This window comes from Parabacteroides sp. AM08-6, assembly GCF_003473295.1.
GTDB lineage: Bacteria > Bacteroidota > Bacteroidia > Bacteroidales > Tannerellaceae > Parabacteroides.
This window is the reverse complement of sequence record NZ_QRMP01000003.1, coordinates 1-115,343: the sequence shown is the minus strand read 5'-3', so window position 1 is coordinate 115,343 and position 115,343 is coordinate 1. Positions and strand designations below refer to the sequence as shown.

Here is a 115,343-nt window from a genome sequence, read left to right as displayed (position 1 = left end):
ATCCTGTCCGCGGAAAGCATAATCGCCTCTACTGCTACGGCTGCTTCTGCCTCCACCCATACCTCCGAACATTTGTTCAAAGAAATCGGAGAATTCACTTCCGTCACCCGAAGAACTCCAGTAAGTACCGCCATTCCCTTGTCCGCCCTGGTATTGACGATATTGTCTCTGCTGGGCCTCAAATTCGTCGGCATGCTTCCAGTTTTCGCCGTACTGGTCGTATTTCTTCCGTTTCTCCGGGTCGCTCAACACTTCGTTCGCTTCATTTATTTCCTGAAACTTCCGGTGGGCGTCCGCATCATTCGGGTTCAAATCAGGATGGTATTTGCGGGCCAGCTTTTTGTATGCTTTTTTTACATCATCCTGCGAAGCTCCTTTGTCCAATCCGAGAATTTTGTAATAATCTATATAAGCCATATTTACTATGTTGTTTAGTCTACTTTGTCTTCTTTTTCTATATTAATATAATAACAATAAATATGCCGGAAGAGTTTCTTGAGGGATTAAATATAATCAATAAAGTTTAGCGTAAGTCAATAAAAAAGCCTCCGGTTTTTAAGAACCGAAGGCTTGAATTTAGTTGCGGAGGCAAGACTCGAACTTACGACCTTTGGGTTATGAGCCCAACGAGCTACCACTGCTCCACTCCGCGATATAGTTGCTCTCTTTTTTAGATTGCGAGTGCAAAGGTAGGACTTATTTTTTGAAAAACAAAATATTTCTCTTATTTTTCTCTATGAAAAGGAATAAGTATGCGGGAATGGTCTATATTTATAGAATAAGGGGGAGTTTCAATAAAATATAGATATGTTTTTGGTAGTTATTATTTTTTCCGGTACTTTTGCGCACAGTTTTAATCAAAATGTGCAATACAATGCCGATGACAGTTTCTAAAACACGTGAGATGTTGGTAGATGTGGCCAGACAATTGTTTGCCCGCATGGGGGTGGATAATACGACAATGAACGATATTGCACAGGCATCTAAGAAAGGGAGACGTACATTATATACGTATTTCAAAAGTAAAAATGAGATTTATCTGGCTGTTGTAGAGTCCGAACTCGATAAGCTGTTCAAGATGCTGCAAGATGTAGCAGCAAAAGATTTGCCGGCCGACGAGAAATTGCTGACTTTTATTTATGCCCGTCTGGATGCTATAAAAGCGTTGGTGTTTCGTAACGGAACCCTGAGAGCTAACTTTTTTCGTGATATATGGCGGGTAGAAAAGGTTCGAAAGAGCTTTGACATTCGTGAGATTGAGTTAATAAAAGGTATATTGGAAGCCGGTGTACAGGAAGGCGTTTTTGCAATGCCTGATACTGATATAACGGCTGTGGTGCTCCATCATGCTTTGAAAGGACTTGAGGTTCCTTATATACGCGGAATTATGGGAGATAATATCAGTCAGCGGATTAAACGGAGAGATAATGTGATGAATTTAATATTCAACGGAATAAAGATTAAGTAATATAAAACTAAGAGATGTTTATTAATGCAACAGGGTTTTATGTGCCTGAAGAACGGGTAGATAACCAACATTTTTTAGAACTGAACGGGTTAACGAGTGAATGGATTGAACAACGTACGGGTATTCGTACCCGCTCGAAGGCAAAGCAAGAGGAAAACATCAATACGATGAGTATTGAAGCCGTTCATAATGCACTTCCTAAATTGCCGTATGATATAACAGAGGTCGATTTGGTTATTTCAGCTTCCTATTCACCGTACGATACGGTTGCGACAGCCGCCCATTTGGTTCAGCATGAATTTGATATCCGGGATGCAAAGGCATTATATCTGTCGTCGGCATGTTCTTCTTTCCTGAATGCACTCGAAGTAGTGGAAGGCTATTTTGCCATGGGAAAAGCAACAAAGGCGTTGATTCTTTCAGCCGATAAGAATTCAGCTTATTATAATGAAACAGATCCGAAAGCCGGCCACCTTTGGGGAGATGCTGCCGCTGCTTTTTTCATTTCGAAAGAGCGCGTAACGGAAAAAGACCCGGAGGTTTTGGAGATATTCACCCAAGGATTGGGCTATTTAGGGAAAGCTCCCGAAGCGGTTCACCTTCGCCCTACCGATGGAGGTATTATGATGCCGGAAGGGCGCGATGTATTTATCCAGGCTTGTACTTATATGCCGAAGAACGTACTTTTCCTGTTGGAGAAGAACGGATATAAGTTGGATGATTTGAGTTACTTTATCGGCCATCAGGCTAATATGCGTATCATGTCCAACATCGCAAAGCAGTTGGGACTGCCGGAAGAAAAGTTCCTGCATAACATAGAGGAACTGGGAAACACCGGCTCGGTAAGTTCCGCCTTGGTGTATGCGCAGAATGATAACACGTTTAAGAAGGGCGACCTGGTTGCCATCACCGTATTCGGAGGTGGATATTCTGCAGGAGCTTGCCTGATAAAATGTTGAAATTAAAAAAGTATTGATATGAAATTATTAGAAGGAAAAGTTGCCATCGTAACAGGTGCAGCACGCGGTATCGGTAAAGCTATCGCTTTGAAGTTTGCTTCGGAAGGTGCCAATGTGGCATTTACTGATTTGGTGATTGACGAAAACGGCTTGGCTACCCAGAAAGAAATTGAAGCTTTGGGTGTAAAAGCAAAAGGGTATGCTTCCAACGCTGCCAACTTTGAAGACACGCACAACGTAGTCGCTGAAATAGTAAAAGATTTCGGTCGTGTGGATATCTTGGTAAACAATGCCGGTATTACGAAAGACGGCTTGATGATGCGTATGAGCGAAGGACAGTGGGATGCCGTTATCGGTGTCAACCTGAAGTCTGCTTTCAACTTTATTCACGCTTGTACTCCGGTGATGATGAAACAGCGTACAGGCAGCATTATCAATATGGCTTCGGTTGTCGGTGTTCACGGTAATGCCGGTCAGAGTAACTACTCCGCCTCCAAAGCCGGTATGATTGGTTTGGCTAAATCCATCGCTCAGGAACTGGGTTCCCGTGGTATTCGCGCCAATGCCATTGCTCCGGGATTTATTATTACGGATATGACTGCCGGTCTGCCGGAAGAGGTAAAAGCCGAATGGGCAAAGAAGATACCTTTGCGTCGTGGCGGTACTCCGGAAGATGTCGCTAATATCGCTACTTTCCTGGCTTCGGATATGTCCTCTTATGTCTCCGGTCAGGTTATTCAGGTTGACGGTGGTATGAACATGTAATTTATATGGAAGTTATCTACGAAGACAATCATCTCATCGCAGTCAATAAAACCTGCCGCGAGATTGTACAAGGAGATAAAACCGGTGATACTCCTCTTTCGGACATGCTGAAGGCGTGGCTGAAAGAGAAGTATTGTAAACCCGGCAATGTGTTTGTCGGTGTTGCACACCGTTTGGACCGCCCCGTCAGCGGGGTTGTCTTGTTTGCCAAAACCAGTAAAGCGCTCGCCCGTCTGAACGAAATGTTCCGTGTCGGCGAAGTAAGAAAGACCTATTGGGCTATCGTAAAGAACGCACCTCCCTCTGAAGAAGGTGAATTAGTGAACTGGTTGGTCCGTAATGAGAAGCAAAATAAGAGTTACGCTTACGATACGGAACGTCCGAATGCCAAGAAAGCCATCCTCCATTATAAAGTAATAGCCCGCTCGGATAATTATACACTGCTGGAAATCGATTTGAAAACCGGGCGCCATCATCAGATACGTTGTCAATTGGCCAATATGGGCTGTCCGATTAAGGGCGACCTTAAATATGGTTTTCCCCGTTCCAACCCGGACGGCGGTATCAGTCTGCATGCCCGCAGTGCTGCTTTTATCCACCCTGTTTCCAAAGAGCAGGTGGAAATCATTGCTTCGGTTCCCGCGGACAACTTGTGGAAAGCGTTGACTACTTCCTTATAAGTTCCTGTTTTTCCTGTAATTCTTTTTGCGCCTTGTAGGCATCCAGTTGTGACTTGGATTTGCTTTGGGTAACGATGTAAACCCCGGAGAATACTAAGGCTATGGAAATACATTTCATTATACCGAATGTATCCAAGCCGACAAGTACGGTGATGGCTGAAGCTACTATCGGTTGTACGTAGTTATACATAGTGGCAACCGTAGGCCGTAGAATGCGCTGTCCTATCGGGACGAGCAAGTAAGCAAAGAATGTACCGCCCAACACGACGACCGCTATGTTCAGGTAAATACTTGTCGGCAGCCGCAGAAAATCGATACTTGCGATGCTTGTATAAGAGAATGGAATGGTACAGATGGCCGAATAGGTAAACATCCATTTCATCAGTGTCACCGGTGAATACCGGCTGATTAGTCCTTTGTAGACCACAACGTAAATGGAAAAACAGCATTGCGCAACCAAGCAAAGAATATCTCCCCATATATTACTTCCGTTCCCGTTTCCGGCTACTGCCTGTTGTCCGCTTAATATCAGGAGCAAGGCCCCGATGGCCCCGACGAAGATCCCCAGTATCTTTTTCCCGGTAACGGGTTCTTTCAGGTAAAAGGCAGCAATAATCATGGTAATTATAGGAGTAGTAGTTGCCACGATAGTCGCGTCTATCGGCGAGGTTAGTGAAACGCCGAATATATAAGAACCCTGATTGAACACTATCCCGAACAAGGCCGCGAAGAATAACTTTACCAAATCCTGATGTGATACATGTTCATCTTTAGTGAACAAGGAAGCAATCCAAAATACGGCGGCAGCTCCAAGCATTCGGAACGTTGTCAGTGAAATAGCATTGACCAGCCCGCTGGATAATACGATTTTGGACGAGGGCGACATACAGCCCCATAGCAGATTGGCTCCCAACATAGCCAAATGTCCCTTATAAGCGTTCGATTTCATGATAACCTTTCTCTTTTACGGCGGACAAAAGTACTATTTTTCCCCCTTATCTATTCTATTTTTCTTCCTTATCTATTATCGATTTTCTCCCTATCTATTAATCGTTCGCCAGCTGGTGAACGAACGTCCGCCAATTGACGAACGATTGTCCGCCAACTGATGAACGACCGTTCGCCAATTGGCGAACGATTAAAGGGTCCCGATGAAAAAGCTAAAAGATACCGATGAACGGACTAAAAGATAGGGACGAATGAGTCAGAAGGTCGGGAGTTTTTCTTTGATAATTCCGTTGCGGAAAGCATACAATAGCTTTTCCAGGTCTTGTATTTGCTTTTGAAGGTCGGCTCCTTTGTCCGTGTCCTTCACCATTTGCCGATGCGAGCTGAGTTCTACGACGATAGTTGTGGAACGAATGTCGCGTCCTTCTTTGATGGCTTGTTCGGAAGAAAGGAATGGTTCGTGCTGGACCAACTGGAAACCACGCGAATGGTAGACCAACGTATAACCTGCAATTCCTGTTTCCGGATGATAGGCTTTGGAGAAACCGCCGTCGATGACCAAAAGCTTACCGTTTGCCTTTATCGGGTTTTCTCCTTGGATGGAGCGGACAGGGACATGGCCGTTGATGATATGGCGGTGCTGGCCGGTCACGCCAAACTCGTTCAGCAATTTTTCGCAAATGGCTTCTTGTTCGCGAAGCGTATAGTAAGCGCCTTTCTCTTCTTTCTGTACCTCTTTGTCGTCGATGAAACAGCGTTCGAAGGTAGCCATCTTGCTCTTGTCGAAAAGAGGGGAGTCCTTGCCTTCCCAGAGATACCAGATATAGTCCATGGCAAAGTCTTTTTCAGGGCAATCGTCCGGCTCGAAGTAGGCTGTGCGTACCAGTTGGTCTACTTTGTCCAACAGGCTTTTCCCTTTAAATGTTTCCCCGTTTATTACAACCTCTTTAAATGTCCCGTCCGCATTCATTGGAACGGATGCATGGAATAAAAGGTTTGAATTGCATACTTGGTACATGCTGCCGTGTGTGAAGAGGCAACGCATGTGTGTTTTCATCTTATCGCTGCATTCGAAAGAATGCTTGATACGGCGCATCAGTTCTTCCTCTTCGATGGAGAGCGCATACGGGTCTTTAGCCTTGAGCGTAGGCCAGTTCTTGTCTTTCAATTCGTAGTCTTTTCCGTTAATGCGAATTGTACCGCGCTTCAGGTCGATATGATGGAGCAATAAGCGGTCGTCCATTCCGAATTCCGGACGGCGGCGGATGATTTCGCCTTCCAGTTTGAACTGAATGATGGTGATGGCTTTGTTCATCCGGGCGATAAGCTGAGTTGTCTTCTCATCGAAGGTTATATCCGAGGCATTCAGGCGGGGAATGAATAATTCGCAAGGGTCGTCGCCGTACACTTCCATCGCAAAGGTGGCGAGCGGCATTAGGTTGATACCGTAACCATCCTCGAGTGTTGCCAGGTTACCGAAGCGCATACACATGCGGATTACGTTGGCGATATTTCCCAGATTGCCGGCTGCTGCTCCCATCCATAAGATGTCGTGGTTGCCCCATTGAATGTCGAAGTTATGGTAGTTGCAGAGCGTATCCATGATGATGTGCGCTCCCGGTCCCCGGTCGAATATGTCGCCGATGATGTGTAACTGGTCGATAGTCAGCCGCTGGATAAGGTTGCACATGGCAATGATAAAGTCATTGGCTCGTCCGGTCGAAATGATGGTATTGATAATCTGGTCTACATAAGCAGACTTGTTCGGTTCGTCCGAAGATTCGTGCAAGAGTTCCTGTATGATATAGGAGAATTCTTTCGGCAAGGCTTTGCGTACTTTCGAACGGGTATATTTGGAGGAAACATTGCGGCAGACGCGGACTAATTGGTTCAGTGTAATCAGATACCAGTCGTCGATGTCTGTTTCCTGTTGTTGTACCAATTCCAGTTTTTGCTCCGGATAATAAATCAAGGTACACAGTTCTTTCTTTTCCTGTTCCCGCAGAGTATTGCTGAAAATCTCGTTCACTTTACGTTTGATGGCGCCGGAAGCATTCTTTAGTACATGATTGAAGGCCTGGTGTTCGCCGTGAATGTCGGACATGAAATGTTCCGTACCTTTCGGCAGGTTCAAGATTGCTTCGAGGTTGATGATTTCCGTACTGGCATCTGCCACAGTCGGGAAACTGCGGGCCAGGAGCGTCAAGTAACGCAGGTCGTTCAGCACGTATTCGGGAGTGATGTCTTTTGTCATATTTATTTTGTTGTAGTCAGTTTATTAAATCGTCTCCATAACAGGATACCCAGTGTCGTCAAACTAACCGGGAAACCGCACCAGACTCCGATGCTGCCCCAGCCCAGTGTGAAGCCACAAAGATAACCGATAGGCAGGGCCAGCCCGAAATGGCACAGGAAGGCCATATAGGCCATGTATTTTACATCGGAAATGCCGCGTAGCGCATTTGCAAAAAGTATTTGCAATCCGTCGCCGAACTGATAGAGTATGACCGACCAGGCGAGGAGGGCAACCAGTTCGACTACCTCTTTTTCCGGAGTAATCAGGTAACCCATTGTTGTCCGGAACGAAAGTATCAACAGAACGACTAAAAGGGCGGCCGCCATAATCAGATGCAACCCGGCGAAAGACGCCCTGCGTACGTTCAGCCAGTCTTTCCATCCTTTAAAGGCGCTTACGCGGATGGTTACGGCAGCTGCTATGCCATAATAAATCATAAAGCCTATAGTGGTGATGACGCCTACTACCTGGTGAGCGGCAAGTGCCGTACTTCCAATCCATCCCATCATAATGACACTGAGACTGAAAGAACCGGTTTCGACGCCCATCTGGAAACCGACCGGAAGACCCAGACGCATCAGATTTCCGAGGTTCAGCATATTGATTGTCCCTTTTTTGAACCCTTCCAGGTAGACACGGTAACGGGAATGACGGAGAAAGAGGAAGCAGAAAATGATGAGAGTCAGGATACGGCTCGATAATGTTGAAATGCCGGCTCCTGTAAGTCCCAGTTCGGGGCAGCCGAATTTACCGTATATCAGCAGATAATTCCCGATAATATTGAATACGTTTGCACTCAGCATCACCCACATAGGTGTCAATGTGTCGGTCGTTCCGTCGCTGAACTGTTTGAACGAATTGAACAGCATGGCGAAGATAACCGAGAAAAGTTGCAGGATATAGTAGGGGATAATGTAAGGCAGTAATTCCTCCGGTTGTTGCAGTATCCGGATATTAAAAAGCAGTATCAGCATGCAGATACTGAGTAGTATGCCTACTATGAAGTTGATAAAAAGACTATTCTTCAGTACTTCCCCTGCGCGTGCATACTCTTTTTGCGCGTATAAACCGCCAATGATGGGAGTCAGCCCGTAGGAAAATCCCATGCCGGCAATGAAGATAAGATTGAAGAAGTTGTTGACGAATGATGCCGCGGCCAGTTCGGGAGTACTGTGATGGCCTACCATGATGTTGTCGGCGAATCCGACAATAATAATGCCCAGTTGCCCCAACATAATCGGGACTCCCAGGCGTATTGTTTCTTTATAATGCTCTTTATAAGCGGAAAGCTGTATCACAAAACTTCAACCGAATTAATAATAATATTTTCCGTCGGACGGTCTTGTTTGTTTGTTTTTGTATCTTGAATGGCATCCACTATATCCAAGCCTTCCACGACTTCTCCGTAAACGGTGTACTGATTATCAAGGAAAGGAACGCCTCCGATTGTTTTATAAGCTTCGCGCAATTCGGCCGGCATTTTTGTTTCATCCTTGCGTTTTTCGGCTTCCAGCTCGGTTTTGCCGATTAATGTATCGCGGAGGATAGCCAGTTCTTCTTTGTTGCCACTCCGGTACAATTCCATGATTTTAGGTTTGTTTTCCGTTTGCAGACGGGCAAAGATGGATTGTTTCAGGCGGCTTTCCAACTGCTTTTCCATCTGGTCCAATTCTGCATCGGTATATTTTTTACCGGTTACGATGTAGAATTGGGAGGCGGAAGAAGCTTTTTCCGGATTTACTTCGTCACCGGTACGAGCGGCGCATAGAGCACCTTTCTTATGGAAATATTTCGGGTACATGAACTCTGCCGGAACCGTATACCCCAAATCGCCGGCTCCCAGCTGTTTATTCATAGGAGCATCTTTGGAAGTGACGTCGCCTCCTTGTATCATAAACTCTTTAATGACGCGGTGGAACAACAAACCGTTATACTGGCCTTCCCGGGCCAATTTGATAAAGTTGTCGCGATGCTGTGGCGTATCGTTGTATAGTTTGAGGGTAATCTGACCGAATGTGGTATCCATTACCACTTTAGTTTCCGCTGTTTCCATGTTTTATTTATTTTTTGACGATTGTCATTGTTTTAATCTTAATGTTTTTGACGGGGCGGTCATCTGCATTAGTTTCCGTGAATTGTATTTTGTCTACTACTTTCATCCCTTTCAGTACTTCTCCGAAAATAGTGTATTTGCCGTCCAAATGTGGCGTACCCCCTTCCAACATATACGCCTGACGTTGCTCAGGAGTGAAAGTTATGTCTTTTTCCTGTTCTTGCTTGTCCAGTTCCATCTCTGTAAAGAACTTGCCGGTTACAATGTAAAATTGAGTGGCCGACGAGGCATGCTCCGGGTTCTCTTCATCTCCGACGCGGGCGGCACAAAGCATTCCCCGTTTGTGGAAATATTTCGGATAAACAATTTCTGCCGGAATGGTATAACCCAAGTCGCCATCACCCAAATGTTGTTCAATCGGAGCATCTTTGGAATTGATATCTCCCGCTTGTACCATGAACTGTTTGATTACGCGGTGGAACAGCAGTCCGTCGTATCGGTGCTCCTTTACATTTTTAATAAAATTATCACGATGCAATGGTGTTTCATTGAATAGTTTTACTTTGATTTTACCGTAATCGGTGTCAATCTGAACTATAGTCTCAACATCCTGCGCTTGCATTTGGAAGGATATCAGGGCCGAAAAGGCTAATACACAGATAGCAAACAGCTTTTTCATCTTCATCTTATTTTTATATTATGGTCACAAAAATAGTGACTTTTAGTCGTTAAAGCAACCATTTAACACAACCTTTTCCGTTGCAATCTGTTCAAGTCTGTAATTCATCTAAACAAAAAGCATATTTATGAAAACATGGTTGAAAAGCGCAGTTCTACTGCTCGGTATGGGAATGGTTTCTGCCCATTCGCAGGCTCAGAAAGTTGTGGTTGAAGATAACGAGCCGAATTCTGTTATGTTCGTTTCTATTGATAAAGCCGGTGATGAGGTTATCCGGATTATGAATGAGACACAAAGTCCGCGTTTCCACGAACCGAAGGCCCCACGCTTTCTGTTGACTGACCGGAAAGGACAATTTGCTCTTGGTATCGGCGGCTATGTAAAGACGACAGCCGAATATGATTTTAATGGTATATCCGACAATGTTGATTTCTATCCGGCCCTTATCCCGCGTGGTGGTCTGGTCAAGAACCAGTTTCAGTTGGATGCGACTACCAGCACGATTTTCTTGAAGTTGGTGGGTCATACAAAATTGTTAGGAGACTTTGTTGTTTATACGGCCGGAAATTTCCGTGGCGGTAGCGGAAAAACATTCGAATTGCGTAATGCGTATGCTTCTTTTCTTGGTTTTACAATCGGTTACGATTACGGTTCGTTTATGGACTTGGGGAATGTTCCTGCTACCATCGACTTTGCCGGTCCGAATGGGTTGTCCATCTATCATGCTACTCAAATTCGTTATGAACGTACATTGGCCCAGGGTTTTAAGGCTGGTATCGGTGTGGAAATGCCTGTCGTGGATGGCTTGACGAATAATAATCTGAGTATAAGCACACAGCGTATGCCTAATTTTCCGGCTTATTTGCAATATAGCTGGAATAAAAACAGTCATGTACGTGTGGCTGGTATTGTCCGCAGTATGACATACGAAGATTTGGTTGCCAATAAAGCCGAGTCTGAAGTGGGATGGGGGGTATTGGCTTCTGCGACCTTTCATGTAGGAAGTTGCTTGCAACTTTACGGACAAGGTGTCTACGGTCGTGGTATCGCCCAGTACATGAATGATATGAGTATGCTGAATGTGGATATTGTCCCGAATCCGGAAAAGGCCGGCAAAATGGAAGTCCTTCCGATGGTAGGTTGGTTCGGTGGCTTGCAATATAACATTTCTCCCAAAGTGTTTATTACCGGAACATACGGACAGTCCCGTTTATATAGTCATAATGGCTATCCGGCAGAAGCTTCGGAGCAGTATCGTTATGGACAGTATTTAGTGACAAACATATTTTGGAATGTGACATCTAATCTTCAGGTCGGAGCCGAATATCTGCGTGGCTGGCGTACTGATTTTGATGGCGACAAACGACATGCGAACCGGTTGAATGCCGCGGTTCAATATAGTTTTTAAAGAGTATAGACACGAAAACGGTTTCTATACAAGAAAATCTTGTACGGAAATCGTTTTTGTAATTAAAAGTTATTTCCTGTATCCCACCACAAGCGTGTCCCGGCATTATCCGGTTTGCCCAAGGCCTGCGTTAATCTGTCGTATAAAGGAGCATCCGTATCGACTATATCGGCCGGGAAATTCAGCCGGCGTATCATTGTTTCGGTATCTATACATCCGTCTTTGCTGTTATTGAAACGGACCGGGAACAGGCGGGGATATCCTGTCCTGCGTTGTTCCGCCCATGCTTCACAGCCCTCGGGGAAGATGGCAAGCCATTTCTGTGTGATGATTTTCTCCAGCTTTATTTCATTCGAAGCCTCTTCTATCCATTTGGGGGATACGAGGCATCGTGCCTTTATATTATTTGCCGGGTCAAAAGCATCTATATAGTCGGCCCCGATACTGTCGGACTCCAGATATTTTTCCGGATAATTGGCTTTCCATTGGTAAAAAGAGGTAGCCACTCCATTCCGGTAACAACTTCCCACATCTTCCGAAGTCCATCCGCGTAAAGCAGCTTCAGCACGTAAAAACCAGATTTCGGCAGCTGTCATCAGAATAGGAGGCGTTGTTTTATTGACATATATTTTAGAATGGGAGGCATATAAAAGGTGTGAGAAACAGGTTCCTTGACGGATACCTTTGTATGTCCCGATTAATCCTTCGGGAGCATCTTTTCCGCAAGGTTCGAAATAGATTTCACGACGTGGGTCTTGGTAACCGTTCAGAATCGATTCCATAGAAGCATTCATATAAACTTCTCCCCAAACCCTGTTGATTTCACCCAAAGGGTTTTGGTAACCGTTACGGGTAGAGACGACAACGATATCGACCGGTTGTTCAAATACACCTTCTTGTTGGTTCAGAGATTTCAGGAATTCTTCTTTCCCTTTTTCCGAAGCTGCTGTTGCGATGCGGATGGCTAAACGCATTCTGAGCGAATTGGCAAATTTAATCCAAGACGAAAGATGCCCGTCCAACATAATATCGAACTTACTTAGGTCCGGCCCCTCGTCTTTGTTCTGGATACATTTTGTCAGGATATGTATAGCCTCTTCCAAGTCGTTGAAAAAGGCAGTGTAAGCTTCTTGCTGGGTGTCCGGTCGGAAGTTCTCGTCTTCATTTCCGAAATGGGTATAGATAATCGGTCCGTACATATCAGAGATACGGTGCATAATTTCCACTTTCAATATTTGGGTAAGAGCATAAACTGATGGATATTGGTCTATGACAGCTTTCTGTAATTTGGCTATTTGAGGCAAGATATAAGCGTAAGTATATCCCCAGTTCGTGCCGTTCCAGCCATCCTGGAGGTTATAATCTGAATTACTGCTTCCTCCATTAAGAGGTTTGTAGTCGTGCATGTAGCCACTGAACATGTCTGCATTCAGATTTTGCATGAGTTGGTAAGGCCAGTTTTTCCCTTTCCCGAAATCATAATTGAAATAGATGCCCTGTTGGATAATGTTGAGTGGGATACCGAGGTTGTTGAAATCTATTTCCATTTCGTCATCGGTAATGCCTGATTTATCCGTGTTGATATCCCTGAATTTGTCGGTACAGGAAATAAAAATAAATATCAATAGGAAATAAATAGATTGTATATTGTATCTGTATTTCATTTTCCACCGTTATTAAAATTCACATTTGATATTAAATCCGAAACTCCGGGTTGTAGGAACTCCGTACACTTCAATACCCTGATTATCGTTGCCGGTCGAAAGGATTAAATCCGGATCGAACGGTGCTTTTTTGTATAGGAAAAAGAGGTTGCGAGCAACGAAAGAACAATTAATCTGGCTGAAAACTTTTGTCGCTGCAATCCATTTGTCCGGTAAACGATATCCTAAAGAACATTCGCGCAGTCGGATATTCGTGGCATCGTACATATAATATTCGGTGACACCGGCGCGGCCGGCTACAACTTTTTTATAGAAACCTTCCACATCCTCTATTTTATGACCTTCCAACATGATATAACCGGCGTCGCGGGCATCGGCAGTCTCTTTTGTGACACCAAACAGGTCCATATCTGCTTGAGTTTGTGAAAGAAGATCTCCTCCGAAACGACAGTCAATCAAAAAGGAGATGTCCATATTCTTATAGCTGAATGTGTTTTGCCAACTTAATGTAAGTTTAGGATTACAGTTTCCTACTTTTATTAAATTCCCTTCTCCTTCCACTTGTGGTAAACCTTTCTTTTCTCCCTCTGTTTCATACAAGATTTTTCCATTGGAATCACGACGGAAAGCTTTGCCATAGATGTCACCGAAAGAACCGCCTTCTTTCAATTTCATCGCATAACTGGATGAGAAACCGCTGGGACCGTAAACAAATACCGGTAATTCTTCGTGTAAACTAATTACTTTATTTTTGTTTGTTGCCAAGTTTAATTCGCTTTTCCAGTTAAAGGTCGTACTAATGAAAGGTTGTCCCGTAAGGTTTACTTCCCATCCTTTATTTTGGATATCGCCGGCATTCACATAACGATACGCATATTTATCTCCGGACTTTGCCGGAAGTTTGAAGAATTGGTTACGTGTGTTAGTCTTATACCAAGTTGCACTGAGACTGAGCTGATTATTGAAAAAACGCCATTCGGTTCCAAGTTCGACAGAAGTAGTCATTTCCGGTTTCATATCTTCGAAAGGAGCAGCATCTGCATATTCTATTTCACCACCTGCTCCGACATGTGAGACAGGATTGGTCACATATAAAGGAATATCATTACCAACCTTACTCCACACTGCCCGTATTTTAGAAAATGAAATCCAAGTGGGAAGGGGCAGCATTTTATTTATAATCCAGGCTGCTCCGACCGAAGGATAGAAGAAACCGGATTTTTCATTGGGGGTATATGCTAATGTACTGGACCAGTCGTTACGGGCAGTCAAATCTGCTATCAGACTTTCCCGATAGTTAATTTGGGCTGTGGCAAACAGGGATTGTAATTGTCGGCGAGCATCAATCTGCTGGTCTATATAAGCTCCTCCATCCATATTGATGTTGGTAATATTAAAGACATTGGCATATTTGAGGGAGGCTATTTTGGAATCATAGCGTAGGGAGTTGACAGTTTTATCGTTAATACTGGCTCCTAGTGCTGCATTGACAGAGAATTGTCCGAATTTCTTTTCGAACATTCCCATGATATCTCCGTAAAACATTGTTTCTTCATAATCCATTTCAATGTAACGTCCGTTTTCTCCGGCAAGAGCAGGTGCTGTAGATGCATAGAATTTTTGGCGTATCTTATCCGACGTATTATCGATACTTCCGCGTGCTTGGATTTTCAGATAGTCTGTGAGTCTGAGGTCAGCGGAAAGTGAGGCCATTGTCCGGTTGCGGACATCTTTACTCTGTATCCGGTTGATAACCCAATACGGATTTTGTTCGAAATCTTCAGTGGCAGAATGCCAGTTTTGCACGTTCAGGTTGCGGGAAGCATCCCAAACTTCAAAATTATTTTTATATTCCGAAATGTCTTTGCCACGCGGAAAGCGATAAAGTCCGACCAGTGCGTTCATATAAAATCCTCCGCTGGGGTTCCGGTTGTTGATAGTCTGACGAGCCAAATTGACATTTGCGTCTAGTTTAAGCCGGTCATTAAACAGGCTACTTGTTTCCCTGAAATTAATGTTGTGCCGGTTCAGTTTGTTATGTTCGATGATACCTGTCCCTGTCGTGTTGGCATACGAGAAGTAGGTTTGATACCGGCTGTTTCCTGTGCTCACAGATAAAGAAGTAATGGAGGTGAGTCCTGTCTTAAAAAAGTCACCGGCATTATCATAGACGGGCATTTCTTGTTTATCGCCCCAACTTTCCACTTGATTGCTTTCACCATATCTGTTTTGGAACTTTGGGAGGCAATATGCTTTATCGAATGTCAGATTTGTAGAAAAGGTGATTTTTCGCATGTCTTTACTTCCTCTTTTAGTGGTGATGAGGATAACTCCATTTGCGGCTTGGCTACCGTATAAAGCTGCTGCTGGAGAACCTTTCAAGATGCTGATATTTTCAACATCTTCGGGATTCAGATTAGAAATACCGTCACCTCCGTCCCGATTTCCGGCATCAGCCGTCCCGCCTATAGCTGTATGGGCTTGTTCGTTGGAGGTATTCAGGATGGGAACACCGTCTATCACATATAGCGGTTGATTGTTTCCAATGACAGAGCGGATACCGCGCATTAGTACTTTTGCGGAACTGCCTGCTCCGGATGAGGTTTTGTTCACTTGCATACCGGCCACTTTTCCGGCCAATGTTAAAATCATATTCGGCTCTTTAATCCGGGTCAATTCCTCACCGTCCACCTGTTTTGCCGAATAGACAAGTGTGGCTTCTTTCTTTTCAAGACCAAGAGCCGTGACGATGATGTCGTCAAGTAATATTTCTGATTCTTCCATTATTATGTGGAAGAAGTTTTGTCCTTGAAGAGCTATTATCTGTGGCTTGAATCCGATAAAAGAGATAGAGAGTGCGCTATTCTCATCCACAGATAAAGAAAAGTTTCCGTTTGCATCAGTGATAACACCGTTGGTAGTGCCTTTTTCAATAACATTTGCTCCGGCTAAAGGATTTTCATTGGTATCTACAATTCTGCCGGAAATCTTTATTTTCGATTGAAATATGCCGGAACCGAAGTTTTTTCCCGGTTCCGGAGTGTTTCCCCCGTATGTCTGTACTGATACAAGCAACAGAAACAATAAGAAAAGTTTTTCGTAGAAAATTTTCATATCGCTTATTGGTTGTATTTGATTTGCATACAAAGATAAACGATTCTTTTATTTTAGCAAATTTTAGTCGAAAATGCTGAGGTTCCACTTGTCCATCCATTTGAGTACCGGAAGTCCGTTCTCGAATTGAATGGGAAGCCATATATAACGGGCATCCGAAGGATGTTTCGGTGTCCAGCGATCGGCCATAAAGATAAATGCATCCTTTTTTCCGGCAACAGGCAATATGTAGGTACTTTGAGAGTGAAATGTCAGATTGGCATCGTCTCCCCGGCAGGGGTTAGGGTGTTGTTTCCAAGGTCCCCAGATAGAAGAGGCTGTAAACATGCGTGCTTCATTCGGGTCCCAACCGGTACACCCAGATGTAATTAGATAATAAATTCCATTTTTTTTGAAAATGGCAGGGGCTTCGTTGTGTCCACCAGGGAAGATGCGGATGTATTTGCCGGTATGACTCTGGTAATCGTCGGATAGTTCGGCTATTTGTAAAGTCAGGTTTTCTTCTGACGAATAAATGTGGTAAGCCTTTTTGTCTTGGTCGACAAATATTGTCATATCGCGTGACATTTGGCCTCCTGCATGGTCGCGTCTGTTAAAGAGTCCTTCCTCTACAGCCTGTCGCCATTCCGGAGTCCACCATTTTTCGAAGTCCTCCGGTTTCACGGTTGATGTACGTTCTGTTTCCGACATATTGTCCGGCCATTTCCCGGCACAGGGACGATACGAGTGGATAAAACGGTAAGGGCCTGTTACCTTATCGCTAACGGCAACACCTACTCGGGCGGCATCATAGCCTTTCCCTTTTAGTTCAAGATGGAACCACATGACGTATTTATTTGTCTTTTCGTTGTACACTACTTTAGGACGTTCCAGTACACAACCTTTTTCTATATCACTTCCGGAGCCATCAGGCATGACTGCAAGGGCGATGCCTTCATTCTTCCAATCAGTCAGATTCTTGGAGGAATAGCAAGTAACACCTTTTAATGCAGCACTTGTTTTTTCGCTTTTATGTTCACCGAACCAGTAATAAGTCCCATTGGAATAGAGTATTCCGCCTCCATGTGCATTCACATGAATACCCTGCTCATCCGGCCAAATGGCACCTGGCTTGATATCCTGTGCTTTTACAGACAGGAATAGGGTACTAAGTAAAAAAGAATAAATTATTGATTTCATACTAATAAATTGGGTTTAATGAAAAAGGGGTATCAAAAGAATTTCTTGCACAAAACTTTTGATACCCCTTTTTATGTGATTAAACGACCGGAATATACAACCGGTTGTTTGATTTCTTAGAATAATTTGTTAGGATATTCACCGGCATCAACTAAAGCCTGAATTTTATCGACAACGCCCTGACGATCGGCAGCATAGGTTACACCGAACCATTTGGAAGTCGTATCCAAAACTTTTACAGAAGCAATTCCTTTTGTAATCAGCTCGTTTACAACCAACGGAATGAAGAATTCACTTTTTGGCTTATCAATATTTTCTTTCAGGAAGTCAATGAAATATTTTTCGGAATGTTCAAAATAATCAGGTGTGAAACCCCACATATTCATGGATACAGGAGTTTTTTCTTCCAAGACTACTTTGTTGCCGTTTTCATCCTTAAATTGGATTTCTCCGTCTATTTTTTCGATGGCAGTACGTTCTACAACACCTGTCAGGTAACCTTCTGCATTTGTTTCGCAAACGCCACGTGCCACGGAACCACTTTCGCTCAACGTATTTCCTACTCGGTAACCAACCATGCAGTAATCATTTTTCTTTCCATCCATTTCAGACAAAGCTTTTCCCAGCACGGCGAAGCTGTCACGGCCATAGAAGTCATCTGCATTGATAACGGCAAACGGTTCTTTGATGACCTTGCTACCCATCATGACGGCATGGTTCGTTCCCCATGGCTTTTCGCGCCCTTCCGGACATTTGAAACCGGCTGGCAAATCATTTAAATCTTGGAAAACAACTTCTACGGGAATATGATTTTCGTATTTGGAAATGATTTTTTCACGGAAATCTTTTTCAAATGATTTACGAATAACAAAAACCAACTTTCCAAAACCTCCGCGGATAGCGTCGAAAATAGAATAATCCATGATTGTCTCTCCATTGGGACCCAGACCGTCCAACTGTTTTAATCCTCCATAACGGCTACCCATTCCGGCAGCTAATACAAATAATGTAGGTTTCATAATTTTATGTTTATATAATAGTGTTTGTGTTTTCGCTGTACAAAAGTAGGAAATTATTGATAATAAGGAATTGAAAAGAGAGAAATTAATTGAACGAGTTCTCTGTCAATGGTAGGAAGTGTCGGTACCGTTTGTGCCGACACTTTTTAGCTCGTTGGGGCTTTTCTGTTTATTTTACTTCCAAAACAACAATTGATTTAGCCGGCAGAGTGACTTTCAACTGTCCTTTTTCGACTTTAGCACCATTAAAAGCAACCGGTTTTACAAATTCCGGTTTTTCAAAAGTGTTGTGGTCATTAATGGAGCCGGAAGTTAAAATGCGACCACTGACAGAAGCTATTTTCTGGTCTTGTAAATCGATGGAAACAGTTTGAGGGTTGTCAACATCTACATTTGCCAGTGAGATATGAATAAGGCCGTTTTTATCTTTGGAAGCTGAAGCACTAAGCATTGGAACTTCCCGATTATCACGTACTTTTGCTTTGTCGCAAATCAAATCCATAGGAAGAAAAGTGGCATCCTGATGAACTTTGTACATTTCGAATACATGATAGGTTGGAGTCAACATCATTTTCGAACCATTTGTTAATATCATGGATTGCAAAACATTGACAATTTGTGCAATATTGGTCATACGGACACGATCTGTATATTTATGGAATACATTCAGGGTAAGGGCGGCAACAAACGCATCACGCATAGTATTTTGCTGGAAAAGGTGTCCATTGATAGTTCCCGGTTCTTCGTCCCACCAAGTACCCCATTCGTCAACCATCAGCCCAATGCGTTTTTGCGGATCGTATTTATCCATAATCTGGATATGTTTTTTCACGACATCTTCTATTTCGAGACATTTTCCCATAGTCCAGTAATAATCGTCTTTATTGAAATCCGTGGCGGAACCTTTGCTTCCGTTCCATCCGGTAACGGTATAATAGTGTAGTGAAATGCCGTTCATACGGCCACCTACATTTTTCATCAGCGTTTCTGTCCAGCTATAATCATAATCACTGGCTCCGCTGGCAATCTTGAAAAGGCGGTTTCCATCATAATTGCGGCAATATGTGGAATAACGGCGGTATAGGTCGGCATAATATTCCGGACGCATACTTCCACCACAACCCCAGCTCTCATTTCCGATACCGATGAATTTTACTTTCCAAGCTTTATCGCGACCGTTTTTACGACGCAGACGGGCCATAGGACTGTCGCCTTCGGAAGTCATATATTCAACCCATTTGGCCATTTCTTCTACGGTACCGCTACCCACATTGGCACTGATATAAGGTTCGCAACCAATCAGTTCGCAAAGATTCAGGAATTCATGGGTGCCGAAGCTATTATCTTCAATAGTTCCTCCCCAGTTATTGTTGACCATTTTAGGGCGGTTTTCACGTGGACCAATACCGTCCATCCAGTGATATTCGTCTGCAAAACAACCTCCCGGCCAGCGAAGATTAGGAACTTGGAGCTGTTTCAGAGCATTCAATACATCGTTTCGATATCCCTGTGTATTGGGTATATCCGAATCCGGACCAACCCAGAGACCACCGTAAATACAGGTCCCAAGATGTTCGGCAAACTGTCCGTAGATATGTTTACTGATTTGTTGTGTTCCTTGTTGCGGGTAGATACGGATATTCGCATCTTTTTGTGCAAACAAAGGTAATGTGGCCGCAGTCAGCAGGCTGATTAATAATGTTTTCATGATGAGTGATTTAAAAAATTATTTATTTATGAATTTTGTACAGTATGGATGTGTGAGGAGGCAATTGAACAGAAATAAGGTCGGAGGTGGTTCCTTTGTCTTTGTTTTGCCACATTTCCGTCAATTTATATTCTCCTTGCAGGTCGAGTTCCTTTAAAGTAGTGGAGACTTCTGTTGGCTTGTCTCCCAGATTGAAAAGAGCCAGATATACATCTTTCGTATTTGCATTTACAGAGGTAATGGCTACTTTACCGTCTTGTTGGAAAAGTTGGCGGACATGGCTTCCGTAGCGGTGCATATCCAACACATTTTTATTTGTTAGTAACGAAAGGGTAAAGTCGTCATTGCTGGGCAAATCTCCTCCGAACATCAAGGGGGAACGGAAGATACAGAACAGGTTCATTAGCGTATATTGTTCCTCTTTTGAAAGACGTGTCATGCGGTCTTCACCCCGTTCTCCCCGAATGGAGATACGTCCGAGTGGAATCATATCGCAATCCGGCCAAGTTCCAGCCATAATATATGGATACCATTTTTGGCAAACTTCAAATAAATGAGTAATATGTGGCCATGTATCCCACACATCATCTACCATTCGCCACATGTTGGCATGTGCACTGACATGTGTAGCTTTTTCTACAGGTGTTTCTCCGGGTGAAGTACTTAATACGATGGGACGGCCGCAGTGGTCGATAGCTTTCCGTATCAGTTCGATTTCCTTTTGATGATAAGGGCGGGAGAGGTCGTCTATTTTGATGAAATCTACGCCCCAAGAGGCATAAAGCTCGAAGATTGAGTTGTAATACTCCTGTGCACCGGGTTTGTCGGCTACTATCGTGTAATTGTCTCGTAACCAGCTACATTGCAATTCGGTAGAGTAAATCTGGTCAGCAGTGATATTTACAGTCCCTTTGACTGGTAGTTTCTTGTCTACGGCTTCTTTAGGAATCCCACGCATAATGTGAATCCCGAATTTAAGCCCTTTATTGTGTATATAATCTGCAAGCTCTTTAAAACCTTTACCATCCTTGGCTGAAGGAAAACGATTTACGGCAGGTTGATAACGCCCGTATTCATCTATAACATAGTGCGGATCGGTTTGGTTGTAACCCCCGGCTTTGTCGTTTTCAACAAACCAGCGGATGTCTACTACTACATATTCCCAACCGTAAACTTTTAGTTTCTCGGCCATATAGTCGGCATTTGCTTTTACTTCAGCTTCCTCTACGGTCGGCCCATAGCAATCCCAACTATTCCATCCCATAGGAGGGGTTTGTGCCCATTCTTTAAATTCGCCAGATTTGAAAGGTTCCGATTTCTGTATCGGTTTCCTTTCTCCACACGCATTGTAAAGCAATATAAATGTGGCAATCAATAAGAGCTGTTTTTTCATGATATATTGACTTTTGATTGTTTTCGTGTCAAAAGTACGTTATATTTTTAAACAATCATTTACTGATAGTTATAAAAAATATGAATTATTGTTCAATTTACTCTTATTGATTGCGCAAAGGTATAAACAGGCCTGTTTTAGTACATGTTTACGACAAAAGTAGTCAACGATTTTGCCGGACTTGTGTAAGTGATAGTTTTCTCTTTTGCACGAATAGCAGGAAGTTTGGCACAATCTTCTGTTTTGCTGGTACGCCAATTATCGATATGTCTTATTTTTTGCTTGAATTTATTCAGATTTATGAGGCGATGATTTGCCTCATTTGTTGTATTTAATACAGCAATGACCAATTCTTTTCCAGAAGGGGAAATAGCTGCAAATGTTTGTTTGTTGCCCGTTTCGATACAGGTATATCCTTGTTTGAAGAAACGGGTGATTTGCATGCGGACATATAGGTTTTTGACAGATTCATATTTTTGCGTTTTAAAATTACCACGCAGTATACACCATACATCGTTGTTTTCCTCCATCAATTGCCAGTCCAACCAAGCTTGAGGGCGCATGATACGCATGTCATCAAACAGTTTTTGTGCCAATAGTAGATTACTATCGAAACCATTACCTTCACTGGGACCGGTTTCCGATTGCCAGAAAGGTTTCTCTGATTTTTGGATAAGTTCACAAACCTCTTTACGTTGAGCGTCTGTACCAGAGTAGGTATGGGTGTTAAGTTGTCCGAGTTTATCCCAAATGTCACCGGCTGCCTGATAAGCTTTTTGGACAATAAGAAATTGTTCGAGATTTGTTTCATCAGAGGCGGAAAGTACTGTTGTTAATCCTGATTGTTTCAGTTTGGGGTACAACATGCGGATAATTTTAATTTGGCTTTCGGGGTCGAAATGGCATCCTTCTTGACTTCCTTGGGCATACCAGTAATTGGAATAAGATTCATTGAAAGGTTCCAGTGTCTTAAAATCAATATCATAAGCCGATTTGTAATGTTTGCATACCTCTAACAAATAGTCGCAAAACATCTCATAATATTCTGGTTTCAGATTATCTTCTTGCGGATTGACATTCCCGGCAGCACAACCACTATAAGTCATCCAATAAGGAGCTGAATTTGAAAAGGCTTCAAAAATTGCGTCCGGGCGCTTTTCTTTAATTTTAAGTAGAATAGTACGTTGTCCTTTATCGGCAGTCCAATCGTATGGGGCAGTAGGAGATGCTTTGAAACCTTCCATTTCGGCACGTTTCCCTTTTCCTTTTACCATATGTCCGTCGGCATGTGAAGGATCATCGCCTCCACCGATATTATAGCGAAAAATGTTCATATTCAATTTGTCGGGAGAAGTAATCAAATCAACAATTTCATCCACTTTCTTTTCATCCCAGTTTCCCACTTGGGCGGCCCACCAGCAAAGGGAACTTCCCCAGCCTTCAATCGTTTGGTAACGTTGCTCCGGATCGATAAGAATAAATTTATCAAATCCATCTAACGGCTCGGATGCTTGGATTTGCAAGAGGCTACCGATGAATAATACGATACCTGGTAAAAAAGATTTTGTTTTCATTGTATATAAATTTAATTGTTAATTTGTATGCTTGAAAGTGCCAATATTCCTGCTTGCCCTTTAGCTTGATAATTATGGTATCAAACATGGAAAGCAAGCAGGTTGTCTATGTTAGAAGTTGAATGGTGTCATTTTTGCATATGCCTTGAAATCCTTAATCATGCCCGGATAGCCCTCTTCGGCACGGGGCAGATAGCGGAAACCGCTGATTACAACATCCTCGCGCAGGTCGATAACCACCTGATGCGGATATTTGGCACGATAAGTAGTGCTCCAATAGGTCGATTCTTGTAAATCGAAAATTTTATCGGCTGTGAAATTACCACCCTGTGTCTCTTCGCTGTCTGCATAAGCTATCTGCCAATGCTGGCGGGAGAGTGGTTTACCGTTTTCGTCTAATAGATAAAATTCGGCAATAGCTGCATTTTCTTTCCCGTTCTGTGCATTCAGTGCTTCAAGGCAGAAATAACGAGCCTTAACAGGTGTGTCGAATTTTACATCCTGCCAACCATTACCTGGTTTCAGAGAACCCTCTATAATCGGTTTTTCATCCTGTAATTTCAGGTTTTCACCTTCTTTTCGGTGTGTCATGGCTGCTTCGGGACGAAGCATATCCAAAATAGGTTTGCTTAGACCGGTGACAGTCGCTTTTTCCGGGCCTTTCAGGTCAAGAACGATAATTTCATTTTTCCCTTTTTTCAACCAACAACCCGGCATGAACAGCGTTTGTTGCGGTCCGATTTCCCAAAAACGGCCCATTGCAATACCATTCACCCAAACCATTCCTTTTCCCCAGGTTTGCATATCGAGGAATACATCTCCCCGTTTTTTCAGATTGAAAGTGGCGCGGTAGTAAGCCGGTCCTTCGATTTTCTTGCCGGGAGCATATTTTTTATCTTTTACAAAAGAATAATCAACCGGTAAATTATACACTTTCCAATCTTTTAATTCCTTGGTAGAAGTTTCGCTGATAAGTTCTACTTTTTCAGTGATACCTTTCCGGTCATGGATTGCTTTGTCGAAATTGACGCGTCCCATGGCTTCAATCAAGATATCCAACTGAGTACCAGCAACCAGAGCGGGCAACTTGAGCGAATATTCTCCACGACGTCGGTCCAGGCGCCCCAACAGTTTACCATTTGCAAATATTTGTGCCCAATCATGTACTTCCGTGATTAGTAGCGTTGTTCCTTCTGTAACAGCCGTAGGCAATGTCGTACGGTACAGGATACTTCCCCAACCTTGGTCGAATTGTTCCATCGGTTTGATATCTTGTGATATTTTCGGTTCCGGCAGGTTCTCAAATAACGGAGCTACTTCTTTTAATTCGAATTCCGGTATTTCAATTACGGGATATGGGGCCGGTATTTCAGCTTGTTTTTCTCCAGGAGCCATGTAATTGGCAAGTAGTTCGCGCAATTTGGCATATTTCGGCGTGGTCCAGCCGGCTTCACTGATAGGTGCGTCATAATCGTAGGAACTGCACATGGCGGAATAAGCCGGGCTGTTTGCTCCTCCCCAATGGCCGAAAGTTGTTCCTCCATGTGTCATATAAAGGGAGAAAGATATATTACGGTCCAACATATCACGGATACCTGCTACCATCGTTTCGGCATCACGTGTTTCATGTTTACGTCCCCAATGGTCGAACCAACCGCTCCAGAATTCACTGCACATCAGCGGTGTATTGGGACGAACCTCTTTCAGTTTTTTGAATTGTTCGTCAATATTGGCCCCTGTTCCGAAATTGACCGTCCAAATCAGGTCTTCGAGTGCATTATTCAAGAAATTGGAGCTCCAGTCACACTGGAAGAGCGGCACATCCGTAAAACCTGCATTTTTCACAATGTCACGGATATTTGCAATATAATCTTTATCAGTAGCATACGACCCATATTCGTTTTCTACTTGAACCATGATGATGTTGCCTCCCCGGTCAATTTGTAAATCTGCCAATTGCTTTCCGATTTCATTCATGAATAATTTAGTACGTTCCAGGAAATAGGAATCGTTAGTACGTAACTTAATGTCATTTTTTTTAAGTAGCCACCAAGGTAGGCCACCCATTTCCCATTCTGAACAAACATAAGGACCTGGGCGTAGCATAATGTACATACCATGTTTCTGTGCCAAACGGCAAAAAGCAGCGATATCATTCTGTCCGGTAAAATTGAATTCTCCCGGTTTTTGTTCGTGGATATTCCAGAAGGCATAAATACAAATCGTATTCATGCCCAGAGCTTTACATAGTTTAATACGATGTTCCCAATATTCGGCCGGAATGCGCGTGTAATGAATTTCGGCGGCTTTGATGACAAATGGTTTTCCATTCAGCAGAAATGTCTTATCGCCGATGGAAAATGTGTTTTTGTTTGCAGGATTGTTGCTGTAACCAACCAGACTAATTGTGAGTAATGTAACCAACAAAAGAGTGGCTTTTAGTAGATGCTTCATGTTATAATTTAAGTTTAAGATATTTTCAGGGACTAAAATTACATAAAAATGTTCATTTGTACACTTGTTTTAGGTATTATATGAAAAAATAGTGCAGTTTCACTCTATTTGTATACCTTATTACGTACCTTTGCATGATATAAATAAACGTTGAACAAGAATGAAAAAGTTAATGGTAATTCCACTTGTCGCGGCCGGTATGGTCACATGGGTGGGCTGTAGTGAGACCCCTGTGAAGGAGGCGGTAAAAGCTGAAGCTATCAATCTGGCAAATCTGGATACAACTGTAGCTCCCGGCACTGATTTCTACCAATATGCCTGCGGAGGATGGATGAAAAATAATCCTTTAAAACCGGAATATTCCCGTTTTGGTACATTCGATCAGTTAAGAGATAACAATCAAGAACAAATTCGTTCTCTGATTGAAGAGTTAAGTGCTGCTCCGCAGGAAAACGGAAGCGTGGCACAAAAGATAGGTTTGCTATATTCAATGGGCTTGGATAGTACGAAATTGAATGCTGATGGCTACGAACCAATCAAGGAACAATTAGCGGAAATTAAAAGACTGGCTACAAAAGATGAAGTCTCAAAAATGGTTGCAACCCTGCATAAAGAGGGGATGGCGCCTTTCTTCTCTTTATACGTGGGAGCGGACGAGAAGAATAGTTCGATGAATATTGTTCAGTTGTATCAGGACGGATTGGGCATGGGTGATCGCGATTATTACCTTTTGGATGATGAAGCTACGCAAAAAATGAGGGATGCCTACAAAGAATATATAACCCGTTTATTCACCCTCGTCGGCAGTTCTCCCGAGCAGGCGGATGCTGCTGTTCAAGCTATTATGAAGATAGAAAAAGGAATTGCAGAAATCTCATTTAGCCGTGAAGATTTGCGGGATTCTCAGAAAAATTATAATAAACTATCCATCGAGGAGTTTAAGGCAGATAATAATCCTTTGAATTGGGATATTTATTTCGAAAGCTTGGGACTAATGGATATTAAATTCTTGGATGCCAAGCAGCTTCCCTTTTATAAAGGTTTGGAAGGTTTATTGAACAACACTTCTTTAGACGAGCAGAAATATTATTTGACTTTCAACCTCTTGAGTGCCGCCGCCCCTTATTTAAGCGATGATTTTGTTGCAGCCGGTTTCGATTTCTACGGAAAGGCTATGTCCGGCCGTCAGGAACAGCAACCGCGTTGGAAACGAGCCTTGTCTACTGTCAACGGTTCTTTGTCTGAAGCGGTAGGCCAGATGTATGTTGCCAAATATTTTCCGGCATCTTCCAAAGAAAAAATGCTGAAGATGGTGGGCGATTTACAAAAAGCGTTGGGGGACCGTATCGCTGGTCTGGAATGGATGAGTGATGCTACGAAAGCCAAAGCACAGGAAAAATTGGCTGCCTTTATCGTTAAAATAGGTTATCCTGACAAATGGCGCGATTATAGCGGGTTGGAAATTAAGAACGACTCCTATTGGGCAAACGTTCGCCGCTCTAATATCTTTGAAGTAAATTATATGCTGGCAGATGTAGATAAACCGGTTGATAAAGCCCGCTGGGGAATGAGTCCGCAGACGGTCAATGCTTATTACAATCCGACTACAAATGAAATTTGTTTCCCGGCAGCAATCTTGCAACCGCCTTTCTTCAATCCGGAAGCCGACGATGCTGTCAACTACGGGGCTATCGGGGTTGTTATCGGTCATGAGATGACACATGGCTTTGATGACCAAGGGCGTAATTATGATAAAGATGGAAACCTGAAAGATTGGTGGACTGCTGAAGATGCCGAACTTTTTACCCGGCGTGCCGACCGTCTGGCTCAGCAATATAGTGATATTATTGTTGTGGACAGCGTTCATGCTAACGGGCGTTTCACATTAGGAGAAAACATAGCCGACCAAGGTGGTCTGATGGTTGCTCACTTGGCTTATCTGAATTCCTTGCAAGGTAAAACTCCTGCTCCTATCCAAGGTTTTACCAACGAACAGCGTTTCTATCTGGGCTATGCGAATTTGTGGGCACAAAATATCCGTCCGGAAGAAATTCTTCGCTTGACGAAAATAGATCCGCACTCGTTGGGGAAATGGCGTGTTAATGCTGCTCTTCGTAATATTGATGCTTTCTATTCTGCATTTGGTATCAAAGCGGGGGAACCGATGTACATGCAATCGGCTGAACGAGTCGTTATCTGGTAAATACTTCATCCGCAGGAAACAAATATTACACGGGCAGGGGACAAAAGTTTCACGGGCAAGAAACTTTTGTCCCCTGTCTGGAAAAATCAGGAATTGATTGATACCTTAATATTGTTTGGTTTTATATCAGATTGTGTCTCGAAGCAGCCAAAGCATATAAAACAAATAAAGGACAACTAAAACGATGCCTTCGGCCCTCGATATTTTTTGTCCGCTTTTTACTAAAGGAAACAGCAGGATGGAAATGCCGAGCATAACCAGTAAGTCTACATAATTTACATTGTTTGCGTGGATGGGATGTACGGTTGCTGTTATCCCTGCAATAGCCAGAATGTTGAATAAATTGGAGCCGACAATATTTCCGATTGCGATTTCCGGATTTTTTTTGATTGCAGCAACGACGGAGGTTGCCAATTCTGGCATGCTGGTTCCGGCGGATACAATTGTCAGGCCGATAATTGCCTCGCTTACTCCTAAGTCTTTTGCTATCGATACGGCATTATCAACCAATAAGCGGGAAGCAATAATTAAAACAACCAGACCTCCCACTATATATAAAGAATCGAAAGCCCAATGTCGCGGTTGTTCCTCCAATTCCAGACTTTCAGCTTCAGTTTTACCGTTTTTACGCGAGAAATACAAGCTAAACAACGTGTAGGCTATAATCCCTGCTACAAAACAGATACCTTCTGTCCGGCCTAGATTTCCATTCCAAAAAAACAGAGTAAACAAGATTGTAGCCAATAGCATTACCGGTATGTCGATTTTCGTTAACTGCCTTTTGGCTTGTATGGGATAGATAATGGCAGAAATACCTAATATAACCCCGATATTGAATATATTTGAACCGATTACATTTCCGATGGCAATATCTCCCTGTCCGCTTAACGTAGCATTCAAGCTGACCACCAATTCTGGGGCACTGGTCCCGAATGCAACGATTGTAAGCCCGATTACCAAAGGGGATATTTTAGCTTTCAATGCCAAAGCCGAACTTCCTTTAACCAACCAGCCAGCTCCGATGTAGAGCGCAACCAGAGATAAAATCAGTAATGTTATATTTGTTAACATCGTATTTTTATTTATAGTTTCTATAATCAAATGTCTTCTTCCTGCCGCCCGGTAATATATTACCATAACCAAGTAAAACAGCAAGTTGTTTTTATAGGCAGAAAAACGTCTTGGAAAACCCCAAGGTCACCTTGGAGTGTGCGGCAGGAAGTTTTTAAGACATCCGGTTTAGGTCATTAGGAAATTCGTATTATGTTAATAATCTGATTCCTGAGTCCTGTGGGCTTCCTGGCGCATTCCTATGATGCGCAATATTACCATTATTACTCCTACAATACCAAATGTAACCATGGCTAAATTTTTGGTTGTGGCATTGTCGAAGTCGGTTGTTCCGATTAATACTAATATGATAAACGACAACATCATGATTGCGTCTACCAAATCTTTATTTATTTTCATGTTGATTCATATTATTGAATTGTGAGTGATTTGTTTTATTTCTCATCAATAGCCGTTTCTTCCGATGAACTCGGATTGCTGAGGCTTTTCATGATGCCATACAGTCCGACACCAAGTGCTCCCATGACGATGACCAGTTTCAGATAATCGTTGGGGATGATGGAACTACAAGCCAGTATACAACCTATAACTGTGAATATAACATAAATATAAATACGGGATTTCGATTTCTTTGTTGACATAATAATTTGATTTTTATAAGTGAATAATAGATTTACGGCATAAAAAATGCCATATAAAATTGGTATGGAAATAATGCTTTCCCATACACATAGACTTTATTCACCAATGAATCAAATAACGATTTTCCGCAAAGCATACACATGGTATCCCATGCGGCAAAGAAGAGTCGAAACGTTAATGGTTTGACATGCTATAACTTCTTCCGAAACCTTGCGTAGCAAGTTCATCTCTTTCAGATGAAAGAATTGGAATACTTTTTCTTCGTTTTTCAGCAGACGTATATTAAATGTATTGCTACCGGACTGTACCGTTCTGCGGGGAGTAAGGCAATTGCTTCCTTTCAGTTCGCTGCTCAATATTTCCAGATGGTATTCGACATCGGCTGCATTTTTTTCTTTCATAACGCTTTCCCGCTGTTGGGATATATTCAGTACATTGTCGCTTTTTTGCCCGTCTTCCGGTAAAAACAGCAACATGCCGAACAGCAGAGTTAATATGAATAGAAAATTTTTCATGTTGCAAAGATATATGATTTCTTATAAAAATAACAAACGTATGACTTTTTTGTTTTTATTTTGTAGCCAAATAACGATAAAAGATATGGAAAACGAGAAATCTCTTGTTTGTGCCTGGATTGAGGCTGCACGTCCGAAAACATTACCCGCTTCTGTCAGTCCGGTATTGTTAGGTAGTGCATTGGCTTTTTATGATGGTGTTTTTATGTTGCTTCCTGCTTTGTTGTGTGGATTGGTTGCTCTTTTTGCACAGATAGCAAGTAATTTTGCCAACGATTATTTTGATTTTAAGAAAGGTGCGGATAAAGAAGACCGCTTGGGGCCGGAACGTGCGGTTGCGCAAGGGTGGATTTCTCCTAAAGCCATGTTGGTCGGGACTTTTATCGCTCTGGGACTGGCTTGTGTATGTGGTATTTTCTTGTTGTTTTTCAGTGTATGGCAACTTCTTTTTGTGGGAATAGCTATCGCTGTTTGTGTACTGGCCTATTCGGCTGGGCCTTTTCCTTTGGCTTATAATGGATTAGGTGATATGTGTGTCTTGCTTTTTTATGGTATTATTCCGGTTTGTTTTACTTATTATATACAGACTTTGACATTTTCTTTGTTGTCTTTTTTACTCTCGGTCGCATTGGGTTTATTATCGGTCAACATCTTGGTTGTCAATAATTACAGAGATTATGCTCAAGATAAAGCAGCTCGTAAACGGACGACAATCGTGTTGTTCGGAAGAAGTTTTGGCCGTGCTTTCTATATAGTGAACAATTTGTTAGCTTTTATTATTGTGTTTCCGCTGTTGGTGGATGCTCCTTGGTGGATACAATTTTGGTTTGCAGCGTTGTTTGCATTGTCTTTTTTTACTTGTAAGGAACTATTTACCCGCGATGGAAAAGAGTTGAATCAGACTTTGGCACATACGGCACGTAATGTTTTTCTATTTGCGCTTGGGCTGTCATTACTGTTTATATATGCCGGAGGCGGATTGTAGGAATATATTCCGGTTCGTAAAATATATGTATGGCTATTTCTTGTTTGGTTGCAACAGATATTTCTTGTTTTTCTTTTTGGCCGTATAGATGCATGTTTTTTGGCAATATTGATTCTGCGTTACAATATCGGAGATAAAAATAGAATATCCCGGAACAATCTCTTTGATGCTTTTTTTGTCGTTTTCCCGGCAGATTACAAACGCATTGTCTTTTGTATATGAATCGCTTGTTTTTAAGAGTTGTATCAAATTATGATATGTGCTCAATGTCGTATCGGCGGGGATAATGACAGCATATTGATACGTAGGTTTCCACATGGAGTCTAAATCCGGATGAATGAGAATTATTTCCTTGTTGGACGAATTCTCTTCTCCAAAAGTGATGGTTGCATTATCAAAGTGACAACTTGAACAACACCAAATAATTGCACATAATAGTACGAAAGTAGCAAGTATACCTCTCTTTTCCATTTTCTTATAATTTTTTGGTAAAGATATAAAAAATACATATTTACCCCATGATATACATAAAAAACTTTCAGAACAGATAAAGATGAAAAAGTTTTAGCTGTAAACTACTCGATTATCAAAATGTCACTATTATGGCGACTAAATTGGATTAGTATGGCGGGTAAAATAAATTACCCGCACATGTAACTCTTTTTAACGTATCAATCCGGTTGCAAAATACTCGAATGGTGAACATTCTGTCAATCGACAGAAGTCGGAAAGCTTGCGGGATATGTGATTGTTTACCATTTCTTATAAAAGAACGGATAGTGAATCTTAAAATAATCTTGTACCTTTGTGACCTAATTTTAAATTCAAAAACACTATTACAATGGGTGGTTTTTTCGGAACTATTTCTAAATCAGCCTGTGCTACCGATTTGTTTTATGGTACAGACTATAATTCTCATTTAGGAACCCGCAGAGGAGGTATGACGACTTTGCACGACGGTGTCTTCAAGCGTTCTATTCACAATCTGGAAAATTCTTATTTCCGGACGCGTTTTGAGAGCGAACTGGATAAGTTTGAAGGAAATTCGGGGATTGGTATTATCAGCGATACGGACCCTCAACCTATCTTCATCAATTCTCATTTAGGTAAATATGCGTTAGTGACAGTGGCAAAGGTGAACAACCTGAAAGAACTGGAAAATGAACTGCTGGAAAATGGCTGTCATTTTTCAGAATTAAGTTCCGGCCAGATTAATCAAACAGAATTGATTGCTCTTCTGATTTCCCAGAAGAATACCTTTGTAGAAGGAATTGAAAATGTATATGAGAAAATAAAAGGCTCTTGCTCGATGTTGGTTCTTACAGAAGAGGGGATTATTGCGGCACGTGATAAGTGGGGAAGAACTCCTCTGTTGATTGGCAAAAAGGAAGGAGCTTTTGCCGCATCCAGCGAACCAAGCAGTTTCCCTAATCTGGGTTTTGAACTCGAATATAACGTAGGACCAGGCGAAATAGTTCTTTTGACTGCTGATAAAATGACACAAATCCGCAAGCCGAACAAACGGATGCAGATTTGTTCCTTCCTTTGGGTGTATTATGGATATCCTGTGTCCGAATACGAAGGTGTGAATGTGGATGCGGTTCGTTATGCAAGTGGTATGGCTATGGCTAAAAAAGATGCGGTAGAGGCTGATTATGTTTCCGGCATTCCGGACTCCGGTATTGGAATGGCATTAGGCTATTCGGAAGGGAAGGGGATTCCTTATCGTCGGGCTATCGTAAAATATACTCCGACTTGGCCACGTAGTTTTACTCCTTCCAATCAGGCTGTGCGCGATTTGGTAGCCAAGATGAAACTGATACCTAACCGTACGTTGTTGCGTGACAAACGGGTGATTTTTTGTGACGATTCCATTGTTCGCGGTACACAGCTTCGCGATAACGTAAATATCCTGTACGGTTATGGCGCAAAGGAAGTGCATATGCGTATCGGTTGTCCTCCCATTTTGTTTTCTTGCCCGTTCTTAGGCTTTTCGGCTTCTAAATCGGATTTGGAACTTATTGCCCGCAGGATTGTTAAGGAATTAGAAGGCGATGATAAAAAAGACCTGGACAAGTATGCGGAAACGGGTTCTGAACAATACAATAAACTTGTGGAATGTATCCGCGAGAAATTGAATATTACAACGCTGAGATTTAATACAGTAGAAGATTTAATTGAATCAATCGGCTTGCCGAAGGAATGTATCTGTACACATTGCTATAACGGGTCAAGCTGTTTTTAAACATTGCAACCTTATGGAGCTGACAGACAGATTTTTGAAGTATGTTACGTTCGATACACAATCGAGTGAAACAACAGGTACGACGCCCAGCACGCCGGGACAGCGCGTTTTTGCTGAGGCTTTGGTGAAGGAACTGGAAGAAATTGGATTGGAAGATATCACATTGGATGATAATTCTTATCTGATGGCTACACTTCCGGCTAATACGGATAAACCGCTTCCGGCTATCGGTTTTATTGCGCATCTGGATACAAGTCCGGATATGTCGGGCAAGGATGTGACACCCCGGATTATCACTTATAAAGGGGGAGACATTGTGTTGTGTGCTGAAGAAAATATTGTCTTGTCGCCCGTAATGTTCCCAGAGCTGAATGATTATAAAGAACAGGATATTATTGTTACGAATGGTAAAACCCTGTTAGGGGCGGATGATAAAGCCGGTGTGGCAGCTATTATTTCAGCTGCAAAATACCTGAAAGAACATCCGGAAATCAAACATGGCAAAATCCGTATTGGTTTTACGCCGGACGAAGAAATAGGGGCAGGTGCCGACTACTTCGATGTGGAAAAATTCGGATGTGAGTTTGCATATACCATTGATGGTGGTCAAGTTGGAGAACTTGAATATGAGAACTTCAATGCTGCCGGGGCAAAAGTGACTTTCAAAGGTTTGAATGTTCATCCGGGATATGCCAAGGACAAAATGTTGAATGCCTCTTTATTGGCTATGGAATTTGCCTCTTGGTTACCGGCTGGGCAACGTCCGGAGCATACAGCCGGATATGAAGGTTTTTATCATTTGACCGGTATGGCTGGAACAGTGGAAGAGGCGACCCTTTCCTATATTATCCGTGACCATAATCGTATGTTGTTTGAGGAAAAGAAAGAGGCACTTCGCAAATTGGTCGAAAAGATGAATGAAATGCATCCGGGCAGTACGGTGCTTGAACTTCGTGACCAATATTATAATATGCGTGAAATCGTGGAGCCGAAGAAATATATTGTGGACTTGGCTTTTAAAGCTATGATGGCTGTCGGCGTTACTCCGTTGGTGAAACCGATACGTGGGGGTACGGATGGTGCACGTCTTTCTTTTATGGGATTACCTTGTCCGAATATTTTTGCCGGAGGCTTGAATTTCCATGGGCGTTATGAGTTTCTGCCGGTTAAATCGTTGGAGAAAAGTATGGAAACAATCATCAAAATAGCAGAGCTGTCAGCTCTAAAAGACTAAATAAATAATAACATGAAAACAACTCCGTTTACTGATGTGCACATTGCACTGGGTGCTAAAATGCATGAATTTGCCGGATATAATATGCCTATTGAATATACCGGTATTATCGACGAACATATGACTGTTGTCAACGGTGTAGGCGTATTTGATGTTTCCCACATGGGTGAATTCTGGGTGAAAGGTCCTAATGCATTGGCTTTTATTCAGAATATAACGTCGAATGATGCTTCTGTCTTGCCTCTTGGTAAAGCTCAATATACCTGTTTCCCGAATGATGAAGGTGGGATTGTGGATGACTTGTTGGTTTACCATTATGAGCCGGAAAAGTATTTGCTGGTTGTGAATGCCGGCAATATAGCGAAGGACTGGGATTGGTGTGTCAGCCATAATACTGTAGGGGCTGAGCTTGAAAATTCTTCCGACCGTACGGCTCAGTTGGCTATTCAGGGACCGAAAGCAACAGAAGTGTTACAACGTCTGACTCCGGTCGATTTATCTTCCATCCCTTATTATTCGTTTGTGACAGGTGAGTTTGCCGGTTGTAAGAATGTTATCATTTCTAATACAGGTTATACCGGAGCCGGTGGCTTTGAATTGTATTTTTACCTGGACGATGCGATGACTATTTGGAATGCTATTTTTGAAGCTGGTAAACCGGAAGGTATTAAACCGATTGGCTTGGGAGCACGCGATACATTGCGTCTGGAAATGGGCTTCTGCCTTTATGGAAATGATTTGGATGATACGACTTCTCCTATTGAGGCTGGTTTAGGCTGGATTACCAAATTTGTGGAAGGCAAACACTTTACAAATCGTGCCGAATTGGAACGTCAGAAGAAAGAAGGCGTAACGCGCAGACTGTGTGCATTCGAATTGGTAGACAAGGGCATTCCCCGTCATGGATACGAGATTGTTGATGCAAACGATACTGTAATCGGTGTGGTGACATCCGGTACTATGTCTCCGGTCTTGAAAAAAGGTATTGGTATGGGATATGTAAAACCTGAATTAGCAAAAGCCGGTACTGAAATCTTCGTAAAGGTACGCAATCGCAACCTGAAGGCTCAGGTAGTGAAAGCTCCATTTCGTAAATAGTTAAGAGAGAATAGGAAGGCAGGCTTTAACCGGATTCAATTTTGGTTAAAGCCTTTTTTATGTATTGTTTTTTTTTAAAGTATTATGGAACGAACAAGAATAACTGATACACAATCGCCTTTATATCCGTGTTTTGAACAATTGTATCATATGAGTTCTCCTATTTTTGAGCAGCGTACGGAACAACAACAGCATTTGGCTTTTGTTTCCCAAAAATATCATCTGAATATCTATACGGAAGGTGAAATCTTTATCGGTTTTATTGCTTATTGGGATTTTGATGATTATTTATATGTGGAGCATTTGGCCATATGCCCGGATTTGCGCGGAAAGGGATATGGAGCTGCTATCTTAAAAGAATCAGAGAAAGAGGGTAAACGGCTTTTATTGGAAATAGACCCTGTGATAGATGATATTTCAGCAAAGCGTCTTCATTTTTACGAGTTAAATGGTTTCAGTCTGAATCCATATCCCCATATTCATCCTCCTTATCGGAAAGGGTTTGATGCTCATCGATTGGTTATATTGACAACGAGAGGTGAGCTTACACAGCAAGAATATGAACGTTTCAATGCAGACCTGAAAGATTGTGTGATGTCTTTTTAGAGGTATGACGGAGAATTCTAAATTTTGTGTGATAAAGTAATCTGATATAACAGATGTTTTGTAAGTTTGTGGCGTAATAATAAAGAGGTGTTATGTTGAACTTTCTGAAAAACTGGACGTTGCCTGTTGCCATGCTGGCCGGTACGTTGGGATATTTTATCTTTGCCAACTTCTCGTTTCTGGAGCCGACAAAACCGTTTATGAATACGCTGGTTGCGTATCTGACCCCTTTTCTGATTTTTTCCCAGTTGTTGTTGACTTTTTGCCGGGTTGAACCGAAGGATTTGATGCCACGTCCTTGGCATGGTTGGCTCTTGTTATTTCAGTTATTGTCGGCTTCTATACTGGCTGCTGTACTGATATGCCTGCATATGGACGGTGCTTATAGGGAGGTTTTTGAAGGGGCAATGGTCTGTCTGATTTGTCCGACAGCGACAGCGGCTGCGGTTATTACCGGAAAGTTGGGAGGAAGTGCTTCCAGTTTGACAACTTATACACTGTTATCGAATATATTGGCTGCTATAGCTGTTCCATTGATGTTCCCTTTAGTGGAACCTCATGCGGATATTACTTTCTTTACTGCTTTTCTTAAAATATTAGGAAAAGTTTTTCCTTTGTTACTTTTCCCTTTTATATTAGCTTGTTTTTTTCGTCAGTTCTTACCGAGCGTTCACCGTTTTCTGTTGGGGTTTCCCAATCTGGCTTTTTATCTTTGGGGAGTGGCATTGGCTATTGTGACGGCGCAGACCGTTAAATCTTTAGCTACCAGTGATGCCGCATTAAGTGTGGAAATATCGCTTGCTTTAGCCGGTCTTATCACATGTGTGCTTCAGTTTTTTCTGGGTAAACATATCGGAAGTGTTTATTTTGACCGTATTAGTGCCGGACAGGCCTTAGGACAGAAAAATACGGTACTTGCCATCTGGATGGCTTATACTTATCTGGACCCTTTATCTTCGGTAGGCCCTGGTTCTTATGTCCTGTGGCAAAATATTTTTAATAGTTGGCAGTTGTGGAAGAAACGAAAGAAAGAAGAATTTAATAATTAAGAAATATATGAAACTAAGCAACGAATGGTTTACTGCGCTTTCAGAGAGTGAAAACGGTCGGTTGATAACAATTTCCGGCCGGGATGAATTGACGGAATTTGTTCAGTCCGGCAAGTTTAAAGAACGGGTAGAGATTACTTGGAAATATGAGGGAGATGATAAGGGAATGCCTACAGAGGCTCAAGCTGAAAAGATGGAAGAAATTCAGGAAATTCTAAGGAAAGCGATGGAAAAAGACAAGCTTTCCATACTGACAGGTGTTTATACCGGAGGGGAAGAGAAAATATGGGTTTATTATACCCGTACGACCCGCGTTTTCGGAGAACGGTTGAACGAAGTGTTGGCCCCTTTTGAACAGTTTCCTCTTACGATTTATACGGAGGTCGATCCGGAGTGGGGAGAATATCTCGATATGTATGAGATGAAAGAGTGGTCTTTGGAGTAAGAATTGGTGTGTGACTGGTCCTAAATAACTGTAACGGTTATTTAGGACTAGTCATTTTGTTATTTTAGGGAATTAAGTATGGATTAATTAAATTAATCCTGTCATGTTTTAAATCTCCTTCATCATCGAAATTGCTGGAAACACGTAAAGTCAATACTTCAATTCCGTTTAAAGGAATTTCGATTTCCAAAGGAGCCGAATTTTGATCTATTTTACCGCTTTCGAAACAGAGTTTTCCATCAGCAAAAAGAGTAACGTTGACCGATGGATGTGGATTTACCAGCTTTAATGTTTCATTGTCTAAAGCCAATGTCGCTTTAAGTGAAGAATATTTTTTATTAAGACGATAAAAAAGAACAGTGTTGGCTGCTAGTCCCAGCCCATATTGATAGCTGTGATTACCGACTTGCAAAGGATTTCCCTGGAATGTCCGGTTGGTTTGAAAAACAGGTTGGGGATTGCCTACGCCACGCTGTGCTTCGAATGGTGTTAAATCACTTAATAATATCGGTTTACTAGCCTTTTCGGACAAATTGTTTTCATCAAGAATCTTTTTGGCTTTTACGGCTAGTTTGATAGTGGTATTGGGCGGAACTGAAAAAGTAATACCTGCTTGTAGAACATGGGCTGTACTTTTTTTCCAAGGTTTGCCATTATAATAGAGTTGATATGTTCCGTTTTTTAAATAGGGAATTGAAATTTGCGCATCTTGTTTGCTAGATGTTGCATTTATGACTGTTATCTCCCGTTCACGACTGATATTTAATGATTTGTTGGCAACAGTCTGGTCGAAAATCTGAACATAAGGATTGCTTGACGGATTTATACCGAATGCCAGATTAGTCAATCCTCTGGCCCAATTATCATAATTTGTTCTAAGGTTCAGGTCTCTTTGATCCTGGGTCCATGCCGATGACCAACTGTCTTTGGGCAACACAAGAGCTTGCATGGACAGATATTTGGAATATGCGGAGCCGGATACATGTTTCATCAATTCTCCCATCGACTCGATGAAGGCTAAATCTTTTTCGTGACATAGATTAGGAGAACAATCATAGTCTACACATCCGCGTGCTCCGACACAAGTAATGGCAAAAAGTGGAGTCTCACCATCTTCATAAAGATGGTCTGTTATACAAAGCGTCATGGCTAATCCCCATGTCAGATCTTTAGCTATATCTAAAAAACGTGTTTCTTTGCTTCGTTCGTATCGTTGAATCATCGCCTTGATTAGCCATCCACTAAAACAATGTAAAGTATTTATATTGGGGTGTAAATAATTCATTTTATTTTCCGGTTCCCAATAGGAGGCCAGCCAGTCGGTCAGTTTATCTGCAATTTCAATATATTTTTTTCTTGTGTTTCGGGATATAAAATCTCTCCGCAAACGACTGCGCAATATCCTAATCCGGCAGTGATGAACCAGTCGTCGCGATGATCATTCAATTTTTCGGAATCAGGATTCCAGCATGGAGGAAAGAAAAAGTTGTCGAGATCCAGCTTAACCTCTATGTCGTGTTTCATTAGTGAAATTGCTCTATCTTTGAGTGTCTTGTCGTTTCCTATGCGTGCCATTAAATAGATGTATTCGGCAGTACCCCAATTCCCTCCTTCCTGGAAAGGAAATGGGTTTTTATAGTCATTGCTGTATCCCCAGCGAGTATATCCCCCGCGACGTTTAACAAAATATCCTTGATTACTGTCGCTCCACATGGGTAAGCGGTCGATGATGTAAAGTCCGAAATTTTTTTCCCAGTTCCGGTTTGTGGCTAAGCCCTCATAACTAAGGAGTGCTGCTGTTTGTATGCCACATTCGGTTGCAAACGGATATGCAGCTTCTTGTCCGTTTGGATAATATTCATGCATTACCCAACCATACCCTGGAACAAATGATTCCGGAGAGGAAAGTCTGACAGGCATTTTTTCTATAGCCCGTGTTGCATTATAATTTCGTTTGTAGCTTTTGAAATCCACCTGCGAATCTACGACATCCGAATAATACTTTTCAAAAACATCGTGTACCCGTCCTCCTAGATTATAATCCCAAATCATTGCATATTCTTTGGGCTCATTCTTACCGATGCGTAGTTGCCAGTAAGTAAAAGATTGTCCGTTATTATCTGTTTTGATTCCACTTTTAAAATAAGTGTCACTTTTTTGTTGTGTTTTACCTTGTGGAACATTTGGTTTTACTTTCGCTTGCCAAACGTAGGCAATGTCATTGTTCCCTATTGTGGAATGTCCGAAGACAAATGGACCGCTTCCATCTATAAAGACCTCTCGTTCTTCTGCGTCGGCAACCATTTCTCCCCGTGTAATCCAGGCTCCATGAGGTTTGGCATGCTCTTTGAACGATCGATATACGCAAGTCGGTTCTTCAATTCCTTCGATTCGGACATTAAGCCGTGGCAATGAATCATCTGCCTTTATTGTATAGAATACTTTAGCTGACGGATAATTTTCAAAGCCTGAGAAACAGATTTTTATTTCTTTGCTGTTATTTTCGATAATCGTTAGCTCCGAGGCTTCTCCACTCCTTGAAAAAAAACTTTCGGATTTATTTATCGGGGAAACGATTTTTTGATTTCCGGCTTGAATATGCGATAAAGCCCACATTTTTCCTTGCTGTGTGAAAAAGTAGTGTATCGAACCTATCGACAAAACAACTTTTTGGTCGTTTGTTTCGATATTTATTTTTTGTTCAGCATATAAAGAGTTAGCAAAACAACTCAATAGTAACAAGACTATGATTTTATATTTGAATAGTGTTTTCATCTTGCAGTATGGATTTAGGAATGATTTTTTATTTAATAGCTTTAAGTGTTATATACAAAGATAAAGGAAATATACAAAATGTCCAAATGAAAGTTTAAAGATAAGAATAGGAAGGGAGTAATCTGATATCATTATGGGTGATTATCGTATTTTAGAGTCGTGGATAAAGATGAATGGTTATAGTTAATTTTAATACTTGAAATTTGATTATAGGAAAAGAGCCATGTCGAAAGTTCTCTTTTGACATGGCTCTGAATATAGAATATCATAATTGTTTATGGGAAATGTTCTATTATTAGTTTATGATAATATTGATTTTGACTTATTTCTCTAAAAGATAGTTTTTAAAACTGCCGAAAGCTTTTGTTAATTCTACACTTTGTTTTTCACCTTTCATGAAAGCTTGTAATTTAGCTGGTATTTTGATATCAGCATTCAGGATACTATCCACTGTCCCCTTAAATTTGGCAGGATGGGCGGTTTCCAGAAATACGCCGGTTTCGTTGGCTGTCAGCTTGTTATCAAGTAGTGCCTGGTATCCGCATGCACCGTGAGGATCCAGAATGTATTTTGTTTCGTTGTATGTCTGTTTCATGGTTTCAGCGATTTCTTCATCCGTGAAACGATAACCGCTGATTAAATTGCATATTTCTTTATGGGGATTGTCATAAACACTGAATAAGTCCATAATACGGGCAAAATTACTTGGCGCTCCGACATCCATGGCGTTGGCAATGGTTGGAACGGAGGGACGAGGAGTATAAACGCCTGTACGCAAATATTCCAGAAAAACATCATTCCGGTTGTTTGCTGCGACAAAGCGTTTAACAGGTAGCCCCATCCAATAGGCAAACAGTCCGGCCGTAATATTCCCGAAATTACCGCTGGGGACGGAAATGACTAATTCATCGGCTTTCCCGATTTTATCCAATTGCGCGTATGCGTTGAAATAGAAGAACGACTGCGGAAGAAAACGGGCCACATTGATGGAATTGGCTGAAGTCAATTTCATGTGTTTATTCAGCTCGTCATCCATAAAAGCCGATTTAACCAATGCTTGGCAATCGTCGAAAGTTCCGTCGATTTCCAGTGCAGTGATGTTTTGGCCTAATGTTGTAAACTGACATTCCTGAATCGGACTTACTTTCCCTTTAGGATAAAGTACGTAAACATGGATACCCGGAACTCCCAGAAAACCGTTGGCTACAGCACTTCCCGTATCTCCTGAAGTCGCAACCAGTACGTTTACTTGTTTTAATCCTTCTTTTTTTATGAAATAGCCCAATAAGCGAGCCATGAAGCGTGCTCCTACATCTTTGAAAGCCAGAGTCGGGCCGTGGAATAGTTCCAAGCTATATATGTTTTCTTTTACTTGCACAACGGGAGTTTCGAAGGATAACGTCTCTTTGACAATCTTATCCAATATCTCCGATTCAATATCTTCGCCAAAAAAAGATTGTGCAACGGTACAAGCTATTTCATGAAACGACATGTTCTTCAGGTTGGCTATCACATCCTCGTCCAGTGTGTCGATATATTCAGGCATATATAACCCTTTATCACAGGCAAGACCCTTTACGACGGCTTCTTCCAGTGAAGCTAGAGGGGCTTTTTTATTTGTACTATAATATTTCATATTAATTCTTTTATAAATTCGTCTTTTTCTAAAATACCATATTTGCCGTTCAGAACAGAAAATTCGTCGAAACGGGTTACTGCGTCGGGCGTTTGTCCGGGTTTATATATCAGGAACGGTACGGGAGTGTTCGTATGAGTACGGATGGCGCAGGGAGTGGGGTGGTCCGGCAATACGGCAATGGCTACCGGTTCGTCCCATTTCTGCAACTCTTCCCAAATAATGCGGATTGCACGTTTATCGAGATTTTCTATCGTTTTTATTTTGAGCGCGACATCGCCTTCATGTCCGGCTTCATCACTGGCTTCCACATGGAGATAGACGAAATCGTTTGTTTTCAGTGCCTCTAGAGCGGCCTGTGCTTTCCCTTCATAGTTTGTGTTGTATAGGCCGGTTGCACCTTCTACATCGATAACTTTCAAGCCGGCATAAACACCGATGCCTCGAATCAAATCGACGGCTGAAATAACGGTTCCGTTTTTGAAACCATACATTTCTTGCATTGTTCTCATGGCCGGACGATAGCCGGGGGACCAAGGCCAAATACTGTTGGCAGGATCTTTCCCGGCGGCAATCCGTTTCCGGTTAATCGGATGAGACATCAGGATTTCCTGTGATTTCAGGATTAGGTCATTCAACAAGTCTGCCGTCTCCTGTGCTTCCGGTACTTCCGGTTTTATCATCAGCGGGCGGAAAGGGTGAAGGGGCACATCGTGGGGCGGAGTACAGTCCAATCGCTTATCACCGCCTTTTATTACTAACAAATGACGGTACGATACGCCGGTATAAAAATGTACACGTTCCGAACCGAGTCTCTCGTTCAGGAAGTGTATCAATTCGTCTGCTTCTTCGGTTGTAATATGGCCGGAAGAATGATTTTTCAGAATATCGCCTTCGATACAAATCAGGTTGCACCGCATTGCCATTTCACCCGGCTTCAGGTCATAACCTATGCTGGCGGCTTCCAGAACCCCGCGGCCTTCATATACGGTAGGTAAGTCATAACCCAATACTGCCATATTCGCCACTTCGCTGCCCGGATGAAATCCGTCGGCAACCGTTTTCATTCGTCCGGTAACACCCAGCTCTGCCAGTTTGTCCATATAGGGAGTTTCGGCATATTGCAGCGGAGTTTTGCCGCCTAAAGCCTCGATTGGCTCATCAGCCATCCCGTCTCCCAGAATAATTATACTTTTCATTCTTTAATAGTCCATTATCAAATTGAATCAACGTATGTTAGCGATGGAGATAATGTCGGCAAAAACCCCTGCGGCTGTTACGTCGGCACCGGCTCCATATCCTTTTATTATCATAGGATATTCATGGTACCTTTCTGTTGATATCATGATGATGTTGTTGCTTCCTTCCAATTCGTAGAAAGGATGGTGTGCATCTACTTCCTGTAAACCAACGGCGCATGAACCTTTTTCCATCCGGGCAACGAAACGGAAACGTTTGTTTTCGGCTTCCAATTGTTGACGTTTGGCTTCAAACTCAGCGTCCAGTTCTTTGATGTTTTGCCAGAAGTCTTCCAGCGAACCTTCAAAATATTTTTCAGGGATGAAGAGGTGACGTTGTACATCTTCCTGTTCAATCTTATAGCCTGCTTCGCGGGCCAGTATAACCAGTTTGCGGATTACATCTTTTCCACTCAGGTCTATGCGGGGGTCCGGTTCCGAGTAGCCTTCTTCTTTTGCCATCTTGATTGCCGTACTGAAAGGAATGTCGGCACTGAGGGTATTAAATATATAATTCAGGGTGCCGGACAAAACAGCTTCCAGTTTCAGTATATGGTCACCGCTGTTAATCAGGTCATTCATCGTGTTGATGATTGGAAGACCTGCTCCGACATTCGTTTCAAACAGAAATTTGATACCACGATGGCGGGCTGTTTCCTTCAATTTTATATAATTGTTGTAGGGAGAAGAGGCGGCTATTTTATTGGCGGCAACCACCGAAACGTTATTGTTGAGCAGTTCCTCATACAAATCGGAAATGGCCGGATTAGCCGTGCAGTCCACGAATACGGAGTTAAAGATATTCATCTTCAGTATTTCCGCGCACAGATGTTCGGGTGAACTTTCCGTCCCGCTCTTTTTCAGTTCGTCGATACAGGTTTCCAGATTCAGACCTTCGCGGCAGAAAAGAACATGTTTACTGTTGGCAACTCCCACAACATTTAGTTTCAACCCGTTTTGCTGCATCAGCTTAGGTTGTTGGATACGGATTTGTTCCAGTAAGTTTCCCCCTACCGTCCCCACGCCGGCAATAAAAAGGTTTAATACTTTATATTGAGACAGGAAAAAGGAATCGTGGATGGAGTTTAAGGCTTTGCGCAAATACTTCAACTTGATAACAAACGAAATATTCGTCTCGGAAGCCCCCTGTGCACATGCAATCACACTAATGCCGGCGCTACCTAGCGTGCCGAACAGCTTACCTGCAATACCCGGCGTACGTTTCATATTTTCGCCGACAATTGCAACGGTCGCCAAATCCTTTTCGGCGGTCATGTCATTGATTTCGCCTTGAGCACGTTCGAGTGCGAATTCTTCATTCAACACCTGTACGGCCAAATCGGCATCCGCATTCCGGACGGCAAATGTCGTATTGTTTTCAGAGCTTGCCTGCGATACCATAAATACGCTGATGCCGTTTTTAGCCAACGTTTTGAAGATACGGTAATTGACACCGATTACTCCAACCATACCCAAGCCTTGCACGGTAATCAGGCAAGTATCGTTGATGGAGGAGATACCTTTAATAATCGCTTTTCCTTCTTCTTTCGCCTTCTCCTTGGAAATATAAGTTCCCGGTGCGTCCGGATTAAACGTATTCAGGATGCGGATGGGAATGTTTTTATGATAAACCGGATAAATGGTCGGCGGGTAAATAACCTTGGCTCCGAAGTTACATAATTCCATCGCTTCGGTAAAGGTCAGCCGGTCAATAACGTAGGCGGAGCTGATAACACGCGGATCGGCAGTCATGAAACCATCCACATCGGTCCATATCTCCAGTACGGTAGCATCCAAGGCTGTAGCCAGGATGGAAGCCGTATAGTCCGAACCGCCTCGTCCCAGGTTCGTCACTTCCCCGTTTTCCGTACTGGATGAGATGAATCCCGGAACGAGGGAGACTTTGGGAAGGGGGGTAAAGGTTTCTTTTACCAGTTTGTTTGTCAGTTCGAAATCAACGATATGTTTGTTGAACTGGCGAATTGTTTTAATGAACTTGCGCGAGTCGAATAGTTGGGCATCTTTTATCACATTCGATATAATTAGCGAAGAAATGCGTTCGCCATAGCTGACGATTGTATCCGATGTTTTCGCGGAAAGGTCATTTATCAGATATACGCCTTTGAAAATGTTTCCGAGTTCGTCCAACAGGCTCATCACCTTTTTCTGTACCTCGATGCGCTGTATTTTATCAGGGATGACACCTTGTATCACGTCAAGATGACGAGTGATAATCTCGGAAAATTCCCTTTCGTATCCCACATCGCCCTTCGAGGCCATGGTGGAGGTGGCGAGTAACTTGTCTGTGATACCGCCGAGAGCGGACACCACAACGATTACAGGCTCATCAATAGCCTCTACTATCTTTTTTACACTCAGGATGCTATTCACGGAACCTACGGATGTTCCGCCGAACTTTAATACTTTCATCAGGATGTTTATTTAGTTGACAGTTGACAAGTTGTAGCCGGCAGTTTGATAAGAACAACACGACGCACTCGGCAAGTGTCAGTTATTTACGAATATGTGATTGATTGAAAAAAAAGAAAAACGGTTGCAATATGGAAATTGCTACAAAGCGGGACGTGGTCTCCGCATTTGTTTATTGGTATATACTAAACCCCCCAAGGGGTCATTGTCAATGCCCAGGTATAATATATGTAACCTGCTAATGTCATTTGCGATATCCTTTGTATTTATTTTATGGCAGCAATATTACGCATTATTTTTCAAATGCAAGCATTTTTTCGCATGAAAGTTGAAAATTGATAGTGAAAACTTCTTTGTGATGCCAAAAAGAGTGAATTATAAGGGACGAACAACTAATAGATAGGCTTCGGTTGGCTAATGGATTGGGACGAAAAGTGTAAAAGATAGGATGGAAAATAGCAGAGGGTGAGGACTCATTGAAACATTTACTCTGATATATTCGTTTTTAATATTGGAGTCCTGTATAAATAGTAGTATCTTTGTAAAAAGAAAAAGGAAGAAATGAAATCGACTCGTATTATCGAAATCTGTGCCAACTCTGCTCAGAGTTGTGTCGAAGCCGAGGCCGGGGGCGCCCGCCGGGTAGAACTTTGCGCCGGCATTCCCGAAGGAGGAACGACCCCCAGTTACGGAGAAATTCGCGCGGCACAGGATTTGACATCATCCATTGATATAAACGTGATTATCCGTCCCCGCAGCGGAGATTTTCTATATACTCCGGCCGAAGTGCGATCGATGTTGTATGACATCGAAATGTGTAAGCAGCTGAAGGTGCATGGCGTGGTATTCGGTTGCCTGACAAAGGAAGGGGATATCGACGTGGCGTTGATGCGGAAGTTGATAGATGCCGCCCGCCCGTTGTCCGTCACCTGCCATCGTGCCTTTGATGTGTGTCGCGACCCGTTTGAAGCATTGGAGCAATTGATTGAGCTGGGCTGCGACCGTATCCTGACTTCCGGCCAGCAATCTGATGCTGTTAAGGGGATGCCTTTGTTGGCGGAACTGGTGAAACGTGCCGGCGACCGGATTATTATCATGCCCGGTTGTGGAGTGCGTGAGAATAATATAGCCCGGATTGAAGCCGGAACGGGAGCGAAGGAGTTTCATACTTCAGCCCGTAGCATCGTCTATAGCAAGATGGTTTATCGAAACGAAAATGTACCGATGGGCAGCAGCGTGGTTTCTTCTGAATTTGAAACAGTGGAAACAGCCCGGGAAAAAGTTGCCCGTTATTTGTAATCAATAATAATTATCTAAAAACAAAAGGAGATGGAAGCACCTAAAAGACTTTATCGTTCTGACAAAGGTATGATAGCCGGAGTATGTGCCGGTATTGCCGATTATTTCGATTTGGACCCGACATTAGTGCGTATCGGATATGTCTTATTGAGTATATTTACCCTGTTTTCCGGAGTAATCGCTTATCTGATACTTTGGATTGTCATACCTAAACAACCGCGTTGATAAAGGATGAATTTTGAATTGTCTTCTCCGTTCAGTCCAACCGGAGATCAACCGGAAGCGATTGCGGCTTTATCGGACGGTATCAGGAATGGAGTGCCTTTTCAGACATTGCTCGGCGTGACGGGGTCCGGAAAGACTTTCACTATCGCGAATGTTATCAAGGAAGTGAGGAAACCGACCTTGATATTGAGCCATAATAAGACGCTTGCCGCGCAGCTATACAGCGAGTTTAAGGCATTCTTCCCTAATAATGCCGTCGAGTATTTTGTGTCGTATTACGATTATTATCAGCCGGAAGCTTACTTGCCGACTACGGATACCTATATAGAGAAAGACCTGGCTATTAATGACGAGATTGATAAACTCCGTTTGCGGGCGACTGCCTCGTTGTTGTCCGGGCGGAAAGATGTGATTGTCGTTTCCTCGGTTTCCTGTCTGTATGGTATGGCGGACCCGACGGCTTTTGCCGAAAAGGTTACGCATCTGGAGAAAGGGATGCATATCGATAGGGATAAGCTGTTACGCCGTTTTGTCGATGCTCTGTATGTAAATAACAAACTGGAGTTTAACAGAGGATGTTTCCGGGTAAACGGGGATACGGTCGATATCTTTCCGGCTATCGAAACTTTCGATGGAGCTGCCTACCGGATTGAGTTCTGGGATGATGAGATTGACCGGATATCTTCCTTCGACCCACAGACCGGACAGGAGATAGACGAGCAGGATGAATTGAATATTTATCCGACTAATTTATTTGTTACGACACAGGAACGTATTAATGCGGCAATCAGCCAGATTGACGTAGACCTCGGTACGCAGGTGAACTTCCTGAAAGAGATAGGCAAGCCTTATGAAGCCAAGCGGCTTTACGAGCGTGTCACTTTCGACCTGGAGATGATTCGTGAATTGGGGCATTGCTCGGGCATAGAAAACTATTCCCGTTATTTCGACGGTCGGCAAGCAGGAGAGCGTCCTTTCTGTTTGCTGGATTATTTCCCGAAGGATTTCATGTTGGTCGTGGACGAAAGTCATGTGACTATCCCGCAAATACGTGCGATGTACGGTGGAGATTATTCCCGGAAAAAGAACTTGGTGGAATATGGTTTCCGTCTTCCAGCTGCAATGGACAACCGCCCGTTGACGTTCGATGAGTTCGAATCGCTGACGCCGTTGGCTATCTATGTCAGTGCTACACCGGCAGATTATGAACTGGAGAAGAGCGAGGGTATCGTAGTCGACCAGGTAATCCGTCCGACCGGACTGCTCGACCCGGTTATCGAAGTTCGTCCGACTTTGAATCAGATTGATGACTTGATGGAGGAGATAACCCAGCGTGCGGCTGCAGATGAACGTGTGCTGGTAACGACATTGACAAAACGTATGGCGGAGGAACTGACGACTTATTTGAGCCGTATGGGTATTCGGTGCAACTATATCCATAGCGATGTGGATACTTTGGAACGTATCCGGATTATGGATGATTTGCGGAATGGTTTGTTTGATGTCCTGATTGGCGTCAACTTGCTGCGTGAAGGACTCGACTTGCCGGAAGTTTCACTCGTGGCCATTCTGGATGCCGATAAAGAAGGTTTCCTGCGTTCACACCGTTCGCTGACACAGACTGCCGGACGAGCAGCCCGGAATGTGAACGGAAAAGTTATCTTTTATGCCGATAAGATAACGGATAGCATGAGGATGACGATGGATGAGACTGCTCGTCGACGTGAGAAACAGCTTGCTTATAATGAAAAGTATGGCATTACGCCGAAACAGGTAATTCGGAACAGTGTTTCGCTGGTAGCCGAGAAACAGCCGCCGGTCATGGCGGAACCGTATGCTTATATAGAGCCGGAACCCAGTTTGGTTGCGGACCCGGTTGTTCAGTATATGAACCGGACACAACTGGAAAAGGCTATCGAACGGACCAAAAAGCAAATGACCGAAGCTGCAAAGAAATTGGATTTTATCGAAGCTGCCCAGTTCCGCGACGAGTTGGTTAAGTTGCAGGATTTGTTGTCCACAAAAAAAGAGTAGCCATTATGAATAAGAAAGTTTTCTGTTTTGTCTTGTTTACATTGTTCTGTCTGGTAGGAAAAGCACAGACGAAACCAATCGATACGCTTTATTGTACGGACGAGGATAAAGAAATTTATGAGCATTATCTCTCTGCTATGGAAACGAAGAAATCTCTCCCACCGGGCAGTTTGATGGTTGAAACGGCCCGCTTCTTTTTAGGGTGTCCCTATGTCGCTTCTACTTTGGAGAAGGTCCCGGAGGGTGTGGTTGTTAATCTTCGGGAACTGGATTGTATGACATTGGTCGAGACTACCGCTGCTTTGGTCCGTTCCCTGAAAGCCGGGCATCCTTCATTTTCCGACTATTGCCGGATATTGAAAACGCAACGTTTTCGAACTTCGGTGATTACGGATTATACGGACCGGTTGCATTATACAACCGATTGGATTTATGAGAATGAACGTCGTGGATGGGTAAAAGATGTTACAAAGGATATAGGAGGGAAGCCGCTTGCTATAAATCTTTCTTTTATGTCCACACATCCGGATAGTTATAAGCAATTGAATAATGCCCCGGAACTCATTGCGAAAATAGCTGCTAAGGAAAAAGAAATCAATGCCCGTCCTCATTATTATATACCAGAAACGGAAATAAATATACATGCTTCCGGTATCCGGAACGGAGATATTGTTTGCTTTGTGACGACGGTAGAAGGGCTGGATATCTCGCATGTCGGGATAATCTGCCGGGAGGGGGATAAGTTGACATTTATTCATGCTTCGAGTAACAAGAAACAAGTGATTGTTAATGAAGTGCCTTTGCAGGATTATGTACGGAGTATCAAGCGGAACAGTGGTATAATGGTTGTTCGGCCCCAATTCTGATTATTGGAAAAGTTCGAAAGCAAATTTCACTCCTATGCTTTGGTATTTATATTTTTCAAATCCTGCGAATGCAGCTATGTTGAAGATGTGATTTCCAAAACCATATCCGACCTCCGTATAACTAGGTAGTATCGGGAGCCATAATTGACTCAGGTAAAAACGTTCCAGCAGCATGTATTTGGAGGCTTTTCCCCTGAAGAGACGGGAAAGCATAAAGGGACTTTCGTACATAAAGTGAGCTTGCGCGTATTTATCGGAGGCGTTGAACCATTCGCTATGCAGTTCATTGAATACACCTCCCAGCTGATCATCCCAGGAATCGGGGAAGTTACGCCGGGCGAAATAATTGAAGTCGGCGAAATAAGTGGATTTCTGGTTTATATACATTCCGCCACTTATATGATAATTAAAACGCCTGGATAAGCCCAGATAGATACTTTGGTGGATGTCGGCTTCCAATCTGCAATAATCTCCCGAACTTTTACCGACACCCGGTATACCCCGGGCTACTTCCAAAGCGATTGTCGGATAATAGGAATACAGATATTCTTTCCGATACCCGTCCATCCAATAATATTGGCGGGGAGTGTAAGTGAACCTGACTACAGGAGTAAAGTCGTGATAATTTTCGTTGATGATTTCTTTAATATCGTCTCCCACCTGTATGTCGCTCTTTCTTTTGAGCGGAATACGTCTGTGATAGGAAATTCCGGTCATGAGTTGGAAACCGTTGAAAAGTTCTATTTCATTCCGTAATTCAACATAGTAATGTTTGAAGTACATTAAATTCAAATCGTCAAACTTGAAAGTTGAATCTTTCAGTTCCTCGTTGATTTCTTTCATAATTTCCGACGAATATCCCTGATTGCTGTTTCCTATACTTAAACTGAGTGCTCCCCTCCGTTGAGGCATGTATTCCCAGTCTCCGGCAACTGTGAAAAACAGTTCTTTTCGTTTGAATACATACCCTACAACCGGGCGGAAACGTATCTGCCGGTCGTGGGTGAATGTCTTGCTAAAACGTAGTTTCTGCCGGTATGTAATACCGTTTCGTCCTGAATAACCTAATTGGAAAGGATTTAGGATACCGGAATATTTCAGACGAGTGGTTTTGTAGTCCAGATTAATTGTATTGGTAAACTTTTCCGTCAATTTTAAATATTTCTGCATGTTGCTGGTATCCTCTTTTTCTATTATCGGTGTAGGTACATCCTGATGATAAACAAGTTGTTGTTCTTCTTCAGTCAACGGTACATCACGCTTGTTGGTCCAATAGGTCGAGTCTTCGATGATTGGGACAGTATCCGACGACAGGCGATAGTAGCCGGTAAGGTCCAATGATTTCCATTTTTTACTTTCGGTATCCTCTTCGACCCATTCCACGGTTTCATACTTAAAAGAGGAATGGTAGGTGCTGGCGATAGCATTTCCTAATACATGGTATCGAAGGGAGAGATCGGCTGTGGCCGGAAGGATGAAATGGCGAAAATCTCGTCCGAATGTCATGACCAGATTAAATTCGGCGAACGAGAACTGTCCGTTTACATCGATTTTGTCGATGCTCCAGATTTTATCAAGTATGAATAAGTTTCCGCAGATGAGTTTTTGGCTTCCCATTTTAGGCGTGAAACGAATTCTGTATATTTTCAGATTCCCCTCATATTTGATACTGTCCAGTTCAAAATTATAGTATTTGAATGCATTGTGGGCAACCGGCATAATGATACCTTCATTATAGATAGTCGGGGAGTAGACATTCAGATTGAGGAATGTCAATACTTCTTGTTGTTTGGTACTGTTGGGAATGGCATTCCCGTTTATTGCTTTGAAGTCGTGTAGAAAGTTGTTAGGCGAATTGAATTTGGAATGGCTTACCATTTCAAACACCATATCTTTTGTTTTCCTGTTTACCGGGAAAATATGGTGGGCAAAGCGCATTAAAAAATTTTTCTTTAGTATTTCAGCCCGTCCTTTGATATAAATATCAGCTTCATATTTTGAAACGACCGTTTGATATTTCACAGCATGCTCTATCACCAGATGCATGATGGAATCCCCTTGCCTCATAGATGTATCCTTGGGAGAATGACCTGGCAAAATTGAATTTCCATAACCACCATCAGGGTTAGCTAAGGTGCTCATTGCAATAATGAGCAAGCAGAATATGTGAATAATCTTTTTCAACAAATTATCATCCCTTTCAATACAAACGTAACGAATAAAATCGAAATGAGTGGTGAAAGAAAGTAAAATGTTACGAGAAATGCAATTTATCGTATTAAATATAATATTGTTTTCAAAGAAAAACCGTATATTTGTGCTTCACAAGTATGTTATATAGCAGTCGTGGTTAAACAGCAGAAAGAAGAGGTCGACTTATCGGCCAGTTTAGCAGAGGTGTGGAGAGTCCTGACTGATAAGGAACGGGATATTCTCCGGAACAATTCGACGATCCAGCATTTCAAACGTAATGAGTTGATTTATTGCGAGGGCGACGAACCAAGGGATATGATGTGCTTATTAAAAGGCAAGGTGAAAATCTTCAAAGAAGGAGTTGGCGGTCGAAGTCAGATTATTCGGATGATTAAACCGGTTCAGTATTTTGGCTATCGCGCTAATTTTGCCCAGGAAAATTATTTGACGAACGCTTCCGCTTTTGAAGCATCGTCAGTTTGTTTAATTCCGATGACAGTAGTCACTGACCTTTTGATGGGAAACCCTAATCTCGCGATGTTTTTTATCCGCCAGCTCTCTTTTGACTTAGGTGTAGCTGATGAACGTACGGTCAACCTTACGCAGAAGCATATCCGGGGTCGTTTGGCAGAATCTTTGTTATTCCTGAAAGACAGTTATGGCTTGGAAGAGGATGGTGCTACCTTAAGCATTTATCTCTCCCGTGAGGATTTGGCCAATCTGTCCAATATGACAACATCTAATGCGATTCGTACTTTGTCAACATTTGTCGCTGAGCGTATTATCGCAATTGACGGCAGGAAGATTAAGTTGATAGATGAAGATAAGCTGAGGAAAATCAGTAAAATGGGATAACGAGAATTATAGAAAATAGAAAATGGAGGTGTTTCTCAATGAAGCATCTCCATTTTTGTATGATTCAACTTTGTGAGTTTCATTCTTTAATTGCTTTCCTGATGCGTACCAATCGCGTCAGTAATCCTTCCAATAAATCCAATTGTAACATATTTGCTCCATCGGATTTGGCTTTAGCCGGTTCGGGATGAGTCTCGATGAAAAGGCCGTCTGCTCCAACGGCGATTGCTGCTTTGGCTATCGTCTCAATCAGAGCGGGCATACCCCCCGTGACGCCGGAAGTCTGGTTGGGCTGTTGCAGGGAATGAGTAACATCCATGATAACAGGGTAGCCGAATTGTTGCATTTGGGGAATACCACGATAATCGACTACCAAATCGGTGTAACCGAAGGTAGTACCTCGTTCGGTAATCATTATATTCTGATTGCCGGCATCGGATACTTTTTGTACGGCAAACTGCATGGCTCCGGGAGAAAGGAATTGCCCTTTCTTGATATTTACCACTTTGCCGGTTTGGGCTGCCGCAACCAACAAATCCGTTTGTCTGCAAAGGAATGCCGGGATTTGTAATACGTCTACATATTCGGCGGCCATTGCAGCTTCTGTTGTTTCATGAATATCCGTTACAGTCGGTATATGGAATGTTTCGCTGACTTTACGGAGTATTTTCAATGCTTTTTCATCTCCGATACCTGTAAAAGAGTCCAGGCGGGAACGATTTGCTTTCCGGTAGGAACCTTTGAAAACATAAGGAATATTTAGTTTTTCCGTAATGCCGACTATCTTTTCGGCAATTTGTAAAGCCATATTTTCTCCTTCTATGACACAAGGACCGGCCATCAGGAAAAAGTTTTCTTTATTATTAAAATCTGTTATTGTCAGCATAATATGTCGTTTTAGATATTATTATTGTTTGTAAATGGTGATTTCCCGTACACCTGGGAATTTCATCTTTTTAATAATTCCAGTGTCCTCCCAATCTTTTCTTCCGTCGGCAGTGTCGCATTTATCCAATGGATTGTACATCCTCTGCGCTCCATTCCCCGGAACCAAGTCATCTGTCGTTTGGCGAATTGATGGATAGCTATTTCCAATTGTGAAACCATTTCTTCGTATGAAAGTTCACCTATGATATATAAGGTCAGGAATTTGTATTCCAGACCGTAATAAATCAAATCTTCCGGTTTCACCCCCGTTGCCATAATCGTACGGATTTCCTCTACCATTCCTTCATCCAAGCGGGCACGCAGGCGCCGGGATATTTTTTCACGACGTAATTCCCGGTCGATGTCAATACCGATGATGAGGCTGTTCAACGGTTCATATTCATTTATGTCGGGAGCTTCATTTTTATAATATTCTTCTATTTCAATGGCACGGATAGCCCGTTGGGCCGTGTCCACATCTGTTTTATTGTGCAGGAGCTTGTATCCGGCCAGGATTTCTTCCAGTTCAGCCAACGATTTATCTCTCAGGGACTCGCGTAAAGCCGGATTTTGAGGGACATCCAACAATTTGTACCCTTTCAATACCGCTTCGATATACATACCTGTCCCGCCACATAAAACAGGGAGTTTTCCTTTTTCCCGGATACTTTGATAGGCCCGGAAAAAATCATGCTGATATTCGAATACATTATATTTATATCCCGGCTCACAAATATCAATCAGGTGGTAAGGAATCTGTTTGCCGTTGACGGTATAATCTGCCAAATCCTTTCCCGTACCGATATCCATCGAACGATATATTTGCCTGGAGTCGGCGCTGATAATTTCCGTATCCAGACGTTCGGCCAAGGCAGCGGCAAAAGTAGTTTTCCCGGATGCTGTCGGACCCAATACAGTGATAAGTTGATATGCTTCCATTGTGATACAAATGTACAAAAAAAAGCCGCACCCCGAAGGATGCGGCCCTAAACTATATCATTTTGAATGATTAAGCGTTTACAGATGCCATGTGAGCAATCAGGTCAAGAACCTTGTTAGAATAACCGATTTCGTTATCATACCAAGAAACAACCTTAACGAAAGTATCTGTCAAAGCGATACCGGCTTTAGCATCGAAGATAGAAGTACGAGCATCACCCAGGAAGTCAGAAGAAACAACAGCATCTTCAGTGTAACCCAGGATACCTTTCAGTTCGCCTTCAGAAGCTTCTTTCATAGCTGCACAGATTTCTGCGTAAGAAGCCGGTTTAGCCAAGTTAACTGTCAAGTCAACAACAGAAACGTCCAAAGTCGGAACACGCATAGACATACCTGTCAATTTGCCGTTCAAAGAAGGAATAACTTTACCTACAGCCTTGGCAGCACCTGTAGAAGAAGGGATGATGTTGCCTGAAGCAGCACGGCCACCTCTCCAGTCCTTCATAGACGGACCGTCAACAGTTTTCTGAGTAGCAGTAGTAGAGTGAACAGTTGTCATCAAACCGTCTGTGATACCGAATTTATCGTTCAAAACTTTAGCGATAGGAGCCAAGCAGTTAGTAGTACAAGAAGCGTTAGAAACGAACTGAGTACCTTTAACATAAGTCTTTTCGTTAACACCACAAACGAACATAGGAGTGTCGTCCTTGGAAGGAGCAGACATTACTACATATTTAGCACCGGCTTCGATATGAGCCTGAGCTTTTTCTTTTGTCAGGAACAAACCAGTTGATTCAACAACATAATCTGCACCGATTGCATCCCATTTCAAATCAGCAGGATTTCTTTCTGCAGTTACACGGATAGCTTTACCGTTCACAATCAGTTTGCTGTTTTCTACGTCTGCTTCGATAGTTCCGTCGAACTGACCGTGCATTGTGTCGTATTTCAGCATATATGCCAAATAATCAACCGGGCAAAGGTCGTTAATACCTACAACCTGAATGTCGCTTCTCTTCTGAGCAGCACGGAAAACGAAACGTCCGATACGGCCGAAACCGTTAATACCTACTTTAATCATTGTAATAAAACTTTTATGGGTTTATTAAAAATATTATATATATCCTTTTATTTTTCATTTAGCACCCACAAGGAGTTGCACACGAGGCAAACGTTAATAACACGACGAAAACTGTGATTAGTAAGATAAATTTACGTTTCATGTCATTCCTTGTTTTAACGACTGCAAATGTAGTCATTTTTTTTATTGGAAATAAAAATGATGAAGAAAAATATGCTCTCTAACATAAATTAATTGTTGGAGCTTATTTCTTTTTTCTGAAGAGTTTGCCTGTTATCCAGGTTTGAGCCTTTCGTATCCCCCAAGTTACCAGGAAAGGACGGACCATGTCCCATGCCAAAGGTAATAATCCCTGTGCGACAGAAAGATAGTCGGTAAGGCCGAGGGAAACAGAGGAGGTGTCTGTTGCAATGGCGGGTTGACGGGTATCCGCCGGTTTGTTTTTCGTTTTTGTGCCGGGAAACAGAAGGGCGGAAACGCCTGATATGAGCAGACTGCCGGCATTTTCCTGGATATACGCGAATTCGTTATTCAGTTTTTGTTCCTTTAACCTGCATTCCTGTTGAACGCGTTGTTTGTCAGAAATCAGTTTTTCCAGTGGTGTCTGCGGATTGTTCATTGTCTGTTGCGTTATTTTTATCATCGTTCGCCGTCAATGCAGCAATAACTATGTTCAGCACCTTGTCGCTGATTGTATTTTTGTTCAAAAGAATGACCCCGATGAGTATGAGATAGAGCACAGCCACTATTCCGAAACCGGAGCCTGTCGAACCAAACAAATCGCCTAAATAGAAGCCTAGGGCCAGAAAGATGAACAGAATGGCGAAAAAGGCCAGAAACAATAAAATTACGCCATACGAGAGAACAGCGATAACCCGGCCCGTTCTCTCGTACGTGCTTAATTTTAGGAGTTCAAGCTTTAACTCCACATAAGCCGAAAGGTCTTTTTTCAGCTCGCGGAAGATTTCTCCTGATTCTTTCTCCATACAATTTTATTCGGCAACTAGTTCTTCAGTAGCTTTGACTGCTTCGGCTTTGCCTTCTTTGTATTTGGCAAGTGCAGAGTTGAAGCCTTCTTTTACTTTTCCTACTACGCCGTTTAACTCTTCGAGTAATTGTTCTCTCTTATCAGTTGCAGCAAGATAACCGACAGCTGCACCGACTGCAGCACCCACTACTAAACCCAGTAATAATTTCGAATCTACGTTTTTCATAACTCTTTCTTTTTTATAGTTGCTACTAAGATAACGAAAATCCTTGATTGATAGTTTATATTCGTCTTAACTTTTAATGTTAATTAATGTTGTGGCTTTTGGACTTTTACGGCAACCCAGTTGTTCTTTTCCGTATAAGAGCTTATAATGAGCTGGTTACGGCTGCATTCCGCTTCGATAACCGGAATGTCTTCTTTGTAGAAACCACTCATGTAAAGGAATGCTCCGGGCTTCATGCAAGTCGTGTAATGCCGGATATCATTCAGCAGGATATTCCGGTTGATATTGGCAAAGACAAGGTCGAACAAGCCGAATGCCGGAATTTGCTCCGCACCGCCCAAAGCGACCCGGATATCGTTTGTTCCGTTCAGGCGTATATTTTCGAGCGCATTGTTGTAAGCCCATTCGTCGATGTCGATGGCAACGACCCGTCCGGCGCCTTTCATACGGGCCAATATTGCAAGTACGGCAGTTCCGCAGCCCATGTCCAGCAGTTCTTTCCCTTGCAAATCAAGTTTCAGCATTTCGCTGAGCATCAGGTAAGTGGTCTCGTGATTGCCGGTTCCGAACGCCATCTTCGGGTCGATTATGATATCGTATGTGAAATCCGGTTCGGGTGTGTGAAACGAAGCGCGTATGATGCAATCGTTTCCTATCCGGATTGGTTTGAAGTAGTTCTTTTCCCATTCCTCGTTCCAATCTTTGCTTTCCATCCATGTTTCCGTATATTGTATCTTCACATTGTCCAAAGGAAAATCCGCCAGTTTCTCCTGCAATGTTTTGACATCGTATAGCTGGTCGGATATGTATCCTTGCAAACCGTTTTCGTTTTCCGTAAAACTTTCGAAACCGATTTCCCCCAGTTCGGAGGCCAATACATCGTTTATGATGGAAACCTCGATGGGGGAGGTGTAAGTAAAACTCAATTCGTAGTAATTCATTGCCTTTTCTTGGATTTATGCGGACAAATGTATTAAAAGTTCTTGTAAATACATTCCTCGGCGGAGGTATTTATTTCCTTTATATGGTTTGCCTAAATTCATACCGTGGTATTCCCGATTCGTTGCCGTCCTATTTTTATGTTGATAATCGTCGGCCAGCTGGCTGATAACTGTCGGCCACGTGGCTTATGACCGTCAGCCAACTGGCTGATAATTATCAGCCAGTAAATTCTTCGGCATGTTTTTGTAAATTGTAGTATGCTTAAATCAAACAGAAAAGGGATAAATAATAATTGATTAGCTTATTCCTTTTCGTATATTTGCATAGAGAATATACTCGATGCACTAAATATTGGTCTCAAATATGAAAATCTTGAATTTAATACTCCTGCTGTTCTGCTTTTTCCCGACAGTATTCGCGCAACCGGAAAAGGAAGTGCGCGGGCAAATAGACTTAAAAGGTCGATGGCAATTTGAAAAAGTTAAAGAGCTAAAAAATATATCGTATGAATGAAAACTATTTTAAATGTGTTATCTTTGATACTCTGAAAATTTAAACTATTAACAGATTAAATCGCATATAAATGAAACAAATTGGATTATTATTGCTGGCTGTTCTGATAATCGGGATAACCGGCTGTGCTCCTACGGGAGAGGTCGATGTGAACAATCTCCAGGTGGAGATGAAAGAGAATCCGGTAGGGTTGGATGTGCCGCAACCCCGCTTTTCGTGGCAGATAGCTTCCGAACAACCGGATTTAATGCAAAAAGCTTTTCAATTGCAGGTCGGGACCTCGGCGGAACAGTTGCAATCAGGAAAGGATTTATTATGGAATTCCGGTGTTGTTCGTTCCGACCAGTCCGTATTGGTATCCTATGCCGGACCGGCACTTGAATCGGAAAAAACATATTATTGGCGTGTGAAAGTCATAACCAATCAGGGTGAAACAGGTTGGAGCGATGTAAATACTTGGTCGATGGGGCTATTGAATGCCTCAGACTGGAAAGCCGAATGGATAGGCGAGGAGGGAATGACGAACCCGAACGAAACCGACCAAGGACACACCCGTCTGGCGGCCCGTTATCTCAGAAAAGAATTTACCGCGGATAAGGCGGTGAAGAGAGCTATGCTCTATATCTCCGGTTTAGGTTCGTCGGAAGCCTATCTGAACGGGAAACGGATTAGTGAAGATGTCTTTTCGCCTATGCCCTCCTTGTATCCGGTACGGGTTTATTATAATGTATATGATGTGACGGATTTAATTGGCCGGGATAAGAATACGTTAGGTGTGGTATTGGGCAATGGCCGTTTCTTCGGTATGCGTAATCCGGGAATGAAAACCTTTGGTGTGCCGCGTCTGTTAGCCCAGCTGAAGATAGAATATGCCGACGGTACGGATGCAGTCGTTGTAAGTGATGCCTCCTGGAAAGTAACGTCCAAAGGACCGATTACCGATAATAATGAATTTGATGGTGAAAAATACGATGCCCGTCTGGAACTGACCGGTTGGAATGCAAACGGCTATGATGATAGTGCTTGGAAACCGGCGGACAAAATGAATGCTCCGGGTGGTGTAATGACAGCTCAACCGAATCCGAACCTGAGTGTGCAGGAAGAAATCAAGCCGATTGCCATCACAGAGCGTCTCGACGGCAAATATATCCTCGATATGGGGCAGAATATGGTGGGATGGCTTGCTGTAAAGCTGAATGGAAAGAAAGGCAAACCAATCTCCATGAAGTTTGCCGAAACATTGAAAAAGGATGGTTCGCTTTATTTGGATAACTTGAGAAGCGCAGAAGTTCTGGATATTTATACACCTGCCAAAGACGGTGCGTTTAGCTGGCAACCGACCTTTGTTTATCACGGTTTCCGTTTTGTGGAAATATCCGGTTTGGACACGAAGCCGGAGCTCTCCGCCTTCACCGGAAAAGTGGTGTATGACAAGATGAATACAAGCGGCCGGTTCGAAACATCCAACGAGATGGTCAACCGGATATATAAGAATGCCTTCTGGGGGATTCGAGGCAATTACCGGGGAATGCCGACCGATTGTCCGCAGCGCGACGAACGTTTAGGCTGGTTGGGCGACCGTGCGACCGGTGCTTATGGCGAAGCATTTGCGTTGGATAATGCTTTGCTCTATAGCAAATGGTTGCAGGATATCGAAGATTCAATGAGTCCGGAAGGTAGTATTTCAGATGTTTCTCCGAATTATTGGACAATTTATTCCGATAATGTCACCTGGCCTTCCGCATTCTTCTATGTAGCGGATATGTTGTACCGTCAATATGGCGACGATAGTGCCATCCGTAAGCATTATCCGGCCATGAAACGTTGGATGGAACACATGCAGCATGTCGGCATGCAGGACAATATCATCGTGAAAGATACATACGGCGACTGGTGTATGCCGCCCGAATCGCAGGAATTAATCCATTCTCAGGACCCTGCCCGCCGTACGGACGGAGCTATATTGAGTACGACCGTCTATTATGATTTGCTGAATAAGATGATAAAATTTGCCCGTCTTTGCGGCCAGGATGAGGACATTCCTGTTTATGAGGCACTTGCCGCTAAAATGAAAGAGGCCTACAATGCGAAATTCTTCAATAAGGAAACGGCCCAATATGGTAATAATACCGTGACGGCCAATATCCTGTCCCTCCGCCTCGGTCTTGTTCCGGAAGGTTTCGAAGATAAAGTTTTTGCCAATATCGTAAAGAAGACGGAAGAAGATTTCGGTGGTCATGTAAGTACCGGAGTTTTGGGTATCCAGCATTTGATGCGCGGGCTGACGGAAAGAGGCCGTGTGGATATAGCTTATAAGATTACGACCAACGATACCTATCCGAGTTGGGGCTATATGGTGAAAAACGGTGCGACCACCATCTGGGAGTTATGGAATGGTGATACTGCCGACCCGGCTATGAACTCGGCTAATCATGTTATGTTGCTTGGTGACTTATTGATATGGTATTATGAAGATTTAGCCGGTATCAAATGTGCTCCGGACGCCCTCGGATTTAAGAAATTGGAGATGGCCCCTGTCTTTCCGGAAGGCTTGGATACTGTTGCAGCTTCTTACCAGTCTGCCTATGGCGATATAAAGAGTGCATGGACAAAGAAAGACGGTAAGTTTGGTTGGAATATTACTTTGCCCGGTAATACTTCCGCTGTAGTCCGCATACCGAAAGATTTCGGAGTGAAAGCTGCTCTAAGTTTAGGCTCGAAATCTACCGGAAAAAATGGAGTACGCAAAGTATCGGAGACAGATACTTATACGGAATTTGAAATCGGTTCCGGTAGTTATTACTTTGCTAATTAGTTGTATTTTTAACTTGTTACCTTAAAATCGTATTTCTTAAACGTAAAAAGTGCGGGGAAATGCGGATGATTATTGATTTTCAATACTCTCCGTATCTCTCCGCGCTTATCTATCTTATTCAGTGTACTTTAAGTAAATGGAGTTGTATTTATTTTTAAAATAATGAATATTTTATTTTGTTATCTAAAAAAATATAGATAAATTGCTCACATTTATCAGTCACACCTGTAGAACTACGTGTGCTCATTCCCTTTTTCTATAAATTGACCATTTATACCAATAGAGAATAATGACCGTCTAATAGACCACTGAGAAATTATTTTATTAATTTGATATTGGTTAATTTCTAAAAATGATATATCATGAAGTTACTGTTTTTTAGTTTATGCGTGTTCCCATTGTCTGTATCGCTCTCAGCGAAAGACAACAATCAGAAAGCATCGAAAGAAAATGTTATCAAAATTTCAACAATCAACAGTGAGAAAAATCCACTTGATAGAGGAAAGGCATTTCAGTATGAGGATGTGAAGATTGTTCCTTTGGAGACAAATCAAGAGTGTTTGCTTACTTTTCTTGTTGAGATTTTTTTAACCGATGAGTATATTTTTGTAGCCGATCCTGATTCTAAAGAAATAGGAAATGACTTATATGTCTTTGAAAGGGCTACAGGTAAGTTTTTGCATAAGATAGGAGAGCGAGGAGGTGGTCCGGCTGAATATGTTGCTTTTAATAATTTTTTTTATGATAAAAATAAAAAAACGATTACGCTTATAGATTTTCATCAAAATGTGTTTTTGACTTATGGCTATGATGGGAAATTTAAAGAGAGAAAGAAGTACTCTCCGGAGTTGATGGAAAATGTAGAGAATATGATTATCCTGAATGATCAAAAGGTCTTTATGAAGTATTTCATTAATAAGAAAGAAAACGATGCGTATGTTCTGTTTGATAAAAACAGAACTATGGTTTTTGCAAAAAAATCGTACAATCCAATCCAGACGCTATCTCTTTCCGCCGGTTATGGTGAGTCAATTGTCAAAGTTAATGATGATAGAGTTAATTTTATTATGCCTTTGTGTGATACGATATTTAGTTGTTATAAGGGGAAATTCATGCCGATGTATGTTGTAGGACATCAGGCGAAAAATATTCCTAGAGAAAAGTTTATAATTGGTGAGGGGGAGAGTTTCTTTCAAAAGTCTATAGGTTATCTGCAGAAAGGGTATTTTACGGGCTTTACTAATTATAAAGAAACAAATGATTATATATTGCTCTCCGGTTTATCCGGTAATTGTCTTATAAACAAACAGAAAACAAAAGGAGTATATTTTTCGAATGAAGCGACGAATGAATCTCGTTTAGTAAAGAGCGTACAAGATATACCTTTTAAAGCCTCCTTAAAAGGTATTATGGGATGCGATAATGACTATTTTGTCGGTGTTGCAGATCCGATAGTTTTGTTGAATTTAAAAATCTCTCCGGACACAAAAGACCCGGTTGTACAAAAACTGAAAGAGGTAGTTAACAATTTGCAAGAAGATGATAATCCTGTTTTGATTTTTTACAAACTAAAAGATCATTTCGATGAAAAGTAATCCCTAACAGCGTGTATAAGAAGTGTGCTAAATAATTGTTGAATATTTGTAGAGAATATTGGTGATATGGTTTTGAGTAGTTTCATCTTGCTTGTAGGATTGTCACTTTTGTAGTCTTGAAAATCATAAGTGGAATAAGAAAATAAACAAATTGTGAAATAATTGTTTGCAATTGTTGTTTATATATAATATTTAGTATATTCTTTATAAAATATGTATTTGTTGAAAATAATTTTATATCTTTGAGAAAAACAAATAAAATGCTATTGCCATGAAAAAGAAAAGAATTTTAATCGCAGTTGGCCTTATTGGTTTGTTAGTGGATAAGAAATAGGGTATGTGATTTTTAGTGCCCTGTTTTTTATTTGATATGTTTTATTTATAAAGTAGTGCGCGATGAGACTATTATTGATTATTATATGTTTTTTTCAATTATCTGTAGTGTTTGTTTATGCTAAAGATGCAGATTCCAAGGTGTCTGATGGGAATGTAGTGAAAATATCTGCTATTAATGGGGAAAATAAGCCTTTTGATAGTCCTGACTTATTGCAATATGAAGATGTGAAATTTGTCCCTTTAGAAACAAATGATTCTTGCTTCTTGTCTGAAAATTTGCAAGAACTTTTGATTAAAGATTCGTATATATTTTTTTTGGATGGCAAAAAAGAAGGAGCATTATATTCTTTTGATAGAAATACGGGAAAATTCTTGTGTAAGATAGGACAACATGGAAGTGGTCCAGGAGAATATATTTCTTTAAATTCATTTTTTTATGATAAGAAAAGAGAGACCATTACAATTATAGATATTATGAAAAATGCTTTTTATATATATGGATTAAATGGTGTATTTAAAGAAAAAAAAGGGGTTCCTTCTGATTTGATAAGAAATGTTTATCATTCTATCTTGCTTGATAATGAAACTTTATTGTTTAATAATTGGATAAATATGGATGCTGAAAATACTGCATATCTTTTATTTAAGAGAAATAATGCTAAAATATTAGCTAAAAAATCATATCATCCGATTATTGTTTCACATTATAGATATGCTTTTTCAAGTTCTCCGATGGTGCAAATAGGAGATAGGGTTAATTTTATTATGCCTCTGTGTGATACAATTTTTACTTGTTATAATGGGCAATTTATTCCCTTATATGTCATTGAGCATCGAGGAGAAATGGCTCCAAAGGAGAAATTTGTAACATCTCCTAAAAATTATTATCCTTCTTTGTTAGATACATATGGATACAAAGGTTATTTTACCGGATTTGATAATTATTGTGAAACGAATGATTATATCTTACTGGGTCTTCAAGATTATCGTAGTGATATGCGTATTGGTGCTGGATGCTTGGTTAGCAAGCAAAAGAAAAAAGGAGCATATTTTGTATATACATTTGAATCAGACAAGGTTATAAATACGATGCAAGATATCCCATTTAGATATATTCGAACTTGTGCTGGTGATTATTTTGTGGGATGTTGTACCCCTGAAGATCTGTTGAGTTTAAAAATATCACCGACAACTAAAGACCCAGTTGTGAAAAGATTGCAAGATGTGATTGATAATCTGCAAGAAGATGATAATCCTGTCTTGATTTTTTATAAACTAAAAGATTGTTTCGATGAAAAGTAATCTCAAACAGTGCGTATAAGAAGTGTGCTAAGTAATTGTTGAATATTTGTGAAAGATATAGGTGATGTCCTTTACTAAACTGTTATGGAGCAGGTTTATGATTTGTGTTTTGTCTCCTTTTTTATTTATGCATATTGTTTTGGTTATAAATCATGTAATACATTCAATTGGTCAAGAAGTCATTTGCTTTTAAAATAACTTATATCGACTTCGAGCCTTGCTTCCGATTAATGCTCCTTGTTTTATAGGTTTTGCTTTGTCTCGTAGAAAATGTATGCCAGCTTAAAAGGTGCTCCTTTGTCAATGGGTTGCATTTGATTTTGGGTGGTATTTAACTAATTAGGGGGATTTTTTACTCTAAGTGAAATTGGGCATTTTTTGCCAGATTATTTAAGCTGGATAAGAGAAAGAGATAAATGATGAAATAAATCTTTGTGGTATTTCTTGTCATGATAATGAGATGGATGATGGCTAGCATCTGTGTATTTTGGAGTGATTGGAACATTCTGTGCCGAGGATAAGAACTCTCATTATTTGGTTATATAGTACAGGTGCATATTCGAAGCATAGTAGTGAAATTTATTATTTAAAAAGGTTGATATTTAGTGATTTATAAATACCTCTTTGTGTTTAGTGTTTTTTATTACTTATTGCTGTGTTAATAATATGTAATAATCAGGATGATTTTGATAAAATAGGTTTGTGTGCTAAGATTAACTGTTTATCTTTGTTGAATTAATAGATAAAATTAAATTGTTATGAAAAAAAATGTTTTAATTGCTGTAGGTCTTATTGGCCTACTAGTAGGTGTGATGCTTAACGCTGAGTATGCATTGAGCGATTATGGAATGCGGAGTAGTTGGTTTGCTAAATTCTTGCTTGCAGAAACGACAGATACCCCAGAAACTCCAACTACAAGTCTTAGCGAATATGAAAAGTCTTGTCGAGATAAGGAAGGAGGATGGAATGTCATTTTGAAAAGTGTGGATCATGGTACGGTAGGACGCGTAGAATGTTCTATAGCTGGGGAGATATCTGTGTTTGGATTTAAAATCTCAGGATCTTATCAAAGAAAAGAAAAGTATGATGCTTTTTGGGATCATAGAGCTTGTGAAGCAAGTACAGCTAATTGTTGTTTTACTAATCAGCAAGGTCTTTATATAAATAATTCATTTGCGACAAATGCGCAATGATTTGGTAATGATAATCAATGTTATAATAAGAAGCAGAAGTGAGTATTTGTTTCATCTTCTGTTTCTTGTTTTTTTAATTTAATTAAAATATATGAAATCATTGTTGTGTATTTTTTGTATTATTCAAGTTTCTCTATTACTTTATGCTAATGATGATAATTTGAATAAAAAAAGCGAAGGTATAGTTAAAATAAATAGTATTAATGATGAAGATAATGCGTTTAAGGATGCTGATAGAGGAAAATTATATCAGTATGAAGATGTGAAAATTATCCCTTTGGAAACAAACAGGTCTTGTTTGCTTTCAGAGGTTGTAGATATTTCATTCGCTGATTCACTCATTTTTGTTTTGGATTTTAGGAATGGTCTGTTTGTTTTTGATAAAAATACAGGAACTTTTCTGAATAAAATAGGGCAAAAGGGGGAAGGTCCTGAAGAATATCTCACTTCGAACTCATACTTCTTGGATGAAACTAAAAGAACCGTTACAATTATAGATGAAATGAAAAATATTCTTTTAGAATATGATTTTGATGGAAAATTTAGAAGTAGGAAAGGAATTTTACCTGATTTGACATCTCTAGTGGCACATTCTATATTGGTTGATGATAATACTATATTGTCTAATTATTACATGTTTGGTCGGAAAAAAACTGCATATAATTTGTTTAAAAGAAATAATTTGAAATTGTTGGATGAAAAACTATACAATCCAATTGAATTTATAGGTTTTGCACATATGTTTTCAAAACATCCTATGGCTAAAAATGGCGATAAGGTTAATTTTATTATGCCATTATGCGATACTATTTTTAGTTGTTATAATGGTAAGTTTGTACCATCGTATATTATTGAGCATAAAAACAAAATGGCTCCAAGGGATAAATTTGTAATAGAGCCTAATAGCTCTTTTGGCTATTTTAAACATGAGTATGGACGGAAAGGTTTTTTTACAGGATTTAGTGGCTACTTTGAAACAAAAAAGTATATGTTTTTGAATTTTGAAAATAGAAGTTCTATTCTTGGTGCTTTTTTTGCTGACAAAGAAAAAGGAAAAGGTGGATATCTTTTGTATGTTGGAAGTAGTGAAGATGTTGTAAAGAGTATGCAAGATATCCCTTTAGAATCAATTACAAGTTGTGTTGATGACTATTTTGTTTCTTGCTGTTTACCGGAAACTCTATTTAATATGAAAATATCAAAAAGGAGTAAAGATCCAGTTGTACGAAAACTGAAAGAGGTAGTTGATAATTTGCAAGAAGACGATAATCCGATTTTAATTTTTTATAAACTAAAAGATTACTTTAATGAAAAATAGTATTTGGAAGATAGCAACTATAATATCGATTATAGCAGTTCTCCTTTTGTTTTTTGTATTTTTGAGTCAAAAGAAAAAATATTCATATTTGGAAAGTGTTTATAATCAACAATATGAATATAGGGATACTCTAAATTTTTATAAAAGAAATTTTGATATGAACTCTGAAATAAGTGGTATGCGTATAAATAATATCAAATGTAATAATAAACAACAAAAGTATAAAATTAGAGATTTTATTTCGGATAAGCCATTGTTGGTGTACCGATATACAAGTAGTGATTGTTCGAGTTGTGTTCATGCCATGGTGGATTCCTTGAATGTTAATTTTAGTGACTTTTCTGAAGATTTGCTAATTTTATCTTCTTTTGAAAATGAAAATGATTTTTACATCTTTTTAAAGGAAGAGAAAATATTATTCCCAATTTGTTTGACTGATTTTAGAAATTTTACATGGTTTCCAAAAACTTTTGGAATGGGCTATTTCTTTTTGCTTACTCCTGATTTGAATGTTTCAAATTTTTATATGCCAGATACAATGTTTCCAGAGATTAGTAAAGATTATTTGGATAGAATGAAAAAGATTATAGAAAATTATTAAACCAAATAAAATCATGAATAGAAGGCATTATATTGTTTTTATTCTTATTTCAATTGTTTCGATTGTTGTATATTTTCCTACTTTTGGTAATGATTTCCAATATTTCTGGGATGACCAATGGCAGGTTATGAATGATTATACATCGGGTGGTTTGGGCTGGCAGAATCTGTCTGATATATTTACCCGGTTTGACCATGGTCAATATTCGCCTGTTAATCAATTGATGTATACACTCCTTTATTCTGCATTTGCTTATCTTCCGGCTCCTTATCATTGTATGAGTTTGCTTTTCCACATACTAAATGCGTGCTTGATTTATTTTATTATAACGAAGCTTTTACAAAAGAACCGGATAAATGAGAATATAAATGTTTATGTAATAGCGATTGCTACTTCGCTTTTATTTGCTATACATCCTATTAATGTTGAAACGGTAGCTTGGATTAGTGCATCAAAAATACCGACGTGTACGTTTTTCTTGTTGCTTGGGTTGTATACTTATATATTATATATAAATAGTGATAGAGCAAAGTATTTTTTCCTTACGATACTATTCTTTGTCCTTTCTTTCGGATGTAAAGAGCAGGTGGTTATTTTTCCTCTCAATCTTTTGCTTATCGATTGGTTTTTACACCGGGATTTGCGGAGTGAACAGGTTTGGGGAGAAAAGATATTATTCTTTGTTTTAAGTATTTGTATGGGAATCGTGACTATGATGGCACAAGGATTGTCAAGCGGAACTTCTGATTATCCGTTCTGGCAACGTTTATTGCTGTCGTGTTATGCTATTTTTGAGTATATTACGAAAACGTTGTTGCCGATTCATTTGAATTTTTTCTATCCTTATCCGATGAGGGCCGGAGATAGTGTTCCGTTACGGTTTTGGTTTTTCCCGTTTCTTCTTGTGGCGGCTTCTTGTTTGGTGGTTATATATAGAAAAAATAGATTGGTGGTCTTTGCTTTGCTCTTGTTTCTGATAAATTTATTTTTGTTCCTAAATATTATTCCTTTAGGACGAGATGCTATGATTGCGGACCGGTACTTGTATCTCAGTGAGGTCGGTCTGTTTTTGATTTTATCTTATTTATTGAACTTGCTATATTTATCTTGGAAATCGTCTAAGGTTAAACGCTATCTGTTTTGTAGCCTTGTCCCAATCTATTTGCTTTATTTAGGTGGGTATACTTATTATTATACATCCTTATGGAAAGAGTCTGATATAACCAAACAATATATGAAAGGGATTATTAAGGAAGAACTTGAGAAAGCAAGGGAGAAGGCTGCGAAAGTGAAAGCTTTGGAGGAAGCAGGGGAGGTAAAAACGGAAGACGTGGCAGTGGATGCGGAGACGACTATGGAGGAAGCAAAAACGGCTGAAGAGTAAAATATCCGTAAAAACATTTGCAGAATAAAACTATAAGTGGTAATTTTGCAACCTGAAATTCTGCAGAGGGTAAACAAGTGATACTGAAAAGTGTATCCACCCCCGGGACATAACCTGTTTAAATAGAAAAAGACAGATGTACGTAATCGTAGAAATTAACGGACAGCAGTTCAAGGCTGAAGAAGGTAAGAAGTTGTTCGTTCATCACATTCAGAACGCGGAAAGCGGAGCTGTTGTGGAATTTGACAAAGTGTTGTTGGTTGACAACAATGGTGAAGTAAAAGTAGGTGTTCCTACTGTAGAAGGCGCAAAGGTAGTATGTGAAGTACTTTCGCCGCTGGTAAAAGGTGATAAAGTGCTGATTTTCCACAAGAAAAGAAGAAAAGGGTATCGTAAATTGAACGGTCACCGTCAGCAGTTCACTGAAGTGAGTATTAAAGAAATTGTTGCTTAACGTTTAAAGGAGAAAAGAAGAAATGGCACATAAGAAAGGTGTGGGTAGTTCTAAGAACGGCCGTGAATCACAAAGTAAGAGATTAGGTGTTAAGCTTTTCGGGGGTGAAGTTGCTAAAGCCGGTAACATTATCATTCGTCAGAGAGGTACTGTTCATCATCCGGGAGAAAACGTGGGTATCGGTAAAGATCATACATTGTATGCTTTGGTTGATGGTATCGTGACTTTCCGCAAAGGAAAAGAAAATCGTTCTTTCGTTTCTGTAAAAAAAGTGACTGCAGAAGCATAAGAATCGGTCAAATAACAATATAAAATAAGGCAACGTCTGAAAAAGAGGTTGCCTTATTTTTTTGGCGACTTCTATTTTAGAGAAGGATAGGAAGAAAGATAGGATTGAAATGTTAGGAAAGGTGGAATTATAGCATTATTGTCAGAAAATGAGTATATTTGCCTAATAAGTTCAATTCAATTCAAGTGATTTATGAAACGGGTAGAAGTTGTAATGCAGATTAAAGAAATTATAAACCGTGTTGTACCAACGGCCAAAACGATTGTGTTTGGCTCTGAGGCTCGGGGTGAGTCTCATCGGGATAGTGATATTGATTTGCTTATTTTAGTTGATGGGGATAAATTGACATTGGCTCAAGAAGAGGCTATTACAGTACCACTTTATGAACTTGAATTGAAAACAGGAGTTATTATTAGTCCAATAGTAATGTTAAAAACTCTTTGGGAAAATCGTCCGTTTAAGACGCCTTTTTATGTTAATGTTGTAAATGAGGGTGTTGTGATATGAAAGAAATTTTAGATGAAGAAAGTAAAAATGCGTTGATTGTTTATAGACTACAGCGTGCTTATGATACTTTGAAAGAAGCAGAGGTAATGATACGTGAGTCTTTTTATAATGCTGCAATCAACCGATTATATTATGCTTGTTATTATGCGACAGTAGCTTTGTTGTTGAAATATAATATTCAAACGCAAACACATAATGGAGTAAAAACAATGCTTGGTTTGCATTTTATTTCAACAGGAAAGCTTCCTTTAAAAATAGGCAAGACGTTCACGACTTTATTTGAAAAAAGGCAAAGTGGTGATTATGATGATTTTGTGTATTGTGATAAAGAAATGCTTGAAGAGCTATATCCGCAGGTAACAATATATATAAATGCAGTAAAAGATTTGCTGAATGTTTGACATATTTCCTTTCTTTATATTATGAACGGCTGATTTGTAGGCCTTTATCTGATAAATTCATTTCTACAAAACGGGCATTACTATTGGGTGAAGAAGTTGTTAGTGCTTTTCGTATTTGTAGGGCGGCTACCGGATCTTTGGCTATCATGTATAAATATCCGCCACCACCGGCTCCTGGAAGTTTATATCCCAATGTGTAATCTTTAATACGGGCTATCAGCTGTTCTACAGCCGGAGGATTGGTTCCGGAGTCGAGTGATTTGTTTTGTTCCCATGTTTTACTAACCAAATGGCCGTATGTTTCGAAATCTCCGCGCTGAATGGCTTCATACATGTCTAATGCATGCGTTTTCATTTCTGTAAGCAGGCTCAGGTGGGATGCACTGTTCAAAAACATACCCCGCACAATTTCTGCAAGAATGTCTTTGGCTGTACGGGTTATTCCTGTATAGTATAGCAGGTGGCAAGGACGATATTCCGGGTCGGTAAACAAATATTCCGGTAACCAACGCACCAATGGACTTTGGTTAAAACCTTCGTTTGTTTGTAAAAGTTTAAGCCCTTGTAATACACCACCGTATTGGTCTTGCCATCCTCCACCAGTGGTCAGGAGTTGTTCGAGTATGAGTGTACGCCGTCCTATTTCATTTTTATCCCAGGGTAATCCGCAGAAATCGGCAAGTGCGCCCAGTACGGTGGCTGCCAGAATGGAGCTGGTTCCTAATCCTGAACCTGCCGGGATTGCGGCCAAAAGGGTTACTTCAAGCCCACTTCCGAAAGCTTTCAGTTGTTCTTCCAGTGATGTAAACTTTTCGGCGGCAAATTCGGGCGAAAAACCTGCCAAGGATAGGGCTGCTTTGGGGATGGAAAAAGGAGAACCTACTTTACGGTAATCGCTTAATTCCTGCCAAGTGGAAATGGTTTCCATTGCTCCGAGATCAATGGAACGAAGAATAATTTTATATGTATTGGCCGGTTTTATGTAAACCTGTAAAGGGGGCTGTCCATTCAGTTCGATTGCGACGTTTACAACGTTTCCTCCTGCATACATGCAAAAAGGCGGCGTATCAGTCCATCCGCCGGCCAGGTCGATACGTACGGGACTTCGGCTCCAGACAATCTGGTCCCGATATACATTGAGACGGGGAGATTGTTTTCCGGAAATGACTGTTCCGATTAATCCCTCTCTTAAAAGGGAGAAAGCCTGTTGCTGTTCTTTTATGTATTCCTGTCCGGAAAGCTGGAGTACGTGTGCCCGGAACATGGAATCGTGAATGCGTTTCATTAGAGGGGTATTGGCCGGTAATGGTTCGGGTAACGGTATATGGTTGTGGGCAAATGCGGTGGCTGCATCTGCCAAATCCAGTTGATAAAAAATACTTTTTTCATGGTTGGCAGCCAGCATAGGCCAATTGTTGCGACGGAAATTTTCCCGTTGGCTAAAAAGGCGGTACAGGTTGGCATTGTCCGATAATTGGTTGGCTGACATTTTTTCCCTGTTTTCCCATATTTGTTTCCCTTCTTCCGATTGGGAGGCGGAAATCATCCAGTGTAAAACTTTTCCCAGTTCTTCAACTGTCCGGCAAATAGGAAATAAGGGGGCGTTTTGTATATCGGTTGCCGATATTGGACAGATACCTCTCCGGTCTGCCCAATCCGATAACGGTTGACCCATAAAAAGAGTTGTTTTATCATTCGTATTTCCTTTGAATGCATCATTGAAACCATAGGGACGGGCTGCAAATTCCTTCTCTCTCACCGGGACAATATCAATACAGATTCCTGAAGGGAGATGAAGCGACCAGTCATTACAGGGTACTCCGGTAATAATATGCCTGTTTCTCAATTTCCAGTTTTGTCCGATGTGGCTGTTTTCTATCCATAATTCCGAATTTTCAACGGTAAGTTGCAAATTTACTTCGGCATTTTGTATGAACATGGCCGGATGCGGCTTTACTTTACGTTGCATGATGGCCCGTTGGTCACGAACCAAATTCTGGACGGCGAGGGTAGAGGATATAAGTTCCGGACTGGTTCCGTAGTGATAAAATTCCCCACCGGGCAATGGCAGGATAGCCACACTCAGTTCGTTTAGTTCCTTATCTTGAATACGTGGATTATTTCCGAGGGCCAGCCCAAATTCGGAATACAGGTCGTATTCTTTTATTTGTTTACCCTCTTCCTGATACGAATGTTTCATCAATAATCCGACAGCCCGGTCGCTTAACAACCAAACCCCGATATCCATCAGGAAAAGATGAGTTTGAGCCAGATGGCCTAGCTCTTCGAGCGAAGGTTTTTGAAGCATGAAATCCAGTTTATCCGGTGATTGCCGGTCAGACACGAATACTCCATGATGGGTCGCTAAGACGGGATCGACCCAAAGTCCGTAACATACGACATCCGCTTCAGGAATTGTCTGCAACGGCTCACTGTTTCGCAGGTAAATATCTCCGCTGGCAATCAATGTGTGCAGGGAATCCGGGGCTTTTCGCATGATTTCTTCATACAGGGGTAATTGGAGTGATAACAAGGTTTGTGATAGTTTTTGTCCTCGCGCCCATCTGAAAACAGGAATTGGAGTCAATATTTTACCGGAGGGAGCATAACCGGGTAGACGGCGGCTTTGTCCTCCCGCGTGCAATAGGATTCGTTTTTCCTTTGCCAACCATTCCTCGAACGAAAGAGTACTGTTGGCAGTTTCGTTTTGCCGACATGCTTCGAGTAGCCAGGTAGTACCCCCGCCTGAACCCAGACGCGCACCTATAGGGTCGGAAGTACAAAACCATTCTACAGCATCTGTATGTGTGATTTCGTGAAAACTTTTTACAAGATTGGGCGGTAATGACAATAATTTCTTCATTTCGTTCTGTCTTTCCGGCAAAAATACTTTTTTCTTGCCGGATTACGTGAAATTTAATTTAATTTCACTATTTGGTCGTTGTTCCGTTTAATTTATTATATTCGTCTCCGTAATTATAGAATCTTGATAGACTCATTTGTCAATAAAAAAAGTTGCAAATTACTAATCCTTTCCTATTGTTCTTATTTCTAATGTATCTTTAGTTATTCATTTAATATTCAGAGATATGATATACGGTTATGTAAGAGTGAGTACTGATAAGCAGAGTACTGAAAATCAACGTTTCGAAATAGAGAATTTCTCAAAAGTGAAGAAAATTCGTATTGATCGCTGGGTTGAAGAGACTATTAGCGGAACAAGTGATGTTTCTGACAGGCAGTTAGGACGATTATTAAAACAAATTCGCAGAGGGGATACACTCGTAACCTCTGAATTATCTCGCTTAGGGCGTAATCTGATGCAGGTTATGAGTTTTCTTCACCAATGTATGGAGAAAGATATTGTGGTTCTAACCGTAAAAGAGAGCTATGAACTGGGTAATAATATTAATAGTAAGATTCTTGCATTTGCTTTTAGCTTAAGTGCGGAGATTGAACGAAACCTGATTTCTCAACGTACGCGTGAGGCTTTGGCTCGTAAGCGGGTGGAAGGAACCAAGCTGGGACGTCCGAAAGGAAATGCCGTACAATATAAATTGTCGGGAAAAGAGAATATGATACGAAAGATGGTAAGCGAACGCTGTTCCATGAAGGAAATCAGTGAAAAACTGGGAGTTAACAGGCAGACACTTCGGGACTTTTTGCGGGTAATTTATCCGGAATGGAGAAAGTTAAGATATTTTAAGTAATAAGGCTTTCTATCGGTTCTATGTCTGAATGTTAACCTTTGCTACCTTAATATGCTATTTGTGAAATAAAGAAAAATCAATAAGCACTATAGGTAATCAGGAAAAAGCAGACGCTGCACCTTAAAATTATTCCTTGCCGTACATTCTGTTTTTATGTGCGGCCAGGAAAGGTGTTGTTTTGTCTTTTCGGTATATGTGTAAATATGTATCGGAATAGTAGGATTTTGTCTGTTTTTGCAGATTATTATACTATAATTTAACTTATAGTGAATAAATATACTATCTTTGGATACTTCTAAACATAAAGTAATATGGAAAGAACACTTGTCATTTTGAAGCCTTGTACCATTCAGCGAGGACTGATTGGTGAGATTATTTCTCGTTTTGAGAAAAAAGGTCTGTGTCTGGTTGGCATGAAAATGGTCTGGCTTACCGACGAAATCCTCAGTGAACATTATGCCCATCTGAAAGAAAAGCCATTTTTCCAGCGTATTAAAGATGCGATGTCCGTATGTCCCGTAATTGTTTGTTGCTGGGAAGGGGTGGATGCCATTCAGGTTGTGCGCTTAATGGCCGGAACAACCAATGGCCGGAATGCTCAACCCGGAACAATTCGGGGCGATTATAGTATGAGTGTCCAGGAAAATATTGTTCACGCCTCTGATTCACCCGAGACAGCTGCAATTGAATTAAAACGTTTCTTTGTTGATTCGGAATTGTTCAGTTACAAGCGAAATGATTTGCTAAGTATTTATGCAAATGATGAATTCTAAATGAAATAAAGAGCCGGAAAGTATTGAAAACTCAACATTTTCCAGCTCTGATATTTTAGAACTTTTACTCTATTCCTCGCGAACGGAGTAAAAACAACATAATTACTAATCTAAAAATCTAATACCATGAAAAACACATTGTATAAATATAACAGATACCATGAATAAAAGTTCCGGAACCGTTAAAGAAATTCCTCTGAGTTGTATTATTCCCGAATTGACTTTATATTTGTACTGTATTTAAAACATGAGTCGATAGACTAAAAAATAAAAAGATATGCATAACTGGTTTGAATGTAAAGTCTCCTTCGAGAAAGTTTTGGAGAATGGAATGCAAAAGAAAGTGACGGAACCTTATTTGGTGGATGCTTTGTCGTTCACAGAAGCAGAAGCCCGGATTATTGAAGAAATCCGTCCGTTTATTTCCGGAGAGTTTACAGTGGCAGATATCAAGCGTGCCCGCCTGTCGGAATTGTTCTTCAATGAAAATGGTGACCGCTTTTATAAAATCAAGGTTTATTTTATCACTTTGGATGAAAAGAGCGGAGCAGAAAAGAAGACTGCAGCTCAGATGTTGGCACAGGCTTCGAATTTGAAAGATGCGATTGCGGTGTTGGAAGAAGGGATGAAAGGCACGTTGGCCGATTATACCATTGCTTCGGTTTCGGAAACGCCTTTGATGGATGTTTTTCCATTTGATGCAAACGACATTCCCGCAGAAAAGAAATCCGGTGAGGAGCTGATAGCCGAACAAAAACAACAAGCAGAAACGAAAGACGCATGAGTATCACTCAGAATATAACAAGACTGAAAGAATCGTTGCCGGCAGATGTCACGCTGGTCGCGGTTTCTAAGTTTCATCCTGTCGAAGCTTTAAAAGAGGCTTACGATGCGGGACAGCGTATATTTGGTGAAAGTCGCGCCCAGGAACTGGTTGCTAAACAAAAACAATTGCCCGGTGACATAGAATGGCATTTTATCGGTCCCTTGCAAAGCAATAAGGTGAAAGATATTGCTCCCTTTATTCATACCATTCAAAGTATTGATTCTCTGAAATTGCTCCATGAGGTAAATAAGCAGGCTGCTCGTTGTAAACGGGTTATCCGTGTTTTGTTGGAAATTCATGTGGCCGAAGAAGAGTCCAAACATGGTTTTTCTCCGGAGGAATGCCGTCAGCTTTTGCAGAGCGGGGTTCTGGCGGAATTTCCGAATGTTTGTGTATCCGGTTTGATGGGGATGGCAACCAATACGGAAGATATAGCTCTTATCGGGCGGGAATTTCACCTTCTATACACTCTTTTCTGCGATTTAAAAGTTTTATATTTCAAAGAAAGCAATGATTTCCGGGAGTTATCCATGGGAATGAGTCATGATTATCCGCTTGCTATCCGTGAGGGGAGTACTATGATTCGAGTGGGGACCGGGATTTTCGGCGAAAGGGAGTATTAGGCTTTTAACCATTTTAAATAGTGACAGCAGATACACGAGAAAATAAATTTCTATTTTTGTAAAATTGAATGTAATTTGAATCTGACATGATAGACATGAAAACTCAATATGCGGGACTTACACTTCGTAATCCGCTTATCATTGGTAGTTCGGGATTGACAAATAATCCGGAACGTAATAAAGAATTTGAAAAAGCCGGCGCGGGAGCTATCGTCTTAAAATCTCTGTTTGAAGAGCAGATTGAAATGCAGAGTGATGTCCTGATGCAAGAATCTGATTATCCTGAAGCTGCCGATTATATTCGCGGCTATGTAAAAGCGAATCAGATAAAAGATTATCTGGAGCTTATCCAAAAAACAAAAGAACTGTGCACCATTCCTGTGATTGCCAGTATCAACTGCTATAAGGTTGATGCCTGGATTGAGTTTGCTCGTCAAATAGAATTGGCGGGAGCCGACGCAATCGAATTGAATGTGTTTTTCATGGAAACGGACTTGACGTATAATAGTGATACTACTCGCGATTTGTATGTGAATATCGTCCGTAAAGTAAAAGAGACTGTTTCTATACCGGTTACGGTTAAAATCAGTAAGATGGTCGGTAATATTCCTGCGCTTGTTCAGACATTATGTGTGAATGGAGTAGACGGTGTTGTACTGTTCAACCGCTTTTACCAGCCGGATATTGATATAAATAATATGCAGATTGTTTCCGGAAATGTCTTTAGTAATCATTCGGATTTGAGTGATACAATCCGTTGGACAGCAATTGTGGCGGGTAAAATTCCGGGTGTCAGTATTGCCTCGTCTACCGGCGTACATGATTGGGAAGATGTTGTTAAATGTTTGCTGGCTGGTGCCTCTGCCGTCCAGATGTGTAGTGCGGTTTATACACATGGAGGTGAAATCATTTCACAGGTACTGACATGTATGGAAGAATGGATGCATCAGGCACATTATCAGTCGTTGGAACAGTTTAAAGGAAAATTGAATTATGCCAACATTCCGAATCCAGCTATGTATGAACGGTCACAGTTTATGAAATATTTCTCAAACCGGGATTAGTCGGTCATTTTCTTTTCAATAAAAAATATATCACTTTTCTCCCATAAGGAAAGTGATATATTTTTGTTGGGCTTTGCTCAATAATTCCTTTTTAACTTCTGTATCTTTTTCAAACCAATCTATTTTTAGAGTCATCTCTTTCTTTTTGAAAGATTTATTCCAGTTTCCTACAATTTTCCCGTTATAAAGTATAACCGGGCGGAACAATCCGAAAGAATTGAAGGCTTTGGATTGGTGTTCCTTTTCTAGTACATCTGTCCGGTTTTTATAGCCGATGAGGTATTCGTCGTATGAAGGGAGAAAATGTAAAACATTCTTTTCCTTCTCTTCTTTATACGATTGGTGCAGATACATTTTTTGAGCGGCAAAACGTTCTGAAATCAGTTCCTGTTCGATGGAGGCAATTGCTTGTCGGGCATTTGTCGCGGAAAGTCCGGACCACCAGATAAAATCATTCAGTGTGGCAGGCGAATGACTTCTGAAATAATTATGAGCCAATTTTGCCAAAGCTTCCTCTTTATGTAGTTCCCTGACAGGGGGAACACGTTCTTCTAATAATGCGTATGTTATTTTATTCCCTTTGTCTATGCCACTGCAAATAATTCCTTTGGCTTCGGCATGAGTCAAAAAACGGTTCGACTGACGGTCGTCTGTTCCAAAACCTTCTTTACTGAAAATATCTTCGATTTCTTGTTTTGTCAGATGGTTGTTCCCGGCCAGTATTTTTTCTAACAGGTTGTTCGCTTTATTATAAATAGCCGTTGAAATATCCTGCCCCTGGCCTTTTGCGAAAGAATCATTGGCAGCTATTATGCGTTGGCTCGAAAGCTTTAACATCCAGCGTATATCTTCAGCGACAATGTAATGCCAGGTCGGACGCATGACGTGCGTACGGAGTATTTCTCCTTTTTGTAGAGCTTTGCTAACCATTTGTAAATTCCCGGATTTTAATCGTATGCCGATTGCCCATTTGGACATGGCATAATCCTGAGCTTGGATGGCTCCCATCCAAGATACAAGGTCTTTCGGATTGTCGAAAGCCGGATTCTGCAATTGTTGGCTGTGTAAACGAATTGTCGGTATCATATTGTGTAACAAAGATATTCTTTTCTTTTTAATTCGCAAACAGACATTGTTTTAGTTTAGTTTTGCTATTATGAAATAAGTTCAATGCAAATATTTTTCATTAAGAACTATTTGTATTATGAATAATTGTTTATCTTTGTCCCGTAAACAATAAAAAGACGCGATATGGAAGCTATTTGTGTAATCAAAGATATTTATAAAATCTTATATCAATTTGAAAAGGCTTTTGCCGAAGTACATGAAATTACAATTAACGAAGCCATGTTACTTTGTTGCCTGAAAGACGGTGAGAGCAAATCGGCAGGGGCAATCAGCGAATATATCGGTCTGTCCAATTCACGTGTATCAAAAGTTATTACGGCCGTAGAGAATAAAGGCTTTATTTGCCGGAGTATCAATCAGAACGATAAACGTCAGATGTTTTTTTTCTTAACCCCTTATGGGAAGATAAAGGTAAAAGAAATGATGAATGCGGAAATGCGTTTTGAGGGTTTGTTCGGTAAATTGCAACAGTGCATGGAAAAGGGATAATCCCTTCTTTTTGCCTGAATGTTTTCTAATAGCAATTATGTATAGTATAAATAAAATAGAGAGAAAAAGTATGAAGTACTTAATAGTCGGTGGAGTAGCTGGTGGAGCAACCGTAGCTGCTCGTTTGCGGAGAATGGATGAGAAAGCAAATATTATCTTGTTTGAACGTGGAAAATACGTTTCGTATGCCAATTGTGGACTTCCTTATTATATAGGTGGAGCAATCAGCGAACGGGATAAATTGTTTGTACAAACAGTGAAGGGGTTTACCGAACGTTTCCGTATCGACATCCGCACAGAGCAGGAAGTGATAGCTATCCATCCGGAGAAAAAAACGGTAGAGGTGAAGAATTTGCAGACAGGGGAGAGCTATCAGGAGGATTATGATAAATTAGTCCTTTCACCAGGAGCAGAACCCTTGCGTCCGGGGATTGAAGGTATCGGCAGTACCCGGATATTTACTTTACGAAATGTACCCGATACAGATTCGATTAAAAATTACATAAAGAAGGAAAAGCCTCGTCGGGCTGTAGTTGTAGGTGGTGGTTTCATCGGTTTGGAAATGGCGGAAAACTTGCATGAAGCCGGTGTCCGGGTGGATGTTGTGGAGATGGCGGACCAAGTGATGGCTCCTCTGGATTATTCGATGGCAGCAATCGTACATCAGCATCTGACGGATAAAGGTGTCTGCCTGCAATTGAAAGATGGAGTGAGTCGTTTTGAGGAAACTGCATCCGGTATACTTGTTTCTTTGCGTAGCGGAAAACAGATTGAGGCCGATATGGTTTTGCTGAGTATCGGGGTTCGCCCGGAGACAAAATTGGCGAAGGAGGCAGGTTTAGCTTTGGGCACATTGGGAGGAATTGCTGTGAATGAGTATATGCAGACCTCTTCACCGGACATTTATGCTTTGGGAGATGCCGTTGAAGTGCGTCATCTGGTGACAGGCAAGCCGGCCTTGATACCGTTGGCCGGACCGGCTAATAAGCAAGGTCGCATTGTTGCCGATAATATTGTGTTTGGAAATAAGGAAACCTATCCGGGAACGATGGGGACCTCTATCGCCAAGGTCTTCGACCTGACGGTTGCTACAGCCGGAGCGAATGCTAAATTATTGAAGCGGGAAAATATAGAATATATATCTTCCTATACACATTCCGCCTCCCATGCCGGTTATTATCCCGGAGCAGTTCCTTTGTCCGTTAAAATATTGTTTGACCCTAAGAACGGCAGATTATTCGGCACGCAGATTGTAGGTTTTGGAGGAGTCGACAAGCGGATAGAAATGGCTGCGCAGGTTATTCAGAATCAGGGAACTGTTTACGATTTAATATCACTGGAACATGCTTATGCACCTCCTTATTCTGCAGCGAAGGACCCGATAAATATGGCCGGCTTTGTGGCTGAAAATATCTTGCTTGGCAAATCTAAGAGCATTCATTGGCGTGATATTGCCGAGTTACCGGCTGATACGGTTTGTATCGATGTCCGTACCCCGCATGAATATCAACTGGGTACAATCCCGGGATTTATTAATATTCCGGTGGATGAACTACGCGAACATCTGGATGAATTGCCGAAAGATAAGCCGATAGTGGTGACTTGTGCAGTCGGTTTGCGTGGATACCTGGCTTATCGTATCCTGATACAAAATGGCTTCAGCCATGTACGTAATTTATCGGGAGGATATAAGACATGGAGTGTGGCGACTGCAGAAATCCATAATCCTGGACCTTGTTCGTCCGACGGTAAAGATGTTTGCGGATGCCCGGTTGAAAGCGGAGCTACTTTGAAAGTGGATGCTTGTGGCCTGATGTGTCCCGGGCCGGTCCTGCAATTGAAGAAAAACTATGAAACATTGAAAGTTGGCGAACAGTTACAGATAACGGCAACCGACCAGGCCTTTGCCAAAGACGTTTCTTCCTGGTGTAAGATGACCGGGGCTGAACTAGTCACTTTAGAAAATAAGAATGGCATAGTGTCGGCCATCATCCGTAGAAATGAGAGAAAGGAAACCTGTCCGGTTTCTCAATCCACCGGAGCGGATAATAAGACACTGATTGTTTTTAGCGACGATTTGGATAAGGCACTTGCCTCATTTGTAATAGCCAACGGAGCTGTTTCGACAGGTAAGAAAGTAACCATGTTCTTCACTTTCTGGGGGTTGAATGTGATAAAGAAACGTCAGAAACCTGCTGTGTCGAAAGATTTATTCGGCAAAATGTTTGGTTGGATGCTTCCGGCAAACAGTAGCAAACTGAAACTTTCGAAGTTGAATATGGGGGGCGCCGGTAGCTGGATGATGCGGCTTATTATGAAGCGTAAGCGCATCGATAGTCTGGAAAGTTTGATGCAACAAGCAATTGACAACGGTGTTGAAATGATAGCCTGCACCATGAGTATGGATGTGATGGGAGTTCAAAAAGAGGAACTTTTGGATAACGTCACATTGGGCGGTGTCGCTTCCTACCTGGAACGTGCGGAAGAGGCAAATGTCAACCTGTTTATTTAGAAACGTTTCTTTCAACCTGTTTCCCGTAGCTACATAAGGATGAATCCGGGACTACGGGAAACAGGTCATATATATAAGTATGCTTTTCCGCTTTATAAAGGTAATTTCTTTACATCCACGTCCGGAGTCTTTCCGGTTTGAGGACGTTTAAAGACACTTTGAAATTTGGTATTCTCATTAAAGAAACCTCCGTTTTTCAGGAAAAAACAGTTTCCTTCCACACCTCCCGCGTAATCCATACGAACCTTTGCATTTGCGGTAGCATCATAAGTAAACGTACCTTCCGTCAGTTCCTTCCATTCTCCCCGGTCTGTCCGTACCCATTGGTTCCCGAAACGGACGCTCCGCTCCAGATACCCTTGTCCGGGAATAAAGTTTTCAAGGAATGAATGAGCCCCTTTGTACCACGTATTAGTCTGAGGACGGAGGAAGCCCGCGATTAGCCTCCATTCTTTTTCATCAGGAGAGAAGAACCAGGCATAATATTCCGTATTTCCTTTTCCGTCCGGATGAACGCGTGTAATAACCCGGTAGGTTTCTCCGGCTTTCCAAGGATAGATAAGGTAACTTTGTCCTCCGGAGCCTTCGTTTCCAAATTCCCCGATATGTACATCTTTCCCTTTGGCTAGCAGCTTGATACGCTGATTTTCGGGAATATCTTTCGGATTGTCCGTACTGAACGGGCTCCAAACGGAGAATAAGATACGGCGTTCCGTTTCGCTATTTGCCTGTATGCCGCAATAACCTTCGCCGAAACCATTTGTCATGAAATAACTACCAATCTTGTCTTCGCCTTCCGGTACGGTTACTTCATTATAAAAATATTCCGCATTTTCTTCCGGCAATGTGTATTTCATGTGTACGGAAGGACCACGCAAAGCCCAATAAGCTTCGAAGTCATGTGTGAAATATAAAGGTTCTGCTGCCGCAGGTCCGTCAATCACTAGTTCGGAAATAGAGGCAAACTGTCCTCCCTCTTTTTTAACTCCTTGCATATCCACGCGGATATAGCCAGGATTGGTTATCGTAATACTTCCGACGGGAACGATTGTTTCCTCTGGTTTATCTATACGGACGGAAAAGTCTTTGTTTTCCGCTTTCAGCCGTATCGTGGAAGAACCGTCCGAAGCTTTTGCTTTTAAAAATAGCTTTAATTCTCCGGGGTGGCTGACCTTGAACCAGGAAGATAAAACGGCGTCCGTTCCGGTCCATGTCTCGATGCCCTTGGGGGAAACGACAGCTCCGTTTTTCCCTGCCGTGACATAGGTATTACCGGCAACAGGAATGCTTACCGACTCCGGTGAGGGAGAAATACTTGTCACTTGGCAACTTGGGAATAGAATAACCAAGCTGAGTAAAATAATGTAAGTTAACTTTTTCATTTTAGTCTTTCAAATATTAGAAGATAATTATGTATAAAAGACGGAACAAGGTAGAAAGATACGTTGTCCCGTCTTTTGTGAGATGGTTCGTTGGGAATAAACCTTCAACGATTTATTTTATCATGTCGAACCCTGTGTAGGGTATCAATGCTTTCGGTATCCGGATACCTTCCGGAGTCTGGTTGTTTTCCAGCAAAGCAGCTACGATACGCGGTAAGGCTAAAGCACTTCCGTTCAGCGTATGGCAAAGCTGTGTCTTTTTGTTTTCATCCCGGTAACGGCACTTCAAGCGGTTGGCTTGATAGTTTTCGAAGTTGGAAACGGAACTGACTTCCAACCAACGTTTCTGGGCTTCGGAATAAACTTCAAAGTCAAAGCACAAGGCAGCCGTGAAACTGATGTCGCCACCACACAGGCGCAAGATACGATACGGAAGCTCTAATTTAACCAGCAGGCCTTCCACATGTGCCAACATTTCTTTCAGCGACTCATACGAATGCTCCGGTTTATCGATACGAACGATTTCTACTTTCGAGAATTCATGCAAACGGTTTAGTCCCCTCACATCTTTGCCGTACGAACCGGCTTCACGACGGAAGCATTGGGTATAAGCACAGTTCTTGATAGGTAGAGAGTCTTCGTCCAGAATAACATCGCGATAAATATTCGTTACCGGTACTTCCGCTGTCGGGATAAGATACAGGTCGTCGAGGTTGCAATGATACATCTGTCCTTCCTTGTCGGGGAGTTGCCCCGTGCCATAACCGGAAGCTTGATTTACAACCGTCGGCGGCATGATTTCCAGATAGCCGGCATCGCGGGCTTCGTCGAGGAAGAAATTGATAAGAGCACGTTGCAAGCGGGCGCCTTGTCCTTTGTAAACAGGGAAACCTGCACCTGTGATTTTTACACCCAGGTCGAAGTCTATCAAATCATATTTCTTAGCCAGTTCCCAGTGGGGCAGGGCATCCTTTGGAAGTTCCGTTTCCATTCCGCCCATCTTTTCCACCACATTGTCGTCGGCGCCATTGCCTTCCGGCACACTTTCGTGGGGTATGTTCGGTATGGTGTAGAGCAGGTTTTGCATGTCTTCGGCAGCCTGATCCATTTCAGCCTGAAGAGACTTGTTACCTTCTTTGATTTCGGCTACACGTGCCTTTGCTACTTCGGCCTCTTCTTTTTTCCCTTCTTTCATCAGCGAGCCGATGAGTTTCGAAGTGGAGTTGACCTCCGCGAGATTCTTATCTAATTGATTTTGTGCACTACGTCTTTTATCGTTCAGCTCAATCACTTTAGCGATGCTTTCTTTCGCATCCTTAAAGTGTTTCTTTTCCAGACCACGGATAACCCGGTCTGTTTCTTCCGTAATTACTTTAAGCGTCAACATACTTTAATTGATGTTTTTTAATTGAGCTGCAAATATACATAAAAATAGAACTGATATTCTGAAATTAGGAAAAAAAGCCCCTATTTCACTCTTCCGCCTGTCAGCCAAGTTCTTGTATAATAAGGTTCGCTCAGGCTGCTGACTATTACGCCTTTGGAGGTGCTGGCATGAATAAACCTGCCGTTTTTCAGGTATATCCCCACGTGGCTGGGAACGTTCTTTTTCCCCTTTCCCGTGCGGAAGAAGACTAAATCGCCCTCTTGTAGCTTGGCACGGCTGATACGTCGGCAGTTATGTTTCAGCATATCGGCAGACGAACGTGATAGCTGTTTTCCGTAAACTTCACGATAAACAATGGCCACGAAGCCGGAACAATCCACTCCCCGTTTCGTGTTTCCACCCATCCGATAGGGTGTTCCAAGCCATCGGGCTCCTTCATTGTAAAGAAAAATGTTATCGTTGGGGGTGATACGTACGCCGTATAGACGGGAAAGCTCTTTCGGCCCTTTGAAATCAGCGGGCAAGGCAATATGCTGCTTCTTACTTCCGCAAGCGGTAAGAAGGAAAAGCAAGCTGAGAAGGGAAAGGAGGTATTTGCAATGTGTCATATACTTCGTTTTGTTTATTGGTGGGTAAAGATAGCAAATCCCTTTCATTCCAGAAAAGACGGGCAGAATTGTACGGACGGAATATATCGGGTTTTCCATAAAAGGTCTTGGAGGTAAATTCTCCCGATTATCAAAATGTCACTATCATAGCGACTAAATCAGATTAGTATAGCGAGTAAAATGAATTACCCGCACATGTAACCCTTTTTAACATGTCAATCCGATAGCAAAACACTTAAATAGGAAACATCTTGTCAATCGACAACTATTAAACCTGATTGTCAGTATCATTCAAAAAAGTTTACAACTTATTTGCAAAAGTCGATACCTTAAAAATAAAAGGCGTATCTTTGAGAAACAAACTTGTAATTGAAAAGTCGCAAAATGAAAGAACTCACGATATTGGTGTTTTTATTATCGTTTATTTGTAGCTCTTGCAGTCACACCGGGATACTACCGGTTTTAGTGCAGGCGGAGAATCTTATGGAGGCGAAACCCGATAGTTCTCTCCTGCTTTTAGAAAATATCGAACACCCGGAAAAAATGTCGAAATTGAATTATGCAACTTGGTGTTTGTTGATTACGCAGGCACAGGATAAGAATTATGTGGAACATACGTCGGACTCAGTTATCAATGTAGCTGTAAACTATTTTGAAAAAAAAAATATGCCATCCCCTAAAGCTTGGTCCTATTTCTATTTAGGACGTATACAGTCCGATTTAGGGGAAGCAGACAAGGCGATAAAGAGTTATCTGAAGGCCAAGATTTGCGCAAGCAGCCTAACGGATAATGGGTTGAAAGGTCGGATATGTGAAAATATAGGGTTATTGTATTGGAATTGTTCCATGTACGATAGAGCTAAGGATGTGTACAACGAGGCCTATACCTATTATATGACAGATAAAGATACTCTCGGTGTTTTGTATGTACTTAAAAAAATGGGAAATATCTATGAAGCCCTAAATGAATCGGATAATGCTATTCATATTTACCAAGATGCATTAAAAATTTCTGAGCAGATGCATGATGAGAACGAAAAAGCCTCCTTATTAAAAGCAATTGGAAATTCTTATGAAATAAAGAAAGAGCATTCCATAGCCTTGCTTTATCTCCGGCAATCTTTGAATTGTCCGCATAATCCGCAGACTCTATCTTCTCTTTATTTTTCTATTGCTTCTGTGTGGGTAGCTGTCTCTCAGCCGGATTCTACATTTTACTATCTGCACAAAGCGATGGAAACGGACGATTTGTTCATTCAATGTTCCGGAAACCGTCTGCTTTATCAGGCTTATACTCAAAAAGGGGAATTAAAAAAAGCCTATGAAGCGAATGAAAGATATCTTGAACTACGCGATTCGCTCGAAACACTGTATGAACCGGTTGAAATAGCGAAAGTGAATGCTCTTTACAAAAAGGAAATCTTAGAGAAAGAGAAAAATCAAATTCTGCTGGAAAAATCGCAACAATATGTAATACTTTTATGCATCCTTCTGATTTCATACATATTAGCATCTTTCATCATATACAAATATTATACTCGACAAAAGTTTCAACAATTAAAATTAGAAGAAAGTGAGCGTATTTTGAAACAAAAAGAGGAACTTTTGCAGGTAAACCGTTATACGATTGATGAGCAAAATAAATCTCTGATTTCATTGCAAATACAGATAGAAGAAAAACAAAAGGAGCTGGAAGATGCAGATGCCCGTATCCGGACAGTTTTGGATGACTATAAAAATGTCTCGGCAGACATGAACAAAATGCATAAAATGGAAATTGATAATTTGAGGCTTCTGAAAAATGCTATACAGGAGGAAAAAGAACAATTAAAACGTCGCCAGATGGATTTATTAAAATCGATTAGTGAACAACAAAAATCTTTGCATTGGCTTTTAAAAGTTGCAGAACGATGGAAAGATGAACATATCTGCCGAAATAAGTTTTTAAACCAACTAAAACAGAATGAGGCTTTTAGTTTCGGAAATGAGGATTGGCTAAACTTCAAAACAAACTTTGAAAAGGAATTCCCTCTTTTCATAGTCCACATGAAAGAGGAATTTCCAGATATGTCTGATTCGGAGCTATGTTTTTGCTGTCTAGTCAAAATGGGTTTAAAAGTCTCCCAAATAGCAACAATCATGGGGATAAATTCAAATACGATATCCAAGAGAAAAAATGAAATCAGTACGTTCTATTTTCAGATACCTGGAGCCAAATTATCTGAAAAACTACTGTTATATTGGTGATAAATCCATATTTAAGTTTTATTTGCAAATAAGTTTGTGGAAATTTGTGGTTTATTGTGTTGATTTACAGTTCTGTAGCTGCCGTGTTATCATGTGTTAAAATCCATAGGTGATTTGTAGGAATAACTAAGTTTGTAAAAACAAATATGGAAAATCATGAAAAAACATCTGTTTATTATTATTGCATTATGTAGTTCTATTTTTGGACTGCAAAACATTTCAGCCAAAGTTGCTACGACAAAAGACATTGAGTTGCATGCCAAAGAAGCAAACCAACCTACACGGCGTAGTGTACTTCCTGTTCGTGCTTGGCTAGAAAATACAAAAGTATGTGTTTCTTTTTTAGACCCCTCTCTGGAAGTATCAATAAAGATAATGAATTCAGACGGTATAGTTGTAGAAGAAATAGTGGCAAAATCGCATCAGTATGTTCAAATATCAATGTATGGATACAGCGGTTCTTATACAATTGAAGTTTCTTATGGAGATACCATCTTCTGCGGCCTGTTTAAATGTGGTGAGTAATGTAGCAAAAATCAGACATCAAATATCGGTTCCTGATTTTAGATAAATTTAGAGGAATGCATGTGGGTTTGATAAAATAAATTATATGGATATAGTAAAAGTAAAAGACAATTCGATAGTTTATTCTTACAAAGGAGGTTTAAAAATATCTTGTTGTAGTGACTTGATTGTGGCTAAAAGTGATAAACCTTTCATTTGGCTGATATTCGTCAATGAAAAAGTTTTACTTCGTATAAGTCTGAATTCAATAGAAACGCTGCTACAAAGCTACTTTGTAAGAATTAGCAGGCAAGTCATTGTTAATATGCACCATGTGTCTGAGTTTTCATTTGAGCGTGGTTCATATAGGATATGCTTGAATAATGGCTTGACATATAAAGTTAGCGAACGTAGGGAAAAAATTGTTCGTGACGCATTTTTATTCTATAACTCATTTTAGCATCATGAAAAGATGCGTTCGGGGTGAAAAAACTACCATTCGGTAATTTAATATGAAATTTACTTGACGGATAAAAAGTAAATCACGAATATTGTAAATAATATAAACTTAAATTTAAATGATATGAAGAAATTAGGTAAAATTAAATTGAATCAATTCAGTAAAGATGAATTAGAACGGCGTAAAATGAATGCGTTAAAAGGAGGATGTGGGTGTAGGGCCGGTTGCTCTTGTAGTGGGCCTGCTAATGCTGGTGGGAGTATTGATGCTTGTAATCATGTTTTGGACGATATTGCTTCAAGGTACGAATCTTATTAATTGTTTTATTTGGATTTACCTGCAACCAGTTATTTAATTGATTGCAGGCAAAATTTTCATTTGTTATGCATTAATACTATTATTTATTACTATTCATATATATTACTATTCATATGATTTCCTCTATCATCCATACCTCAAAATATAAAAATTCATACATATACGATCACCAATCAAGGTTATCAATGTTAATACATCCTGAATTAGAAAAAGTTTATCATAAATCAACAGATGTCGATCCATACTATTTGAAGAAATATGAGTATTTAAAGAAACATAATTTTTTTTCAATATCCCAACCTTTGACTTATGGTATAATTAATGAGTCAACTGTAATGGATACTATTGCTCAAACCTCTCAAATTGTATTTGAAGTAACAGATTTTTGTAATTTAGAGTGTACATATTGTGCATATGGTGAACTGTATAAGGGATATGACATAAGACATCGGAAAGAAATTAATACACACAACGCTATTAATTTTCTAAAATATATATTTAATCTAAAACACAAAAATAAAGACAACAAGTTGTTTATTGGTTTTTATGGAGGTGAACCTCTTCTAAACGGTGGTTTCATCAAGCAAATAATTGCAACTGTTAATCAATTGAAATCTAAAAAAGAGATGGAGATAGAGTATAATTTGACAACAAATGCAACATTGTTACACAAATATATTCCTCTTTTAGTTGAAAATAATTTCCGGCTACTAATTAGTCTTGATGGAAATGAAAAAAATCATAGTTATCGTCCTTTTATTAAAAGTAAAAAAAATTCTTTCAAAAAAGTAATTGAAAATGTAGATTTACTACAAAGAATGTATCCTGAATATTTTAAGAGCCATGTTAACTTCAATGCAGTATTGCATGATAGAAACTCTGTTAAAGACATTTATGAATTCATCCATACGCGTTATAATAAAATTCCAAGAATTGCAGAATTGTCACCAAGTGATGTAAACCCAGATAAAGAAGCTCTTTATAATAAGATGTTTCAAAGCAGATGGAAAAGTGAAGCAGAATATCAAAAGGATAGCTCCAACCTATTGGAGAAGAATGAATTATACTACTACCGTAATTTGATTGACTTTTTCAAATATAATTCTATTAATTATTATGTTTCCAATATAACAGACTCGTTGCATAATATAGAAAGAAAATTTTCTATCAGTGCTTGTTTACCAGGTCAAAGAAAAATTTTATTTACTACTAATAACAAATTATTGCCTTGTGAAAGAATTAGCTCTAAATTTTCTGCAGGAGAAATGAATGAACATCTTATAATAGATATTCCAGAAATAGCTCGTCGATACAATTCTTATTATGATCAAATGAAAGAACAATGTCAAAACTGTTATAATAGCTGGTCTTGTGTTAAATGTCTATTTCAGATGGACAACTTTGACAAATTGGGTACAAAAGGATTTGTTTGTGAATATTTTTGTGATTCAGAGGACTATAAAAATAGATTATATAGATATTTTTCTTCCATTGAAGAGAATCCGAAAGATTTTGTAGAAATAATAGAAAATATAGTAATTATTTAAATGACCATAATGAAAAATACAACCAATTATTGGTTCACTGTTGAACCATTTGTATATATTGGCATGACCAAGAATCATGCTCTGCTTTACAATACTCTTGATGGAATGAACATAGAATCAGATAAAATTGAAGTACTTCAACTGTTGTATGAAGTACTTCAAGAAGAGAATTGTGGTGTTGTTTTATTAACTCATGAAAGGTATAAACAAAAGGACATTAATGGTTTTATCAAAGAGGTTCGTGAAAAATACATGTGTGATATAATTGATGTGGTCTTATCTATTGGAAAACCTGTTCAGTTGCTACCTTATTACAATTTTCCGGATAAGCATGATGTATATAAAAAAAACAATTTTTTAGCGAGTAGAAAAATCCTGCAATACCTAACAGAAGTCAGTATACATGTAGATCAATCTATCAATATAACAAATCTTATTCTATTTTTACAATCGTTGCCGGGAAATATAACATTTAATATTGTTGGAAATTTAGCAAATGTTGTAAACTATAAGGACTTGTTGTCTTTTTTAAATTTACATGATTCACCCAAAAATCTGTGCTGTTCATATTCTGACGTTATTTCTTTACAATCAATATTGAAAAGTGGGTTTTCATATATCATATCAGTCCATTTCCCAATAGATGCGAAAAAGTGGAATCATTCCCGACAACTTTTGGTTGAACAATCATTACCGGTTACCTATATTTTTGATGTATTATCTTTAGATGATTGTCAACAAGCAGAAGAACTAGTTGAACAGTTTAAAATTGAAAATTATCGGTTAAATCCTGTATATACAGAAGATAATATTGATTTCTTCAAGCAAAATGTTTTTCTAACAAAAAAAGATATTTTATCCTCATCTATATCGATAAAAACTATTTTTGCTAACCAGTCAATAAATATACATGACTTTGGAAAAATTAATATTATGCCTAATGGTGACGCTTACGCTAATCTAAACCATCCAACATTGGGAAATATTAATATGCACAGCATTCATGAGATCGTAGATAAAGAAATAAAAGAAGGTATATCCTGGTTTCGTATCCGAAATCAGGCGCCATGTAATGAGTGCGTTTATCAGTGGTTGTGTCCTTCACCATCCAATTATGAAATATTTATTGGCAAACCGAATCTTTGTCATGTAAAAACAGAAACAAATCAATAAAAATGGGAAAAATAAACTTGTCTTTAGTTGTTTTCTTGTTTGTTATTACAGGGTGTAAAGAAAATAAACAAGCAATTGTTAATGATGATTTGATTACAGTGGATGTCATGACTACAGATTATCCTATAAAAGAGCTGGTACTTCAGGATTTTATGGATGTGGAGTATATTGCACTGGAAACGAATGACGATTTTATTAATCAGGGATTTGTTCAGGCTATAGGTCGGAAAATCATAGTAGTTAAAAACGGAATTAATGATGGGGATATTTTTATTTACAGGAGAACAACAGGAGAAGCGATTCGGAAGATAAACCATAAGGGACAAGGATCCGAAGAATATGTATATATTTCCGGAATAGTTCTGGATGAAGATAAGCATGAAATGTTTGTCACTGACAACGTGACAAGGAGAATGTTGGTATACAATTTAGATGGAAAATACAAGAGAAGTTTCAAATTCCCAAATGCAATGTATAAAAAGATTTACAATTTTGACAAACAAAATCTGATATGTTATAATTCTAGTTCGAATAATCAAGGGCAATCTTTTGCTATTATATCCAAACAGGATGGGGGTATTACCCAAGAGATTCAAATCCCATTTGAAGAGAAAAAAACAATTTTAATTACTTTGAGGGATGAAGCAAAAAATACGACCTATGGTGCAGCCCCTTCTACTTACCCCATAATACCTGTCCCTAATAATAATTGGATATTGGTCGAACCTTCGTCTGATACTATTTATAGCTATTCATCTGAATACGAAATGAAGCCTTTTTTGACAAGAGTCCCATCAATCCAATCCATGAATCCGGAAGTATTTGTATGCCCTAGTGTTGTAACTGACCGTTATTGCTTTATGGGAATCGTAAAAAAAGAATATTCTTTTAGCACAGGCAAAGGATTCCCAAGTACTTATCTAATGTATGACAGGCAAGAAAAGAAAATATTCAGATATACTGTGCACAATAATGATTATTCCTATAAAAATATAGTAAATATGGTTTTAAGCCCTCAGAATAATGAAGTTGCATTCTATCATAAAATAGAGCCATACGGATTAGTTGATTCTTATAAAAAAGGAGAACTGAAAGGAAAACTAAAAGAAATAGCTGCAACATTGGACGAAGATTCCAATCCGGTGATTATGTTGGTAAAACATAAACAATAATCATAGTGTATAAAGTAATGCAAGAAAATAATTTTATCAAAATAAAAAGAGACCTACAGCAAATTGCTGATATGCTTTTGCTTAATGGCACACTAACAGAATGCCCGGGATTAGTGCATGGTAAAATGGGGATTGCGACTTTCTTTTTCCATTATGCGCAGTTTACGGGCAAGGAACTGTTTGCAGATTATGCGATGGATGTTATTGGTGAAATGTTGGATCAAATACACATTAACAGCCCAGCAGACTATGAAAAAGGAATAGCAGGTATTGGCGTAGGGATTGATTACTTGATTCGAAATGGCTTTCTAAGTATAGAGGATGATATTTGCGAAGACTTTGATCAGTGCATGACTCGCGCCGTCACATGTGTTCCTTGGCTTGATTTTACCCAATATAACGGATTAATTGGTCTTGGACGATATTGGATTACACGATTGCATTATCCTGCGCCATCAATACATGCGCAGGAATGCTTATTGAGTATAACAGCACAAATTGATGAAAGGAAGCCAAATATATCAACAGCAGAACAGACAGATGTATTTTGCTTTCTATACGACTTGCAAAAAATATCAGGTTTTGAAAGTTGTATCGGGCTTTTAGAACAATGTCAGAAAAAGTGGAATTTACAATCATTGACTGATATGCGCAATTCTCCACGATTGGGTACTTCCGCTATTAGTAAAATTGTACACGCTTATCATCGCAATTGGTATTTCAATGATTCCTTACAAAATGAAATTGAGATTGCTTTGAAGCGAATGCCCGCTTTGGATATGGAAAAAGCTCCTGTCAGCACAGGGCTTCTTAACGGATATGCAGGTGAAGGCATGTTGCGATTGACATTACTTAATCAAACAAATTTATCATGGATGCATCTATTGTAATTCGTAATTAAATGAACTTATATATTTTCAATCAAACTCGGCGGGGATCTGTATTTGGGGTCGGTACATATATCCGTGAACTGACTACAGCATTGAAAGGCTGTGACATAAATGTTTGCGTTGTAAATTTAATCTCAGAAAAGCCCCAAATAATGACTAAACAAATTGACGGAATCGAACATTGGTATTTTCCTTTAGCCATATCAGAACAACGGACAACAAATAATCAGGAGCAATGGAAATTATATTTCCGCAATGTAGTATATTTACTCCAATTGCATATTAAGGATAAAAAAAACTTGATATTTCATTTGAATTTTTTCGAAAGCGGTAAATTGGCAGAAGAGTTGAAGAATGCGTTCGATTGCAGCATTGTTGCTGTGACCCATTTTTTCGATTGGGGCTTCACCATTTATGATAATCCGGGACGATTACGGCATATTTTAAAAGATGAGCATCCGGACGATATAGAAGAAAATTTGCAAAAATCTTTCGAAGAAGAAAAATCATATTACTCGAAAGTTGATTATATTATTTGTTTATCAAACTATATGAAAGAATTGCTATGTCAGGATTATAACATAGATGTTACTAAAATATTTGTCATTCCAAATGGTTTATGTGATGTGGCTAATTCGGCTAATGATATTAAACATCTTCGAAAAAAATGGAATATAGCATCTAAAGAAAAAATAATCCTTTTTGCTGGTCGTATTGACGAAGTGAAAGGAATAACTTATTTAATTAAGGCCTTTCGCGAGGTGTTGAAAAAGAAGAAGGGCTGTCGCCTTATTTTAGCCGGTAGCGGTGATTATGATAAGTGTTTTCGGGAATCTAAAGAAATCTGTTCTAAAATAACTTTTACAGGTTTACTGGAAAAACAAGATTTGTATGAACTCTATCAAATAGCTAATATTGGTGTTATCCCTTCATTATTCGAACCATTCGGTTATGTAGCGGTCGAAATGATGATGCATAAATTGCCTGTTGTAGCTACTGCAACATCGGGATTGAACGAAGTGATCGATGATACTTGCGGATTAAAAATACCGATTACCGCGTTACCCAATAATGTGGAAATAGACACTACGCTCTTATCAGACAAAATTTTATACCTACTGGAACACCCAACAAAAGCCCGGCAAATGGGAGAAAATGGACGTAAAAGATTTCTTGAAACTTATTCTTCAGAAATATTCTGCAAGAATATGCTACAAATATATAAATCAATATGTATGTAATATGAACCTGTACATTTTTAATGAGCTTAACGTTGCAGCAGTATATGGGATAGGAACTTACATTAGGGAGTTGGCTGCTGCTTTGAAAAATAGTGATATAAACCTATGTGTAGTAAATCTAAATTCTGATAAACCACAAATAAAGTATGAAAAGACAGATGGTATCCTGCATTTGCATTTCCCTTCGCCTGTACAATGGGATAAAGAACTCCAGAGTCAATGGGATTTATATCACCACAATATAGTTTATTGGCTTCGACTACATATTAAAGACAAAAAAAATCTGATATTTCACTTGAATTATAACCAAAAAGGTGGACTTGCTAGAGAATTAAAGAAAGCATTCAATTGTCAGATTGTATTGACTATACATTATTTTAATTGGTGTTTCGAGTTATCAGGAAATTTAACGCGTTTCAATGAAATCATAAAAACGCAGCAAGTGGCTCAAGACGAGAAAGATATAGAACAGCAAAAAGAGTCAATCGAAAGAGAAAAAAAACTTTTTCAAATAGTGGACCACCTTATTTGTCTTTCGAATAATACACGACAAATATTACAAAATTATTACAAACTAAATTCGAATAAAATTACAACAATATACAATGGATTAACTGATACTATTTTTTTTATTGAAAAATCTGCATTACGACAAAAATTTCACATATCTCCAGATACACCTATCATTCTTTTTGTTGGAAGACTAGATCCTAGTAAAGGACTAAATTATGCACTACAGGCTTTCCGAATAATATTGAAGACTTATCCGAATTGCCGTTTCATTATTGCAGGAAATGGAAGGTTTAATCTTTACATGACAGAATGTGAAGATATATGGATGAATGTTACCTGGACTGGTTTTTTAAGCAAAGAAAAACTCTATGAATTATATGCGATAGCCGACATTGGAGTGATGCCATCATTTCATGAGCAATGTAGTTATGTTGCTATAGAAATGATGATGTGTGGGTTACCAATCATCGCTTCAACAACGACCGGTCTGGCTGAAATGATAGAGAACAAAGTGTCGGGATTGCACATTCCGGTGATAGAATATGCAGATAGAGCAGAAATAGATAGTTCACTTTTGGCCGAAAAGATCTTATATCTGCTGCAACATCCGGTTGAAACAAAACAAATGGGAAAAAATGGACGAAGAAGGTATCTTCAGTACTATTCTTCAGATATATTTCGTATTAATATGTTGAAATTATATGCATCTGTCTCTCAACAGCGTGGAGATGACAAAATTAAAACATTAATAGTAACAGGGCAGAATAATCATACATGGGAAGTTAGCCATGCTGCGATAAAACAAATTCTTGAAAATTCAGAACTTTTTAAGGTCGATGTAGCACTATCGCCTAAAGCTGGAAAAATTATGTCTAATTTTAGACCCGATTTTTCATTGTATCAGTTAGTTGTACTTGACTACAATGGCGATAGGTGGCCGGAAGAAACAGAAAAATCTTTTTTGGATTTTGTGGAAAAAGGAGGAGGTGTAATAATCTATCATGCAGCAAATAATGCTTTTAGACATTGGAAAGAGTATAATCGAATAATAGGCTTTGGAGGTTGGGAAGAGCGCAACGATGCAGATGGTCCTTATATTTACATGAAGGATAATCAACTTGTGTATGATAAAAAATCTTCCGGACATGGTGGTTCGCATGGTTCTCAACATGAGTTTGTGCTTAATTGTGGCAATCCGGAACATCCTATAACAAAGGGACTACCAACCTCATGGCGGCATGCACAAGATGAATTATACGACCGTATGCGTGGACCAGGTATTATTCAAGATGTGCTATTTTGGGCTTATTCTGATTCAACAACGAGAGGGTCCGGTCGTGATGAGATTGCTATATTTACAGTTAATTATGGAAAAGCACGTATCTTTCATACGACTTTAGGCCACGCCGGAAATTCGCTTGAAAATAATATAGCTATGCAGTGTACTGGATTTCAAGTCACATTGCTTCGTGGAGCCGAATGGGCTGCAACCGGAAAAGTGACACAACCGGTACCTGACGACTTTCCTACAGAGACAACCATTTCTTTGCGCAAGAATTATAAGTAATAAATAATGTAACATGCAGATTGCACCAAACTCTATTTTAGGTAAAAGCCATGGATATACTGCTCCGTCAGACAAACTGAATATTGCTGTCGTGGGCATTGGTGGTATGGGAATTACGAATATTCAGCATGTTTTTGAAACAGAAAATATTGTTGCTCTTTGCGATGTAGATTGGAAGTATTCAAAACCGGTATTGAGCTGTTTTCCACGAGCAAAAAAATATAAGGATTTTCGAAGGATGTTCGATGAGATAAATCAGAATATTGATGCGGTTATTGTGGCAACGCCAGATCATACCCATGCTATTATTGCTGCTACTGCTATAACATTGGGTAAACATGTGTATGTTCAAAAACCACTAACTCATTCAGTTTATGAGTCAAGATTACTCACCAAACTAGCTGTAGAATATAATGTTGCCACACAGATGGGAAATCAAGGGGCCTCTGACAAAGGTATTGATTTGATATGCGAATGGATTTGGAATGGTGAAATCGGAGAAGTAAAGAAAGTGGAAGCTGCGACTAACCGTCCTATGTGGCCACAAGGGCTAGAAACACCTTCCAGAATACACAAAATCCCCTCAACTCTGGATTGGGACTTATTTATCGGGCCTGCAAAAATGAGGCCTTTCAATTCTATTTATCATCCTTGGAACTGGCGTGGCTGGTGGGATTTCGGAACCGGAGCTTTGGGCGATATGGGTTCTCATGTATTACATCCTGTCTTCAAGTCGCTTAAATTGGGTTATCCCGTTTCAGTAGAAGCGTCCTCTTCTCCTCTGTTTATCGATTGTGCTCCACAGTCTGAGTATGTAAAATTTGTTTATCCGGCTAGGGAAAGGATGCCCAAGGTGAATTTCCCGGAAGTAGAAATTCATTGGTATGATGGTGGTTTTATGCCCGAGCGCCCGACTGGATTTCCACAGGGACGTCAGCTAATGGGATTAGTCGGAGGTTTGACAATTTTTCATGGAACAAAAGATACATTGCTTTGTGGTTCTTACGGACTCAATCCTTGGTTGCTCTCCGGACGTGTACCTAATGTTCCCAAAACCATTCGTCGTGTGGATAATGCAATGAATGGTGGTCATGAACAGGATTGGATACGGGCATGTAAAGAAAATCCTGAAAATCGTGTGAAAACGAAGTCTGATTTCTCGGAAGCAGGTCCATTCAACGAAATGATTATGATGGGTATATTGGCTGTTCGATTGCAATCTCTGAATAAAATATTGCAATGGGATGGTAGTAACATGAAATTTACCAATATTGACGATAATGAAAGAATCAGATTGATGATTTCAAATCGCTTTATAGTCAAGGCAGGTCATCCTTCACTTGATTCGAAAATGTCAGACCCTATTAATGCCAAAGAATTTGCGACCGAATTGATTAAACATAATTATCGTACAGGTTGGAATCTTCCGGTAATTTCGTTATAAATATGTAAGTGTTTCAATTAGTAATAATATAAATCTATGCCGATAGAAGTTTCTGTAATAATGCCTGTTTACAATATGGTGGAGTTTGTGAATAATGCTATAACCAGTATTTTACAACAAACTTTTACAGATTTTGAATTTATAATAGTTGATGATGCCTCTGATGATGCAATAGCAGTAATTATAAATTCTTATCAGGATGGTCGAATCGTATATTGCAAAAATGACCGAAACCAAGGGAATTACTATTCACGAAATAAAGGATTTCAACTAGCCAAAGGGAAATATATTGCTATAATGGATGCAGATGATATCGCGACTTTGGATCGGTTAGAGAAGCAATATGAGTATTTAAATCGGTATCCAGAGCTTTTAGCTGTCGGTTCTGACTGTATCTATCAGCTTTCCAAACAAAAAAAATGTGGACCTAAAACTTATAAAGACATCCAATTAACATTGCTGCGGCATTCTTGTTTGATACATTCATCTTTAATGATTAGAAAAGATGCGTTATGTCTATTAGGTGGTTATAATGAAGCATATTTTAGTGCTTCAGATTACGATTTGTCTTGCCGGTTGGCATTACAAGGTAAAATAGAAAATCTTCCAGATACATTAATTCATTACCATAGGCATCCTACACAAATATCAGCATTACATTGTGAAAAACAATCTTGTTTTGTTGATGATATCCGGATACAATACCAATTATCCTTTATTAATAAATATAAGAAAAAATCATCTACTATGATACGAGAACCTGATGTTTCATATCCGGAGATGGGAAGGGTGATAGCTTATTATACTTATGCGGCTTATATTTGTGATCAAGAAGTTGAACAACAAGCCGATAATTTATTAGATAAAATTCTCGGTAAGATTTCCATCGAAATGCCACTTTGTTTGAAAAAAGGATTGTTAGGAGTCGGGTGTGGCCTTATCTATTTATTAAGGAATGGAATTGTTGAAGGCAATGAAGACGAAGTTTTATCAGAAATAGATTGGGCTTTATTTTGTGCTCTGGTTAATTTGAAAGATGAAGCAGAAATAGACTGGTATGGCTGGCTACATTATTTTCACCTTCGTATACTCTCACCTAATTACTCTGAAAATTCAATCAAACGTATCGTGTTTTGTCAGCACGCTGTTTCTATGTTAGATTGCCTACAGAGAGGTCTTCATAAAGGAATGGAAAGAGATAATCGGATAATAACTGAAGTTGAAGCTTTTCATCAAATGAAAATATCTCAAGTAAAGACTGCAGAGATTTTGAGGTTATTATATTCTATTAAAAATCAGATTGTAACATTTATTATTCCGATAAGATTGGATTCTCCAGAAAGAGAACGAAATCTGGATTTGTTACTGGATACTTTGGTTACAATCGAACATGCAGAAATTCGTATCATGGAAGGAGATAACGAACCCCGATATCGGTTGAAAAGAAATTACCATAATGTAGTATATAGTTTCATAAAGGATTCTGATCCGGTATTTCACCGGACTAAATATTTGAATCGTTTGTTGCAGGAAGCAAGTGGTTCTGTTGTTGGAATTTGGGATGCAGATGTGATGATTCCTGAAATACAGATACAGGATGCAATAAGGGAAATAAAGAAAGGAAAAGCTGTTATGAGCTATCCGTATGATGGACACTTTTATATGTTAACATCAAAAAGGAGTGAACTATTTGTCCAAAATAAGTCTTACAAACAACTGGAAGCAGAAAAGAAAAATCTGTATTTACCACATGGTCCCCATTCGGTGGGGGGGGCTTTTTTAGTAAACAAACAGTTATATCAACAGGCTGGAGGTGAAAATGAGCATTTTTATGGTTGGGGACCAGAAGATACAGAACGAATAAAACGTATGGAAATATTAGGTTTACCCGTTTATAGAGCAAAAGGTTCTTTGTTTCATCTTTATCATCCCCGAAAAGAAAATTCTTGGTTTGGTAATCAAGAGATTGAATTAAAGAACCGTCGTGAGTTTTTGAAAGTTTGTAGTATGACGCGTGAAGAATTACTGCAATATATTCAGACATGGAATGCTGACTTATAATACCTTTAATGTAGGAACCGCATAACTATAGTGAAAGTTAAGATACTTTTGCAGGAGGTAAAGGAAGGGAGCTAAAGAGTGGTTACCAGTTGCTTAATTACCAAGTATCCGGTTACACAAAGGATTGAAAAAAGAACTGTACCGAACAGAATAGTGATTTTACGGGGGGAGGATGTTCTCAGCGGAACTGTGGCCGGTTCTATGATTGTGTAAACCGGCGTTTGTTCTTGTACGCGTAGTTTATCTTGTTCCAGTTTTTGCGCCAATGTGTTATAGACGTTGAAAGTCAGCGTCATTTCGTTACGGAGCCGCTCTTGTTCGGTGCGATAGCTGGAAGAGATGATGTTTTTATTCCCGTCTTCGAAAGCTGCATAGGCTTTTTGTGCCTTATAGTAGGCGGCTTGCGCTTCGCGGAGCACTTTATCGGTAAAATCCAGGTCTTGTTTGGCTTTTTGGGTACGGTATCGGGTGATATAGGTTTGAAGTTTGGAGACGAGATTACGGGTTACTTGGGCGGAGATGAACGGATTCTGCATTTGTACGCTTACGGTGATGACCTGTGTTTTTTTATCCACCGCCACAGCGATGCGCATACGGAGTCCTTTCAATACATCTTCTTGTTCTTTTGTCAGATGAAAAGGGTCTATGGACTTGCTTTCCTCTTCCTCTTTTCCCGAAAAAAAGGTATAGACGGTACTGATAAGCCGGGAGGGGGCTTTTAAGATGTAGTTCCACCAAGCAGTTTTCTGGTGCTTTAGCATGTATTCGAATAATGTATAGGTCTGTGTTTTGTGCTTGTTTGTTACCTCCTCAGGGAATAATTCAAGCAGGAACGGTGTACTGTGTACGATATCCGGGTAGAGGGTGGGAGATAGGGCATCCTGACTGGTTACGTTGTTAAGGTCTATGCCGGCCATGGCAGCCAGTCCTCCCAGACTGTTCATCTTATTGGAACTTTCTGTTGCCTCGGGAGCCAGTGTAACTGTTGTCGTGTATTCTTTGGGCAGGCTGAAACCGATGATTAGTCCTGCCACGACAGCAATTGTGCCCCATTTAATATATAATTTCCGTTTTATCCACAGATACCGGATGAGTTCGATAATGTCGATTTCCCGATTGTTTGCAGGCTGGTGATTGCTGGCATCCATTATTTGAACGTATTTATCATGGAAGTAATCATGGCAGCCATTGAAGTAACAGAGCTGCTGGCACTTAATATCTCTGCAAATGAAGCTCCGCGGTCGCGCCGTGTTTTGGCTGGTACGATAATTTCGCACCCTGGTTCCACTTTTGGATATTGTTTGAAGAAAATACCCGTCCGGCGGGTGGTTGCCACTTTCCCATTCATATAAATAACAATGGGATATTTGCGGGCAATGTCATTGTAACCGCCGGCTCCTGAGAGGCAATCGGCTACTGTCATGTTTTTTGTATATGTGATACTATTCGGATAAACAACAGAACCGCTAATTTTAACCGTACTTTGTTGTTGAGGAATGTACAGGATGTCACCGTCACGGAGAACCAAATCGTCTGTACTCCCCGGATGTGCCAATGCTTTTGGTAGGTCTATACCTACGGAATAGTCTTTAATATTCTCTAAGTTGATATTGATGGAATCCCGGCTTTGTTTATTGGCACTTAGCTGAATAAGCGTTTCGATTTGCCGGATTTCGTCCTGTGTGAGTTTGCGTTTCAGACTAGCCCCTTTCACATAAGCGTCGGGGGTTACTCCGCCGGATTGGGTGATGATTTCACTTAAACGGGTATTCTTTTTCTTGAGTGCGTAGTCGCCGGCAAAGGTGATTTCACCGTTTACTTGCACTACCTGTTGCACTTGGTAACCGGGAGAGAAACGGACAAATACTTCATCGAAAGGCTCAAGAGTGAAGAGGGTATCGTTTGTTCTGACCTGTAATCCGTTGCTGAGAGTGAGATTATATATTTTTGCCATTTGGTTACTGCTTGTTTCCGCTACCGGATTTCTCAGGCGGCGGGCTACTTCAACGTTGACTGTGGCAGCTGCTTCACTCAAACCTCCGGCTTGGATTACTGCGTCTTCCACAGTCATGTTTTTGTGGAAAGGCATGACCGTATCGGATACATTGATAGCCCCGCTTACCCGGATGGTGTAAGGCTTATGCAAATCGAAAAGTGAGGGGATATGGAGCCGGTCTTCTTTCTGTAATTTAATGTCGGGAGCTTTTCCATTCAAAATATCCACTAAGTTGACGGCGATAACGGTTGTTGTAAAGTCCGGGTTCAGACGGGTGATTTGCGCTCGTCCGGTAAATTCGTCCCCTTTTAGTCCGGAAGCCTGTTTTACCAGTTGTTTGACGGTATGTACCGATGGGCTGAGTTCGTATTCCCCCGGTCTCCATACGGCTCCGCTAATGATGAGGCGGTTGTCGTAGAAAGGAATGACGGAATCTACCATAAGCGAGTCGCCATCCTGAAGGATAAAAGTGGGGAATTGTTCTTCTGTGACGGTCGCTATTTGATAGCGGTCACCGGATTTGCGTTTGATGCGTATGTCTTCCGTATAAGCGTCTCCGGTGAAACCACCCGCCATGTCCAACAGTTGTTGCAATGTCTCTCCTTTACGAAGTTCGAAGGTACGGTTACGCTTTACTTTTCCGTCGACGGTTACCAATTCTTCATAAGGACCGATGATAATCATGTCATTATCTTCGAGTCGGATGTTTGTGTCGTATTTGCCGTTCAGGAGGTAGTCGTATACATCCAGATTGGCAATTTCTTTACTATCGCGGTATACTTTTATATTACGCAAGGAGCCGATATCGTTTACTCCCCCGGCTGCGTACAAGGCATTGAAAAGGGAGGCCAGGGATGAAAGTGTATAAGTTCCCGGGGTAACGGCTTCGCCTACGATATTTACTTTGATGCTGCGTATTTGTCCGAGACCTACGGAAACAAAAGTATTCGGGTCGTTTCCGTCGAGTGTGGACATGATTTTTCCTAATTCCTGCCGGATACGGTTTTCAGCCGCTTCGATGGTCAAACCGCTAAGGGATACAGGGCCCACATTGGGTATTAGGATGGTTCCGTCAGGCGAAACGACAAGTTTGAGGTTTAATTCCGAGTCTCCCCATACATTTATCAAGAGTTCGTCTCCTGCCGAAAGTACATAATTTTTAGGAGTTGGCAGGTTGATGTCCGGCTCAAAAGTCAAGTTTTTGTTCGAGAATATTTCACGTCCGAACACTATTTTCTCCAAAGGTTCCTCGGTGGTCTTCTCTTCCCGTTGTTCTTCTATCGGGGGAAGTACCTGCCTGGACAGTTCCGTACGTCCGGGAATGATAGTTTCCTGAGGTTCCTTACTGGTTTGGGTAATCCCTTTTTGTTCGGAATATTTGGATAATTCTTTTTGTATTTGGGCATCGGTCATGCCGGATGCTTTCGCCTTGTCTATCAGCTCTTGGGGAATTTGGGCGCATATGAACGCCGGAGCCGATAAAAGGAAGAGGCAAAGCATGTATTTGTAAAGTTTTCGCATATTTACTTTATCCTGTTTATCTAATTACAACCAATCTGAATAGTTTTTGTTCGTCGGGTCTAAAACATGAGAACCGGAAGGGTTCATCTATCCGGTCTGTATTGGGACTCTGCCTGTTTATTCCGTTTTTGCCTGTAAGGGTCGATTATCCAACCCCAGCGGTTGAAATAGGCAAAGGCGGACTTGATATGTTGTAGAAGCAGTTTCTTATTTTTGAATGATTCCTTTTTGTGGACATGGATGATGGTCACATTCGGATAATAGATTGTTTTATATTTTTCCGATATACGCCGGCAGAGGTCTATATCCTCGCAATACATCCAATATCTGGAGGAAAACAATCCGACTTCTTTCAGTGCACGGACTTGCAGGAACATGAAACAACCGCTGAGAAAGGGGACTTCCATGATTTGGTTGTAACCGCTTGCCCGCATTTCGAATTTTTGATTGCGTTTCCTGATAAGGCTTTTTATGGGAATGAAACGCCGGCCCAGCAAATCCAGAGGTGTAGGAAGTAGTTTACAGAGATACTGAAGTTTTCCGTCGGGGTATACGACGCGGGGCATCATTTGGCCTACTTCCGGATGGGTAACGGCATAGTCGGCCAACTTCTTAATCACCTCTTCCTTGAATTCAATATCCGAATTGAGGACAATATGGTAAACTGCGTTATCGGTAATACTTCTTTCGATTGCGATGTTGTGGGCGGCTCCGTATCCGATGTTTCCTACACTATGAATGTACGTAATCTTGGATGAAACGGTAGCAAAATCCTTCAAGTCGTCTGTGGGGGAGTTGTCTACGATATAAATTTTGTCGATAAGACTCTCGACCGCACACCGTAACACGGTATCCAGTTCCCGGCGGTCTGTTTTGTATGTGACAATGCTTGCAGTTATCATGTTTTGTGAGAATATATAAATGTAATAAGCGAATATAACCGGATGCAAAAAGCGTAGAAATAGACAGAAGCCAGTTTGGGCCTGAAAGTAAACAAGTATAAACCTGTGGCCGGTAGTGCTTTGAAACAAATGTAAAAAGCGGATTTGTACATTTTATGCTTGATTAATAAGTATTCTACTCCTGTTCCATAGTTTCTGAACCGTTTCAAGATTTGTTTGTAAGACATGTTTTTATATTTGTTTTTACCGGATGGATGGTAACTATATAAAAGCGGGGTATATTGATATTTAGCACCGGCATATAAGCTTCGGAAAAAGTAATCTCCGTCTTCTCCGCCTCCGTATTTGGCAGCTACCCCCATGTTTTCGTCAAACATTCCTACGCGCAGGAATGTTTCGTAATTGACCAGCATGTTAACGGCTCCTACGTTGTTCCAAAAGGATTTATCTATTTGTTGTTCGGGTTTGACTTTAATATGCTGAAAATAACTTTTGCTCCCTGTTTCGTAAACATCCGTCAGATAGCAATATTGTGGATTGGCTACACGATTGAAGTTCTCGAAGAAGCAGGCATCGAACGAAGAATCATCGTCCGGAAATAGAATGAATTTAGAAGTAAGATGGTGCTGTAACACATATTCGATACCTACGTTCCGTGCTTCCGAAGAGTTGAGTTGCCCCGCTACTGTTTTTACCCATATCCGGGTATATTCCGACTCATAAGGTGCAGTATCTATCCGGATATTATTCTGTGCCACAGCCACAACCCCCAGTTTAATACTACGGTTTAGCAGAAAGCTTTTGAAAAGGGCTTCGACCGTATTCCTGTTGATAAATGTAAAAATGTATATAAGATCAAACATATTATGAATTATTCGAATAGAAAGAAGTTGAATTTAAAGGGGGTCAAATTATATTCCTGTCCCAATATAATGGACGAACGTACAAACAAGAATACTAAAAGGGTGACTACTATCGATTGGTAAATCAGTCTATTGCTTCGATTGCTTATTTCTGTTAATAATGCAGGTATAAGTATGGAATAGAATAAAATGAAATAATAACTGTAACGGTTGATGAGTTCAATTAAAGGGGTATTTGAAAATACGATAAGCAGTACACATAAAATCAGATAACAGTAATTCATATTCACCAATATATTCTTGTATCTATTGTTGTTTAATATATATTTTTGCCGAAATAGGATGAATAGGGATAGCAGTAAATAAAGAAAAGTTACCATTGAAGTTTCTTTCGTAAAGACTTCCAGTTTGAGATAGACCGCATATTTAGAGTTCTCTATCAATACTATCAGGTATTTGGAGGCGAATACAATAAGAGTCAATAAGATTAGTTTACTTTTTATACTGATTTCCCGATTGGCGAAGTATAGGGGGATAAGCAGGATAGCCGAGGCATGTCCGAATAATGCTGCCAGAATGATACATTCCGCGTATTTCCAGAACTTCTTTTCGGCAATGAACAGGGTTGCATAAGCAAAAACAGACATGGCTAGAAATTGCCTGACTGCATTGAATGAATTAAGATATAACTGTCCGATACAAATGAATACGAGGAGTGAGAAGAATATATTTGTTGAAAAATAAGAGATGAATTTGTAAAAAAGCGCATAGCTTATAACTGCTATTATCATGAATAACATTTGGTAATTACCTCCCAGTCCATATATGATTCTGTTTATCAGGACAAATCCGGGTTCAACCGAACTTTCCGCTCCCACTTCTGTGTTGATTTCGGAAAACAACTCTTTATATGCCTGGTAATCCATCCCTACATCCGAACGGAATCCGGCTATCAGAGCCAGTATCAACATCATCATACCTCCCAGTATCACATCCGCATTTTTGATATTCGACAACTTTGTCAGGATAAAGAGGGCGAAGAAAAGTACCAATATGAGCAGATAGACAGGCATCCTTTATTTTAGAATAAGTTCGGAATGGGTGGATAGAATGCTTTTGTTATGATATTTTGAGTCATCTTTGTCGGGATTTCCAAGCTTATGACCTTTAAAATCATGGTAGATTTGCTCGAATGTGTTTGCTACTGATTTTGCCGACTTTACATCCGAAAAGTAGTCGATAATACCTGCTTGATACTCATCGTGAAGTAACCCGTTTCGTGGACTGACGGCAAAAATGGGTTTCGAGTTTTGAAGGTAATCGGCAATCTTGCTGGGCAGGAAGATGCCTTCTTCCAAATCGGCCTCGACCACTAAGCAGACATGATGATGTTTTACTATTTCCAGACTTTCGACATAAGATACCGGAGCTAATAGCCGGATATACTTTTCCAGAGAGTATTTATCAATTAAATCGGAAACAAAATTTCCTTTTATCCGTTCGAATACTCCCAAAAGAGATACTTCAATATCGGCTTCCGGGTATTTATCGATAAACATCCGTAACCCTTTGAATAAGCTTTCCGGATTCCGTTCTTTACCAAGAGCTCCGCTGTGAATAAGCTTAAGTGTCTTATCCGGAAGTTTCTCGTTTTTGGACATGAGTTCGTCCAAAACCAGATGGGGTAAAATCACACAATTGCTAGCCTGCATTCCGGTCATATATTTACGCATATAGTCTCTTAAACGTAACGAAGGGAACGCATTTCGGTATGTATATCGACCGATTTGCCTGATAAGCCGTTCACGGTTAACTCCTGCGTAATAGTGAAAGCCTTTTCCGTAAGGATAGGGATATTTTTCCCAGATATAGGGGTCGTTCCAAGTGGCAACCCAACGGATACCATATTTCTTTGCTATATATAATCCGACTAATTCGGAAGGATAATCGTAGGTATATACGAAATCATATTTGTTCTGCCGGATAAGGGTATCACATAAGTGTGCCGCCTCATAAGCCCAGTCTGCTCCCCGGTAGACATATCCGAATTTCAAAAATGTTTTAGCATGCCGGACAAGAGTGCTTATATTTATGCCCGGATTTACGGAGATGATGTGTATGGAGTTTAGTTTACCGAAGAAAAAATCGGTATTGCCATCATGTATGTATAACTGCCGACGCGGTGTGCGGCATATCAAATCGATACAATATCCGGCTTCCGAGAGTAGTTTGATGACCTTGGCATTTACGTTGGCTTCAGGATTGACCGGAGGATAAGAATTGGGTGCTATAAACAGAATTCTCTTCTTCATTAGTCCTCCTGTTTACGAAACCATTCTACTATCCTGAAACAGGCCTTTCCGTCACCATAGGGATTTTCAATATGGCTCATGGCTGAATAATGTTCGGGATTATCAAGTAAATCCAGAGTCTCTTTCACAATTCTCTTTTGATTGGTCCCGACTAAAATGACTGTGCCGGCTTCCACTGCTTCAGGGCGTTCTGTTGTATTACGCATCACCAATACGGGTTTCCCTAAAGAAGGAGCTTCTTCCTGTACGCCTCCGCTGTCCGTTATGATTATTTTGGCTTTATCCATAAGCCATACGAACGAAGGATAGCTGAGGGGAGCTATCAGATGGATATTGGGAACTTCACCGAGAATTTCGTTTACTGGTTTTTGTACATTCGGATTTAGATGTACCGGATAGATGATAGGTAGTTCCGGTCGTTGATTGGCAATTTCTTTGAGTGCCTGGCAAATATGGATGAAACCTTCTCCGAAATTTTCACGGCGGTGGCCGGTGACTAAAATCAATTCTTTAGATTGGTCGGTTATTTTTCTTATCCTATCAATCTCCTCGTTGGAATAATTGGTGGAATTTACTTTTTTCACGCTTTCTTTCAGCGCGTCGATTACTGTATTTCCGGTTACCAGAATTGTACTTTCGTCGATGTTTTCGGCAATCAAATTCTTTTTAGATTGAGGGGTGGGAGCAAAGTGAATGTCTGCTAACCGGGCAGTTATCTGCCTGTTCATCTCTTCCGGAAAAGGTGACCATTTGTTCCAGGTTCGTAGGCCGGCTTCCACGTGTCCCACATTGCATTGAGCGAAAAAGGCAGCCATCGCAGCGGCTGTTGATGTGGCTGTATCCCCATGTACCAGTACATAATCCGGCCTGAAGCTTTCCAGAATCGACTGCATTCCTGTCAGAATGGCGGCTGTCACACTATGGAGGGACTGCCCCGGTTTCATCAGGTCGAGGTCATAGTCCGGGGTGATTTCGAAGAAATCCAATACCTGGTCCAGCATTTGACGGTGCTGGGCCGTCACACATAACCGGGTTTCGAAATCCTTCTTATACTTACTGAATTCTTTTACCAGAGGTGCCATTTTTATGGCTTCTGGTCTGGTGCCGAAAACTAATAGAATCTTCTTCATTATGCAATGTTTAAATGTTGAATATGTTTTTTATTCTTATATGGATTTTGTAATAAAAGGCATATAGGAGGGGAAGCTTTTTGTATAATTTGAAAGTTCTTAGATTTTTAGCAAACTGCTTTTGATTCTTTTCAGGTAGTTGCAATATTTTTTTTTGTAGCATGTCAATCTCCGAAACAACCTGTTGGAGAGGGAGACGCAGAAAACAGATAAGAGCAAATTGTGTTATCCTCATTCTTACTTCTTTATTCAGGTAATCGGCTTTATTTTTGTTGATACGGCCTTCGGATTGACATAAGAAATCAAGACATATACAGATGACTGTTCTTAAATCTTTTATATGTCTCGTGTAGTTATTGATGCTTTGTTCAGGTCTACCGATAAAGTATCGGTAAATGTTGTTGTTATAAACAATAAAGTTCTGTATGTAAGGAATTACACAAAGTGAATAAAGAACATCTACATAGTAGGTATGTTCGGGTAGTTTTAGCTTTGAAGCCCTGAGAACTTCTGTCTTATAAGTTGTTCTGGCCATTGTGTTGAATTTATCCCCGATAAAATGGTTATAGTCGAAGGTGTCGGCATTATATAAGGTATCGTATTGCAATCGCTTGAAATTGAGTGTGACGGAGCGATGCTTGTATAGATACTCCATTGTAGACGGAGTTAAAACCATATCTGCATCAGTTTCTTCTAACTTCTTCAGGTATGCTTCGAATTCCATTGTATCGAACCAGTCGTCCGAATCCAGTACACGGAAATATTTCCCGGTCGCTAGTTCAATCCCCTTGTTTATAGTCGAACCATGTCCACCGTTGGGTTTGTCCACAACTTGTATGGTTTGTGGGTATCGAGCTTCATATCGATAACCTATTTTTGCGGAATTATCCGGACTGCCATCGATGATGATGATAATTTCAAGTTTGTCCATAAAATCAGCAATAAGTAAAGAATCGATACAGCGTGACAGGTACTGCTCGGTATTATAAGTCGGGATAATAATCGTAAGTAACTTTTCCATTTTTTTATTTAATTTTGAGTGCTAAGTCGCGAGCTTCTACGATATTGTCTTCAATCGAACAATAGGTCCAACTACCATAACGGCCTATCGAGTAAATCTTCTTTTTTTCCAACAATGCTTTGAAATGCTTGACGGCTCCCACACTTTTTTTGTTGATATGGACATAGGCCGGATCCATAATAATTGCTTCATAGTCGACCACTTTCTGGTCTGTGATGAGACCGCATTTTATCATATCGGCTATTACTTTATCTATATAATAATTTGTTGTTTTCAATTGTGCATTTTCGGGAAATCCGATTTCTACATATACAGACATACGGTCACTTTGCATGATATTGTCATAGTAGCCAACCCTGTAAAAAATGACATCTTTGTCCGGTATATAAATCCAACTGCTTTTTGTATCTTTCCCTTTACGGTCGAAGCCTATATTCAGAACCAATACTTTGTTGCAGGTAAACAAGCCTTTATCATATTGAATGCCACATTTATCCAGCAACTTGGGAAATGGCATTGTCGAGATAAGATTGTCGAATTTTAAGGTTCGACGATTGGTTTGTGCTATTTTCTTATTTGTGTCTATACTGATTAATTCTTCTTTTAGCGAGATGGGAGTCTCTTTTATATTCTTTGCCAATGAGTGAATATATTCTATCGCTCCTCCTTTGGGATAAACGAAAATCTGATTGTAAGAGTCGTTTTCTTCGTTTTTGAAGTTGAGAACAATTTCTTCTTTGCCTGCCTTGGGAAAGAAGCGTCCCATAGCTTCCTGGTCTAATGTATTCAGGTCGCAAGCATATAATTTTTCGTTATAAGGAATTAAGAACTTTTCGGCAATTGATTTTCCGTAATGGCTGTAGACCATCTCTTTAAATGAATATTCACCTTCGATGGGAGTTGCGGCAAACAAATCATATAGGCAATCGATAAATTCATCTTTCGGTAATTGATGAATGTTTTTCTGGAATGGAAAGTCTATATATTGTCCGTTGTAAAGTATGGATGTCTTTTTCTGAACGGTAGATAATGTCGATTGCTCGATATTTTTACTTACGAGTTTTTTTATTTCGGGATGCCGAAAATGAAAAAAGTGTCCGGAATAGTCCCATACAAATCCATTGCGTTTTATTGTACGACAATATCCTCCGATTTCGGATTCTTTTTCGATTATCTCGCATGGATGGTTTGTGTAATTTGCGTATGCAATTCCGGATACGCCTGCACCAATTATTAAATCCATTTTGTGTTGTATTTTAATAAGTTTCTGATTTTGTTGAAAATCTCGTTTGTATCCTCATTTTTAAATAAAATAAGTTGTATCAGAAAATAGGATATGGAACCAAAGGAGATTAATATCATAATTGTTCTCAAATTATTCATTTCCGGTAATAACAAAGACAATAAAATCATCGGTAGACATGAAATAGCTGCTTGTAGTAAGGGGGTGAATTTTATTTTTAAATGAAGATACCTGTAAACAGTTGTGATAGAGGCAAGAACTATAAGTAGTTCTGCCACAACCGAAGCAATAGATGCTCCGTTCGCCCCGAAACGCGGTATCATAATGAGATTGATGACGACATTGACTATTGTTCCTGAAATGATACATAGAAATTGCTTTTTTTCGTGCCCGAACGAAACAAGTATTTGCAAGCCGAAGAAATTACTGAGTCCCACTAATAAAATAATAGTGGATAATAACTGCATTGGTAAAATAGTACCTCCGAATTCCGGCCCGAAGAAAAGAGGGACAAAGCTTGGTGCTATAATGATAAGTCCGATACTAATCGGAGTCGCAAAGAGCGTAATTAGATTGAACGAACGTTGAAGATAATGTAAGCAAGATAGTTTGTCATTTCGGGAGTATGCATAGGATATTTTAGGAATAAGCACATAGGTTGTCGCAATTGCAAAAGGTAATAGTAAGCGTGTTATTTTGATTGCGGAATTATAATAACCGACTTCTGTATAATCAGACATGAAACCCAACATAATCGTATCGAGTATAGTATAAATACTGACAGCTACGTTTGTAGCCAGTAAAAGAAACAGAGGTCGGATATGCGGACGGTAAGAAAGTCCGTAGAATGAGATATGTACCTCGTTTCTGATTATATAGAAAAAGTTCCAGAGATTATTAAGAACTATGGCGAGTGCCGATATGGCACAATAGTAAATGGCGTCTTGTTCTTTTTTCACTACCAGGAAGAGGAGTAGGATGGATAAGGCCTTAATTATGACAGACCGGATGGTAATCATTTTAAAATTTTCTCTTCCATTGAAAAACCAATCGAAAGAAAACGCGCTCAGATAGACCATTGTTCCTGCAACGAGTAAAAATTCTTTTTCTTTATACAATTCCGGAATCAGATAGATACTAGTGGTGTAAAGGAGGGAACATATTGCTCCGGAAATAAGATTTAAAGAAAATAACTCGGAAAATAATTTATTGCGTTCCTGTTGTTTGTCTTTTAGTTTTGCTATTTCCTTGATACCGTACAAGGGGATTCCCAACGTCGCTACAAGTGCGAAGTATTGTGCGTAAGTTGTCGCGAAACTTACAATCCCGATATTTTCAATACCTAAGACACGTGAAACATAAGGTACAGTGATGAAAGGAAAGATAACCGCTGATATATTATTGATGATATAATAAACCAGATTTTTTCTGACTGACATAATTTGAGTTTGTGAATTGAGTAAAGCTTTTCCGGCTAAGGAACTTAGGCCTCTTTAATGACGCCTTTTCTTTTTATTGTCTTATTGCATCTTACCTTTTCTAACCATATACTTATTCCAATCCAAATAAAAATGTCACCGGCAAATAATAAGTTGATGTTTATGAATGATACCATCAATATATTCAAACTACTGAATATGCAGGATATCAGTATAATTAAAAACATGGTTTTATGTGGGGTAATACCCATCTCAAGAAACCTGTGGTGAATATGATTTTTATCCGGGGTAAAGAGCCCTTTATGGTTTTTTGCCCGCACAATCATTACTCGGATAACGTCGAACAAGGGTACTATCAGAGTAGAAAATGCGATAACGATAGCTCCTTCCGAATAGTGCGCAATATCGGGATTGTAGGACGAATAGCGAATGACTAAAAAAGCCAGGATATAACCCAGTGTCAAACTGCCGGTATCGCCCATGAATATTTTCCTGCCATGCTCTGCCTGCCCGAATACGTTATAGTAAAAAAATGGGATTAGTACGCCTAATGTTGCGAATGCCAGCATTGTATACATCCACATCTTATTTAGTAGAAATAAACTACCGAGTATCAGTAGAGCGGAACCGCTTAGTCCTGATGCCAGCCCGTCTATCCCGTCAATCAGGTTGATGGCGTTGGTTATAAAGATAATAGTCAGAATGGTAAGTGGTATTCCAATCCAGGGAATCAGCTCTTGTATGCCGAACAGTCCATATAAATTATTAATCCATAATCCGGATAAAGGAAGTAGGGATGCCGCTATCAATTGTATGAGGAATTTGGTGGTATAATGCATTCCGACAAGGTCATCTTTTATACCTGCCAGATAAAGTAATATAATACCGCATACCAATAGATAAAATTCGGGAATGATATAAGTCAACATTCCTCTGGGAACTTCATAGCCGTATATATACCCGATATAGCTGATAGCTGATACAAAAGAAAGCGAAAACAAAATAGTAGGAGCAAAAGATATTCCTCCCAGTCGCGGAATGGCCCCTGTGTGTACTTTCCGTTTGTCTGGTATATCGAAAAGTTTTTTCTTCAATGCCACAATCAGAATACGTGGAATTATCAACATTGAAAAGACGATGGATATCGCGAAGGCCAGGAAAATCAATAGATATATCATGATTGAATTTACATGTTTAGATACGACAATGTTCGTCAGTCACAAATAGTTAGGTCCTGACGAATAAAGTTCTTGCACTTAAACAAGCGGTTCGGATTAAACGTTCATTTACGAAAGGGATATTAGATTATATTCTGTTTTGCTTGATATTTTTTGAGATTATTAGAAAAGATGCGGCATCCCGATAATCATATTTTCATACTAAAAAAATAGATACTAATGAGTGATGACCAAGTAGTGCATTTTATCTTTCCTGCAAACTGACTTGTACTGAAAAAAGTTTACACAATAAGAAATCAAAAATGTGTAAAGAAAAGCGTCACAATCGAAAATATACGGAAGAGTTCCGTATATTAGTAGTGAAAGAGTATCTATCAGGCGGTATCAGTAAAAATGCGTTATGTAAAAAACATTCTATACCTCAGATGGTGACTTTAAACAGTTGGCTTCGTAAATTTGTAGGTGATGAGCAAAAAGAGAATTCAATGAAAAAAAGAGAATCATCAAATTCGGAAACCGAAGAAATCACTCGTCTTAAACGCGAGTTGAAAGAAGCAAAACTTGCCCTTTATCAGGAAAGAATGCGTGCCGATGCGCATGACACAATGATTGATGTAGCAGAAGAAATGTTTAAAATTCCAATCCGAAAAAAAGCTGGCACCAAACAGTAAAAAGACTGCGCATAGGGAAGCCTTCCTATAAAGTGTCTTCCTTGTGCGAACAGTTTGGTGTTAGCCGTCAGTCTTATTATCAACATCGTGATGTTGATTTCGCAAAACTGGCATTTAAAGGATTTGTGCTGGAATATATTCGTGAAATCAGAGCCAAGGCCCCCCGCATAGGTTGCCAGAAACTCTTTGAGATGTGTAAGTCTTATTTTAAGGATAAGTTTACGATGGGCCGTGATGCTTTTTATTCCTTATTAAGAGAAAGCGGTTTGATGCTGCGTATAAAAAGGCGTAAGGCCCGTACCACCTATGCAGACCCATATCCCCCTTTTACCCGAATCTGATCAAGGGAGTAGAACCAACGGCTGCCAACCAGGTATGGGTCAGTGATATCACTTATAATCCGGACATTGGATGGCTTTTGCTATTTATTCCTGATTACGGACCTTTATTCTCATCGTATAATGAGATGGATACTCTCTTCTTCATTAAAATACAAGAATGCTCAAGAAGCATTGGAACAAGCCATAAAGATGGCTGAATGCCCTTTGGATGGATTGATACATCATTCGGACCACAGTACATGACAAAAAATATATAGTATAAAACTATCAG

99 protein-coding genes and 1 tRNA gene (1 of these 100 running past the window's edge) are annotated in these 115,343 nt (G+C 40.4%); 51 read left to right on the top strand and 49 right to left on the bottom strand.

Annotated elements, in window-relative coordinates; genetic code table 11:
• Both DW103_RS04025 and DW103_RS04020 read right to left on the bottom strand, forming a co-directional pair.
• Nucleotides 1-417 carry the start of a DnaJ C-terminal domain-containing protein gene (locus DW103_RS04025; protein ID WP_122274383.1) on the bottom strand. The gene continues 495 nt to the left of window position 1, outside the view, so 417 of the gene's 912 nt are visible here — the first part of the coding sequence; the start codon lies at nt 415-417; the stop codon falls past the left edge of the window.
• 163 nt (nt 418-580) lie between these two features.
• Nucleotides 581-652, bottom strand: a tRNA-Met gene (locus DW103_RS04020).
• 222 nt (nt 653-874) lie between these two features.
• Here DW103_RS04020 and DW103_RS04015 point away from each other — a divergent pair.
• From DW103_RS04015 to DW103_RS04000, 4 genes are read left to right on the top strand one after another with little or no spacing between them, the layout of a single operon-like run.
• Nucleotides 875-1,468: a TetR/AcrR family transcriptional regulator gene (locus DW103_RS04015; protein ID WP_122274382.1), complete on the top strand. Its 594-nt coding sequence runs from the start codon at nt 875-877 to the stop codon at nt 1,466-1,468.
• 14 nt (nt 1,469-1,482) lie between these two features.
• Nucleotides 1,483-2,427 carry a 3-oxoacyl-ACP synthase III family protein gene (locus tag DW103_RS04010; RefSeq protein ID WP_122274381.1) on the top strand — a complete coding sequence of 315 codons (945 nt, stop codon included), beginning with the start codon at nt 1,483-1,485 and terminating at the stop codon, nt 2,425-2,427.
• Between the two features lie 18 nt (nt 2,428-2,445).
• Nucleotides 2,446-3,192 (top strand): 3-oxoacyl-[acyl-carrier-protein] reductase, encoded by a 747-nt coding sequence (fabG, locus tag DW103_RS04005; RefSeq protein ID WP_122274380.1) that lies wholly within the window; start codon nt 2,446-2,448, stop codon nt 3,190-3,192.
• Nucleotides 3,193-3,197: 5 nt separating this feature from the next.
• Nucleotides 3,198-3,872 (top strand): RluA family pseudouridine synthase, encoded by a 675-nt coding sequence (locus DW103_RS04000; protein WP_122274379.1) that lies wholly within the window; start codon nt 3,198-3,200, stop codon nt 3,870-3,872.
• Here DW103_RS04000 and DW103_RS03995 read toward each other — a convergent pair.
• From DW103_RS03995 to DW103_RS03975, 5 genes are all read right to left on the bottom strand, one after another.
• Nucleotides 3,859-4,821 carry a DMT family transporter gene (locus DW103_RS03995; RefSeq protein WP_122274378.1) on the bottom strand — a complete coding sequence of 321 codons (963 nt, stop codon included), beginning with the start codon at nt 4,819-4,821 and terminating at the stop codon, nt 3,859-3,861. The two genes, DW103_RS04000 and DW103_RS03995, sit on opposite strands and share 14 nt — an antisense overlap.
• Nucleotides 4,822-5,076: 255 nt before the next feature.
• Nucleotides 5,077-7,074 carry a fructose-1,6-bisphosphatase gene (locus tag DW103_RS03990; RefSeq protein ID WP_122274377.1) on the bottom strand — a complete coding sequence of 666 codons (1,998 nt, stop codon included), beginning with the start codon at nt 7,072-7,074 and terminating at the stop codon, nt 5,077-5,079.
• Nucleotides 7,075-7,076: 2 nt separating this feature from the next.
• The gene (locus DW103_RS03985) at nt 7,077-8,414 is read right to left on the bottom strand and encodes an MATE family efflux transporter (RefSeq protein ID WP_122274376.1); all 1,338 of its coding nucleotides are present in this window, start codon (nt 8,412-8,414) and stop codon (nt 7,077-7,079) included.
• A complete protein-coding gene (locus tag DW103_RS03980) occupies nt 8,411-9,169 on the bottom strand; it encodes a peptidylprolyl isomerase (RefSeq protein ID WP_122274375.1) in 759 nt (252 codons plus the stop codon). Before DW103_RS03980 ends, DW103_RS03985 begins: the two co-directional genes overlap by 4 nt.
• Before the next feature lie 7 nt (nt 9,170-9,176).
• Nucleotides 9,177-9,848: a peptidylprolyl isomerase gene (locus DW103_RS03975; RefSeq protein WP_199652964.1), complete on the bottom strand. Its 672-nt coding sequence runs from the start codon at nt 9,846-9,848 to the stop codon at nt 9,177-9,179.
• A gap of 127 nt (nt 9,849-9,975) precedes the next feature.
• On the opposite strand from DW103_RS03975, the gene DW103_RS03970 reads away from it, so the two are divergent.
• Nucleotides 9,976-11,256, top strand: a complete 1,281-nt coding sequence (locus tag DW103_RS03970; RefSeq protein WP_122274373.1) for a porin — start codon at nt 9,976-9,978, stop codon at nt 11,254-11,256.
• Nucleotides 11,257-11,318: 62 nt separating this feature from the next.
• Here DW103_RS03970 and DW103_RS03965 read toward each other — a convergent pair whose 3' ends face one another.
• From DW103_RS03965 to DW103_RS03930, 8 genes are all read right to left on the bottom strand, one after another.
• Complete coding sequence (locus DW103_RS03965) at nt 11,319-12,920, bottom strand: SusD/RagB family nutrient-binding outer membrane lipoprotein (protein WP_122274372.1); 1,602 nt, start codon at nt 12,918-12,920, stop codon at nt 11,319-11,321.
• Between the two features lie 12 nt (nt 12,921-12,932).
• Nucleotides 12,933-16,034 carry a SusC/RagA family TonB-linked outer membrane protein gene (locus DW103_RS03960; protein WP_122274371.1) on the bottom strand — a complete coding sequence of 1,034 codons (3,102 nt, stop codon included), beginning with the start codon at nt 16,032-16,034 and terminating at the stop codon, nt 12,933-12,935.
• A 63-nt stretch (nt 16,035-16,097) separates the two neighbouring features.
• On the bottom strand, nt 16,098-17,213 hold the full coding sequence (locus DW103_RS03955) for a glycoside hydrolase family 43 protein (protein ID WP_122274370.1): 1,116 nt from the start codon (nt 17,211-17,213) through the stop codon (nt 16,098-16,100).
• Between the two features lie 116 nt (nt 17,214-17,329).
• Nucleotides 17,330-18,232 carry a nucleotidyltransferase gene (locus tag DW103_RS03950; RefSeq protein ID WP_122274369.1) on the bottom strand — a complete coding sequence of 301 codons (903 nt, stop codon included), beginning with the start codon at nt 18,230-18,232 and terminating at the stop codon, nt 17,330-17,332.
• Nucleotides 18,233-18,401: 169 nt separating this feature from the next.
• Entirely contained in the window at nt 18,402-19,940 is a 1,539-nt protein-coding gene (locus tag DW103_RS03945) for an alpha-N-arabinofuranosidase (protein ID WP_122274368.1), read from the bottom strand.
• 22 nt (nt 19,941-19,962) lie between these two features.
• On the bottom strand, nt 19,963-21,333 hold the full coding sequence (locus DW103_RS03940) for a glycoside hydrolase family 27 protein (RefSeq protein ID WP_122274367.1): 1,371 nt from the start codon (nt 21,331-21,333) through the stop codon (nt 19,963-19,965).
• 137 nt (nt 21,334-21,470) lie between these two features.
• Nucleotides 21,471-22,907 (bottom strand): glycoside hydrolase, encoded by a 1,437-nt coding sequence (locus DW103_RS03935; protein WP_122274366.1) that lies wholly within the window; start codon nt 22,905-22,907, stop codon nt 21,471-21,473.
• A gap of 111 nt (nt 22,908-23,018) precedes the next feature.
• Entirely contained in the window at nt 23,019-25,361 is a 2,343-nt protein-coding gene (locus tag DW103_RS03930) for a beta-galactosidase (RefSeq protein WP_122274365.1), read from the bottom strand.
• A gap of 160 nt (nt 25,362-25,521) precedes the next feature.
• Between DW103_RS03930 and DW103_RS03925 the strand changes: the two genes are divergently transcribed.
• Entirely contained in the window at nt 25,522-27,564 is a 2,043-nt protein-coding gene (locus DW103_RS03925) for a M13 family metallopeptidase (protein ID WP_122274364.1), read from the top strand.
• Nucleotides 27,565-27,690: 126 nt separating this feature from the next.
• Here the strand turns inward: DW103_RS03925 and DW103_RS03920 are convergent, their stop codons facing one another.
• The 4 genes from DW103_RS03920 to DW103_RS03905 all read right to left on the bottom strand — a co-directional run bounded on the left by DW103_RS03920 (nt 27,691) and on the right by DW103_RS03905 (nt 29,792).
• Nucleotides 27,691-28,635, bottom strand: coding sequence for a calcium/sodium antiporter (locus tag DW103_RS03920; RefSeq protein ID WP_122274506.1), 945 nt, complete (start codon nt 28,633-28,635; stop codon nt 27,691-27,693).
• 195 nt (nt 28,636-28,830) lie between these two features.
• Nucleotides 28,831-29,016, bottom strand: a complete 186-nt coding sequence (locus DW103_RS03915) for a hypothetical protein (RefSeq protein WP_233545594.1) — start codon at nt 29,014-29,016, stop codon at nt 28,831-28,833.
• Between the two features lie 53 nt (nt 29,017-29,069).
• Nucleotides 29,070-29,276, bottom strand: coding sequence for a hypothetical protein (locus DW103_RS03910; RefSeq protein ID WP_122274362.1), 207 nt, complete (start codon nt 29,274-29,276; stop codon nt 29,070-29,072).
• Between the two features lie 111 nt (nt 29,277-29,387).
• Entirely contained in the window at nt 29,388-29,792 is a 405-nt protein-coding gene (locus tag DW103_RS03905) for a hypothetical protein (protein WP_122274361.1), read from the bottom strand.
• 85 nt (nt 29,793-29,877) lie between these two features.
• On the opposite strand from DW103_RS03905, the gene DW103_RS03900 reads away from it, so the two are divergent.
• Nucleotides 29,878-30,777, top strand: a complete 900-nt coding sequence (locus DW103_RS03900) for a 1,4-dihydroxy-2-naphthoate polyprenyltransferase (RefSeq protein WP_122274505.1) — start codon at nt 29,878-29,880, stop codon at nt 30,775-30,777.
• A 33-nt stretch (nt 30,778-30,810) separates the two neighbouring features.
• Here the strand turns inward: DW103_RS03900 and DW103_RS03895 are convergent, their stop codons facing one another.
• Entirely contained in the window at nt 30,811-31,248 is a 438-nt protein-coding gene (locus DW103_RS03895) for a hypothetical protein (protein ID WP_122274360.1), read from the bottom strand.
• Nucleotides 31,249-31,618: 370 nt separating this feature from the next.
• On the opposite strand from DW103_RS03895, the gene DW103_RS03890 reads away from it, so the two are divergent.
• The 6 genes from DW103_RS03890 (at nt 31,619) to DW103_RS03865 (ending at nt 37,454) form a co-directional block, all read left to right on the top strand.
• Entirely contained in the window at nt 31,619-33,022 is a 1,404-nt protein-coding gene (locus DW103_RS03890) for an amidophosphoribosyltransferase (RefSeq protein WP_122274359.1), read from the top strand.
• 13 nt (nt 33,023-33,035) lie between these two features.
• Nucleotides 33,036-34,256, top strand: a complete 1,221-nt coding sequence (gene pepT / locus DW103_RS03885) for a peptidase T (protein WP_122274358.1) — start codon at nt 33,036-33,038, stop codon at nt 34,254-34,256.
• A 12-nt stretch (nt 34,257-34,268) separates the two neighbouring features.
• The gene (gene gcvT, locus DW103_RS03880) at nt 34,269-35,354 is read left to right on the top strand and encodes a glycine cleavage system aminomethyltransferase GcvT (RefSeq protein ID WP_122274357.1); all 1,086 of its coding nucleotides are present in this window, start codon (nt 34,269-34,271) and stop codon (nt 35,352-35,354) included.
• A gap of 84 nt (nt 35,355-35,438) precedes the next feature.
• Nucleotides 35,439-35,960, top strand: a complete 522-nt coding sequence (locus tag DW103_RS03875) for a GNAT family N-acetyltransferase (RefSeq protein WP_122274356.1) — start codon at nt 35,439-35,441, stop codon at nt 35,958-35,960.
• A 92-nt stretch (nt 35,961-36,052) separates the two neighbouring features.
• Nucleotides 36,053-37,009, top strand: a complete 957-nt coding sequence (locus DW103_RS03870) for a transporter (protein ID WP_122274355.1) — start codon at nt 36,053-36,055, stop codon at nt 37,007-37,009.
• Nucleotides 37,010-37,016: 7 nt separating this feature from the next.
• Nucleotides 37,017-37,454, top strand: coding sequence for a DUF695 domain-containing protein (locus tag DW103_RS03865; RefSeq protein ID WP_122274354.1), 438 nt, complete (start codon nt 37,017-37,019; stop codon nt 37,452-37,454).
• A 64-nt stretch (nt 37,455-37,518) separates the two neighbouring features.
• Here the strand turns inward: DW103_RS03865 and DW103_RS03860 are convergent, their stop codons facing one another.
• The 5 genes from DW103_RS03860 to thrA all read right to left on the bottom strand — a co-directional run bounded on the left by DW103_RS03860 (nt 37,519) and on the right by thrA (nt 45,533).
• Nucleotides 37,519-38,739, bottom strand: coding sequence for an NPCBM/NEW2 domain-containing protein (locus tag DW103_RS03860; protein ID WP_147381172.1), 1,221 nt, complete (start codon nt 38,737-38,739; stop codon nt 37,519-37,521).
• A 38-nt stretch (nt 38,740-38,777) separates the two neighbouring features.
• Nucleotides 38,778-40,229, bottom strand: a complete 1,452-nt coding sequence (locus DW103_RS03855) for a hypothetical protein (RefSeq protein WP_122274352.1) — start codon at nt 40,227-40,229, stop codon at nt 38,778-38,780.
• Nucleotides 40,230-40,551: 322 nt separating this feature from the next.
• The gene (gene thrC / locus DW103_RS03850; protein ID WP_122274351.1) at nt 40,552-41,865 is read right to left on the bottom strand and encodes a threonine synthase; all 1,314 of its coding nucleotides are present in this window, start codon (nt 41,863-41,865) and stop codon (nt 40,552-40,554) included.
• Nucleotides 41,862-43,064, bottom strand: coding sequence for a cofactor-independent phosphoglycerate mutase (locus tag DW103_RS03845; RefSeq protein WP_122274350.1), 1,203 nt, complete (start codon nt 43,062-43,064; stop codon nt 41,862-41,864). The genes thrC and DW103_RS03845 overlap by 4 nt, the downstream gene beginning before the upstream one ends.
• A gap of 27 nt (nt 43,065-43,091) precedes the next feature.
• Complete coding sequence (gene thrA, locus DW103_RS03840; protein WP_122274349.1) at nt 43,092-45,533, bottom strand: bifunctional aspartate kinase/homoserine dehydrogenase I; 2,442 nt, start codon at nt 45,531-45,533, stop codon at nt 43,092-43,094.
• Nucleotides 45,534-46,094: 561 nt separating this feature from the next.
• Between thrA and DW103_RS03835 the strand changes: the two genes are divergently transcribed.
• From DW103_RS03835 to DW103_RS03820, 4 genes are read left to right on the top strand one after another with little or no spacing between them, the layout of a single operon-like run.
• Nucleotides 46,095-46,832 carry a copper homeostasis protein CutC gene (locus DW103_RS03835; protein WP_122274348.1) on the top strand — a complete coding sequence of 246 codons (738 nt, stop codon included), beginning with the start codon at nt 46,095-46,097 and terminating at the stop codon, nt 46,830-46,832.
• A 30-nt stretch (nt 46,833-46,862) separates the two neighbouring features.
• Nucleotides 46,863-47,057 carry a PspC domain-containing protein gene (locus DW103_RS03830; RefSeq protein WP_122274347.1) on the top strand — a complete coding sequence of 65 codons (195 nt, stop codon included), beginning with the start codon at nt 46,863-46,865 and terminating at the stop codon, nt 47,055-47,057.
• A gap of 6 nt (nt 47,058-47,063) precedes the next feature.
• Nucleotides 47,064-49,091, top strand: coding sequence for an excinuclease ABC subunit UvrB (gene uvrB / locus DW103_RS03825; RefSeq protein WP_122274346.1), 2,028 nt, complete (start codon nt 47,064-47,066; stop codon nt 49,089-49,091).
• 5 nt (nt 49,092-49,096) lie between these two features.
• Nucleotides 49,097-49,957 (top strand): N-acetylmuramoyl-L-alanine amidase-like domain-containing protein, encoded by an 861-nt coding sequence (locus tag DW103_RS03820; RefSeq protein ID WP_122274345.1) that lies wholly within the window; start codon nt 49,097-49,099, stop codon nt 49,955-49,957.
• On the opposite strand, the gene DW103_RS03815 is transcribed toward DW103_RS03820, so the two are convergent.
• Nucleotides 49,958-52,144 (bottom strand): DUF5686 family protein, encoded by a 2,187-nt coding sequence (locus DW103_RS03815; protein ID WP_122274344.1) that lies wholly within the window; start codon nt 52,142-52,144, stop codon nt 49,958-49,960.
• A 210-nt stretch (nt 52,145-52,354) separates the two neighbouring features.
• Here DW103_RS03815 and DW103_RS03810 point away from each other — a divergent pair, with 210 nt between their 5' ends.
• Nucleotides 52,355-53,005, top strand: coding sequence for a Crp/Fnr family transcriptional regulator (locus DW103_RS03810; RefSeq protein ID WP_370453456.1), 651 nt, complete (start codon nt 52,355-52,357; stop codon nt 53,003-53,005).
• A gap of 79 nt (nt 53,006-53,084) precedes the next feature.
• Here DW103_RS03810 and kdsA read toward each other — a convergent pair whose 3' ends face one another.
• The 7 genes from kdsA to prmA all read right to left on the bottom strand — a co-directional run bounded on the left by kdsA (nt 53,085) and on the right by prmA (nt 58,107).
• Nucleotides 53,085-53,891, bottom strand: a complete 807-nt coding sequence (gene kdsA, locus DW103_RS03805) for a 3-deoxy-8-phosphooctulonate synthase (protein WP_122274342.1) — start codon at nt 53,889-53,891, stop codon at nt 53,085-53,087.
• 62 nt (nt 53,892-53,953) lie between these two features.
• On the bottom strand, nt 53,954-54,871 hold the full coding sequence (miaA, locus tag DW103_RS03800; protein WP_122274341.1) for a tRNA (adenosine(37)-N6)-dimethylallyltransferase MiaA: 918 nt from the start codon (nt 54,869-54,871) through the stop codon (nt 53,954-53,956).
• Between the two features lie 70 nt (nt 54,872-54,941).
• Nucleotides 54,942-55,952 carry a type I glyceraldehyde-3-phosphate dehydrogenase gene (gap, locus tag DW103_RS03795; RefSeq protein WP_122274340.1) on the bottom strand — a complete coding sequence of 337 codons (1,011 nt, stop codon included), beginning with the start codon at nt 55,950-55,952 and terminating at the stop codon, nt 54,942-54,944.
• Nucleotides 55,953-56,196: 244 nt separating this feature from the next.
• Complete coding sequence (locus DW103_RS03790) at nt 56,197-56,571, bottom strand: hypothetical protein (protein WP_122274339.1); 375 nt, start codon at nt 56,569-56,571, stop codon at nt 56,197-56,199.
• Nucleotides 56,531-56,938: a phage holin family protein gene (locus tag DW103_RS03785; protein ID WP_122274338.1), complete on the bottom strand. Its 408-nt coding sequence runs from the start codon at nt 56,936-56,938 to the stop codon at nt 56,531-56,533. Before DW103_RS03785 ends, DW103_RS03790 begins: the two co-directional genes overlap by 41 nt.
• A 6-nt stretch (nt 56,939-56,944) precedes the next feature.
• Nucleotides 56,945-57,166 (bottom strand): YtxH domain-containing protein, encoded by a 222-nt coding sequence (locus DW103_RS03780; protein WP_122274337.1) that lies wholly within the window; start codon nt 57,164-57,166, stop codon nt 56,945-56,947.
• Between the two features lie 83 nt (nt 57,167-57,249).
• Nucleotides 57,250-58,107 (bottom strand): 50S ribosomal protein L11 methyltransferase, encoded by an 858-nt coding sequence (prmA, locus tag DW103_RS03775; protein WP_122274336.1) that lies wholly within the window; start codon nt 58,105-58,107, stop codon nt 57,250-57,252.
• Nucleotides 58,108-58,691: 584 nt separating this feature from the next.
• On the opposite strand from prmA, the gene DW103_RS03770 reads away from it, so the two are divergent.
• The 11 genes from DW103_RS03770 (at nt 58,692) to DW103_RS03720 (ending at nt 70,816) form a co-directional block, all read left to right on the top strand.
• On the top strand, nt 58,692-61,436 hold the full coding sequence (locus DW103_RS03770; RefSeq protein ID WP_122274335.1) for an alpha-L-rhamnosidase: 2,745 nt from the start codon (nt 58,692-58,694) through the stop codon (nt 61,434-61,436).
• A gap of 362 nt (nt 61,437-61,798) precedes the next feature.
• Nucleotides 61,799-63,031, top strand: a complete 1,233-nt coding sequence (locus tag DW103_RS03765) for a 6-bladed beta-propeller (protein ID WP_122274334.1) — start codon at nt 61,799-61,801, stop codon at nt 63,029-63,031.
• Nucleotides 63,032-63,427: 396 nt separating this feature from the next.
• Nucleotides 63,428-64,669: a 6-bladed beta-propeller gene (locus DW103_RS03760; protein WP_122274333.1), complete on the top strand. Its 1,242-nt coding sequence runs from the start codon at nt 63,428-63,430 to the stop codon at nt 64,667-64,669.
• 758 nt (nt 64,670-65,427) lie between these two features.
• Nucleotides 65,428-65,862, top strand: a complete 435-nt coding sequence (locus tag DW103_RS03755; protein ID WP_122274332.1) for a hypothetical protein — start codon at nt 65,428-65,430, stop codon at nt 65,860-65,862.
• A gap of 91 nt (nt 65,863-65,953) precedes the next feature.
• A complete protein-coding gene (locus tag DW103_RS03750; RefSeq protein WP_122274331.1) occupies nt 65,954-67,180 on the top strand; it encodes a 6-bladed beta-propeller in 1,227 nt (408 codons plus the stop codon).
• Nucleotides 67,170-67,781, top strand: a complete 612-nt coding sequence (locus DW103_RS03745) for a hypothetical protein (protein ID WP_122274330.1) — start codon at nt 67,170-67,172, stop codon at nt 67,779-67,781. Before DW103_RS03750 ends, DW103_RS03745 begins: the two co-directional genes overlap by 11 nt.
• Nucleotides 67,782-67,794: 13 nt before the next feature.
• Nucleotides 67,795-69,165: a hypothetical protein gene (locus tag DW103_RS03740; RefSeq protein ID WP_122274329.1), complete on the top strand. Its 1,371-nt coding sequence runs from the start codon at nt 67,795-67,797 to the stop codon at nt 69,163-69,165.
• Nucleotides 69,166-69,301: 136 nt separating this feature from the next.
• Nucleotides 69,302-69,619: a 50S ribosomal protein L21 gene (gene rplU / locus DW103_RS03735; RefSeq protein WP_007657805.1), complete on the top strand. Its 318-nt coding sequence runs from the start codon at nt 69,302-69,304 to the stop codon at nt 69,617-69,619.
• Between the two features lie 22 nt (nt 69,620-69,641).
• Nucleotides 69,642-69,908: a 50S ribosomal protein L27 gene (rpmA, locus tag DW103_RS03730; protein ID WP_122274328.1), complete on the top strand. Its 267-nt coding sequence runs from the start codon at nt 69,642-69,644 to the stop codon at nt 69,906-69,908.
• Between the two features lie 192 nt (nt 69,909-70,100).
• Nucleotides 70,101-70,415 carry a nucleotidyltransferase family protein gene (locus tag DW103_RS03725; protein ID WP_122274327.1) on the top strand — a complete coding sequence of 105 codons (315 nt, stop codon included), beginning with the start codon at nt 70,101-70,103 and terminating at the stop codon, nt 70,413-70,415.
• Entirely contained in the window at nt 70,412-70,816 is a 405-nt protein-coding gene (locus DW103_RS03720; RefSeq protein WP_122274326.1) for a HEPN domain-containing protein, read from the top strand. Before DW103_RS03725 ends, DW103_RS03720 begins: the two co-directional genes overlap by 4 nt.
• A 19-nt stretch (nt 70,817-70,835) precedes the next feature.
• On the opposite strand, the gene DW103_RS03715 is transcribed toward DW103_RS03720, so the two are convergent.
• Nucleotides 70,836-73,679 carry a bifunctional fucokinase/fucose-1-phosphate guanylyltransferase gene (locus tag DW103_RS03715; protein ID WP_122274325.1) on the bottom strand — a complete coding sequence of 948 codons (2,844 nt, stop codon included), beginning with the start codon at nt 73,677-73,679 and terminating at the stop codon, nt 70,836-70,838.
• 226 nt (nt 73,680-73,905) lie between these two features.
• Between DW103_RS03715 and DW103_RS03710 the strand changes: the two genes are divergently transcribed.
• The 5 genes from DW103_RS03710 to DW103_RS03690 all read left to right on the top strand — a co-directional run bounded on the left by DW103_RS03710 (nt 73,906) and on the right by DW103_RS03690 (nt 77,812).
• Nucleotides 73,906-74,526, top strand: a complete 621-nt coding sequence (locus DW103_RS03710; protein ID WP_122274324.1) for a master DNA invertase Mpi family serine-type recombinase — start codon at nt 73,906-73,908, stop codon at nt 74,524-74,526.
• 311 nt (nt 74,527-74,837) lie between these two features.
• A complete protein-coding gene (gene ndk, locus DW103_RS03705; protein ID WP_122274323.1) occupies nt 74,838-75,299 on the top strand; it encodes a nucleoside-diphosphate kinase in 462 nt (153 codons plus the stop codon).
• Nucleotides 75,300-75,576: 277 nt separating this feature from the next.
• Nucleotides 75,577-76,083 (top strand): DUF4494 domain-containing protein, encoded by a 507-nt coding sequence (locus DW103_RS03700; RefSeq protein ID WP_122274322.1) that lies wholly within the window; start codon nt 75,577-75,579, stop codon nt 76,081-76,083.
• On the top strand, nt 76,080-76,748 hold the full coding sequence (locus DW103_RS03695) for a YggS family pyridoxal phosphate-dependent enzyme (protein ID WP_122274321.1): 669 nt from the start codon (nt 76,080-76,082) through the stop codon (nt 76,746-76,748). The genes DW103_RS03700 and DW103_RS03695 overlap by 4 nt, the downstream gene beginning before the upstream one ends.
• Nucleotides 76,749-76,834: 86 nt before the next feature.
• Nucleotides 76,835-77,812, top strand: a complete 978-nt coding sequence (locus DW103_RS03690) for a dihydroorotate dehydrogenase-like protein (protein ID WP_122274320.1) — start codon at nt 76,835-76,837, stop codon at nt 77,810-77,812.
• Between the two features lie 30 nt (nt 77,813-77,842).
• On the opposite strand, the gene DW103_RS03685 is transcribed toward DW103_RS03690, so the two are convergent.
• The gene (locus DW103_RS03685; RefSeq protein ID WP_122274319.1) at nt 77,843-78,898 is read right to left on the bottom strand and encodes a winged helix DNA-binding domain-containing protein; all 1,056 of its coding nucleotides are present in this window, start codon (nt 78,896-78,898) and stop codon (nt 77,843-77,845) included.
• Between the two features lie 165 nt (nt 78,899-79,063).
• On the opposite strand from DW103_RS03685, the gene DW103_RS03680 reads away from it, so the two are divergent.
• Together DW103_RS03680 and DW103_RS03675 are read left to right on the top strand one after the other, a co-directional pair.
• A complete protein-coding gene (locus tag DW103_RS03680; protein ID WP_122274318.1) occupies nt 79,064-79,429 on the top strand; it encodes a MarR family winged helix-turn-helix transcriptional regulator in 366 nt (121 codons plus the stop codon).
• Between the two features lie 70 nt (nt 79,430-79,499).
• Nucleotides 79,500-81,941 carry an FAD-dependent oxidoreductase gene (locus DW103_RS03675; protein WP_122274504.1) on the top strand — a complete coding sequence of 814 codons (2,442 nt, stop codon included), beginning with the start codon at nt 79,500-79,502 and terminating at the stop codon, nt 81,939-81,941.
• Between the two features lie 92 nt (nt 81,942-82,033).
• Here the strand turns inward: DW103_RS03675 and DW103_RS03670 are convergent, their stop codons facing one another.
• The 3 genes from DW103_RS03670 to DW103_RS03660 form a co-directional block, all read right to left on the bottom strand.
• Nucleotides 82,034-83,323, bottom strand: a complete 1,290-nt coding sequence (locus DW103_RS03670; protein ID WP_122274317.1) for a DUF3472 domain-containing protein — start codon at nt 83,321-83,323, stop codon at nt 82,034-82,036.
• A 112-nt stretch (nt 83,324-83,435) separates the two neighbouring features.
• Nucleotides 83,436-84,710: a serine--tRNA ligase gene (gene serS, locus DW103_RS03665; RefSeq protein ID WP_122274316.1), complete on the bottom strand. Its 1,275-nt coding sequence runs from the start codon at nt 84,708-84,710 to the stop codon at nt 83,436-83,438.
• Nucleotides 84,711-84,790: 80 nt separating this feature from the next.
• Entirely contained in the window at nt 84,791-85,318 is a 528-nt protein-coding gene (locus DW103_RS03660; RefSeq protein WP_122274503.1) for a C40 family peptidase, read from the bottom strand.
• Between the two features lie 543 nt (nt 85,319-85,861).
• On the opposite strand from DW103_RS03660, the gene DW103_RS03655 reads away from it, so the two are divergent.
• From DW103_RS03655 to DW103_RS03600, 12 genes are all read left to right on the top strand, one after another.
• Nucleotides 85,862-87,565 carry a tetratricopeptide repeat protein gene (locus tag DW103_RS03655; protein WP_158576665.1) on the top strand — a complete coding sequence of 568 codons (1,704 nt, stop codon included), beginning with the start codon at nt 85,862-85,864 and terminating at the stop codon, nt 87,563-87,565.
• Nucleotides 87,566-87,721: 156 nt separating this feature from the next.
• Complete coding sequence (locus DW103_RS03650) at nt 87,722-88,090, top strand: DUF3244 domain-containing protein (RefSeq protein ID WP_122274314.1); 369 nt, start codon at nt 87,722-87,724, stop codon at nt 88,088-88,090.
• Between the two features lie 85 nt (nt 88,091-88,175).
• Entirely contained in the window at nt 88,176-88,529 is a 354-nt protein-coding gene (locus tag DW103_RS03645; protein ID WP_122274313.1) for a LytTR family DNA-binding domain-containing protein, read from the top strand.
• Between the two features lie 123 nt (nt 88,530-88,652).
• Nucleotides 88,653-88,847, top strand: coding sequence for a TIGR04149 family rSAM-modified RiPP (locus DW103_RS03640; RefSeq protein WP_122274312.1), 195 nt, complete (start codon nt 88,653-88,655; stop codon nt 88,845-88,847).
• 185 nt (nt 88,848-89,032) lie between these two features.
• Nucleotides 89,033-90,394 (top strand): radical SAM peptide maturase, encoded by a 1,362-nt coding sequence (locus tag DW103_RS03635; RefSeq protein WP_158576664.1) that lies wholly within the window; start codon nt 89,033-89,035, stop codon nt 90,392-90,394.
• Nucleotides 90,395-90,403: 9 nt separating this feature from the next.
• On the top strand, nt 90,404-91,567 hold the full coding sequence (locus DW103_RS03630) for a TIGR04150 pseudo-rSAM protein (protein WP_122274502.1): 1,164 nt from the start codon (nt 90,404-90,406) through the stop codon (nt 91,565-91,567).
• 2 nt (nt 91,568-91,569) lie between these two features.
• A complete protein-coding gene (locus tag DW103_RS03625; RefSeq protein WP_122274310.1) occupies nt 91,570-92,739 on the top strand; it encodes a 6-bladed beta-propeller in 1,170 nt (389 codons plus the stop codon).
• Nucleotides 92,740-92,744: 5 nt separating this feature from the next.
• Entirely contained in the window at nt 92,745-93,629 is an 885-nt protein-coding gene (locus DW103_RS03620) for a hypothetical protein (RefSeq protein WP_158576663.1), read from the top strand.
• 11 nt (nt 93,630-93,640) lie between these two features.
• On the top strand, nt 93,641-94,870 hold the full coding sequence (locus DW103_RS03615; protein ID WP_122274308.1) for a TIGR04157 family glycosyltransferase: 1,230 nt from the start codon (nt 93,641-93,643) through the stop codon (nt 94,868-94,870).
• Between the two features lies 1 nt (nt 94,871).
• Nucleotides 94,872-96,950, top strand: a complete 2,079-nt coding sequence (locus DW103_RS03610; RefSeq protein WP_122274307.1) for a TIGR04157 family glycosyltransferase — start codon at nt 94,872-94,874, stop codon at nt 96,948-96,950.
• Between the two features lie 13 nt (nt 96,951-96,963).
• On the top strand, nt 96,964-98,394 hold the full coding sequence (locus tag DW103_RS03605) for a Gfo/Idh/MocA family protein (RefSeq protein ID WP_122274306.1): 1,431 nt from the start codon (nt 96,964-96,966) through the stop codon (nt 98,392-98,394).
• Nucleotides 98,395-98,430: 36 nt separating this feature from the next.
• The gene (locus DW103_RS03600; protein WP_122274305.1) at nt 98,431-100,455 is read left to right on the top strand and encodes a glycosyltransferase; all 2,025 of its coding nucleotides are present in this window, start codon (nt 98,431-98,433) and stop codon (nt 100,453-100,455) included.
• Between the two features lie 71 nt (nt 100,456-100,526).
• Here the strand turns inward: DW103_RS03600 and DW103_RS03595 are convergent, their stop codons facing one another.
• From DW103_RS03595 to DW103_RS03545, 11 genes are all read right to left on the bottom strand, one after another.
• On the bottom strand, nt 100,527-101,603 hold the full coding sequence (locus tag DW103_RS03595) for a Wzz/FepE/Etk N-terminal domain-containing protein (protein WP_122274304.1): 1,077 nt from the start codon (nt 101,601-101,603) through the stop codon (nt 100,527-100,529).
• A complete protein-coding gene (locus DW103_RS03590) occupies nt 101,603-103,951 on the bottom strand; it encodes an SLBB domain-containing protein (RefSeq protein ID WP_370453455.1) in 2,349 nt (782 codons plus the stop codon). The genes DW103_RS03595 and DW103_RS03590 overlap by 1 nt, the downstream gene beginning before the upstream one ends.
• A 104-nt stretch (nt 103,952-104,055) precedes the next feature.
• On the bottom strand, nt 104,056-104,874 hold the full coding sequence (locus DW103_RS03585) for a glycosyltransferase (RefSeq protein ID WP_122274302.1): 819 nt from the start codon (nt 104,872-104,874) through the stop codon (nt 104,056-104,058).
• Nucleotides 104,871-105,737: a glycosyltransferase family 2 protein gene (locus DW103_RS03580; protein ID WP_122274301.1), complete on the bottom strand. Its 867-nt coding sequence runs from the start codon at nt 105,735-105,737 to the stop codon at nt 104,871-104,873. The genes DW103_RS03585 and DW103_RS03580 overlap by 4 nt, the downstream gene beginning before the upstream one ends.
• 8 nt (nt 105,738-105,745) lie before the next feature.
• On the bottom strand, nt 105,746-106,810 hold the full coding sequence (locus DW103_RS03575) for an EpsG family protein (RefSeq protein WP_122274300.1): 1,065 nt from the start codon (nt 106,808-106,810) through the stop codon (nt 105,746-105,748).
• A gap of 3 nt (nt 106,811-106,813) precedes the next feature.
• Complete coding sequence (locus DW103_RS03570; RefSeq protein WP_122274299.1) at nt 106,814-108,049, bottom strand: hypothetical protein; 1,236 nt, start codon at nt 108,047-108,049, stop codon at nt 106,814-106,816.
• A complete protein-coding gene (gene wecB / locus DW103_RS03565; protein ID WP_122274298.1) occupies nt 108,049-109,179 on the bottom strand; it encodes a non-hydrolyzing UDP-N-acetylglucosamine 2-epimerase in 1,131 nt (376 codons plus the stop codon). The genes DW103_RS03570 and wecB overlap by 1 nt, the downstream gene beginning before the upstream one ends.
• 10 nt (nt 109,180-109,189) lie before the next feature.
• Nucleotides 109,190-110,200, bottom strand: coding sequence for a glycosyltransferase family 2 protein (locus DW103_RS03560; protein ID WP_122274297.1), 1,011 nt, complete (start codon nt 110,198-110,200; stop codon nt 109,190-109,192).
• Nucleotides 110,201-110,204: 4 nt separating this feature from the next.
• Nucleotides 110,205-111,443: an NAD(P)/FAD-dependent oxidoreductase gene (locus DW103_RS03555; protein WP_122274296.1), complete on the bottom strand. Its 1,239-nt coding sequence runs from the start codon at nt 111,441-111,443 to the stop codon at nt 110,205-110,207.
• Nucleotides 111,434-112,882 carry a flippase gene (locus DW103_RS03550; RefSeq protein WP_122274295.1) on the bottom strand — a complete coding sequence of 483 codons (1,449 nt, stop codon included), beginning with the start codon at nt 112,880-112,882 and terminating at the stop codon, nt 111,434-111,436. The genes DW103_RS03555 and DW103_RS03550 overlap by 10 nt, the downstream gene beginning before the upstream one ends.
• A 44-nt stretch (nt 112,883-112,926) precedes the next feature.
• Nucleotides 112,927-114,060 carry an MraY family glycosyltransferase gene (locus DW103_RS03545; protein WP_122274294.1) on the bottom strand — a complete coding sequence of 378 codons (1,134 nt, stop codon included), beginning with the start codon at nt 114,058-114,060 and terminating at the stop codon, nt 112,927-112,929.
• Nucleotides 114,061-114,362: 302 nt separating this feature from the next.
• On the opposite strand from DW103_RS03545, the gene DW103_RS03540 reads away from it, so the two are divergent.
• From DW103_RS03540 to DW103_RS18035, 3 genes are read left to right on the top strand one after another with little or no spacing between them, the layout of a single operon-like run.
• Nucleotides 114,363-114,731, top strand: coding sequence for a transposase (locus DW103_RS03540; RefSeq protein WP_122274293.1), 369 nt, complete (start codon nt 114,363-114,365; stop codon nt 114,729-114,731).
• Nucleotides 114,732-114,772: 41 nt separating this feature from the next.
• On the top strand, nt 114,773-115,072 hold the full coding sequence (locus DW103_RS03535; protein WP_147381171.1) for a hypothetical protein: 300 nt from the start codon (nt 114,773-114,775) through the stop codon (nt 115,070-115,072).
• 42 nt (nt 115,073-115,114) lie between these two features.
• Nucleotides 115,115-115,315, top strand: a complete 201-nt coding sequence (locus DW103_RS18035; protein WP_147381170.1) for a hypothetical protein — start codon at nt 115,115-115,117, stop codon at nt 115,313-115,315.
• Nucleotides 115,316-115,343 lie beyond the last annotated feature (28 nt).

Excerpts from the sequence above, each read along its gene's own strand:
- DW103_RS03545 (WP_122274294.1), bottom strand. The coding sequence starts at position 114,060 with ATGATATATCTATTGATTTTCCTGGCCTTCGCGATATCCATCGTCTTT.
- DW103_RS03745 (WP_122274330.1), top strand. The coding sequence starts at position 67,170 with ATGAAAAATAGTATTTGGAAGATAGCAACTATAATATCGATTATAGCA.
- DW103_RS03845 (WP_122274350.1), bottom strand. The coding sequence starts at position 43,064 with ATGAAAAGTATAATTATTCTGGGAGACGGGATGGCTGATGAGCCAATC.
- gap (WP_122274340.1), bottom strand. The coding sequence starts at position 55,952 with ATGATTAAAGTAGGTATTAACGGTTTCGGCCGTATCGGACGTTTCGTT.
- rplU (WP_007657805.1), top strand. The coding sequence starts at position 69,302 with ATGTACGTAATCGTAGAAATTAACGGACAGCAGTTCAAGGCTGAAGAA.
- DW103_RS03540 (WP_122274293.1), top strand. The coding sequence starts at position 114,363 with ATGTGTAAAGAAAAGCGTCACAATCGAAAATATACGGAAGAGTTCCGT.
- DW103_RS03645 (WP_122274313.1), top strand. The coding sequence starts at position 88,176 with ATGGATATAGTAAAAGTAAAAGACAATTCGATAGTTTATTCTTACAAA.
- DW103_RS03590 (WP_370453455.1), bottom strand. The coding sequence starts at position 103,951 with ATGCTTTGCCTCTTCCTTTTATCGGCTCCGGCGTTCATATGCGCCCAA.
- DW103_RS03580 (WP_122274301.1), bottom strand. The coding sequence starts at position 105,737 with ATGTTTGATCTTATATACATTTTTACATTTATCAACAGGAATACGGTC.
- DW103_RS03955 (WP_122274370.1), bottom strand. The coding sequence starts at position 17,213 with ATGAAATCAATAATTTATTCTTTTTTACTTAGTACCCTATTCCTGTCT.
- DW103_RS03760 (WP_122274333.1), top strand. The coding sequence starts at position 63,428 with ATGAGACTATTATTGATTATTATATGTTTTTTTCAATTATCTGTAGTG.
- DW103_RS03960 (WP_122274371.1), bottom strand. The coding sequence starts at position 16,034 with ATGAAAATTTTCTACGAAAAACTTTTCTTATTGTTTCTGTTGCTTGTA.
- uvrB (WP_122274346.1), top strand. The coding sequence starts at position 47,064 with ATGAATTTTGAATTGTCTTCTCCGTTCAGTCCAACCGGAGATCAACCG.
- DW103_RS03935 (WP_122274366.1), bottom strand. The coding sequence starts at position 22,907 with ATGAAAACAAAATCTTTTTTACCAGGTATCGTATTATTCATCGGTAGC.
- DW103_RS03555 (WP_122274296.1), bottom strand. The coding sequence starts at position 111,443 with ATGGATTTAATAATTGGTGCAGGCGTATCCGGAATTGCATACGCAAAT.
- thrA (WP_122274349.1), bottom strand. The coding sequence starts at position 45,533 with ATGAAAGTATTAAAGTTCGGCGGAACATCCGTAGGTTCCGTGAATAGC.
- DW103_RS03910 (WP_122274362.1), bottom strand. The coding sequence starts at position 29,276 with ATGTCAACAAAGAAATCGAAATCCCGTATTTATATTTATGTTATATTC.
- DW103_RS03820 (WP_122274345.1), top strand. The coding sequence starts at position 49,097 with ATGAATAAGAAAGTTTTCTGTTTTGTCTTGTTTACATTGTTCTGTCTG.
- DW103_RS03615 (WP_122274308.1), top strand. The coding sequence starts at position 93,641 with ATGAACTTATATATTTTCAATCAAACTCGGCGGGGATCTGTATTTGGG.
- DW103_RS03950 (WP_122274369.1), bottom strand. The coding sequence starts at position 18,232 with ATGAAACCTACATTATTTGTATTAGCTGCCGGAATGGGTAGCCGTTAT.
- rpmA (WP_122274328.1), top strand. The coding sequence starts at position 69,642 with ATGGCACATAAGAAAGGTGTGGGTAGTTCTAAGAACGGCCGTGAATCA.
- miaA (WP_122274341.1), bottom strand. The coding sequence starts at position 54,871 with ATGGAAGCATATCAACTTATCACTGTATTGGGTCCGACAGCATCCGGG.
- DW103_RS03740 (WP_122274329.1), top strand. The coding sequence starts at position 67,795 with ATGAATAGAAGGCATTATATTGTTTTTATTCTTATTTCAATTGTTTCG.
- DW103_RS03925 (WP_122274364.1), top strand. The coding sequence starts at position 25,522 with ATGAAAAAGTTAATGGTAATTCCACTTGTCGCGGCCGGTATGGTCACA.
- DW103_RS03625 (WP_122274310.1), top strand. The coding sequence starts at position 91,570 with ATGGGAAAAATAAACTTGTCTTTAGTTGTTTTCTTGTTTGTTATTACA.
- DW103_RS03690 (WP_122274320.1), top strand. The coding sequence starts at position 76,835 with ATGATAGACATGAAAACTCAATATGCGGGACTTACACTTCGTAATCCG.
- DW103_RS04000 (WP_122274379.1), top strand. The coding sequence starts at position 3,198 with ATGGAAGTTATCTACGAAGACAATCATCTCATCGCAGTCAATAAAACC.
- wecB (WP_122274298.1), bottom strand. The coding sequence starts at position 109,179 with ATGAAGAAGATTCTATTAGTTTTCGGCACCAGACCAGAAGCCATAAAA.
- DW103_RS03610 (WP_122274307.1), top strand. The coding sequence starts at position 94,872 with ATGAACCTGTACATTTTTAATGAGCTTAACGTTGCAGCAGTATATGGG.
- DW103_RS03785 (WP_122274338.1), bottom strand. The coding sequence starts at position 56,938 with ATGGAGAAAGAATCAGGAGAAATCTTCCGCGAGCTGAAAAAAGACCTT.
- DW103_RS03790 (WP_122274339.1), bottom strand. The coding sequence starts at position 56,571 with ATGAACAATCCGCAGACACCACTGGAAAAACTGATTTCTGACAAACAA.
- kdsA (WP_122274342.1), bottom strand. The coding sequence starts at position 53,891 with ATGCTGACAATAACAGATTTTAATAATAAAGAAAACTTTTTCCTGATG.
- DW103_RS03900 (WP_122274505.1), top strand. The coding sequence starts at position 29,878 with ATGGAAAACGAGAAATCTCTTGTTTGTGCCTGGATTGAGGCTGCACGT.
- DW103_RS03930 (WP_122274365.1), bottom strand. The coding sequence starts at position 25,361 with ATGAAGCATCTACTAAAAGCCACTCTTTTGTTGGTTACATTACTCACA.
- DW103_RS03970 (WP_122274373.1), top strand. The coding sequence starts at position 9,976 with ATGAAAACATGGTTGAAAAGCGCAGTTCTACTGCTCGGTATGGGAATG.
- thrC (WP_122274351.1), bottom strand. The coding sequence starts at position 41,865 with ATGAAATATTATAGTACAAATAAAAAAGCCCCTCTAGCTTCACTGGAA.
- DW103_RS03595 (WP_122274304.1), bottom strand. The coding sequence starts at position 101,603 with ATGGATGCCAGCAATCACCAGCCTGCAAACAATCGGGAAATCGACATT.
- DW103_RS03965 (WP_122274372.1), bottom strand. The coding sequence starts at position 12,920 with ATGAAATACAGATACAATATACAATCTATTTATTTCCTATTGATATTT.
- DW103_RS03710 (WP_122274324.1), top strand. The coding sequence starts at position 73,906 with ATGATATACGGTTATGTAAGAGTGAGTACTGATAAGCAGAGTACTGAA.
- DW103_RS03575 (WP_122274300.1), bottom strand. The coding sequence starts at position 106,810 with ATGCCTGTCTATCTGCTCATATTGGTACTTTTCTTCGCCCTCTTTATC.
- DW103_RS03905 (WP_122274361.1), bottom strand. The coding sequence starts at position 29,792 with ATGAAAAATTTTCTATTCATATTAACTCTGCTGTTCGGCATGTTGCTG.
- DW103_RS03770 (WP_122274335.1), top strand. The coding sequence starts at position 58,692 with ATGAAACAAATTGGATTATTATTGCTGGCTGTTCTGATAATCGGGATA.
- DW103_RS03640 (WP_122274312.1), top strand. The coding sequence starts at position 88,653 with ATGAAGAAATTAGGTAAAATTAAATTGAATCAATTCAGTAAAGATGAA.
- DW103_RS03675 (WP_122274504.1), top strand. The coding sequence starts at position 79,500 with ATGAAGTACTTAATAGTCGGTGGAGTAGCTGGTGGAGCAACCGTAGCT.
- DW103_RS03895 (WP_122274360.1), bottom strand. The coding sequence starts at position 31,248 with ATGGAAAAGAGAGGTATACTTGCTACTTTCGTACTATTATGTGCAATT.
- prmA (WP_122274336.1), bottom strand. The coding sequence starts at position 58,107 with ATGAATTACTACGAATTGAGTTTTACTTACACCTCCCCCATCGAGGTT.
- DW103_RS03945 (WP_122274368.1), bottom strand. The coding sequence starts at position 19,940 with ATGAAAACATTATTAATCAGCCTGCTGACTGCGGCCACATTACCTTTG.
- DW103_RS03975 (WP_199652964.1), bottom strand. The coding sequence starts at position 9,848 with ATGAAAAAGCTGTTTGCTATCTGTGTATTAGCCTTTTCGGCCCTGATA.
- DW103_RS03685 (WP_122274319.1), bottom strand. The coding sequence starts at position 78,898 with ATGATACCGACAATTCGTTTACACAGCCAACAATTGCAGAATCCGGCT.
- DW103_RS03695 (WP_122274321.1), top strand. The coding sequence starts at position 76,080 with ATGAGTATCACTCAGAATATAACAAGACTGAAAGAATCGTTGCCGGCA.
- DW103_RS03765 (WP_122274334.1), top strand. The coding sequence starts at position 61,799 with ATGAAGTTACTGTTTTTTAGTTTATGCGTGTTCCCATTGTCTGTATCG.
- DW103_RS03940 (WP_122274367.1), bottom strand. The coding sequence starts at position 21,333 with ATGAAAAAACAGCTCTTATTGATTGCCACATTTATATTGCTTTACAAT.
- DW103_RS03630 (WP_122274502.1), top strand. The coding sequence starts at position 90,404 with ATGAAAAATACAACCAATTATTGGTTCACTGTTGAACCATTTGTATAT.
- DW103_RS03605 (WP_122274306.1), top strand. The coding sequence starts at position 96,964 with ATGCAGATTGCACCAAACTCTATTTTAGGTAAAAGCCATGGATATACT.
- DW103_RS03715 (WP_122274325.1), bottom strand. The coding sequence starts at position 73,679 with ATGAAGAAATTATTGTCATTACCGCCCAATCTTGTAAAAAGTTTTCAC.
- DW103_RS03855 (WP_122274352.1), bottom strand. The coding sequence starts at position 40,229 with ATGAAAACACTATTCAAATATAAAATCATAGTCTTGTTACTATTGAGT.
- DW103_RS03860 (WP_147381172.1), bottom strand. The coding sequence starts at position 38,739 with ATGAATTATTTACACCCCAATATAAATACTTTACATTGTTTTAGTGGA.
- DW103_RS03660 (WP_122274503.1), bottom strand. The coding sequence starts at position 85,318 with ATGACACATTGCAAATACCTCCTTTCCCTTCTCAGCTTGCTTTTCCTT.
- DW103_RS03560 (WP_122274297.1), bottom strand. The coding sequence starts at position 110,200 with ATGGAAAAGTTACTTACGATTATTATCCCGACTTATAATACCGAGCAG.
- DW103_RS03750 (WP_122274331.1), top strand. The coding sequence starts at position 65,954 with ATGAAATCATTGTTGTGTATTTTTTGTATTATTCAAGTTTCTCTATTA.
- DW103_RS03875 (WP_122274356.1), top strand. The coding sequence starts at position 35,439 with ATGGAACGAACAAGAATAACTGATACACAATCGCCTTTATATCCGTGT.
- DW103_RS03870 (WP_122274355.1), top strand. The coding sequence starts at position 36,053 with ATGTTGAACTTTCTGAAAAACTGGACGTTGCCTGTTGCCATGCTGGCC.
- DW103_RS03980 (WP_122274375.1), bottom strand. The coding sequence starts at position 9,169 with ATGGAAACAGCGGAAACTAAAGTGGTAATGGATACCACATTCGGTCAG.
- DW103_RS03635 (WP_158576664.1), top strand. The coding sequence starts at position 89,033 with ATGTTAATACATCCTGAATTAGAAAAAGTTTATCATAAATCAACAGAT.
- serS (WP_122274316.1), bottom strand. The coding sequence starts at position 84,710 with ATGTTGACGCTTAAAGTAATTACGGAAGAAACAGACCGGGTTATCCGT.
- DW103_RS03830 (WP_122274347.1), top strand. The coding sequence starts at position 46,863 with ATGGAAGCACCTAAAAGACTTTATCGTTCTGACAAAGGTATGATAGCC.
- pepT (WP_122274358.1), top strand. The coding sequence starts at position 33,036 with ATGGAGCTGACAGACAGATTTTTGAAGTATGTTACGTTCGATACACAA.
- DW103_RS03570 (WP_122274299.1), bottom strand. The coding sequence starts at position 108,049 with ATGAAGAAGAGAATTCTGTTTATAGCACCCAATTCTTATCCTCCGGTC.
- DW103_RS03585 (WP_122274302.1), bottom strand. The coding sequence starts at position 104,874 with ATGATAACTGCAAGCATTGTCACATACAAAACAGACCGCCGGGAACTG.
- DW103_RS03600 (WP_122274305.1), top strand. The coding sequence starts at position 98,431 with ATGCCGATAGAAGTTTCTGTAATAATGCCTGTTTACAATATGGTGGAG.
- ndk (WP_122274323.1), top strand. The coding sequence starts at position 74,838 with ATGGAAAGAACACTTGTCATTTTGAAGCCTTGTACCATTCAGCGAGGA.
- DW103_RS04015 (WP_122274382.1), top strand. The coding sequence starts at position 875 with ATGCCGATGACAGTTTCTAAAACACGTGAGATGTTGGTAGATGTGGCC.
- DW103_RS03670 (WP_122274317.1), bottom strand. The coding sequence starts at position 83,323 with ATGAAAAAGTTAACTTACATTATTTTACTCAGCTTGGTTATTCTATTC.
- DW103_RS03835 (WP_122274348.1), top strand. The coding sequence starts at position 46,095 with ATGAAATCGACTCGTATTATCGAAATCTGTGCCAACTCTGCTCAGAGT.
- DW103_RS03890 (WP_122274359.1), top strand. The coding sequence starts at position 31,619 with ATGGGTGGTTTTTTCGGAACTATTTCTAAATCAGCCTGTGCTACCGAT.
- DW103_RS03865 (WP_122274354.1), top strand. The coding sequence starts at position 37,017 with ATGAAACTAAGCAACGAATGGTTTACTGCGCTTTCAGAGAGTGAAAAC.
- DW103_RS03725 (WP_122274327.1), top strand. The coding sequence starts at position 70,101 with ATGAAACGGGTAGAAGTTGTAATGCAGATTAAAGAAATTATAAACCGT.
- DW103_RS03780 (WP_122274337.1), bottom strand. The coding sequence starts at position 57,166 with ATGAAAAACGTAGATTCGAAATTATTACTGGGTTTAGTAGTGGGTGCT.
- DW103_RS03680 (WP_122274318.1), top strand. The coding sequence starts at position 79,064 with ATGGAAGCTATTTGTGTAATCAAAGATATTTATAAAATCTTATATCAA.
- gcvT (WP_122274357.1), top strand. The coding sequence starts at position 34,269 with ATGAAAACAACTCCGTTTACTGATGTGCACATTGCACTGGGTGCTAAA.
- DW103_RS03720 (WP_122274326.1), top strand. The coding sequence starts at position 70,412 with ATGAAAGAAATTTTAGATGAAGAAAGTAAAAATGCGTTGATTGTTTAT.
- DW103_RS03990 (WP_122274377.1), bottom strand. The coding sequence starts at position 7,074 with ATGACAAAAGACATCACTCCCGAATACGTGCTGAACGACCTGCGTTAC.
- DW103_RS03550 (WP_122274295.1), bottom strand. The coding sequence starts at position 112,882 with ATGTCAGTCAGAAAAAATCTGGTTTATTATATCATCAATAATATATCA.
- DW103_RS03650 (WP_122274314.1), top strand. The coding sequence starts at position 87,722 with ATGAAAAAACATCTGTTTATTATTATTGCATTATGTAGTTCTATTTTT.
- DW103_RS03655 (WP_158576665.1), top strand. The coding sequence starts at position 85,862 with ATGTCGAAATTGAATTATGCAACTTGGTGTTTGTTGATTACGCAGGCA.
- DW103_RS03995 (WP_122274378.1), bottom strand. The coding sequence starts at position 4,821 with ATGAAATCGAACGCTTATAAGGGACATTTGGCTATGTTGGGAGCCAAT.
- DW103_RS03920 (WP_122274506.1), bottom strand. The coding sequence starts at position 28,635 with ATGTTAACAAATATAACATTACTGATTTTATCTCTGGTTGCGCTCTAC.
- fabG (WP_122274380.1), top strand. The coding sequence starts at position 2,446 with ATGAAATTATTAGAAGGAAAAGTTGCCATCGTAACAGGTGCAGCACGC.
- DW103_RS03700 (WP_122274322.1), top strand. The coding sequence starts at position 75,577 with ATGCATAACTGGTTTGAATGTAAAGTCTCCTTCGAGAAAGTTTTGGAG.
- DW103_RS04010 (WP_122274381.1), top strand. The coding sequence starts at position 1,483 with ATGTTTATTAATGCAACAGGGTTTTATGTGCCTGAAGAACGGGTAGAT.
- DW103_RS03755 (WP_122274332.1), top strand. The coding sequence starts at position 65,428 with ATGAAAAAAAATGTTTTAATTGCTGTAGGTCTTATTGGCCTACTAGTA.